Origin of the sequence: Xanthobacter sp. NM-59, assembly GCF_021401125.1 — a bacterium.
In the GTDB taxonomy this organism is placed as follows: domain Bacteria; phylum Pseudomonadota; class Alphaproteobacteria; order Rhizobiales; family Xanthobacteraceae; genus Xanthobacter.
This window is the reverse complement of sequence record NZ_JACBFQ010000001.1, coordinates 907390-1022732: the sequence shown is the minus strand read 5'-3', so window position 1 is coordinate 1022732 and position 115343 is coordinate 907390. Positions and strand designations below refer to the sequence as shown.

Sequence of the window (115343 nt, the reverse complement as noted above, 5' to 3'; positions counted from 1 at the left end):
CCGGCGCCGCCCGCGCGAACGAGGCGAAGACGAGTTCCGTGGCTTCCGTCATGTCGCGGAAGTCGGAATGGACGCGAATCTGGAAGTCGCCATCCAGCTGGAGGGGCAGGATGTAGTACGGTGCGTGCGAGTCCTTCAGCGCCTTGCGCGTGGCGCTGTCGCGCTTGGTGATGGCGCGCTCGCGCGCGAATTGGCGCAGCCAGCCGGCATATTCCAGCACCGGATGGGGCATGGTGTGCCGACGGTAGTGGGGATAGGCGAGGGCACCCAGCAGCAGGTTTGAATTCCAGGCCACGTCCCAGACCGCCCGCAGCGCGAATCGGTCATGGAAGATGCGCGCCTTCGGAGCCGGGCCGAGCAGCGCGGCTTCGGCCAGCAGCACCTGCGGGTCACGGGGGAAATCAGAGAATGCGTTCACCCCCTCGTGCTCAAGCGTAATCCAGTGGGGGCGCAGATACCCATCCTCGAACAGGTGCCGGCGAATCCCAAGGGCGCGCGCCACGACAATCGCCTCGGCGTGGTAGAAGCGGCAATCGCCGAACAGCACCAGGTCCGTGACACCGTTTTCGCGCATCAGGCGGGAGACGAACTGGCGCCAATTCCGCGGGCGCCCGCGATAAGACACAGCCTTGCCGGGCCAGAACACCCACTCCGCAGCGCAAAGATGCACCTTGAGGATGCGCGCGCCACGGCTTTCCAGCGCGCAGGCAAGGCCCCAATGGAATTGCGAGGCGGCCCCCTGAAGCATCAGGACCACACGGCCGTGCGCATCCTGACCGGGCGCGAGGCGGTCGTCCGACGTCACCGGCTGAGACGCCGGCTCTAGACCCCGCATGCGATCTCTCCATCCTCCCTCATGGCGCCCCCTCCGGCCCCGGGCCGCAGCGCCTCGCGCAGCGCACTTTCGTTTCCCGGCACCGTCAGTCCCGCACGCACGAAAACGCCCTCGCGCGGGTCGCGGCCGCCTTCTCTTAAACCTGTTTTGCAGTTGCGCAACGTCAAGGTCTGCCCAAAGAGATCGCGTCCGCTGCCACAAATGCCGCCGCCATGCGGTACCGCGAGAGGCGGGGCATCAGGAGCTGGGCGTGCGGATTGGGTGGTCGCATCGTCGTGTTCGTCGCCGAGAGCCAAGGTGTTTGGAGCCGTCCGCTACAGGCGCACTAGGTGCACCTCGCGAAACAGGATGGTGTGGCCTGCCGCCTGTCCATCGCTCTTCATGATTATGTTGATGAAGGTTTCCATATTCTTCGCGTTCTTTGGCACCCGCATCACCAGCGGGCGCTGCCCCGAGGTCAGCCGGCGCACCCGCTTCGGGGCGCGGGCGAAGGCCATGAGCCTGCCGATGAGGGAGCTGCGGAGGGAGTGGCCGCCTTTGTCGAGGACATCGCCTTCCAGATGGATCGCGACGTCCGCATCCGCGGCGAGGTCGTAGCTCAGGCCATAGGTGCCGGGGGGTAGCCCGAGCGCCATGCCGCGAATGAACTCGCCCTTGAACGCGGGCAAGGTGAGCCGGCGGCCGGACCTCGAGTATCGCGAAACAAAGAGTTCCGCTGGAATGGTCGTCTGTTTGTGGATGGCGATGTCGATTTTTATCTTCAAAGCGACATAGGCATAGGATCTTTTGTTGCGGATCCTGGCCAGCAGCCGCCTGGCCGCGCGACATTGGTGCCGATCACCAGTGGCCGGTCCGGACATGATGATGGACGCATAGCGAAAATACTCGCGGTCCGTGCTCTCTCCCCTGGCCAGGACATGGTCCACAAACGCGCCGATGCGGACATAATCATGCACCGCTGCGTGGATCGCGAGCCAGCGGCGGATATCGGCGGGCTTGCGGAAAGCATCCAGAGGCTGGCCCCTCGCCGCAGCGCGGGCCTCCTGCATGGTTCCGTTGCGAAATACCTGGAGCCAGGGCCGCTCCGGCAGGTCCGGAATGCCATAGCCGAGGCGTCGCAATTCGGATTGGACGGGCGCGAAGCCCGCGAGGGGCATCCCATAGGTCCGCGCCATCATGCCGACGGCCTTTTGTCGCCCGGCGCGGTCGAGCTGGGCGAGGGCACGCGCCACATAATGGGGCGAGGCGCCGCGCGACTGCCGGATGAGGTTGCGCAGGCCGCTCGGCCCGGTGCCCTCGATCACTTCCCGTGCGAAGGCGGTGCCGGCGCCACAATCGATGCAGGGCGACAGAAGGCTGTGGTCGACAAACCGGTTGGGGACCGCTCTCACCTGCGGAACGGCGGCGGCAATCGCCTGGAAGTGCAGCCGGTCTTCCCGGTGGCTGGGATCGAAGACGACGATGGCATCAGGCGGGGCGTCTCCGGCCTGGATCGCCATGCCGTCATGCAGATCGGGACGGTAATAAAGGCGTGGCCGGCGCTCGTCGAAGGCCTGCACATCCTGCGGCGCGACCGACCAGGCGGGCCCCAGAGCCACGGAGCGCTTGGCCGAGAACAGCGCGCCGTGCTTCAGCGCCGCATACCCGCCCATGCTGTGCCCATAGGTGATGATGCGCCGAAAGTTGCGAAGCCGGTCCGCAATGGCCGCCTTCAACTCCAGGATGTCGGTTTGGGGATACCATGCGTCGGCCAGGTCGACGAAACAGACGATGGAGTGGCCTAGCCTGCGGATGGGGGCCAGGCCCCAGATCGCCCCGGGCAAGGTCGCGCGCGGCGCGAAGGTCAGCACTAGCGTCTCGCCTGGCGTGAAATGGGCGTTCATCTGGACGTGGCGCGTGCGCTTGGAAAATGTGGAGACAGCAGCCGCGCGGCCACCCGCGCTGATCGCGCCGCCGGGCTGGACATTCATTTCGCCGCCTCCGCCCTCGTCATGTGATGGCCGTTTCCTCATTTTGAATGGCTGCCGCGCGCGTCAGGGCCGTGTCGTTCCGCGTGGCCCGGGCGCCCGCGCAAGGCCCTGATACAGAGAAAATAAGGCAGGCCATGGCTCGCGAAACGCGCCCTTGTCCCCCATCTTTTCGTGAGGCCCGCCCGTGCGCCGCGGCGTCGCGATGGTTGCCACGACGCGCTCTCGCGGAGTAGGTGAACACAAGACGAATGCGGCACCGCCGCGATATGGACTAGGACGACGATGACGGTTCACACGCGCCCCGCCGACGCCAAGAAACTCATCCACGGCGCCACCGGCGACTGGGAGGTGGTGATCGGCATGGAGGTTCATGCTCAGGTCGCCTCCAACGCCAAGCTTTTCTCCGGCGCCGCCACCGCTTTTGGCGGCGAGCCCAACGACCACGTCTCGCTGGTGGACGCGGCCATGCCCGGCATGCTGCCGGTCATCAACAAGGAATGCGTGGCGCAGGCGGTGCGCACCGGCCTTGGCCTGAAGGCGCAGATCAACCTGCACTCCGTGTTCGACCGGAAGAACTATTTTTATCCGGACCTGCCGCAGGGCTACCAGATCAGCCAGTTCAAATACCCCATCGTGGGTGAGGGCGCGGTGATCGTGGACCTGCCCGACGGCGAGAGCATCACCGTGGGCATCGAGCGGCTGCACCTGGAGCAGGACGCCGGCAAGTCCATCCATGACCTGTCCCCCACCCAGAGCTTCGTGGACCTCAACCGGTCCGGCGTGGCGCTGATGGAGATCGTCTCGCGTCCGGACCTGCGCTGCTCGGAGGAGGCGAAAGCCTATGTGACCAAGCTGCGCACCATCCTGCGCTATCTCGGCACCTGCGACGGCGACATGGAGAAGGGCAACCTGCGCGCCGACGTGAACGTTTCCGTGCGCCGGCCCGGCGAGGGGCTGGGCACGCGCTGCGAGATCAAGAACGTCAACTCCATCCGCTTCATCGGCCAGGCCATTGAGGTGGAGGCCCGCCGGCAGATCGAGATCCTGGAGGATGGCGGCTCCATCGACCAGGAAACGCGCCTGTTCGACCCCAATAAGGGCGAGACGCGCTCCATGCGGTCCAAGGAAGAGGCGCACGATTATCGCTACTTCCCCGATCCGGACCTGCTGCCGCTCGACATCAAGGCCGATTTCGTCGAGGGCCTGAAGGAGCATCTGCCCGAGCTGCCGGACGAGAAGAAGGCCCGCTTCATCTCCGAATACGGCCTCTCGCCCTATGATGCGGGCGTGCTGGTGGCCGAGCGCGACACCGCCGACTTCTTCGAGAAGGTGGCAAAGGGGCGTGACGGCAAGGCCGCCGCCAACTTCATCATCAACGAGCTGTTTGGCCGCTTGAACAAGGATGGCAAGGACGTCACCACGTCCCCGGTCTCGCCCGAGCAGCTCGGCGCCATCCTGGACCTGATCTCGGAGAAGACCATCTCCTCCAAGATCGCCAAGGACCTGTTCGAGATCATCTACACCGAGGGCGGCGACCCCAAGGTGGTGGTCGAAGAGCGCGGCATGAAGCAGGTGACCGACACCGGCGCCATCGAGAAGGTGGTCGACGAGATCATCGCCAAGAACCCAGACAAGGTGGCCCAGGTCCAGGCCAAGCCCACCATGCTCGGCTGGTTCGTCGGCCAGGCCATGAAGGCGTCCGGCGGCAAGGCCAACCCGCAGGCTCTCAACGAGATCCTGAAGGCCAAGCTGGGCATCTGAGGCTCGTTCGGGCGCCGCTTCCAGGCGGCGCCCCCTCACGTCCACCCGGCGGGGTGCTCACAGTGGCGCTTCGGCCAGCTCGGTCGGGCCGAACACCTCCCCGAACGCCACGCGCAGCACGGAATCCACTTCCGGCATGCTGACCAGAATGCCGAGGTCGGCAAGGCTCGTCACGCCGTGCTCACGCACGCCACAGGGCACGATGCCGCCAAAGTGCGACAGGTCCGGCTCCACGTTCAGCGAAATGCCGTGGAAGGTCACCCAGCGGCGCACGCGGATGCCGATGGCGGCGATCTTGTCCTCGTCCCCATGGCGGCGCACCCACACGCCCACCCGGTCCTCGCGCCGCTCGCCGGTGACGTTGAAGGCGGAGAGCGTGCCGATCAGCCACGCTTCGAGCGCGCTCACATAGCGCCGCACATCCGGGGCCCGCCGATGCAGGTCCAGCATCACATAGGCCACCCGCTGGCCAGGGCCGTGATAAGTGAACTGCCCGCCGCGCCCGGCATCGAACACGGGAAAGCGGGCCTCCACCAGATCTTCCTGCCGGGCGCTGGTTCCGGCCGTGTAGAGCGGGGGATGCTCCAGCAGCCACACCGCCTCGCGCGCCGTGCCGTCGGCAATGGCGGCCACGCGCGCTTCCATGGTGGCCAGGGCCACATCATAGGGCACGAGACCGTCGCTGATCATCCATTGGACAGGTGGGCTCGCGGGGTCCTGCGGCCGGAAGGTGGCGTCCAGGGTTTCTCGAGGCACCGGGGCGTGCGTCGATGTGGGGGCTGATCGGGATGCGGACATGGATGCGGACATGGGGCAACGGCATAAACCATCGGTGGCCTGCGTCCAGAGCGATTTCAAACAAGGCGGACGTGTCGGAGATTCTCTGACGAATCTCGATGCCGGCCGGCGCGCGCGCCGGGCCATGGGGCGCCTCTCCGCGCCGACACCCTGCGGGTGCTTTCCCGGCAAAGCGGCATCGGAAAAGGATTTGTCAAAATGTCATCCACAGGCCGCGGCGGCGGGCGGTGCGCGCGGAAGGAAGTTCTTGTGGCGCTCTGGGTGATCTGTTAGACGATGGCTCCCCGCCGGACACGGTCCTCTTCGAGAACCCCGGTGGTGCCATCCTGACTGCGGTCGTGGCGGAATTGGTAGACGCGCTAGCTTGAGGTGCTAGTGGGGAGACCCGTGGAGGTTCGAGTCCTCTCGTCCGCACCAGGAATGGAACGCCCGGTGCTCCGGTGTGTGAAATAAGGGCGGCCTTGGCCGCCTTTTTTCATTTCAGCATCCCATTTCGCAAAACGCGCGCCCGGCCCTGGGGCGCGCCGGCCCGCGCGCCTCAGCGCGCGGCGTGCTGCTGGGCGGGCACGATGTGCACCACCTTGTAGCCCTTCTCCTTCAGGGCGCGCAGGAAAGCGGGAATCATCGCCGCCGTCTGCGCCTTGGTGTCGTGGAACAGCACGATGCCGCCGCCGGCGGCGTCGAGACGCTTCAGAACCAGGTCCAGCTCCTGCTCGGGGGTCATCTTGTTCCAGTCGCTGGCCCAGAAATCGGCGCCGAAGACCGCGATTCCCGAGCGGTCGAGATAGGCGAGAAGCTCCGGCGTGGAGGCAAAGCCGGGAAAGCGGAAGAAGGGCACGCGGGGCACCGCGCCGCTGGCGCCGTAGGCGGCCGCTTCGTCGGCGGCGATGCCCTTGCGGATGTCGGCGACCGCGGCGTCGAACGGCAGCTTCGCCAGGGTCGCGGCCGGGTGGGTCATGGAATGGTGGGCCACGGTGTGGCCCTCCGCCAGCTCCCGCCGCACCAACGCGGGACGGGCCTTCGCATTGTCGCCGATGATGAAGAAGGTGGCGCGCGCGCATTCCGCCTTCAATGCGTCGAGAATGGCCTCGGTGGTCTTGGGCCACGGGCCGTCGTCGAAGGTCAGAACCACCTCGCGCGGGGCGAGGGGCAGGGTGCCGGGGAACGACTTGGTGCCCACCTGCACGCCCTTGGGGTTGACCTCCAGCACCCGCGCTGTGCCCAGCGCATCGGGCCCGCAGCTTTCAGCGGCAGCCGCCGACTGCGCGGCGAGGGGAAGGCCCAGAGCGAGCGCGAAGGCAATGTCGCGCGTGCCCGTCATCCACCGGTGCCCATGTGCCATGACGCCCGTTCCCCCTTGCGTTCACAGGATCGGGAGGCGCTTTAGGCGCGGCTCGCGGCGAAATGAAGGTGTTGCAAACGCGTCTCGGTCCACAATTGTTGCAGAACCGTCGCATTGGCGCACCGTTTGCCGCTTCCCTAAAAGCGGGAGGCGCACTAGAGGCAGATCAGCGCTCCGCACCGACGACGCATCCGGCACGACCGGTCCGATCGTCGGGGCAAGCCCAATCCCCAATTCGTTGATATCGGGAGCAGCCATGCGCGAGGATCTCAATCCTGCCGACGCCGAGCGCGGCGATCACCTCCCGCCCGTGCGCGACGAGGCCGGCAATATCGCGGAGGCGTTCCGCGACTCGGTCATCGCCTCCATCGGCGAGCGGGACGTGGACCGGCTCCATGCGCTCACCCGCAGCGTCCACGAAGCCGATATGGGCGACCTGCTGGAGGCCCTCGACGGCGAGGACCGGCGCCGGCTCATCGAGCTTCTGGGCGACGATTTCGACTTCACGGCCCTCACCGAGCTGGACGAGACGATGCGTGTGCAGATCCTGCACGGCCTCTCGCCCAAGACCGTGGCGCGCGGCATGCGCGGGCTCGATTCGGACGATGCCGTCTACATCCTGGAAGACCTTTCCGAGGAGGATGTGGCGGCGATCCTGGAGCTGATGCCGGCGCCCGAGCGCGTCGCGCTGCTGCGCTCCCTGGACTATCCCGAGGAAAGCGCCGGCCGGCGCATGCAGACCGAGTTCATCGCCGTCCCCCCGTTCTGGACGGTGGGACGAACCATCGACTACATGCGCGAGACCGCCAACCTGCCGGACACCTTCTATGAGGTGTTCGTAGTGGATCCGGCCTATCGGCTGGTGGGGGCGGTGCGGCTCGACAGGCTGTTGCGCAGCCGCCGCCAGGTGCTGCTCACGGCGCTGAAGAGCGAGCACGCCCAGGTCGTCACCGCCAGCGAGGACCAGGAGGAGGTCGCCCGCAAGTTCGAGCATTACAACCTCGTTTCCGCCCCGGTGGTGGACGATGCGGGCCGGCTCGTGGGCGTGATGACCATCGACGATGTGGTGGACGTGATCCAGGAAGAGGCGGACGAGGATCTGCGCGCCCTGGCCGGCGTGGGTTCCGATGAGGAGTTGTCCGACACGGTGGTCTACACGGCGCGCAGCCGCCTGCCGTGGCTGGTGGTGAACCTGGGCACGGCCTTCGTCTCCGCCTCCATCATCTCCATGTTCGAGGGCACCATCGAGAAGATGGTGGCGCTGGCGGTGCTGATGCCCATCGTCGCTTCCATGGGCGGCAATGCCGGCACCCAGACCATGACGGTGGCCGTTCGCGCGCTGGCCACCAAGGACCTGTCCACCCACAATGCCCGGCGAATCGTGTCACGCGAGCTGCTGGTGGGCCTGTTCAATGGCGCAACGCTCGCCTGCCTGCTGGGCGGCATCGCCGCGCTCTGGTTCGCCAACGTGCATCTGGGCTTCGTCATCTCGGCCGCGCTGGTGTTGAACATGGCGGCGGCCGGGCTGTTTGGCATCCTCATTCCGCTTGCCATCTCGCGGCTGCGGCTGGATCCGGCGGTAGCCTCCGGCGTCTTTGTGACGATGGTGACCGATTGCGTGGGGTTCCTGGCCTTTCTCGGCCTGGCCACCTGGTGGTTCTCGGGGGCTTAGGAATTTCTCCCCGGATACCTCAACAGCGCTTGCGCGGCGGGTAGAAGTGTCGAACATGCATCCGGGGGGGGCGCCATCCGCGGTGCAGAACGGATGGCGTCAGGGATTGGTTGAGGGAGACTTATCATTCCATCGCGCAAGGGCGCCGTTGCGCACAGATTCCTAGCTTTTGGGGTGGTGACGCTCTTCCTGCTGTTCCTGGCGTCGGCGATGGCGCTCGGCTACGCGATCTCGCGCCATGACCGCGTCGTCGCCACGCGCGAGATCGAGGCTGTGAAGACTTCCCTGCGTGAGCGCGAGATCCGGATCCGTGATGCCCTTTCCGGAGTCATGACGGAGCGGGATCTGCTCGCCCATATCGCGCGTGGGGACCTTGATGATCTCCACCAGAAATTCGGCCGGCATCTGCAGGAGGCGGCGGGTCTTGAATACGTCTACATCGTGGACGCGCACGGCAAGACCATCTACGCCTCGGAAAATGGGCGCCAGGGTGTGGGCGCGGCCCACCACGCCCTTGAGCCCGCCATCACGCGCCTGCTGACCGAGCTGCACGAGGCCCCGAAGGGCGAGGATCCCGCCGGGCTCTCGGTCGGGGACGGCGAGGCGGTGGTTCTCACCGCCACCGTGTTCCGGCTGCAGAGCGAGGCTGTTGCCAGCCCACAGCCATTGGCGATCGTCGGCGCCGATGTGCTCGATTCCGAGCTGCTCTCCTCGCTGGCCCGCTCCGCCGCGCTTGAAGGCGGCGCGCTCACTCTTTCCGACAGGCCGGCAAATCTCGGCAAGAGCGAGCTTGTGGAACCGAATCTGCTCGACAGCTCATCGGTGCGCCTGACTTGGCGCAGCGATCAGCCGGCGGCCTTCCTGCTGCTGGCCGCCGTGCCGCTGCTGCTGGTGGTGGCGGTGGCCCTTTGCGTCGTCTTCTTCGTGCTCATGCTGCGGGCCCGGCGGCTGGCGGCGGCCCTGGGCGAGAGCGAGGCGCGGGCCCGGGAGATCATCAATCAGGACCAGCTCACCGGCCTGTGCAGCCGGGGCCACTTCGTGACCCTGCTTGATGCCGCCCTGAAGCCGCCCAGGCGCACGGACCAGCTGGCGGTGGTGTTCGTGGACCTTGATGACTTCAAGGCCATCAACGACAGCCACGGCCACGCGGTGGGTGATCAGCTGCTGCAGGTGGTGGCCCGGCGCCTGCGCGGAGGGCTCGGCGAGCGGGGCGCGGTGGCGCGTGTCGGCGGCGATGAGTTCGTGCTGTTCGCGCATTACGAGACCGAGGCGGAGTTCGGAAGCCTGGTGGCCAGCCTTTACGGCCTGCTGAGCATTCCCGTGCTGCTGGATTCGCTCGACCTGCGGATCGCGACGTCCATGGGCGCGGCCCGGGCGCCGAAGGATGCGAACGACTCGGCGGAGCTGATGCGCCTGGCCGACATCGCCCTTTATCGCGCCAAGGCTGACGGGGGCGGCATCTTCCGCGACTTCGAGGTGGCCTTCGAGCAGGAGCAGATTCGCCTGCGCCGGACCGAGCAGGAGGTGGTGCGGGCGCTGGAGCATGGCGAGCTCACCGTGCTCTATCAGCCGCAGGTGGATGTGGAGACCGAGCGGGTGGTGGGCTTCGAGGCGCTGGTGCGGTGGGACCATCCCACGCGCGGCCGCCTGCTGCCCGGGGCCTTCGTGCCGATTGCGGAACGGTCGCGACTCATCACCCGCATCGATGCCTTCGTGCTCCGGCGCGCCTGCACCGATGCGCGGCGACTGCCGGGGGTGACGCTTTCGGTCAATCTCTCCCCCCTCAACCTGCGCACTGCCGGCATCGCCGACGACATCCAGGCGACTCTGCGGGAGACGGGCTTTGATCCGAACCGCCTGGAGCTGGAGATCACCGAGAGCGCGATCATCGACCCCGGCGCCGGCGCGGCCCTGGCGCTGACGCGGCTGCGGGAGCGGGGCATCCGCCTGGCGCTCGATGATTTCGGCACCGGCCACGCCTCCCTGGTCCATGTGCGGCGCTATCCCATCACCAAGATCAAGGTGGATCGCTCCTTCATCATGAATCTGGGCCAGCAGCGGGATGCGGCCTCCATCGTGGAATATGTGGTGCGGCTCGGCCGCTCGCTGGGCGTGACGGTGACCGCGGAAGGGGTGGAGACGCGCGAGCAGCTGCGCTTCCTGCGGGCGTTCGGGGCGCACCATGCGCAGGGCTATCTGTTCGGTCCCCCGCTATCGCTCGAGGCGGCGGTGAAAATGGTGGAACGCCAGCGCACCGGCGCCGTTGCCGCCGCCGACGATGACGTTGCCGAGCTGGGGGATTTTCCGCAGCAGGTGCCGCCCCCGCTCAACGCCGTGGATTGAGCGATCGGGATTGCCCTCGCAGGCGCACGAATTTCTTTTAAAGAAAAATATTTTCTGTATAAGGTCGGCTGTCTCGCTTTCGCGGCGGCTGCCGGCGGTTTTGTCTTGCATGTGTCCGGCGGCCGGCCAAGAACGCGGGCGACGCGAACGCGGGTGACGTGAACGCGGGTGAGCCGCACGCAGGTTCGGCGCGCCGCGAGGGCTTCAGGCGGGCAATCGCGTGCCCTGCCGGCGAGCCGGAGCGGCGCGGTGGACTGTGCAGCGGCCTGTGTTCGCAGCCCAAGTCCGTAGCTTCTGTCCATAGCTTCTGTCCGCAGCCTTGCATCCGCCCTTGCCGGCGCCAAATGACGGGATCTTCTTCCGTGATCGAAACCAAGCCCATTGATGGAAAAGCCTTCGCCGCCAACCTGCGCACCCGCATCGCCGAAGAGGTGGCGGAGCTCGGCCGCGCGCGCGGCATCAAGCCCGGCCTCGCGGTTGTGCTGGTGGGCGAGGACCCGGCGAGCCAGGTCTATGTGCGCAACAAGGCCGCGCAGACCCTTGAAGTCGGCATGACCTCCTTCGAGCATAAGCTGCCGGCCGAGACCGCCGAGGCCGATCTTTTGGCCCTGGTGGCCAAGCTGAACGCCGATCCGGCGGTCAACGGCATCCTGGTTCAGCTGCCTTTGCCGGGCCATATCGATTCCACCAAGGTGCTGGCGGCCATCGATCCGGCCAAGGACGTGGACGGCTTCCATGTGGTGAATGCGGGCCGCCTGGCGGTGGGCCTCGACGCGCTGGTGCCGTGCACGCCGCTCGGCTGCGTGATGCTGCTGAAGCATCATCTGGGCAACCTCTCGGGCATGAAGGCGGTGGTGGTGGGGCGCTCCAACATCGTCGGCAAGCCGGCTGCCCAGCTGCTGCTGAAGGAAGACTGCACCGTCACCATTGCCCATTCGCGCACCCGTGACTTGCCGGGCGAGTGCCGGCAGGCGGACATTCTGGTGGCGGCGGTGGGCCGCCCCGAAATGATCCGCGGCGACTGGATCAAGCCCGGCGCCACGGTGATCGACGTGGGCATCAACCGCATTCCGAAGGAAGACGGCAAGACGAAGCTGGTGGGTGACGTGGCCTATGCGGAAGCCCAGGGCATTGCCGGCCTCATCACCCCGGTGCCGGGCGGTGTGGGCCCTATGACCATCGCCTGCCTGCTCCAGAACACGCTCACCGCCACCCGCCGCCAGAACGGCCTGTGAGCCGCTCGGGCCGTTGAAGGGAGCCGGGTCATGAGCATCGATCGCAAGAAGACCTTCACGCCGCTCGAGATCGAGGAGCGGCTGAGGGGGGACCTTCCCCACTGGCGCTATGAGGACGGCTGGATCCGCCGCACCTACCGCACCAACAGCTGGAAGGGCACCTTGATGGTGATCAACGCGGTGGGTCACCTTGCGGAAGCGGCGTGGCACCACCCGGACCTCACCGCCTCTTACGCGTGGGTCGAGGTGCGCCTGATGTCCCACGACGCCAAGGGCATCACGGTGCGCGACTTCGCCCTGGCGCAGAAGATCGAAGAGGTGGTCCAGTGGCAGCCCGGCTTGGGCGAGGACACGCCGCTGGAAGGCACGCCCGCCCACGATCTGCGCTTCGCCTACGTGAAGTATGATTGACGCGTTTTCGCTCGAGAACGCCTGAACGAAGCGGCGGTCCACCCTGGCCGCCGCTTCGCGCGTTTAGAGTTGGCTGGACCGGACCGGGCGCGCGGCCGTAAGAAGGCGGAAAAGCGTTTGGGAGCTCCGCCATGACCTCGCTTCTCCACCGCCTCGGCATGTCCATCCCCCTCATCCAGGCGCCCATGGCCGGCACGTCCACGCCGAATCTGGCGGCGGCGGTGGCCTCCGCCGGGGGGCTGGGCTCCATCGCCCTCGGCGCGGGCAATGCGGAGGCGGGGCGGCAGCTGATCGCCTCCACCCGCGCGCTGACGGACAAGCCCTTCAACGTCAATGTGTTCTGCCACGAGCCCGCACAGCGTGACGCGGTGCGCGAGGCCGATTGGCTTTTGGCCCTGGCACCCGCCTTCGCTCGCTTCGGGGCGGCGCCGCCCACGGTGATTCACGAGATCTATCGCAGCTTCCGCGCGGATCCGGACATGGTCGAGATGCTGGTGGCGGAGCGGCCGGCGGTGGTCAGCTTCCATTTCGGCTTGCCCTCGGATGACGTTATCGGACGGCTGAAGGCGGCGGGCGCGGTGCTGTTCGCCACCGCCACCAGTCTGGCCGAGGGGCGGCTCGTGGAAGCGGCGGGCATTGATGCGGTGGTGGCGCAGGGCTACGAGGCCGGCGGCCATCGCGGCATGTTCGACCCCGAGGCGGCCGACGACCGCCTCTCCACCCTGGCGCTGGTGCAGCTGCTGGCGCGGGAGCTGTCCATTCCCGTGATCGCGGCGGGCGGCATCATGAATGGTGGGGGCATTGCGGCGGCCCTGGCATCCGGTGCCCTGGCCGCCCAGCTCGGCACCGCCTTCATCGGCTGCCCGGAGAGCGCGGCCGATGCCGGCCACCGGGCCGCCTTGTCCAGCGAGGCTGCCCTTCACACGGTGATGACCGACGCCATTTCCGGTCGCCCGGCACGCTGCCTCGCCAACGGCTTCACCGCATTCGCCGCTGATCTTGATGCGCCCCGCGCCGCCTATCCGGTGGCCTATGACGCGGGCAAGGCGCTGAATGCGGCGGCCAAGGCGGCCGGTGATTCCAGCTTCGGCGCCCAGTGGGCAGGGCAGGGCGCACCGCTCGCCCGCGCTCTTCCGGCGGCGGAATTGTGTGACCTGCTGATGCGCGAATACGCCTCGGTTCGCGCCGCGCTGGCCGTGCGCTGAGGCCGTATCGCACTTTTCGAACCGGCCTCCTTTCCATATACGGGCTGGCGTTCCCATGGTTGTGTCTGCCTTCGGCAAGAATGCTCGTCGCAGACGCGGCTCCGGCACCCACGGCATTGGCGCGTCAGGCAGCCGGGCGGTCTTTTCCCTCCATCTGATGGCGCGCCACCGAGGCAGCAAGTACGCCCGCGCCCGCCTGGGGAAGAGGCGGGAAGGTGGTCGCCTGGCCAGAGGGAGTGGCGCGTCCCGCTTCTCTGTCCGTTTGGCGCGTTCCTTGGGTTCAGCGTGATTCCGCGACGGGAGCAGGCCCCGCCCGCGACTTGGTCTTGTGGCGTCCCCTCCATCGTGCGGAGCCTGCGGACCCCGGCGGAAGGGGAAGGAGGACAGCGGCGGCTTAGCCTGTCGCCGCCGCTACGTGCGTTTCATCTGCGGCGCAAGATGCGGCCGAGGGGCGCTCCAGCTCATGTCGCCATGTCTCGCGCGGTGAAAGGGGATGGCTGGCCTGGTGATCTTGGTCTTCGCGGCAGCCCTGGGGCGACGAGCCTCCAGCGAAAGGGCGATCCGCCACCGGGATGCTTCGCACGCTGCAGCTCCCCCACGGGGACCGTGGCGGCAGGTCAGGAGCGCGGGCAGGAAGTGCCTGCGCCAAGGGAACCTGCGCCAAGGGAACCGGGGGCAAGCCAACCAGGGGCAAGGGAAACTGTGCCACGCGGAGAGGCGAGGCCCTAACGGGCCATCGCGCCTTCACAGCTTGTCTTTTGACAAGGATGGAACGCGCCCGGGCCGCCACTTGCAAGCCGGAGAAGGGGGCGCCGCCCGCCCCCTGTGTCCAAAAGGCGCTCGGTCTATGCCGCGATCCCGCATGAGGCGCTGAGGGCCCGGGCCACGGCAGCGAGGCGGTCGGGATCGAGGGCGCCGGTGCGGCCTTCGGCGCATAGGGCGCCCCGGAAGCCGAGATAATCGGGATGGAGCGCGGCCAGAGGGGCCACATCCGGGAGCTTCAGGGAGCCGGCGAGGCCCGTCATCAGCTTGTGCCGCCGGGCCAGCTCCACGAAGCGGGCCAGGGTGGCCTCAGCCAGGTGTGCGCGCAGGCTGCCGGCCGCTTTATCCGCCGTATCGAGCATGATTCCGGCAAACCCCGCCGCCGCGAAAGCCGGCACGAGCTCGATATCCGGCGCCTGATCGGCGAACAGCACGGCGATGAGCCGCGTGTCCCGCGCAATGGGCGCGAGCGCGGAAAGGCACGGCGCCAGGGCCGCTTCCGCGCCATGCCGGGGCAGGGCGAAGCCGATTTTCACCAGGGGCACGCCGGTGGCGGCGGTGCGCGCGGCGGCGGCCGCGAGGCGGGCCGCATCGAGCGGGTGATCGCCCACGGTGGCGCTCAGGTTCGGGCCCGGCAGATGAGCGCGCCAGCGCGTAACCGCCTCTTTCAGCCGATCCTCCGGCCAGGCGCCGAGCGCCCCTTCGGACGGGTTCTTGAGATCGACGATGTCCACGCCGCAGGCGAGGACCGTTTCCATCTCGTCGAGATTGGCCACGGAGGCGAGGAAGCCGGGGGTGCTCATGAGGCCTCCTTGGCGCGGTGGGCGGCGAGCGCCTCCATCAGCCAGCCCCAGGCCTCGCGCTCGGCCGGGCCGGCGGTCTTCTCGATGGCGATGGCGAGGTGCGCCATCTCGCGCTCTACCTGATCCAGCGGCAGCATGTGGAGGCGCGAGACCAGCACCGCCCCCTCCACGCACGCCGCCACAGCGCGGTTGAGCCCCTGGAAGAGGCCGTGGCTCTCCTGTCGCACCACGCGGCAGAAGAAGCGCGGGCGCTGGGCATCGTCCTCCACCCGCTCCACCGCGAATTCAGCGTGGGCCAGCGTTTCGGCAAGGCGCACGCCGGCGCCGGCGGGCACGGTGGGCCAATCGCGGCGGCGGCCGGTGACGCAGCCGGCGAAGATGCGCGCGTCGTCGGTGAAATTGAGCACGCCGGCGCGGGTGGCCATGAGATTGTCGAGGGTGCGCGAGGGGCGGAACGGCATCAGCAGATAGCCGCCTTCCACCACGCTCGCCCCCATGGGCGCCACATGCGGCTCGCCGGTGGGCGAAGCCGTGGTGACGATGGTCTCCCTAATCACTTTTTTCGCCTTTCTGATCGGCATTCTTTTTGGCGGAGAGGGTTGAACCCGCTTCCTTGAACGTCAATTTGTGGGCCTCGTCCACCTGGCCTCCGGTCTCGCCCGCCACGCCCCAGCGCAGGGGCTCATCCTGGGCGTAGCGCTTGCCCAGCTGGAAGGCGATCTCGGCCCGCGCGGTCTCCACGCCCAGATAAAAGGCGTGGGCGCCGTCATGTTCCACCTTCAGATGGGGGAACAGGGCAAACGGCTCGGCGGCCACGTGGTGGCCCTCGCGATTATAAGCGTGAATGCCCTTTTCGCTCACCTCGATGCGAAAAGCGCGGTCGGTCACTTCCGCGGCAAGCTGCTCCACCTCCCGCGCGGTGGTGGTGAGGGGCTTGCGATCGCGCAGCGCCATCAGTCCGCCGCCGAAGCCCTGGGGCAGAGAGCGGGCCTCGCGCGCGGCGAAGAATTCCCGCCGCGCCCGGTCGAACTCGCGCACAGCGGTGCGGCAATGGGGGCTCACCTGCACCGCCAGCACCGCATTGAGATGCAGTTCCGAGATCACCCCCATGAGGATGGCGTTGATGCCGGTGGTGTCGGCATCCGTCAGCTCAGTGACGTTGCCGATGCCCATGAGGATGGGGATTTCCGGCTTCAGCCGACGCAGCTCCGCATAGCGCAGGATGGAGCCGGTGAAGCCGAAATGGATGGGGTCGAGAATAGGGTCGGCCAGGAACGGCTGGCCCATGGCCTCGCACGCCTCCACCGCCCGGATGAGGGAGGAAAGGTCGCCCTGCTTGGCCGGCACCAGAACCGGCACGGCGGGGCCTTCCTTGGCGATGTCGAGATTGGTCTCGTTGAGGCTCAACAGGAAGTCGGCCCCCGCCCGCGTCGCCCGCGCCAGCTCGGAGAGGTCGAACGAATCGACGCTCACCCGGAAGCCCTCAGCCTTCAGCGCGCCGATGCTCTCTTCCAGATGGGGGAAGGGCTCGTCGGGCAAGGCGCCGAGGTCGATCACGTCGGCGCCGTCGGCCTTCAGGCGCCGGGCGCGCTCCAAAAGGCCGTCCACCGAGAGGCGGGTGGCGTCCACGATCTCCGCGAACAGCATCACCTCCTGCCGGGAGAGATCGGCGGTGCCGCCGCCTTTGCCGAAATAATCAGGAATGTCCGCCGCCTCTTCCGGCCCGCGCGCGAAGGGGATGCCGAAATGGGCGGCCAGCCGGTCGAGATCGCCCCGGAAGCGGCCGGGCATCACCACCCGGTCGATGCCATCGGGCAGCTTCAGGCGGCGTTCCACGATTTCGGCGGTCATCAGCGCCGCCACCTTCACGCCGATATTGATGACCACCGGGTGCAAAGCCTCGTCCGCAATCGCCTCCGCGATGCGAGCAATGCGCGGTTCCGCCAGGGATCCGGTGATGAGCGCGACCCGCTCCGCCATGGGTCAGCTCGCCGGGGAAATGAGGCCCGCGGCGGCGAGCTCCGACCGGCGGCGGGCGATGGCCACCCTCAGCTCGGACAGGCTCTCGGCCACGTCGGTGGCGTCGAATTCCTTGAGCTTCTGCGTGTTCTCAAGGTCGATGCGGCGCGGATAGACCGGCACCGGGCCTTCCGGCGCCATGGTGATGAGCTCCGGCGCGCTGTCGCAGGCGAACACGATGCAGTGGACCCGGCACTTGCCGGCCTGGGCGAAGCAGTTAGTGACCAGGGAATCAGAGATGCCGCAGACCGCCTTCGCGACCGTGTTGGAGGTGGCGGGGGAGACCACCAGCGTGTGGTATTCCCCATGATAGAAGCGGCCCACCGAGGCGGAAGAGGCGCTGTCGTCGCGATAGATGTGCACGGTGTCCGGCAGCGGCTCCTTGTCCTGCCGGTACATGCGCAGGACCTCGGCGGCGGCCGCGGAAATGAAGAGATCCACATCTCCCAATTCGCGGATGATCTCCATGCTCTCCGTGAAGAAATGGCCGGAGCCCGTCAGGGCCCACGCCCAGCGGGGATTGGTCACTTTTTTCATCGGGGCCTTCGCCCTTCAAGGTTCGTGGGTCCTGCCCGCCGCTTCGAATGGGGCAAGGACGGTGTCTAGGGTGGACGCATCGTCCGCGGCGGCAAGCACAATATCGCCTTCGTAGCCGAGCGCCATGCCTTCAAGCGCCTGATCCACCAGACCAAGCCGGCTCCAGGTGGAAACATCCTCCGCGCGCGTGCCCGAGGGTGGCGGAACGGCGGCGCCCTCGGCTTTTATGAGCAGCAGGCGCGGGGCCTGAAGCTGGCGCGCCAGCCACAAGGCAAGGCTGTCGGATGTCACGTCCCAGCTCTCGGGAATCTCAGCCTGGCCGATCAGCAGCGCCGCCGGAAACCACAGGGCCGCGCCCGTGCCGGCAGCGGCGAGTCCGGCGAGGGTGCGGGCCGGGCGCAAGGTGGGGGCCAGATCCTGGAGCAGGCAGGCCGTCTGCTCCATGGCGAGGATGGCCATGCGATGGGCCGCGCTTTCGCTGAAGCCGAGAAGCGCCTGGGCCTCGCGCACCGCATCGGCGAACACGCCGCCTCCCGGCACAAGCACCACGCCGGGCAGGGGCGCGAGGCGGGCCAGCAGCGCGCGGGGAGGCGCGCCCCGCATGAGGCTGCCGCCCAGTTTGACCACGAGGGGACCGGGGGGAAGGGCTGGAGGATTCAAGAGCGCACCCGTTCGCCGGTAATGGTGGGGCCTCGCGCCCGTCGCGGACGAATGTAACATGACCGCATGCGGGTGAGGGCACTGCGGCACGAAGCGGCTCGCGCGCCGGCTCCACGCCAGCCGCAAGGCTGGATCGGCATGAATGCACTTGACGTCATCAGCATTGCGGAGATAGCTTTGTTACAAAGCTAATAACCAATCCTTCCAGCGAGCCTGAGATGTCGCAAACCGACTTTCCTCCTCTGGATTCGCGCACCTTTCGCCAGGTGCTGGGCCAGTTCGCCACCGGTGTCGCGGTGGTGACCGCCAGCGCCGCCGACGGCACGCGCATCGGCATGACCATGAGTTCGTTCAACTCGGTCTCCCTCGATCCACCCCTTGTCCTGTTTTCCGTGGACCGGCGCGCCTTGTCGCTGCCGGCCATGCGCGAGGCGCGCGGGTTCGGCATCAACATCCTGGGCGCGGACCAGCGCGAGCTGTCCGACCGCTTCGCCCGTGCCCTGGAGGACAAGTGGAGCGCGGTGGACCACCATCTCGGCGCCCATGACGTGCCCCTGCTGAAGGGTGCGCTCGCACACCTGGAATGCGCGCCCTACGCCGTCCATGAGGGTGGCGACCACGAGATTTTCATTGCCCGCGTGCTGCGCGTGTCAGCCCCCAGCACCGAGGCCCCTCTCATCTTCTTTCGCGGGCGCTATCATGCGCTTGCGTCCACCGACATGCCGCAGCGCTGAAGCGACCGCGGCCAACATCGAAGGACCTTCCAGATGATCAAGAACGGAGCCCAGCACACCGCCAGCCTTCAGGACGGCCGCGAGGTCTTCCTCGACGGCAAGCTGGTGAAGGACGTGACCACCCACCCCGGCTATGAGCGGGCGGTGGCCTCGGTCGCCAAGATGTTCGACTTTCACAGCGCCCCGGAAAACGCGGAGCTGATGACCTTCGCCACCGAGACCGGCACCCGCGCCAACCGCATCTGGCAGCTGCCCCACAGCTATGAGGACCTGGTGACCCGCCGCAAGGGCCTGGAAGCCTGGACCGAGCTGCATGGCGGCTTCCTCGGCCGCGCGCCGGACCACGTCGCCTCCTGCATCGCCGGCATGTATATGGGGCTCGACCAGTTCGAGGCCTATGACAAGGCCCGCGCCAATGCGCTGGCGGACTATTACCGCTACGCCCGCGACAACGACCTCTACCTCACCTACGTCATCATCAATCCCCAGGCCGACCGCTCCAAGGGCGCGGCCGAGCAGGCCGATCCGTTCCTGTCCGCGGCCATCGTGGACCGCGATGCGGAAGGCATTACCGTGCGCGGGGCCAAGATGCTGGCCACCGGCGGCATTATGGCGAACGAGGTGTTCGTCACCTGCATCCAGCCGCTGCAGCCGGGCGACGAGAAATATGCCCTCTCCTTCGCCATTCCCATGAATGCGAAGGGCCTGAAGGTGCTCTCGCGCAAGTCCTATGAGGCGGCCGCGCCGTCGGTCTTCGACAATCCCCTGGCCAGCCGCTTCGACGAGAACGACGCGGTGCTGTACTTCGACGACGTGAAGGTGCCGTGGGACCGGATCTTCATCGTCGATGACATCGCCATGGTGGGCAAGCAGTTCCACGCCACCCCGGCGCATGTCTACCAGAACTACCAGGCGCAGATCCGCCTTTCGGTGAAGGTGCGCTTCCTGGCGGGCCTTGCCCGGCGCATCGCCGAGGTGAATGGCATCATCAACTTCCCTCAGGTGCGCGAGACCCTGGGCCAGCTCGCCGCCGAGGTGGGCATGGTGGACGCCTTCGTGGCGGCCATGGAGGCCAAGGGCACCACCTATGGCCCCTATTTCATCCCCGACCGGCACACCCTTTATGCCGCGCAGACCATGGCGCAGCAGCTTTATGGCAAGCTCATCGCCACCCTGCGGGAGCTGGCCGGCGGCGGCCTCATCATGCTGCCGTCCTCGGTGCACGATTACGAAAATCCGGAGCTGGCGGCCCTCATCCGCAAGACCCAGCAGTCGCCCGCCGCCAGCGCCGACGAGCGCGTGAAGTTCTTCAAGCTGGCGTGGGACGCGGTGGGCTCCGAGTTCGCCTCGCGCCATGCGCAGTATGAGATGTTCTATGCCGGCGCGAGCTTCGTGGTGAAGAACCACTCCTTCCGCACATATGACTGGAACAAGGCCGGCGATCTCGTGAACCGCATGCTCTCCAGCTACGACCTCGCCGACGAAGTGCCCGCCGCGACGGCCCAAGCGGCCGAGTGAGCGCGCCCAAGGATTTCACATCAAGGACTGCCCCGAATGGCCATCAACAAGATCCACGACGAGTTCAAGACCGTCGATCTTTCCACCGGCTGGGAGGTGCCTCCCGGCTATCCTCCCGGTATCCAGCAGAAGATCCTTTCCGGTGTGCTGGACGAGAAGAACAAGCAGGGCTCGCGCACGCGCATCCTGCGCTTCTCTCCCGGCATCTTCACCACCAAGCCCTTCGTGCATGACTATTGGGAAGAGGTGTTCCTCTTCTCCGGCGACCTGACCGTGGGCAATGACGACAAGGGGGAGGGTGGGGAATCCTTCCAGCCCTTCACCTATGCGGTGAGGCCTCCGGGAGCCTTCCACGGGCCCTTCAAGTCCGAAAAGGGCTGCATGCTGCTCGAAATCCATTATTACGATCCGGTCTGAACCGTTTCGCCCGATGCGCCCGCCCCGTGTCCCTGACGGGGCGGGTTTTCTGCTTTTGGCAGCGTCATTTCTGGCACGTGCAATTCTGGTAGCTCCATGTCGTCCGCTCTGCCCCTCATCGCCTCCCCTCACCCTACCCTTTCCGAGCTCGCAGCCGATCTCGCCGCGGGCCGCACCACATCCCGCGCGCTGACCGAGGCTTGCCTCGAGCAGATCCGCGACCCCGGCGGGGAGGGCGCGCGCGCCTTCGTTTCCGTTGATGCCGAAGCGGCGCTGGCGGCGGCCGAGGCCCAGGACGCCCTGCGCCAGGCGGGCGCGGCGACCTCGCCCTTCGCGGGCATCCCCATCTCGGTGAAGGACCTGTTCGACGTGGCCGGGCAGGTGACCGCCGCCGGCTCGCGCGTGTTGGCGGATGCCCCCGCCGCGACCCGTGATGCCCCTGCCGTGGCGCGGCTGCGCCAAGCCGGATTCGTCATCATCGGCCGGAACACCATGACCGAGTTCGCCTATTCCGGCCTCGGCATGAACCCCCATTATGGTGATCCGCGCGCGCCGTTCGAGCGTGCCGTGGGCCGTGTGTCCGGTGGCTCCTCCTCCGGTGGCGCGGTGGCGGTGGCCGATGGCATGGCCCATGCCGCGCTGGGCACCGATACCGGCGGCTCCTGCCGCATCCCGGCGGCTTTCTGCGGCATCACCGGCTTCAAGCCCACGGCCCGCCGCGTGCCGCGCGCGGGTGCCTTTCCCCTGTCGGGAACCCTGGACAGCGTGGGCCCGCTGGCGCGTTCCGTCGCGTGCTGCGCGGCGCTCGATGCCATCCTCTCGGGCGTCGGCGAAGCTGCGCTGGCGGCACGCCCGCTGAAGGGCCTGCGCCTTCTCGTGCCGACCACGGTGGCCCTCGACGGGCTCGAGCCGGAAGTGGCTATGGTCTTCGAGGCGGCCCTGTCGCGTCTTTCGCAGGCGGGGGCGGTGGTGAGCCAGGAGGCTTTCCCCGAATTTGCGGACATCGCGCCGATGAACGCGAAGGGCGGCTTCACGGCCGCGGAGAGCTATGCGGTGCACCGCAAGCTGCTGGAAGAAAAGGGTGACGTTTATGATCCGCGCGTGTCCGTGCGCATCCGGCGCGGGACCGAGCAGTCCGCGGCGGATTACCTGGATCTGGTCGAGGCCCGCAATGCGCTGGTGCAGCAGGCCACGGCCCGCCTTGCGCCCTATGATGCGCTGGTGATGCCGACCGCTCCCATGCTGCCGCCGCGCATCGCGGACCTGGCCAGCGATGATGCCGCCTATGGCAAGGCGAACCTCGCGGCGCTGCGCAACCCCACCCTCATCAACATGATGGATGGCTGTGCCATCTCCCTGCCGCTGTCGGGGAATGCCGGCGCCCCGGTGGGGCTGATGCTGGCCGCGGCCGGTGGGCAGGATGGCGCGCTTCTTTCCATCGCGGCCGGCGTGGAAGCCCTGCTGCAGGGGTGAGGCGGCGCATCCCGTCTGTATCTCCGGGAGGCCTTTGCGCTGGCCGGAAGAAGAAAGAGGCCCGTGAGCTTGGCTCACGGGCCTCTTTCTTGATCTCTTGCCGCCGGAGTGTCAGCTGTTGCTCTCGTTGAAGACGGAGAAGTCCGTGGTGGCGATCACGGCATAGGGATTGCTCGCGTTCTCGTCATCCTTCGTGGAGGCGCTCGCCTGAGTGGTCTGGGCCGTCTCCTGGGACTGTTGGGCGCTGAGCCGCGCGGTCAATTCGGCGATCTGGGCCGTGACCTGATTGAGGCTCTTCTGCGCCGTCTGGATGGCTTCGGCCTTTTCGTCGTCGGTCATGTCCTCGGAAGCATTCGCTTCGTCGATCTGCTTCTGCAGGGCGACCTGGCTTGCCCGCAGCTTGGTGATCTGCGCGGAGATGTCAGACGAGCCGCTGCCGGAGCTGGCGGTTGTGACAGATGTCGAGACGGAAGAAACGGAAACCATGTCCACCCCCAATATGAAAACCCGGCTCTTATTCTGCCGTCAGGGGCTGGTCTAAGGCTGTGTTTCTGAATAAGTCTTAAGTGTTTCCGAATGTTGCTGGGCGAATGCGATGCGGGCGGCGGTGTGTCGCGCGGCGGCCCTGCGGCGATGCCTGCAGACCGGTGCGGCGCGAGCGCCCTGGGCGCGAAGCTGCGCCGCCTTGGGCGTGAGGCTGCGCGGCTCTGGCCACAGGGTATGATGCATCTGGATGTCTGCTCAAGTCGGGCGCGGTGCCGCCCGTGCATGAAGGGGCGCTCAGAGCTGGCGGTTGAGGTTGTCGACGAAGGAGCGGATGTGGGCCCGCACGGCCGCCTCGGCGGCATCGGGATCGCGGGAGCGCAGGGCTTCTACGATGGCCGCGTGCTCCTCCACCACCCGCTGGTGGTGCTCCGGCGCGCGCAGAGAGACGAACCACACCCGCTGCGCCTTTTCGTGCAGGCTCTTCAGAATCTCGGCCAGCACCGGATTGCCGGCCGCGGCGGAAATAGTCGCGTGAAATTCCCGGTCGAGCGCCATCAGCTCCGCCACGTCGCGATTGGCGGCGGCCTCCACGCCCAGGGCCACGTTGATGGCCAGCGCCGAGAGGTGCGCGGGCTCCGCGCGCTCGGCGGCAAGGCGCGCGCAGAAGCACTCGTTCAGCAGGCGCACTTCCACCATGTCGTGCACTTCGTCATGGGAAATGGGGCGCACCACGATGCCCTTGCGGGGCAGCACCTCCACCAGGCCGTCGCGCATAAGCCGGTCGAACGCCTGGCGCACGGGGGTGCGGCCGATATTGATGGCGGAGGACACCGCCGCCTCGCTCAGCACTTCCCCCGGGCGGAACACGCACATGATGATGCGCGCCTTGATGAGCTCATAGGCCTCGTCGCGCAGCGAACGGGCGGGGGCTGCCGTCTCGACCGGCTCCGCCGAAACGTCCAGCAGGGTGTTTGCCGCTTCCGTCCGCATGTTCGTCTTGTCCCTGAACGCGCGCCGGCCGCATGGTGGCGACCGGCGGGGTGTTGCTGTTGCTTATCCGGCTATGGGAAGGGTGGTTACGTCGTAGCCGTGGCGCAGGGTGCGCCCCAGCACCGGATCCACCAGCTCGAACTCGAACCGCTCCGCCGGGCGGATGCCGCCATGCGCCGCCAGGGTGCCGCAATACATCACGGCGCCGTTGCCGAAGGGCGCGCCATAGCCGGCGAGAATGTCGGCGGGCGGCAGCATCGCGGCGACCGTGCCCTCCTGATAAAGCTCCTTCTTGCCATCGATGACGGCGTAGGAACGCAGGATCAGGTCATCCCAGTGGCCGGCAACCTCGTCCAGGGCCCACAGCTCGGCGGCCACGGGCTTGTCGCACACCTGCTTGGAAACCGTGATGTTGTAGGTCTCCACCTTGCGGTCCGTGTGGTCGGAGCCGACGCCGAGGAAATAGCGCCCCTCCGCCGCCACGATCACGAACTCGACCTCGCCCGAGGAATCGCCGCCCACGCACTCGATGGCGCCGGCCGTGGTGAGGCGCGAGGCTCCGACCCGGTAATAGATGGGGGTGGAGGCCGGGCGCGGCACCCCGAGGGCCTCGAGCTCGACGATGTGCTTCTCCAGCGCGACCTTGTCGCGACCGGTCCAGCCGGCGATGACCGCGGTGCGGATCAGCAGCGTTTCTTCATAGCTGCGGCCGTCGGCATGGATGGTGAAGGTGAGGGCGGTGCCCGGCATCATGGTCCTCGAACTAGTCAGTCGTTTTTCAAGAAAAAGGGTGCCGGCGCCCCAGGTCAGGGCAGAAATGGGGCGCCGGCCTTACGCGTTCGCCGAGGTCAGTTCGGCAGGCGCGTGTCCAGAAGCGTCCACTTTCCGTCCTTCACCTCGATCACATAGACCGGCTTCACGGCGTCGCCGTCGGTGAAGGAGATGGAGCCCTCCATCGCGGGATAGTCCTTCAGCTTGGAGATCTGGTCGCGGATGGCGGCGCGCTCGGCGGCCACCTTGGCCTTGTCGCCGGTGACGCCGGCCTTCTTCATGGCCTCCGCGTAGAGGTAGACGATGTCATAGACCGAGGCGTCCATCTGGTTGGGATCGGTGCGCAGGCCGGCGGCCTTGGTGCGCTTGGCGAACTCTTCCGTGAAGGCCTTGGTCTTGTCGTTGGCATCGGCGAAGAAGGTGGTGCCGATGGTCATGGTCTCGCCGGCGCCGTCCATGCGCTTGGGCAGCTCGGGGTCAGCCATGTTGGTGCCGCCGATGATGCGGGTGGAAACGCCCTGGCGCTTCAGCTCCTTGGCGAGGTTGATGGCGCCCTCGGGCGGGGAGCCGAGGCCGACGATGTCCGGGTTGATCTGCTTCAGCTGCGCCACCTGGGGCGACAGGTCGAAGGCGCCCAGCTGGAAGTCCACCGAGCCCTTGAGCGGAATGGAGAACTTCTCGAACTCCGCCGGCACGACCTTGGTGCCGATGGACTTGGACACCACGTCATCGGTGGCATAGGCCGCCGCGCCGGAGGCCATGGGCAGCTTCTTGTCCTTCACCGCGCCGAGCACGGAATCGATCACCTTGCCTTCGTCGGTGGTGTTGCGGAAGCCGTAGGTGAAGCCCTTGGTGAGGCCAGGGGCGGAAGAGGCCATGGACATCTGCGAGATGCCCTCGCGCTCGCCCACCGGGAAGGTGGTGCGCACCTCGGAGGAGGAGAACGGGCCGATCACGGCGAGCGCGCCGGCATCCTGCGCGAAGGAGCGCACGGCGGTGGTGGCCTGCTTGGGATCGCCGGCGGTGTCGAACTTCACCACCTTGATCTTCTTGCCGTTGATGCCGCCCTTGGCGTTGATTTCCTCGACCGCCATGTCGACGGCGATTTCATTGGTGTTGGCAAGGCTCACATAAGGGCCGCTCTTGGCCATCATGTAACCGAGGATCAGATCATCCTCGGCGCGGGCGGCGCCGCCCGCAACCAGCGCCGCCAGCATGGTGGCGCCCAACAGGACCTGCTTCTTCATGTCCCAACTCCTCTGAAGGTTCTTTTGCCAACGGCTCCGGTCATCGACCGGCGCCCATGGATTCCACGCACACGCCGCGCAAAGGCTGCCGGCGAATCAGGCGGGGGCGTCTTCCCCCGCGCCGAGATAGGCCGCCTGCAGGCGGGGATCGTCCGCGAGCGTTTTGGGATCGCCCGCCATGGTCACGCGGCCGAGCTCCAGCACGGTCGCGTGGTGCGCCACGGAAAGGGCCTTGCCCGTGTTCTGCTCCACCAGCAGCACGGCGAGGCCCTCATGGTTCAGTTCACGGATCAGCTCGAACAGCTTCTGCACGAACAGGGGAGACAGGCCGAGGGAGGGCTCGTCCAGCATCATCAACCTCGGCTTGGCCATCATGGCGCGGCCGATGGCGAGCATCTGCTGCTCGCCGCCCGAGAGGCAGGAGGCCAGCATGTTCCGCCGCGCCGCCAGATTGGAGAAGCGGGCATAGATGGCTTCCAGCTCGCGGCCGATGGCGGCGCTGTCGCGGCGCATATGGGCGCCCAGCAGCAGGTTTTCCTCCACCGTCAGCGAGATGAGGATGCGCCGGCCCTCAGGCACCAGCACCAGCCCTTCGCCGATGCGCTTGTGAGGCGCGGCGCGGCTCATGTCCCGGTCGGCGAAGGTGATGCCGCCGGACTTCAGCGGAACAGCGCCCAGGATGGCCTTGAGCAGCGTGCTCTTGCCGGCGCCATTGGCGCCCAGCACGGTGACGATCTCGCCTTCTTTCACCTGCAGTGAAACGTCCTTCAGGGCGTTCACGCGGCCGTAGGAGACGGAGATGCCGGAAACGTCGAGAAGCGCCATGTCACGCCTCCTCCGAGCCGATATAGGCCTCGCGCACCTTGGGATCCTGGCGCACCTGGGAGAGCGGGCCCTCGGCGATCTTCTCGCCGAAATTCAGCACCACCACGTTCTGGCAGATGCTGTCCACGAAGTGCATGTCGTGCTCCACCACGAGGAGGGTGATGCCCTTGGCCATCAGCGTCCTGAGATGGTCGCGCAGGGCGTTGGTCTCGGACGGGTTGAGGCCGGCGGCGGGCTCGTCCAGCATCAGCAGGCTGGCGCCGGCCAGCGTCGCGCGGACAAGGTCGATGCGCTTTCTCACCCCATAGGGCAGGGCGCCCACGGTTTCGTCCGCCCACTCCTCCAGGCCGCTTTCGGCCAGGGCCTCTCGGGCCTGCACCTTCCAGCGGTGATTGGGGAACAGGCGATAGGGGGTCAGCAGCGCGCCGAGGGAGGAATTGCGCACATGCTGGCCCACCAGCATGTTTTCCAGCACCGTCAGGTGGGACATGAGCCGGATGTTCTGGAACGAGCGGGCGATGCCGGTGGTGATGCGCTTGCGCGAGGGCATGTGCGTCACGTCCACGCCATTCACCGTGACGGTGCCAGCATCCACGCCATAGACCCCGCTCACCAGGTTGAACACGGTGGTCTTGCCCGCCCCGTTGGGGCCGATGAGGGCGGTGGTGACGCCCTTGGGAACCTCAAAAGAGAGGTTCTGGATGGCGTGCACCCCGGCGAAGGACTTGGTGATGCCCTTAAGGGAGAGTGCGGCGGTCATCACGCGGCCTCCTCGCTCTCGGTGGCGGTGCGGCGGCGGGTGAAGCGCAGCAGAGAGGTGGTCACCAGGCCCTGCGGCCGCATGGCCATGAAGACGATGATGAAGATGGCGAACAGGGCATAGCGCCACTGGTCGGAGGCGCGCAGCAGCTCCGGCGCCAGGGTGAAGAAGGCGGCGCCCACCAGCGGGCCCCACACCGTCTGGGTGCCGCCGAACAGCACGTAGAGGACGGTAAAGACCGAGAGCAGCACGTTGAAATGCTGGGCTTCCACGAAATTGTAATGGTGGGCGTAGAAGGCGCCGCCGAAGCCCGCCACCGCCGCGCCGAGCGCGAAGGCCGCCACCTGAATGCCGCGCACGGAGATGCCCATCAGGTCCGCCACCGTGGCATCGCTCTTCACCGCTGTGAGATAGAGCGCGAAGCGGGTGCGGGAGAGATAGAGCATCAGCAGCACGACGCCGATGGCGGCCGCGAACACCCCATAAGGCCCCACATAATCGGTGACCGGATAGCCGGCGGCCCCGCCGACCACCTCAAGGTTCAGGAACACGGCGGAGATGACCTGGCCGAGCGCGAAGGTGGCCATGGCCAGATAGATGCCGTGGGTGCGCAGCACCGGGATGCCGATCAGCAGCCCCGTGAGCCCCGCCAGCGCCGAGCCCACCGGAATCGCGGCCCACATGGACCACTGATATTCGTTGGTCAGGAATGCCGAGGCATAGGCGCCGATGGCCATGAACCCGGCAATGCCGAGATTGAGCTGCCCGGCGGCGAGCGGCAGGTAAACCGCGTAGGCCGCCATGACATTGAAGGCGAGGACGACGAGAACGCCGGTGAGATAACCGCTCATCACAGCTTCTCCCGGGTGGCGGGGCGCCCAATGAGGCCCTGCGGACGAACGATGAGGATCAAGAGCAGAAGCCCGTAGACGGTGATGTTGACCACGTCGGCGCCGATGAAGCTGATGGAGAGCACCTCCGCGAGGCCGATCAAAAGCCCGCCCAGCACCGCGCCCCAGATGGAGCCCATGCCGCCCACGATCATGGCCGCGACGCCCTTGAAGCCGACGCCCTCGCCCATGAAGGGAGAAACCTGCTGGTAGTTCACCGCGAACAGCAGCCCCGCGACTGCCGCCAGCAAGGCGGAAGCGATGAACAGCATGGGCACGAGCCGGCCCGTATCCACGCCCATGAGCACGGCGGTGTCGCGGTTTTCCGCCACGGTGCGGATGCAGCGGCCGGTGGCGGTGGAGTTCAGGAACCAGGACAGCCACAGCACCAGCAGCACGGAGAGCACCAGCGAGCCGAGCTGCGCGATGCCGATCACCAGTCCACCGAAGCGGAAGTTGAGGTCCGGCACCAGAGCCGGGAAGGCCTGCTGGTCCGAGCCGAAATAGATCAGCATCAGGTTTTCCAGCAGCACCAGGAAGCCGAGGGAGGAGACCAGCGGCACTTCCGGATCGCCCCCCTGCATGGGCCGGTAGGCGAAGCGCTCCACCAGCAGCGACACCAGGGCGGCCGCGGCCAAGGCGGCGGAGAAGGCGAACACGGTGGGCCAGCCGAGCTTGATGAAGCCGTAGGCCACCATGCCGCCCAGCATGAACAGGCCGGGCAAAGAGAAATTGAGGAAGTTCAACACACCGATGGCAAGGGTGAAGGCCACCGCCATCAGCATGTAGATGGCCCCGAGCATCAGGCCGTTGACGATCTGCTGAGCGAGCATGGAACCCCGCAGGAGACGGACAGGAACGCAAGGGATGGCAACGGGCCAGCCACCGCGCGGTGAAGGACCGGAGCCCCCTGGCCATGCCAGGATCGCCACCGGAATTAGGTAATAGACAAAGCTAAATGTGCGCCGGCTTCAAGCTGAAATTTCAGGCGGATTTCAGAAAAATTTCAGCGGTGCGGGGGTCTGGGCGAGGCGAGGCAACGTCTTGATGATACGTAATATTCCGGAGCCCGCGACGGGCGCGCATGTGGCGCAGCGCCCCATCCGGCGGCGGCCGGGTGGCTAAAAGGCGGGCACGCTGACCTGATCCGAGGCAATTCCTGCCGCCGGCGAGTCCCGCTCATGCTCGTGCGCGAGGCCGGTGACGACGTGGCAGGGGGGCCGATGTCGCGCACGGGCATGGTGCGCCAGCGAATCCCTTCCGGCGACTGGCAGCCTGGCGGGCCGGGGCGGCGCCCGCTGGGGCGCGTCGGCTCTCAATAGCGCAGGCGCGCGTAATAGGAGTCTTCGGAGGCGGCGCGGGCCTCGCCCAGGGTGCGGATGCCCTGCTGCTGCAGCAGGGGCAGCAGCTTCATGAACACCTCGGCGCAGGCGAGGGCATCCCCCAGCGCGGTGTGGCGGCCGGATACGGTAATGCCCAGCCGCGCGGCGATGGCCTCCAGGCTCTGGGCCTCCGCATTGGGGTGCACGATGGAGGCGAGCAGCAGCGTGTCCAGCACGGGCTGATCGAAGACGACGCCGGTGGCGGCCTCCTTCAGCTTCAGGAAACGCAGGTCGAATGCCACGTTGTGGCCCACCAGCACGGTGTCGGAGACGAAGGCATGGAAGGCGGGCAGCACCTCGCCGATGGCGGGCTGGCCGCGCACCATTGCCGGCCGGATGCCGTGGATGGCAATGCCCGCCTCGGGAATGGAGCGGCCGGGATTCACCAGCTGGTCGAAGCATTCCGCCTTGAGCAGCTTGCCATTGACGATGCGGGTGGCGCCGATCTGGATGATCTCGTCACCCCCTGCCGGGTCAAGGCCGGTGGTCTCGGTGTCGAAGACGGTGAAGGCCAGCTCCCCCAGCGGGCGGTCGTCGCGCTCGTGGTGGCCTTCGCTCGCGGCGAACAGGTCGAAGTCGTAGAATTCGGGCCGACTCTCGCCCGCATGCGCCGCGGTGTCGGCAGCGGCGGAGGCCAGCGGCAGAAGGAAGCGGAAGACGGCGCGTGGCGTTCCGCCCGTGCGCGCATGTTCCAGCCACACCTCTCCGCCATGGCGCTCGGCCACATCGCGCACGCTCAGGGGCGAGCCGCCGCCGGCGCCATCCATGGGCGAGGATTGCCAGCCGGCCGCGATCGCGGCGCCGCCCGCAAAGCACAGGTCGAGATGGGCGCGCCCGTCCGCGCGCGACACGCGCAATTCCAGGTCCGGGGCCTCACGCCCCTCCACCGCGCAGCGGGCCAGGAAAGTGAGGGCGGCGATGAGCGAGAAGCTGTCCACGCTCAGCCACAGCTCGCCCTCCACCGTATCGGCCGTGACCGCCAGCCCGGTGGCCTCGGCGATGTGGTGGGAGGCTGCGGCGATGAGGTCGGCACCCAGCATGTCCTGGAGCGGCCAGCGGGCCTTGCTGGCGCTGGAGGCCTCCGCCGCCAGGGCGGTGATGCGCTCGCCCATGGCCGCCACCTCCTCCCGCACCACCGCCTGGAAGCGCTCGCGCTCCTCGGTTTCGAGATCGGGATAGTCCAGCATGTCGAGCGCGGCCTGGATGCTGGCGAGGCCCGCGCGACTGGTTTCGGTCAGGGTCAGCCATTGCCGGTCGGCATGAGCCTCGGCCTCGTATTCCTCGGTGATGTCGTCCAACAGGAGCACGTAGCCGGTGGCCGGCGCCCCCTCGGCGGCTTCCCGCACGGGCGCGAGGCTGACGCGCAGCAGGTGCCCCGACGGGGTGTGGGTGACGAAGCGGGCGGAGGGCGCCGGCTCCCCGCGCACAATGCGCCGGTCCACGCTTTCGCGGGCATGGTCGATAAGCGCCTTGTCCACCACGCCATGGATGGAACGCCCGAGGCCGATCAGCTCCGCGCCACCGGCTCCGCCCGGCGCGCGGGAAATGCGGCGGCACAAGGCACGGGCGCGGGCATTGTAAAGCAGGATGCGGCCTTCCAGATTGCACACCACCACGCTCTGCTGCAGCTCCGCCACCAGGGCCCCGAGCTGGTCGCGCTGATGCGCCACCGCGTGGCTCGCATCCTCCACCAGCCGCGCCATCTCCTGCTTCAGTGTGCGCCGCTCCTGGGAAAGGGCATTGAGCGCATCGGCAATGGTTCGGGCCGCGGCATCGCCACCGGCGGCCACAGGCGGCGCCGAGGCATCGCTCACCAGCACACGCGCGCCTTCCGCAAGGCGGGCGGGGGCCGCCATATATCGCTCATGGAGGACCTGCACCGCCCAGGCGCCGACGCTGGCGGCCACGAGCCACCAGAACAGCACCAGCATGCCGTGGGTTTCCAACAGCGGGCCGAGCGCGGCGGCCAGGGCGGCCGCCGCCGGCGCGTCGAGGGTGGCATAGAAGCCCACGGCGCCAAGCGCCAGCCACAGCGCCAGGGCGAGGCCCGGCGCCACCATGGCGGCGATCAGCGGCCAGGGGAGCCTCATTCGGCGGCGTCCGGCGCCATCATGTCCCGCACCTTCTGCACCAGCTCGCGGGTGGAGAAGGGCTTGGTGACATAGGCGTCCGCCCCGGCGCCGACGCCGCGGGCCTTGTCCGTCTCCCGTCCCTTGGCGGTGAGCATCACAATGCGGGTATCGCGGGTATCCTCATCCGAACGCACGGCCTCGCACACGTCGAAGCCGGTCATGCCGGGCATCGTGGCATCGAGCAGGACAAGGCGCGGATGCTCGCGGCGAATGGCCTCCAGCGCGCCGAGACCATCCCGCGCCACCAGTACCTGGAAGCCCTCGCGCTTCATCATGAATTCCAGCGAGACGACGATGTTGGGCTCGTCGTCCGCGATCAGCACCTTTTCGGCGGGCTTGCCGTTACCAATGATCTTGTTGGCGAGGGCGGTGTCGTTGAAGGTCCCGTTCTGCGTTTCGGTCATGGCGTTTTTCCTCCTCCCGGCTGGAGGGGCAGTCTGAACGCGAAGGTCGCGCCGCCGCCCGGTTCTGACACCAGCCACATGCTTCCGCCGAAATGATCTACGATCTGGCGGCTGATCGGAAGCCCAAGACCGGTCCCTTGTGGCCGGGAAAGAGCATCACCGCCCTGGCGAAACTTCTCGAATATGGTGTGTTGCTCGCCAGCCGGCACCCCCGGGCCGTTGTCTTTCACCTCCACGACCAGGGAATCACCATCCTGCCGCAACGTCACATCCGCACGGCCGGTACCGGCAGGGACGAACTTGGCGGCATTGGAGATGAGGTTCATCAGCACCTGCATTAGCCGATCTGCATCCGCCCGCACGGTGGGAACCTCAGGTGGAACATGGGCCTCGACGCGCGCGCCGTGGGCGCGGAACAGCTCGGACGTGGCCTTCACCGCATCCCTCACCAGCCGGGCCAGGTCAACATCCTCGGTCTGCCAGTCGGCAAGGCCGGCCTCGATCTTGGCGAGGTCCAGCACCTGGTTCACCAGCCGCCCCAGCCGTTCGCTCTCGGCCACGATGATGCAGAGGAATTCCGCCCGCTGGGCTTCATCCATGTCGGGTGAATCCAGCATCAGTTCCGAAAAGGCGCGGATGGAGGTGAGCGGCGTGCGCAATTCATGGGTGACGGAGGAAACGAAGTCGTCCTTGAGCTGGTCCAGGGTCTTGAGCTGTGCGTTGGCCGCCTTCAGCTCGGCGCTGGTGGCTTCCAGCTTCTGGGCGTAGACGCGCAGTTGCGAGGCTTCGTCGAGAATCTGGGCCACGTCCTTCAGACCCAGGGGCTCTTCCTCCACCACGGAGGCGACCAGCACGCGGGCCGAGGCGCTGCCCACCGCGCCGGCAAGGGCCCGCTCCACCCGGTCCACCAGCCGCGCATCGGGCACCAGAGCGTTTAAGTCGGCGGCGCCGATCTCGTGGGCGTGGGCCTCGAACAGGGCACGGGCGCGCTCGGGGCCCAGAAGGCGCCGGGCAAGGGCCATCAGGTCATCGAGACGCGCCACGCCGCGCCAGAACACGGGGCCCCCGGCTTCCGGGTGGCGCTCGAAGGCGTCCACGAACAGCAGCGCCTGACTCGCCTCCCGCCCGGACGGCGCCCGCCGCAGGGAGAGGCCCACGAACAGCGCGCCGTTGACGAGCAGGCTCCAGAACAGGGCATGGGTCAGCGGATCGAGGCCGCCAAGGCCGAGCAGCCGTTCCGGCGCCAGCAGGGTGATGCCGAACGGCCCTTCACGAACGAAGCCGTCGGGCAGCCAGCCGGATTTCGCCACCGAAGGCAGCATGAGCGTGTAGGCCCAGACAAGAAAGCCGCCGATGAGCCCGCCCAGCGCCCCGGCGCGGGTGGCGCCCCGCCAATACATGCCGCCCAGCAGAGCGGGCGCGAACTGGGCCACCGCGGCGAAGCTGATGAGGCCAATGGAGACGAGGGCATATGCCTCCCCCGCCACCTGAAAATAGAGATAGCCCAGCAGCAGAACGGCCATGATGGCCGCCCGGCGGATGTTGAGCAGCAAGGCAGTGATGTCGCCCCCGGCGCGGGCCGCGAAGCCGGGCCGGCGGAGCAAGGCAGGCATCACGAGATCGTTGCAGACCATGGTGGAAACAGCGATCGTCTCGACGATCAGCATGCCCGTGGCCGCCGAGAGCCCGCCCACATAGGCGAACAGGGCCAGGGTGGGCGCGCCCTGGGTGAGCGGCAGCGAGAGCACGAAGGAATCGGCATCCACGCGGCCGGGGCCCATCAGCACCAGGCCGCCGATGGCCACCGGCAGAACGAAGATGTTGATGGCCAGCAGGTAGGCGGGAAAGACCCAGGCGGCGCGCTTCACATGATGCTCGTCGGTGCACTCCACCACCATGACCTGGAACTGGCGCGGCAGCAGCAGCACCGAGAGCATGGACAAAAGCGTGAGCGCAAACCACTGCGTGTAGTCGAAGCGCGCGGCGGCATCAGAGCCGAACAGGGCCGCCAGCTCCGGAAAGGCCTGGGCCTTTGCCCAGATATCCCCCATGCCGTCGAACAGGCCGTAGGTGACGAACAGCCCCACGGCGAGGAAGGCCACCAGCTTCACCACGGATTCGAAGGCGATGGCGGCCACCATGCCTTCGTGCCGCTCCGCGCTGTCCAGGTGGCGGGTGCCGAACAGGATGGTGAACAGCGCCAGCGCCAGCGTCACCAGCAAGGTGCCGTCCTGCCACCAGGGCGGCGCCGCGGCCGGGCCGGCGCCGACGGGATCGGTCAGGATCTGGTAGCCAGCCGAAACCGCCTTTAATTGCAAGGCGATATAGGGAACGATGCCGACCACGGTGATGAGCGTGACCAGCGCCGCCAGCAGCGGGCTCTTGCCATAGCGGCTGGCGATGAAATCAGCGATAGAGGTAATGCGATACGTGTGGGCGATGCGGATCATCTTGCGGATGACGATCCAGGCCAGAAGCATCGCCAGCATAGGCCCGAGATAGATGGGCAGGAACCAGATGCCCACGGCCGCCGCCCGCCCGACACTGCCGAAATAGGTCCAGGCGGTGCAGTAGACCGCCAGGGACATGGCATAGACCCACGCATTCGCGACCACGGAGCGCCCGCGGGCCGCGGAGCTGTCCGCCGCCGCGGCGATGGTGAACAGCAAAGCCAGGTAGCCCAGCGAGACGGCGATGACGAGGGGGGCGGAGATCATGGCGCACCGCCGCCATTGCCGGGGTGCCGCCCCTCGCTCGCCAGGGCGATGAGCGCCACCAGCCCCGCCCAGATGGCGAACAGCGCCACCGGCAACAGCGGCAGGCCCAGCACGGTGGCGGGCACGTTCCAGATCGCGAGCAGGGGAAAGTTGAACAGCAGCAGGGCCGCCCCGAACAGGGCCACGAGCACGCCCGCGCGCGGGCCACCGGCATTGCCGCGCCTGTCGCCATCCCCGGTCATAGCAGGTCGAACCGGTAGTGGCGGGCGAGCCACTGCTTGAAGCCGCGCACGATGGCGAGGGAGTCCTTCAGCGCCTGCCGGTCCAGCGTGCCCAATTCGCCGAGCGGCGCCGCATTGCTGGGCGCCCGGCCGGCCGCCAGCTGGCGCAGATTGTTGGAGAGCTTCAGCCCCATCAGGCAATGCAGCGCATCCGCCAGGTCGCGGCCGAGGGGCGCGTCCAGATGGCCTTCTTGAACCAGTGCCGCGATGCGCGCCACCGTCGAAAGGGGCTTCACCCGATATTGCAGCGCCAGCGCCCGGATGCCATGGACGATGGGGAAAATGCCGAGCTTCTTCAGATCGATCTCGGCCGCGCCCCGCCCGCGCAGACCGGGCAGGCGCGACCACCAGGAGCCGCCATCCCCAAACTGCTCCACCGCGCGGGCGAAGCGCGAGAAATAGCCGGCGTCGTCCTGTAGCAGATGGTCGAGATGGGCGCGCGCCTCCTCCAGCAGCCGCGCATCGCCGGCGACCACGGCCGCGTCGAGGAAAATGGCGAGGTGCATGGGCCCCTCGGCATGGCCAGCGAACAGCCACTGCTTGAGCGTATCCTTGAACCCCGTGAGGGGCTGGCACCACAGGGGCCGGCTGAGCATGATGCCGCCGGGGCAGGGGGGATAGCCGAATTCGATCAGCCCGGCCGTGAAGGCGGCGGTGATGTCCTCCAGCCCCTCGAAATGAAAGCCGTCGCGCAAAATCAGCGCATTGTCCTGGTCGGTCTTGATGAGCTGCTCGGAACGGCCTTCCGAGCCCATCACCAACAGGCAGGAATTCTCCCGCAGCGCCGGCGGGGCCAGCAGCTCCCACAGGCGCAGGAACAGCAGGCGGTTCAGTTCGCCCACCAGCTCGCCGATCACCTCCACACGCACGCCGTCGTCCTGAAGATCACCGATGAGCTCGTCGATCTGGCGGGCGGCGGTCTTCAGCTCATCGGTGTCGGCGGCTTCCGTGATTTCCAGGGCGATGAGGTGGGAGTGGCTGGCCACGAAGGCCATCAGGTCGATCTGGCTGAGCAGCCCGACGATGGCCTCCCCCTCGCGCACCACCACCCGGTGGATGCGGTGGCGCAGCATCAGCAGCATGGCGCCATAGAGCTCGTCGTCGATGGAGACGGAGAAGGGCTTGAAGGTCGCCACCTCCCGCACGGGCAGCAGCTGGGGCGGCGTCTCACGCAGCAGCGCATCGCGCAGATTGGTGGTGGTGAAGACGCCGACGCGTTCGCCATCACGCACCAGGGCGTCGGTCAGCCCTTTTTCGGACAAAGCGCGGCAGACGCTGACAAGGTCAGTGCCGCCATCGACGAAGAAGGGCTTGCGCACATAGGCGTCGCGCACGCGCGAGGACATGACGGAAACGAACTCCCGGCGCTCGCGGCGCCGGGAGTGGACCCGCCCGTTTCCGGGCGGATCAAGGGGGGTCGGTGTCCCGACGGGGAGGGACCCTGGTGAGGGGTCTTGGGGCACCGATCCCCCTGCCGAGGTGGGGCCCGGCCGCGACATCGCGCTCGACCTAGTGGGAGGAGGCTTCCGCCGCGCCGATGCCGGTCTCCGAGCGCACCTCCTGAGCCGGGAAGCCGGCGCGGTCGATGCTCGCCCGCTGGCTCTTGTCCAGGATGGAGAAGAGCCAGATGCCGACGAAGCCCAGCGTCATGGAGAACAAAGCCGGCGACGTGTAGGGGAACGGCGCCGAACCCTTAGCATAGCCGAGCGTGGCTTCCCACACCGACGGCGACAGGATGGTGAGGATCACCGAGGCCGCAAGGCCCAGGAAGCCGCCGATCACCGCGCCCTTGGTGGTGCAGTCCTTCCACAGCACCGACATGAACAGCACCGGGAAGTTGGCCGAGGCCGCCACCGCGAAGGCCAGGGACACCATGAAGGCGATGTTCTGCTTCTCGAAGGCGATACCCAGCAGCACCGCGATCACGCCCAGGCACAGGGTGGTGATGCGCGAGACCTTCAGCTCCGAGGCGCTGTCGGCCTTGCCGCCCTTGATGACCGTCGAATAGAGGTCGTGCGACACCGCCGAGGCGCCCGACAGCGTGAGGCCGGCCACCACCGCGAGGATGGTCGCGAACGCCACCGCCGAGATGAAGCCCAGGAACACGTTGCCACCCACCGCATGGGCGAGGTGCACGGCCGCCATGTTGGCGCCGCCGATGAGGGAGCCGTGGGAGTCCAGGAACTCCGGATTGGTCAGCACGAAGGTGATGGCACCGAAGCCGATGATGAAGGTCAGCAGGTAGAAGTAGCCGATCCAGGCGGTCGCCCACATCACGGACTTGCGGGCTTCCTTCGCGCTCGGCACCGTGAAGAAGCGCATCAGGATGTGCGGCAGGCCGGCGGTGCCGAACATGAGCGCCATGCCAAACGAGATAGCCGAGATCGGGTCCTTGATGAAGTTGCCAGGGCCCATGATGGACTGGCCGGCGGCGGCCGCCGCCTCGGGGCTCGCGCCCTTGGAAGCAGCGATGCCCTCCTTCACGTGAACCGCAGCGGCGAACAGATTCTCCGGGCTGAAGCCATAGGTGAGCATCACCATCACGGCCATGAAGGTGGCGCCGCCGAGCAGCAGGCACGCCTTGATGATCTGCACCCAGGTGGTGGCGGTCATGCCGCCGAACAGCACGTAGACCATCATCAGCACGCCGACGATGACCACCGCGATCCAGTAGTCGAGGCCGAACAGCAGCTTGATGAGCTGGCCGGCGCCCACCATCTGGGCGATGAGGTAGAACGCCACCACGACCAGCGTGCCGGAAGCCGCGAACACGCGCACCGGGGTCTGGGCGAAGCGGAAGGCCGCCACGTCGGCGAAGGTGAACTTGCCGAGGTTGCGCAGGCGCTCCGCCATCAGGAAGGTGAGGATGGGCCAGCCGACCAGGAAGCCGATCGAATAGATCAGGCCGTCATAGCCGTTGGTCATCACCGCGGCGGAAATGCCGAGGAACGAGGCGGCCGACATGTAGTCGCCGGCGATGGCAAGGCCGTTCTGGAAGCCGGTGATACCGCCGCCCGCGGTGTAGAAGTCCGCCGCCGACTTGGTGCGGGCCGCCGCCCACTTGGTGATGAACAGCGTCATCACCACGAACAACGCGAACATGATGATCGCGGTCCAGTTGGTGGCCTGCTTCTCGGTCGCGCCGAGATCGCCGCCGGCCGCGAGCACGGGCGCGGACATCAGCGCCACGCTGGCGGTCAGCGCCGCGCGGGTGAGGAAGTTGCGAGCGGTCTTCACTTCAGCACCTCCGCCTTGATCTTCTCGGACAGGGCGTCGAACTCGCCGTTGGCGCGACGCACATAGATGCCGGTGATGAGAATGGTGAAGACGATGACGCCGAAGCCGATCGGGATACCCCAAGTCATGACGCCCGGGCCGATGCGCGCGGCCAGAACCTGCTTGTCGAAGGCGATGAGCACGATGAAGCCATAATAGACGACCAGCATCGCGAGGGTCAGCAGCCAGCCGAACCGCGAGCGGGTGGACTTCAACCGCTGATAATCGGGATTGACCGCGATCCGCGCGGCCAGGGAATTGTCCATGGGATTCTCCTCTCCAACCCGCGGGCTATTCCGCGGGCCATTTTCTTCTGATTGAGCGCTTGATGCGCCATTGCCGCGGGTGCCATGCGGATGCAAAGCCCCAGGCGACCTTCAGCCACCAGGCGCGTGCATGCACGAAACCCACTGGTTCTCATGCCGCCTCGGAAAACCGGTGCGGCAGGACCCAGGATCCGGCCTTTCGTCAACAGATCCGCGCATGAAGTCTCAGTTGGCACACCCGGCGCCAAGCTGAATTCCAGGCGGTTCTCGATTCACATGATTTGGCGTTCCGTGCCTCGGCATCCTCCCATGCCGGAAAGCGGTACGGTTTGAAGCTGCCGGCGTTTCGGTCGCTTTGGCTTGGCAGGGGCCGCGAAGGGCCGAGCCAGAAGGGCGATTCTCAATACACCGAAGCTTCGTGATGCAACCCTAAGCGACGACGGCGCCCTAGGCGACTCATACTTAGGTCCGACGCGCGGGCGACGAAGTCGTGGCATCTTCCGCTGCGGAATGCGGTCGTGGCCGCGTCGGCGGCATGTTCCGGCCACAATCGGCAGCCCATTGTGCGGCGCGCAGGCTTGTTAACGATGCTTGGTTATTTATCGATGGGTGTGCGCCGCTGCGCGACAGGCGCGGGTCGAGGTGGGTCACGAGCGGATGGGATGGAGCGGGAGCAGGCTCGGAATGGATGATGTGTTCTCGACAGCGGTGAAAAACCAATGGCGAAGCCTTATCGGCATGGTGATGGCGGAGTACGCCATCCGCATCTCCAAGCGTTCTCTGGGGCTTCTCGAAGAGTTGCTCAGCCTTTCCGTGATTACCGGCAGCATGTTGATCCTGCGCCTTGTCACGCGCGCGCCGACCCACCACGGTATGCCCGTAATACCATTCGTGATCTCCGGGATGATCCTGTTCTGGATGCTGCGCACGACGTTGTTTCGGGTGGCTTCCTTCAAGACCGCGAAAGGCGCTTTTCGCGCCAATCCACGCGTCACCTCTCTTGATGTGTTGGCCGCCCGCGCGATCCTGAACATCGTATTTTACATGATGATCGGATTTCCGGTTTTCATCACCTTCTATTGGCTTGGGATCTCGCCGTTCATGGCAAATCCCGTGCAGGTATTTTTGCTGATGCTGTTGATGGGTATCTGGGGCTTCGCGCTCGGCTTATGCTTTGGTGCACTATTCGTCTATGTGCCCTTCGCGAAGATGGTCGTTGCCGGTCTCATGATGATCGCCATGTGGGCCAGTGGCGTCATGTTCATCTGGCCAGAAGCGCCTTATATGCTTCGCGGAATTCTAATTTATAATCCGATTTTCCATTTCATGGAGTTGATGCGCACGGCCTACTTCAAGACCTACATCACTCAGATGGGGAGCTGGGTTTATGTTCTCTCCACGGTGGGGGTGACGATTGCCTTGGGCCTCATGCTTGAGCGCGTGACGCGCAAGCGCGCCCAGGCGAGCACTCAGCGTCAGGGGGCGGATGAAGATGCCTTCGATGTGGCTGCTGGCGTTTGAGCTTCGGGATGCCATGCGGCATCGCGGCCTTGAGGGGAGCGCCGTGCAAGGGCCGGCGGGGGATGGTGTGTGCGAATGCTGAAATCGCTGTGGCACGTTCTTCCGCGCCGGCGGGCGAAGTCCCCTTCGGCGCTCGCGCCCCAGGTGGAGGACGCCACGCCGGGGGCGCGCGTCGTGCCGTCCGGGGTGGATCGGGTGCGCGGCAGGGGGGCGGTGGTTCTCGAAGGGGTGACGAAAACCATTGGGCTCCGGCCACGCCAAACGGAAGTGTTGAAGGGGGTCGACGCCATCTTTCCGCGCGGAAGAGCCATTGGTGTCCTGGGCGAGGCGGGGGTCGGCAAGTCAACCCTGGTGCAGATCCTGACGGGAAACATGGCGCCGGACGCCGGGCGGGTGATCCACGGAATGCGCGTGTCGTGGCCCCTGGGTGCGCGTGATATCTTCCGTAAGGACATGACTATTCGCGCGAATGTGCGCCTTCTCAGCCTCATGTATGGGGCATGGGCCCCTGACATGCTGGAGGCCGTTAAGGAAATAGGAAAGATCCGCACGCAGGATATGGATCGGCCTCTGGCGGAACTGGTCCCTGATTTTACCGTAAGAGCATCGACGAGCTTGTGCTATGCTCTTGATTTCGATTGCTACGTTGCGGACGATCAATTGTGTGCCGGGTCGCGCCAATTTCGCGATCATATCAAGACGCTGATCCTTGAGAGGCAGAAAACGCACAGTTTAATTATCGTCTCAAAGAACGCTGCGGCGATAAGGGATCTTTGTGATGACTTCTATGTTTTGGAAAATGGAATCATAAAGACATACAAAAATAGGCGCGAGGCTTACAAGGTCTTTACCGGCGTCTCTTTGACTGCGCGGGTTGATCCGCGGGGCGAAGCGAGTGATGATGCGCTCTAAAGTGCGAAGGGGTTCGGCTTGAACAGTCCCGTGAATCTGCGTCAACGTCCGGCTGCGCCGATTGACGACGTCGAGGTGCCTGGCGCCAATGGCGAGAGCGCGGCGAATCCGCGTCGGCGCCGGCCGGCCGCGGTGGTTCAGCTGCCGAGTGTTGAGGCAAACGAGGCTCCCGCCGTCCTTCGGCGCCTGCGCGCGGCGGCCCTGAAGCCAGCTGGCCGGGGCGAGGAGCAAGACGGCCAGGACGAGGGATCTGAGGCCCCGCGCGCGAGTCGGGCGCTGGTGGCGCCGCGGCTGGGGCCTGTTCTGCGCGGGTTGCGGCAGCGCACGGCCAATGTCCGGTCCATCTTCAACTGGCTGAAGGTGCCCGGCGACGATGTTGTGGCTGAGGAGGCCAACGCCCCGCTCTTGCAGCGGATGGCGGTGCGCGAGTTCTGGCGGTCCAACATCAAGACTTTCAATCGGCTGTTCTTCGCCTTGCCGATTATCGTGGCGGCGGGGTACCTCTATCTGATCGCGCCGGACGGATATCGCGTCGATACGGTCCTCGCCATTCGCAATCCCACCAATTCGGCCGCGTATAGCGGGTCCATGGGCACCTTGTCCGGCGCTCTCGCGCCGACGGGGCAGGGATATGCGGAGCGTGCGATCGACGAATCGTTTGCTGTCGTGAACTTCATCCGGTCGCGCGAGGCTTTCAATGAGCTTGAGAAGGCCTTGAAGCTGAGTGATCGTTTCAAGTCCGGCAGCATCGACTGGTTCAATCGCCTGCCCAAAAATGCCGACTACGAAGCGCGGTATGCAAATTACCTGGCGCACACGTCGGTTTCCTATTCCGACATCGAAGGGCAGATCACCCTGTCGACGGATGCCTATGATCCGGAGACCGCCTACCAGATGGCGCAGGTTCTCTCGCGCATCAGTGAGCGGCTGGTCAACACCTTCAACGAGCGCGCCCGGACTGACATGATCCGCCTCGCGCAGGTGCAGCTGACGGAGGCCGAGGACGGCTTGCGCGCGGCGATGCTTGCCATGACCGATCTTCAAGTGAAGAATGGCATGTTGGATCCGCTGGACGAGGCCTCGAGCTTCAGCAAGATCATTGCGTCCCTGCGCGAGCAGGTTGCGGTGAAGCGGGCGGAGCTGGGCGCTTTGACGAGCACGGCTTCGCCGGACTCTCCGCGCGCTGTCGAGATCCGCAACATGCTGGCGTCGCTGGAGTCGCAGATCCGGACCGAGCAGAGCAGGCTGACCGGGCGGACCGATGCGCTGGCGCCCCTGATCAGCCGGTTCAAGCTTCTGGAAATTGACGTTCAGCTTGCGCAGCAGAAATACAATTCCGCTGCTGCCATGCTGCAGAGCGCGGTCTTGCAGTCTGAGCACCAGAAACTTTACGTGGTGAATATCGTTCCGCCCTCGCCTCCGCAAGAGTCGACGATTCCTCGGCGTTTCCTGATCCTGCTGGGCGTTGTTGCCGTGACCTTCGTTGCATGGCTGATCGCGCGCCTGGTGCTCGCGTCCATTCGGGACCACAGCGTCTAAGGTCGACACGTCGGAATTGACCAAGCGCCCCAGCTTTCCGCGTGGGTTGGGACGGGGCACCTCCTTAGGGCCCGGGGAGCGGCCCGATGCTGACCCTCGGGCCGCGATGGGCGGGAGGTCATGCGTCCGAACGCCAGCCATGTCCGGACTTCGGCCCAGACCGCCCGGCGATCCCGACCGGCACGGAGGGTGGGCGCTGAGTGCCTACGCTCGCTCGGTGCATGGCCGGGGCGGTCGAGCGAAGCCCACAGGGCGCATTCAGAGAATACATTGGTGGCCGGCGATTGCCGATTCCGGAATGACCGTTCCTGGGTCTGTTGGTTGGCTTGACGTGGCCTGTTGGCCGCGGGCAGAGCGCCGGTTGGGCACCCTCTGAGTGAGCATCCCGCGGTCAGGCGCACCGGTGCCCTTCCCATTTCACGGAAACGGGGAGGGCTTTAGCCGGTGATGTGCCGCATTTTCGGCGCGCGAAGCGGTGACAGCGGCGGGCAGGGCGCTCTAAAGGCCGGTCGGTGCACCGAAGCTGTATTCGTCGCGCTCGTGCACGGCATTGGCTCGGCCCACCAGCAGCAGGTCCACCGGACCAATGCGCCCGGGATCCTTGCCGGTGTAGGGCAGGGAGTGAAGCACATAGCGCATGGCGTTCAGGCGCGCGCGCTTCTTGTCGTCGGACTTGATGACGGTCCAGGGGGAGTCGGCCGTATCGGTGTGGAAGAACATGGCTTCCTTGGCGCGAGTGTAATCTTCCCACTTGTCGAGGGACGCGAGGTCGATGGGCGAGAGCTTCCACTGCTTCAGGGGATGCACCTTGCGTTCCTTGAAGCGCCGCCGCTGCTCCTCGCGGCTCACCGAGAACCAGAACTTGATGAGGTGGGTTCCGCTGCGCACCAAGTTGCGCTCGAATTCAGGCGCCTGACGCAGAAACTCGCGATACTCATCGTTGCTGCAGAAGCCCATCACGCGCTCGACGCCGGCCCGATTATACCAGCTGCGATCAAACAGGACGATCTCGCCAGTCGTGGGCAAGTGCTCCACATAGCGCTGGAAATACCACTGGCCGCGCTCGACCTCGCTCGGCTTCTCAAGAGCCACGACGCGGGCACCACGCGGGTTGAGGTGCTCCATGAAGCGCTTGATGGTGCCGCCCTTGCCGGCGGCATCACGGCCCTCGAACAGAATGATGAGCCGCTGCCGGGCTTCTTTCACCCAGGATTGGAGCTTCAGAAGTTCGCTCTGCAGCAGGAATTTCTGCTGCTCGTAGTCCCGGCGCAGAATCCGGTATTTGTAGGGGTAGCCGCCCGTGCGCCAGTCGTCGGAGAGGGCGTCGTTGCGGGCATGGGACTGGCCCGGGGGCTTGGGCAGGCCGAGGGAGGCGCGAAGACGGGCGGCATCGTCCGGAGACGAGCCGGCGATGATGGCTTCAAGCCCCTCCGTCACCGTCTCATCCGCGGCGATATCGGCTACGGCGGAGGCATTCGCCTCCTGGGCCGCCTTCACGCGCTCATCGGCAAGACTGTCCGCGGCAGCCTGGAGAAAGGGCGCCTCCGGTGCGTCGCTGCCGGTGACGATTTCCACGGGGGTGCCATCCTCAGTCATGTCTCACATCTTTCTCTGCATCGGGCCTTCGATCGGCGCGGGACGCGGCCGTCCACGCCGGATCGCCGGCTCCCTCACCCGCGACGGCGGTCCCCGGCCCGGCGGATGCCAGGGAGGAGAAGGCGGAAACGACGCGGGTCGAAGTCCGGGCTGAAGCCTTGCAGTGTAAACGGTGAAATGGCGTTGACCACGATCAAATGCACCGTATCGGCATGCTTCGCCGGCAGCGCGCGGACGATCAGATCACGATGCGCTCCGGCTTTTTCCCGGCGCAGCGCAAGGCGTGCATGCGCGTGAAGGCGGTCTCAACATTGCGCGTGAAGGTTGCGGTGTCGAACAGGGGAGAGCTGGTGCGCGCGGCTGCCAGATGGGCTTTCAGCGCGGCAAGGCGTGCCGGGTCGCGCGCGATGGAAAGTGCGAGAGCCTCATAGGCCTCAAAGGAGGAGACGGCGAGTTCCGGGAGCCCAACGGCGCTGACCAGGCTCGCCGCCACGCGGGACGCGAAGGTTTCACCCGGATAGGTCACCACCGGCACGCCGGCCCACAGGGCGTCGCTCGCGGTTGTGTGGGCGTTGACGGGTCGCGTGTCCAGGAACAGGTCGGCCTGCATGTACCGGGCGATGTGCTTGTCCTGGCCCTTGATAAAGGGGGCGAAGACGAGCCGCTCCGGATCGACGCCCCGCGCGGCAGTCTCATAGGCCAGGTTGTCGCGGACCGTGCGGTTGGCCTCGAACAGCCAGAGCACGGAGCCGGGCACCTGGTCCAGCAGGCGCATCCAGACGTCGAAAATCTCCGGCGTGATCTTGTAGGTGTTGTTGAAACAGCAGAACACGAAGCCATCCTGCGGCAGCCCGCACTCGGCCCGGCTCGGCACCGCCGAGGGCACGGCGCGGGTGCTGTCATTGGGCTGGTAGCAGTCCGGCAAAAGGACGATCTTTTCGTCGTAATCGCTCTCGGTCTCTGGCGGTATGATGATGCGGTCGGCCACGAGATAGTCGATGAAATCGGCACCCATGGAGCCGGGAAAGCCCACGAAGTTCACCTGAACGGGAGCCGGACGCAGGGCCAGGATGGCGGTGCGGCAGCCGCCCGTAAAGCCCTTCAGATCCACCAGAATATCGATGCCGTCTTCGCGCATGCGCACGGCGGCCTCGCGATCCGTGAGGGTGCGGATGTCGATGAAGTGGTCGAACGCCTTCTCCATCCGCTTGCGGGTCTCGGATCCGTCATCGATGCCGTGGGAATAGGCAAAGGTTTCGAACTTCTCGCGATCATGGCGCTCGAACATGCCCGCGGTCAGGTAGGCCGTGGCGTGGGCATGCAGGTCGCTGGACAGGTAGCCGATGCGGATGCGGCGGTTCGGATCGCCCGCGGGCGGCGGCGGCGGCGGCAGCGGCGTGCCGCGTGCAACACGGGTGGTGCTGCAGCCACGTGCGGCGCGCAGCAAATCGTGGCGGGTGACCTCGCAGCTGAGGAGCACGAAGGGATCGACGTTGATCAGCTCGTCGCCCGCGAGAAGCCGGGTAATCTCCTTCTCCCATTTGGCGAGATTGCCCCACTCGCAGATGTGGTGGCTCATGTCGATGGCGCCAACATGGGCCGGAATGCTGTCGGGCGTGAGCGTCAGCGTGCGCAGATAGCAGTCCAGGGCTTCGGAGTGCCGTCCCAGCCGCGAATACAGGCTGGCCATGTTGAGAAGCGCACTGACATTGTCGGGATTGAGGGTGAGCGCGGTCTGCAGAGCCCGCAGGGAACCCTGCAGGTCGTTCTCCATCAGCAGCGCGCCGATGTTGCAGTGAACTGCGGCATAGCCCGGACTGAGGACCGCGGCTGCTCGGAACAGGGCCAGTGCTTCCTCTGGGCGATCATTGTTGTAGGCGTGGTCGGCTTCCTCGATGATGTTTTGAACCTTGAGGGCGCCGCGCTTTTCCGCCGCCAGCCATTCTTCGATGGCCAGGCTCGGCTTCTCGCCAGCCACGATCATGGCCCGGCCGAGGGCCAGGATGGCGTTGCCGTCGCCGGGATGCGCCTCCACCCACTGGCGCAGGGTCGCGACCCCGTCCGGAGCAGAGCCGACGATGCGGGCCAGGGCCCGGCGCGCAGCCCGATGCTCCGGCTCGATGGCGCAGGCGCGCTCGAAGGCGGCCTTTGCCTCCGCGATCTCGCCGATCTTCATCAGCGCTTCGCCCAGGCTGGCCAGGATGTTGGCGTCCTTGGGGCTCTGGCTGGCGGCGGTCCGCAGCGCGGAGACCGCCTCGGGCAGCCGGCCCAGGCGGATGAAGCAGAGCGCCTGCATGTGCCGGGTCTGCGCGTTGCGCGGGTCGCGCTTCAGAATGCGTGCGTAAAGCTCAGCCGCCTCGGCATAGGCGCCGGACTGGTGCAGGGTGGCTGCCTGCTTGGCATCCTGAATGGATTTCAGAATGGCGCCCGTCCCCGAGCGGGATGCGGCCTTCTGCACCTTGGCCATGTTCTCGTCCTCTTGCGTCCGCGACGCCTGCTGCGGTGTCGCGGATGAGCCTGTGGCCGCACCTTTGCCGCCCTGACTTGCCCGTGGCTTGTGTTGCAAGCGTGCGGCGGCGCCGCGGCCCCGCGGAATTCGCGTTGCCTAGACCTTGGTGGCGTGGATGTCGAACGTGCTCGTTTCGGGCGCGATGCGCTCGCCATCGGGCCTGCGCACGGTGGTGGAATAGAGCTCCTCCACGGCGGCGAGATCCAGCCACGGACCCGGCAGGGCGTCTCCAAAGGGGCCGGAGGAGCCTTCCGGGAAGGTATAGGGAAGGTCCGGATCGTCCATCGAGCTGAAGTCCGACTGGTCCACCAGCTGGAACCCGTCATAGCCGCATTCGGCCAGCGTCGTGATGAAGTCGAAGCCCACGGGGCCTTCCGCGATGCTGGTGTAGAGCGGTTTCACGAGCTGGCGCGAAAGCTGATCCAGCACGGTCTTCTCTGCTCCTTCCACATCGATCTTGATGTAGAGCGGCGTGCCGAAGCGGTCGAAAAGGTCGCCCAGCGTGAGGGCCGTGATCTCGACGGCATGGGTGGGCGCGCCGCCATGGGCGGCATGCTCGGGATCAAGGCTGCTCCAGCGATCGTCGATTTCGTTCACATGAAAGGGCAGGAGGCCACGGCGCGACCAAAGGGCCGCCTCCACCAGCTTCAGGCGCCCGGCGCCGATGGCATCGGCGAAGCGGATGCGCCCGGCATTGGCGTGCACGGGGTTTGGCTCCAGCGCGACGACATTGTAGCCGCGCGCCAGATAATATGCGGTGTCGTCGCCATTATGCATGCCGAGGTCCATGATGAACCCGCTGGAATCGGCAAAGACGGTCATGGGGCTGAGCGCTCCTTGGGGATGGCGTAGAGAACCGCGCCTGTGCCGCACCATCCGTGGGTGCGCATCAACACGGTGTAATCAGGAAGCTCGCGCATCAGCCACGACGGTGTCGCGATGAGGCCATCAGCGCTGTGGTGCGTGGTGACGGCGATGATCGGCCGGTGCTTCAACAGGGTCTGGCGGGCGCCCGCCAGAGCATTGAGCTCCGCCCCTTCCAAATCGAGATTCACGAATGTCGGGTCAAGGGCCAGCGCGTCGAGGGGCACGGCGGCCCGCAGGCGGCTTCCGGAAGCCGCGATGCGCGAACACGGACCAAGCCCGCCATGGAAGCGCACCGCCTCGGCGCCGGCACCCAGCACGGCGTCCAGAATCTGCGTGCGGGCGCGAAGATCGATGTCGAATCGATCCACCCGGGCCTGGAGGTGGGCCCGGTTCGCAGCGTCCGGCTCCACCGCCCAGATGGTGGACACGGACGTTCCCGTCCGCTTCAGGAATTGGGCGATCACGCGGCCGTCGTAGGCGCCCGCGTCGAGCACCCGTTCCGTCGGCTTGAACGCGCGTGTCACTTCGGGAATGAAAAAGCAGGTGTCCGGCTCCACCGGAGCGTCGCTGAAGTCCCACTCCTGCCGGGCCAGCCGCCAGGCGGCGAAGCGCAGATAGTGGGCGCGCGACGCCGCGTCGCCGAAGCCCGCCAGAACGGCGCCGGCCGCCTCCATCTCCGCCGGGTCCAGCCGGGGCGCGAACCAGCCGTCGCCGAAGGGCTGCTGCTCGCGAAAGAACGCGGTGACGTCATGCAGCGGCACGCAATGGGACCAGCCAACGCGGTTCAGCTCCGCCTCGATCGGCGCGAACGGCATCGCCAGGGCGCCGATGGCCACCAGCGCCGCGGCCTTCGCCTCCGGCGGGGCGTCCTCTGCCCTCAGCACGGGAATGTTCCCATGGCGCGGATGCGCCACGCCGTCGGCGGCCCTGTCGACCAAGATTCCGGCGACCGGTTGGCCCACCGCCTCCAGAAAAGCGAGGGCGGGCCGGGTGATCTCATCGGGGCCGTGAAGCCACAATTTCCGACGGCCGGGCACCACCGGCGCGCCGGCCGGCGCGCGCGCATTGGCTTCGCCGAGCAGGTGGAATGCGGTGTCCAGGTCTGGGACCTGGGTAAGATGGCGACTGACATGGGCGTCGGAGACGAGGCGCAGATGGGTTGCGGCGGCGCGCGGCATCAGGCGCGTCCCCGATGGGGGGTGGGCCCCGTGGACGCCTGGGGCCCTGAAACGAGGGCAGCCGGATCGGGCGCGGTCATGGCTTCTGCTCTCGTTTCCTCATCATGGCGGGCATGGGTTGTGGCCCCGCTGCGGGACCATGAACGGGGAGGCTGTCGCCGGCCTTGTGCGTTCGCTACCCCTGCGCCCGTCCCCGCGGGCGCCAGCTTCGCGCCATCCGCTTCCGCCATAAGCAGGTGCCCCGAACTCCGACCCGAGAGGATGTCCCCCGCATGTCTTCCGACCGGCCCGAAACCGCTTTCTCGCAGCGTGATGGCGCCCGCCGCGTTCTCCTCACCGGGGCCACGGGCTTTGTTGGCCGGCAGATTCACCGGGCGCTGGTGGCTCGGGGCCATCGCGTGAAAGCCGTGGTGAGGACTGGCACGGCGCACCGCCTCTCGGCTCCGGCCGACGTGGTGGAGACGGCGGACCTGTTTGCGCACGATGCGTCGTTCTGGGCGTCGACCACGGCCGGAATGGATGCCGTCATCCATGCGGCATGGGTCGCCACGCCCGGCCTCTATCTCGCCTCGCCGCTCAACCTGGACTGCCTTCGCGGCGGTCTCGCCCTGGCGCGCGGCGCCGCCGAGGCGGGGGTGGGGCATGTGATTGGCGTCGGCACCTGCTTTGAATATGCCCTGCCGTCCGACCACCTGAGCGTCGATGCGCCGCTCGCGCCCGCCAGCCTCTATGCCACCGCGAAGCTGGCGCTCTACCAGACCCTGTCCGCCTTCTTTGCCGGCGAGGCCGCTGGCGGCACCGTCTTTTCCTGGGCGCGCCTGTTCTATCTTCATGGCGAGGGGGAGGACGAGCGGCGCCTCGTCGCCTATATCCGCGCCCGTCTCGCGGCGGGCGAGGTGGCGCGCCTTTCGGCGGGCACCCAGGTGCGCGATTTCCTCGATGTGGCGGAGGCGGGCGCCATGGTGGCCCGCATCGTCGAGACGGGCCAGCCGGGAGCCATCAACATCTGCTCGGGCGTGCCCGTGACCGTTCGTGAGCTGGCGGAGCGCACGGCGAGAGCCCTCGGCCGCCCCGATCTTCTGGAGTTCGGGAGCGCGCCGCCACGGCCGGGGGATCCGCCGGTCGTGGTCGGTGTGTGCAACCTCTGGCCAGAACCGTCCTGAGACGCCGGCCCGGAAGGCGCTTACAGCAGGACGGAGCCGCGGATGTCCCGCTCGCTGACGATCAGGCCCGGCGCGTAGCCCTGGTCCAGGAAGCCCTGGCGCAAGCTGTCGTTGGCGAGGAACACCACGCTCGTGCGCAGGTTCTTCTCGGAAGGGGTGGCGGGCGGCGGGATCACCAAAATGCGCCGCTCAAGGCCGGCGTCCCGCAGCAGCTTGCCGAGGGCCTGGCCATCCTCCACCCCGGCCACCACCAGCCGTTCCACTTCCGCAATGCCATTGGCGAAGCGGGCGAGGGTCTGCGCCATCACGAGCAGAGGCAGCCTCTCCAGATTTTCGAAGCTGCTGATGATGCTGGGGTCAAGATAAGAGAGCCGGCAGATGAGCTCATAGGCCCGGATATAGTCCTTGCGCAGCAGCCACAGGCGAATGGCCACCCGCATGCGCTGCTCGACGAAGTAATCGATCAGGCCGCGGAGGGATTTCCGCATATCATCCGTCGCGGCGACCTTGTGGCGACGCATCAGGTTGAACATCATGTACTCGATGCCACCACGGTAATTGTCCCAGATGGTCATGGCATCATCGAGACCCCATTGGGTGCGCTCGGGCATGACCGGGGTCAGCGTGACGGAGCGGTAGTATACGGACCGCCGGAAGGCGACCGGACCCAGCGCCGAAAGGGTGGTGAGATAGCTGAAGGCCCAGTAGCAGAAGCGCGGCACCGTGACGATCCGCCGAATGGCATCAGCCCGATAGACCGCGATTTCCGGGAAGATGTGGTGCTCGATGACATAGCCGATCAGATCGGCCTCATCGCCCGGCTTGAACACCTTGAGGTCGTCCGGCTGCGTATAGAAGGTTCCCTTCGGCACCTTGTTGAGGTCGTCGAAGAGTTCCCAGGGCGTGTAGCAGGCGCAGACCTCGGGGTTGTTCTGCAGGAAGTGAATGGTGTCCGCCAGCGCCTCGGGCAGGATGAGGTCATCGTCGGCCAGGTAGATCACATACTTGCCGCAGGCACGGTGAAATGCGCTGATCAGATTGGAGAGAAGCTTGTTCTCTTCCTGCAGGAAGTAGCGGATCGGCAGCCCTTCGGCCCGAAAGCGCTCCACCACCTCGGCGGTGTTGTCCGTCGAATGATTGTCCGACACCACGACTTCAAAGGTGAAGTCCCAGCTCTCGCCCCAGGTCTTGATCTGCGGCAGGAGGTATTCCAGGAACGGCGCGCGATTATAGGTCGGCACGCAGATGCTGAGCGTGACGTCCTGGGCGCTCTCCTGCTTGGCGGAGGGCAGAATTTCCGGAATGAAAGTGCCGATCATGGCTGGTAATCCTCCGCTGCGGCATCGCGGGCCGAGATGGTCGTGGGTGCCGCCGGCCAGTCCACGCCGAAGGCGGGGTCGTTCCAGCGGTAAGTGCGGGCGAGGTCGGGAACGTAAACCTCGGAGTGGAGGTAGAACACCTCGGTCTCATCCTCAAGGGTGAGAAAACCGTGGGCACAACCCTCTGGAATATAAAGGGCGTTGCGCCGCTCGGCGCTGAGCTCGGCCGCCGTCCAGTTGAGGTAGGTGGTGGAGGTGGGGCGCAGGTCCACGGCCACATCGAAGATGCGCCCGCGCACCGCGCGCACCAGCTTCGCGTCGGCGCGGGGCGGGGCCTGGAGATGCAGGCCGCGCAGGGTGCCCTTGCGCGGATTCCAGGAGGTGTTGGCGTGGACGAAGCGGTCCATCAGCCCGTGCGCGCGGAACGTGTCGGCGCAGAAGGTCCGCGCGAAAAGGCCGCGCTCGTCCTCGAACGGCGTCACCTCCACGAGCATGACGCCGTCCACGGTGGTGGGAACGAATTTCATAGGGCGCCGCGCTCCGCTCCGGAGTGCACCGGCGCGGTGGAGCGGGGCCGGGACGCGGGTCCACGGCGGGGGCGGGATGGGGTCACGCCCAGACCTTCCAGGGCGCGCGGCCGCTGTTCCACATGTCTTCGAGCTGCATGCGCTCGCGCAGCGTGTCCATGGGTTGCCAGAAGCCGTCATGGGAATAGGCGGCGAGCTGGCCTTCCGCCGCCAGACGCTCCAGCGGCTGGCGCTCCCAGATGGTGTCGTCGCCGTCCACGAGGTCGAGAACCTCGGGTTCCAGGATGAAGAAGCCGCCATTGATGCGCTGGTTGCCGTTGGTGGGCTTCTCCACGAAGGTGCTGACGCGGTCGTCCTCGATGGCCACGGCGCCGAAGCGGGCTGGCGGCGCGACGGCGCACATGGTGGCCTTGAGGCCGTGGGCGCGGTGGAAGGCCATCTCCTTCGCCACATCCACGTTGGCGACGCCGTCGCCATAGGTCATGCAGAAGGGCTCACCGGGGGTGAGGTAACGCCCGATGCGCTTCAGGCGCCCGCCGGTCTGGGTGTCGAGGCCGGTGTCGACGATGCTCACCCGCCAGTCCGGCGTATCGCGCTGATGGTAGTGGACGACATTGCGCCCCAGATCCACCGTCACGTCGGAGTGGTGGAGCACCATGTTCGCGAAGTATTCTTTGATCTGGTAGCCCTTGTAGCCGGCGCATACGATGAAATCGATGAAGCCGTAATGGGCATAGATGCTCATGATGTGCCAGAGGATCGGCTTGTCGCCGATCTCGACCAGCGGCTTTGGCCGCACGCTGGTTTCCTCCGCCAGGCGCGTGCCCCGCCCACCGGCCAAAATCACGACCTTCATGCCCGTCCGTCCCCTGGAGCAGGCCACGACCTGTCTCCAGCCCGCCCTATGATCTGAACGAGGCTCTTTACGCGCTCTTGATTGCTTGTGGCTGACCTAATGGATGACCTTATGGGTGACTTTGCGCCACCCCGCGCGCCTATCGGCGGACGGCCCGCGATCCAACGATGAGGATGCAGGCTCCGATGATGCCCGCCACAAGGTAGCCGATCCAGCCGCCGAAGCTGATGCCCAGGACGCCGAACAGGACGCTCGCCACCGCCGCCCCCAACACCCCCAGGATGACGTTGAGAAGCAGTCCGTTCTCGCTCTTCATGAGAGCGGAGGCGATCCAGCCCGCTATGCCGCCGATGATGATGGCGGCGATCCAGCCGATCTGAGCATCTGCCATGGCCTGCCTCGCGCGGTGGGCCGCCTTTGGGCCGGCGGCACCCCCTGCAACGCCGATGACGCCGCGTCGGTTCCCTATCGGTTTCCCAGCGTCATCGGGCCGAGGTCAGCCGATCTTGCGCGGGCCGCTCCGGTGGCGCTCGAACATCATCTTGGGCACGATCAGCCCCACGGTCATGGCGAGGACGATGAGGAGCGCGGTGATGCCGTTCACGGTGGCGCTCACCAGGAGCTGGGCCGAGGCATCCGTCCCGTGGGTGGTGAGCTCCACCAGAGAGGCCGCGGATTCGAACAGGAACACGCCGGGCACCATGGACACTACCGCCGCGAACGAGAAGCCGGCGAACGGATAGCGCAGGCGGCTCGCGAGCGGGGCGGCGATGAGCCCCACGATGAAGCAGGCGGCAAGGCTGGCGGCGGCAAGGTTCACCCCGGCGCCCAGCAACGCCCATCGCCCGCCATGGGCCAGCATGCCCACCAGGACGGGCACCGGAAGCATGCGCCAGGGCATGTTGAAGAAAGTGCCATAGGCCGCGACGGCGATGCCGGCGGCGAGAACGTCGCGATACCACGGCACCACGGTGGCCGGGCCGGCATTCGGCAGGTCAATGTTGCCCACGGTGAGGCCAAGCAGCAGGCCGGCGCAGATCATCAGCACCACGAGGCCGGCGAACACCAGCCGCGCCGAGCCGATGGTGATGCGCGCCCGTGCCAGATCGATGGTGCCGTTGAGCACGTGGGGGCCCGGCACCAGCACCATGCAGGGACAGACCAGGACCAGCCGCGGGTCGACCCCGATGCCCGCATGAATGGCCAGCACCCCGGTGACGCCGGCGAACAAGGCGGCCGTGAATGGCTGCATGAGCGGGTTGCGGGACAGGTGGGACACCGCGCGCCGCAGCAGGGCGCCGCAACCGGCACTGAAGGCGATCACCGCGATGGTGGCGAAGGTGACCGCGCCGAAGATCACCCCCAGGGCGGCCGCGCCCGCCGCCGCCAGCGCTGCAAAGCGGAACACGTTCACCGGCGGCATGCGCGTCACGTCTTCCAGCTCGGCGGCGTAGGTGTCCGGGGTCATCCGGCCGGCGGCCACCTCATCGATGAGGTGCAGCACCGCGGCCACCCGGCCCATGTCCACGCTGGTGGGCTTCACCGCCAGGATGATGGGCGCGGGGTGGCCCTCCACAAACAGCACCACCTCGCCCCAGCGCAACAGCAGGTCCACCTTCACGCCCAGCGCATTGCCGAGCCGGCGGATGGAATCGCCGGTGCTTTCAGAGGCTTGCCCGTTAAGGAAGAGCAGCTCGGTGGTGGTGGCGATCAGGTCCGGAATACTGGATGTCTCACGAGGCACGGTGCGGCCCATTCCCTGCTGCGCGAGGCGCCTCGCGCGCCTGCCCCACGGCACAGCCAAGGCTGCTTCGCTGCGCCGCGTCAAGGGGGAGCCGGTGCCTGTGTGAGGCCGCCGGGCGGGCGGGTGGTGCTACATGGGCAGCACCACCACCTTCGCGCCGTTGGGTACGCGCCCATAAAGGTCGATGATGTCCTGGTTCATCATGCGGATGCAGCCGGAGGAGACCGCCTCGCCGATGGACCAGGGCTCGTTGGTACCATGGATGCGGTAGAGCGTGTCCTGCCCGCCCTTGTACAGGTAGAGCGCGCGGGCCCCCAGCGGGTTGTCCGTGCCGCCCGCCATGCCGCCGGACCAGGGCTCGTATTTCTTGGGCTCGCGGGCGATCATGGCGTTGGTGGGCCGCCAGCTCGGCCATTCGCGCTTGTAGCCCACGCTGGCGGTGCCGGAAAACTCCATGCCCGCCTTGCCCACGCCGACGCCATAGCGCAGCGCCTTGCCGTTCTCCTGCACCAGATAGAGGAAGCGATTCTTTGGATCCACCACCAGGGTGCCAGGCGTCTGGCCGGTGGGGTCGTTCACGAGCTGGCGCACGTTGCGGGTCTTCATCTCCTCCGGATCGGCGGCGGGAATGATGTAGCCGCCGTCGCGCACCTCGCCGTAGCGCTGGGCATCGGCGGGCGAAAGGCGCGGGCGGGCACCGCTGGAGGCGCCATCGGGGGCGGCGGTCACGCAGGCGCCCAAGGCCAGGGGCAGCAACAGGGTGAGCAGGAGACGGGGCGTCATGGGCATTGTGGGGCAGCGCTGGTCCATGGTTCCCCTCACTGGCCACCGGCCTGGCGGCGGCGGGCCTCGGCGATGGCGCGCTTGAAGCTCGCATAATCGAGGGTGGAGGCCAGCAGCGGGCCCACCAGATAGGTAGGCGTACCCTGCAGGCCAATGGATTCCGCCTGCGAATTGTTGCGCTTCAGCTGCGCGGCGATCTGCGGCCCATGCAGGGCAAGGTCCAGGTTGAGCCGGTTCATGTCCACGCCGGAAGCCTTCACCGCCTCCAGCATCTGCTCCTCGGGGATCTTGCGCCCGGGGATCGCCATGAGAGCACCATGCACCTCGTGGTACTTGTCCTGGTACTTGGCGGCGAGCGCGAGCTGCGCGCCATAGACGGAAGCCTTGGTGAGGATCGGCCAATCCTTGTAGACGACGCGGATATTGCCATCCTCCTTCACCACGCGGGCGAGGTCGGGCTCGGATTTCTTGCAGAACGGGCAGTTGTAGTCGAAGAACGCGACGATGGTGACGTCGCCATTGGGGTTCCCGGCGGTGGGCGCCTCGGGATCGCGCAAAATGCCTTCCACATCCACGCTTTGCGCCAGCGCGCGACCGGTGCCGGCCATGACGGCCGGAGGAAGAAGCGACATGGCGGCAAGGCGGATGAAGTCCCGGCGATGCATGTGGGGTCTCCGTTGAGTGTTCTGGAAAATTGCGCTGTCGGTTTTTCGGAAGGCCGTGCTCAAAGCCCGGCCTTGGCCATCAGGCCTTCAATGTCCTGAGGGGTGACCGCGCCGACGATGCGGGAGCCGGGCAGCTCCTGGCCGGAGGGGTCCAGCAGGAACAAAGTGGGCGGCCCGATCACTGCGAAGCGGGACATGAGCGCGCGCTCCCCCTCGCCATATTCGGTTACGTCGGCGGCGATGCGCGGCATGCGCGCCAGCCGGTCGCGCAGCGTGGGCTCCTCCATCACCGCTTCATTGGACTTGCACACCGTGCACCAGCCCGCCGTGAAGGAGACCAGCACGGGCCGGCCCTCCGCCTTGGCCTGGGCGAAAGCCGCATCCAGCGCCTTGGGGGAGGAGACGCGCGCTTCCTGCACCGCCTGCGGCGTCGCCGTGCGCGGTCCGCCGTTTAGGAAGGCGAGGGGGCGCAGCGGATCGCCCGCGCCGCCGGCGGCGCCCACCAGCATGGCGGCACCATAGATCAGCGCGACCACCCCCGCCGCCTTGGCGAGCCGGGCTGCCGGCGGGCGGCCCGGCCAGCTGCGGTCGAGCCCGCCCAGGAACACGCCGAGGCCCACCGCCAGGACGCCCCATAGCGCCAGGGCTGCAGGCGGCGCCATGAGGCGGGTGGCCAGCACCGCCGCGACGCCCAGGAAGAGCACGCCGCACACCTGCTTGATGCGCACCAGCCAGGGGCCTGAGCGCGGCAGCACGCGCGCGCCGAAGGTGCCCACCAGGATCAAGGGCAGCCCCATGCCCAGGCCCAGCATGAACAGGGCCGCGCCACCGCGCGCGGCATCCCCCGTCTGCGCGGCATAGAGCATGGCCGCGGCCAGGGGCGGCGTGACGCAGGGCCCCACCACCAGGGCCGAAGCGAACCCCAGGGCCGCCGCGCCCGAGAGCGAACCGCCGCCGCCGCGCGGCAGCCGGGCCGCGAGGGCGGACGGCAAGGCCAGATCGAACAGGCCGAACATGGAGAGGGCGAGCAGCAGGAACACCACCGCCATGGCGCCCAGCGCCCATTCGGTCTGCAAGGCCGCCTGCAGGTTGGCGCCGGACCAGCCGGCCGCCACCCCCAGCACGCCATAGGCGGCGGCGATGGCGAGCCCGTAGGCCGCCGAAAGGGCGAACCCGCGCGCCGGGCCTGGCCGGCTTTCCCCACCGGCCAGTATGCCGGACAGGATAGGCAGCATGGGAAACACGCAGGGGGTGAAGGCCAAAAGCAGGCCGAACCCAAGGAAGGCCAGCAGCAATACGCCCAGGCTGCCGCCGAACAGCGCGGCGGCAGTACCCTCGCCAGCAGCCGGCGGCTCCGCCTCGGCAAGAGGCGACGCCGGGGATGCGCTGACAGGGCCGGATGCGCCCGCCTTCGCCGCGGTGGCGGGCGGTTCGCTTCGCGCGGGGGAGGTCGCGGATGAGGTCCAGGCGCTGGAGGGCGCGGAGAGCGGCGAGCTGGCGCCGGTCGCCTTGATGTCCAGCGTCGCGAGGTCGATGGTGCGTGTCACCACCGGATAGCAGATGCCGGCTTCCGCGCAGCCTTGGTATGACACTTTCAGCTCGCCCGTGGCCGGCAGGCCGGCGGCGGTCGCCTGGGCCTGTCGGTGATAGACCTCCACGGGGCCGAAGTTCGGGTCGTCCTTCTCCTCGCCGGGAGAGGTGGCGAGCTGGATGGGCGCGCCCGCGCGGTCCGCCTTCAGGCTGTCGCGATAGAGGTAGGTGCCGGGCGCGATCTGCCAGCCCAGGGACAGCGTGCCGTCGGCGGTGCGCTCGGCGGAGAGGCGGAAGGCTTCGTCCGCCTTCAGCGGCTTAGCGCCGGCGGCCGATGCGTCGCCCGCCACGGCCAGCAGCGCAAGCAGGAATGGCGCGGCCAGGAGCGAAGCGGCCCGGAGCGGGAAGGCCCCGCGCAGAAGCGATCTCATCATCATGGCCGCTCTCTCGACCGCCCACCTTAAGCCAGCCTTAAGCTCGGGGTAGAAGGTGGCGGGGTGGCAGGAGAAGAGGCAGATGCGGATACTCGTCGTCGAGGACGATCCGGTCCTGATGGACGGGCTGAAGGTGGGGCTGGGGCTTTCCGGAGCGACGGTGGATGAGGTTTCCACCTGCGCCGATGCGCGCGCCGCCCTCGCCGCCACCCGCTTCGACGCGGTGGTGCTGGATCTGATGCTGCCCGATGGCTCCGGCCTCGACATTCTCACCGCCATGCGCGCGCGGGAGGATGCGACCCCGGTGCTGCTGCTCACCGCCCTCGACGATACGGGCGACCGTGTGCGGGGCCTCGATGCCGGCGCGGACGACTATCTTGGCAAGCCGTTCGATCTCGACGAGCTCGCCGCCCGTGTGCGCGCCATCGCCCGGCGGGGGCAGGGGCGGGCGGGGCCCACCCTGAAGGCCGGCGCCCTGGAGCTTGATCCCGCCACCTTCGCGGCCCGGCTGGATGGCCAGCCGGTGGCGCTCTCGCGGCGGGAGTTCGCCGTGCTGGCCGCGCTGATGGAGCGCCCGGGCGTGATCCGCTCCAAGAACGAGATCGAGGAGCGCCTCTATGGCTGGCAGGAGGAAGTGGAGAGCAACACGGTGGAAGTCCACATCCACAATCTGCGCGCCAAGGTAGGCCGCAGCCTCATTGAGACGGTGCGCGGCCTCGGCTATCGCCTGCGGGGGGAGCCATGAGCTCGCTGCGGCGCCGCCTGTTCCTCATCCTGCTGGCGGCCACCGGGGCCATCTGGCTGTGCGCGGTGGGCTGGATCTATTCCTCAAGCCGCAGCGAGCTGGAGCGGGTGCTGGATGCCCGCCTGCAGGAAGCCGCCCGTATGGTGCATTCGCTGGTGGCGGACGGCAACATCGCCACCGCCGCCAGGGCGCCGGCTTTTTCCGAAACCGGCTATGAGCGCCAGCTCTCGTGCCAGATCTGGTCCCTGGGCGGGCAGCTCGTCGCCCGCTCCAGCGGCGCGCCGGAAGAGGCGCTGGCGGGGCCGGCCGAGGGCTTTTCCCAGCGCGAGGTGAATGGGGAGGATTGGCGCGTCTACACCATTCTCGATTCCGACAAGGGCGTGCGGGTGATGGTGGGCGATCGCGTGGGCCTGCGCGACCGTCTGGTGTGGGACCTCATGGCGGGCCTGCTGGGGCCGGTGGTGCTGATCGTGCCGCTGCTAGGGCTGCTCATCTGGGTGAGCCTGGGGCGTGGCCTGCGCCCGCTGGAGGCGGTGGCGCGGGAGATCGCCGCCCGCGATGGCGAGGACATGAGCCCCGTTTCCCCCGCCGACGCGCCGGCCGAGGTCCGCCCGCTGCTGGAGGCGCTCAACGGCCTGTTCGGCAAGGTGGAGGCGGCGCGTCTCCACGAGCGGGAGGTGACCGCCTTCGCCGCCCATGAGCTGCGTACGCCGCTGGCGGGGTTGAAGACCCAGGCGCAGATTGCCCTCTCCGCTGGCGAGGGCGCCACCCGCGAGGGGGCGTTGCGGCAGATTCTGGTGTCCGTGGATCGCGCCGCGCGGCTGGTGCGCCAGCTCCTCGCGCTGGCGAAGCTGGAGGCCAATCCGCCCCAGAGCGCGGGCGACAGCGTGGATGCCGGTGCGCTGCTGCGCGAGATCGTGCAGCAGGCTCCGACGCCGTCAGGGGTGGACGTGTCGGTGGATGGGGCTCTTGATGGCCTCGCTTTGCGCGGTGGGCGCGAGGCGCTGCATCTGGTGCTGCGCAATCTCCACGAGAATGCGGTGGAGCACATGGGCGGGGCCGGCCATATCGCCTGGCGGCGCACGGAGCGAGGTGTCTGCGTGGAGGACGAGGGGCCGGGAATTCCGCCGGAGGACCTGCCCCTTGTGATGGAGCGCTTCTATCGCGGCCGGCACCGCAGCTCCTCCGGCAGCGGGCTGGGCCTGACCATCGCCTGCCTCGCCGCGGAACGCGCCGGCGCGCGCTTGTCGCTGGAAAACCGGACCGATCGCGCGGGCCTGCGGGCGGAGGTGATCTGGACCTGACCCCGGCAGGAGGAGCCATGTCGAGGAGCCAGGTCGGCCCCTTTGCGGTCACCGGAGCGGCGCGGCCCGGTGACCCGGCCCGCGCTTCGCTCGGAAACGCGCTAGGCGGTCGCCACGCTGCGCGCCATGGCCTTGCGGCTCACCTTGCCGTTGGGGGTGCGCTCCAGGTGATCCACGAACACCACCTTGCGGGGGCACTTGTAGGCGGCCAGATGCTCGGCGCAGAAGGACAGGACCTCGGCTTCCGCGGGCTTGGCCTCCGGCTGCGTCACCACGAAGGCGGTGATGATGCTGACATCTTCCCGCACCTTGGTTTCAGCGGCTGCCGCCTCGACGATGCCGGGGCAGCGTGACAGAACCTTTTCCACCTCCATGGGCGACACGCGGTAGCCCAGCGCGTTCATCAGGTCGTCATTGCGGCCGTGGAACCAGAGCCACCCGTCTTCGTCGAAGGCGGCAAGGTCCCCGCCCACGAACCACTCGCCCCGATAGACGGCCGCCTCCTCTTCCGGCCGCTGCCAATAGCCGAGCATCAGGCCGGGATCGGAGCGGTGCACGGCGAGAAGGCCGGTTTCCCCCGTCGGCAGGGGCTCGGTGCCGCCCTCGATGGGCAGGATGGCGACGCGCCGGCCGGTCTGCGGACGCCCGGGCGAACCGGGACGGATGGGCTCCCCGGGGCGGCTGGAGATAAAGGTCGAAACCTCGCTCATGCCGAGGGACTCATAGATCCAGGTGCCGGTGGTCGCGTGCCAGTCGGCGAGAACCTGGGGCGAGAGCGCCTCGCCCGCCGCCACCGCGTGACGCAGGGTGGACAGGTCGAAGTCCTTGATCTCGCAATTCTTCATGATCTGCCGAAACACCGTGGGCACGGCCGCGAAGATGGTGGCCCCCCACTGCTGGATCAGCCTTGGCCACACGGCCGGATCGCGCGGGCCGTTATAGATCACCGAGGTGGCGCCGCAGGCCCACGGGTCGAGGAGGCCGACGCCCAGGGTGTAGGTCCAGTTCACCGCGCCCGCATGGAGCAGCACGTCGGTTTCTCCAAGGCCGAGCCAGTCCTTATGCATGGGCTTGCGGCCGAGGATGGCGCGGTGGGCATGCACCACCCCCTTGGGCCGGCTGGTGGTGCCGGAGGTGTGCACCAGATAGGCCGGGTCGTCCGCCGCCGTCGCGGCATATTCCGTGAGCGGGGCGTGGGCGGCCAGGCGCTCCATCTCCTGCGGATCGAGCACGAGGCAATGGGGGAAGCCCTCGCGCTCGGCTAGGTAATCGCGTCCCAGAACCACCGCCGAAGCCCCGGAATCCTGTGACAGGGCAACCACTTCCTCGAGCGTGAGCTGGGCGGAGGTGGGCTGGGCCACATAGCCGGCGGCGATGACGCCGAGATAGGCCATGACGAAGCTGGAATCGTTGCCGGCGCGGATGAGCACGCGGGCCTGGGGCGGCAGGCCCAGGCTCTGGAAGCCGGCGGCGAGGCGGCGCACGGCGGCGTCGAGCGCGCCATAGGTCCATTCCTCGGTGGCGCCGCCATCACCCACCAGCACCAGCGCACGCCGATCGCCGAAGCGCTGGGCCTGTCGGGCCAAGCAGTGCTCGGCCAGATTGAACCGGGGCAAAGCGGACGGACCGGTCATGACTTCATCCTTGAGGAAAGCGGCCGGGTGCGCGAACCGCGGCGCGCCGGCGGGGGAAGCGGAGCTTTAGCGTAGAAGGTGAGCGGGCGGCCACCCCGGGGGGAGATGGCCGCGCGCGCGTCACATACCGAGCAGGCGTGGCACGAACATGGTGACGGCCGGCACGTAGGTGATGAGCGCCAGGAAGCCGATCATCGCCAGCAGCCAGGGCATCACCGCCACCGTCAGCTCGCTGATGCCGAGCTTGGTGATGCCGGAGGCCACATAGAGGTTGAGGCCCACCGGCGGGTGGCACATGCCCACTTCCATGTTCACCACGATCATGATGCCGAAGTGCACCGGATCAATGCCGAGCCGGACCGCCACCGGGGTCAGGATGGGCGCCATGATGAGCACGATGGACGTGGGCTCCATGACGTTGCCGGCGAGCAGCAGCAGCACGTTCACCATGAGCAGGAAGCCCACCATGCCCAGGCCCAGGCCCACCATCCACTCAGTCATCGCCTGCGGGATGTTCTCATTGGTCATGAGGAAGGAGAACAGGGCCGCGTTGGAGATGATGTAGAGCAGCATCGCCGACATGTTGGCGCTCGAAAGGAGCACCTTCGGCACGTCCGCAAGGCCCATGTCCTTGTAGACGAAGACCGCGATGATGAAGGCGTAGACCGCGCTCACCGCCGCCGCCTCGGTGGGCGTGAAGGCGCCCGTATAGATGCCGCCGATCACGATGATGATGAGCAAAAGGCCCCACATGCTCTCCCGGAAGGCCTTCCAGCGCTCGCCGAAGGTCGCCTTCGGCATGCGGGGATAGTCGTTCTTCCAGGCGCGATACCAGGTGGTGGCGCTCAGCAGCAGGGCCAGCAGCAGGCCGGGCACGATGCCGGCGATGAACAGGTCGCCGATCGACGCGGAGGTGACGCGCTCCCCATTGGGGCCGGTCATCTGCAGCCCGGTGGTGGCCACCGAGTACATCACCATCACGATGGACGGCGGGATGAGGATGCCCAGCGCGCCCGAGGTGGTGATGACGCCGGCGCCGAAGCGCTGGGGAAAGCCCTGCGCCTGCATGGCCGGCAGCAGGATGGAGCCGATGGCCACCACGGTGGCCGGAGAAGAGCCCGAGACCGCCGCGAACAGGGCACAGGCCAGCACGCCCGCCAGGCCCAGGCCGCCATGCCAGTGGCCGACCATGCTGGTGGCGAAGTTGATGAGCCGCCGCGCCACGCCGCCATGGGTGAGGAAGTTACCCGCCAGGATGAAGAACGGGATCGCCATGATCTCGAACTTCTCGATGCCGGTGAACAGCTTCTGGGCGACGATGTCGACCGGGATCTGTGTCAGCGTGTAGACGAAGGTGAGCACCGTCATGCCGAGCGCGATGGAAATCGGCATGCCCGTGAGCATGAGGGCCAGGAACAGCCCGAAGATGATGGCGGCGCTCATCGCGGAGCATCCTTCGGAAAGAGGTCGGATTTATCGGTGCCGGGCAGCTCTGGAAGGCCGGCCACATGCCCGTGGTCATGCACCGGCAATTCGCCCGTGCGCAGGAACGACCACGCCACCTGCAGGAAGCGGAAGCACATGAGGTAGGAGCCGATGGGGATCGCGAGATAGACGATCCAGGAGGGCAGCTCCATCTCCGCCGTCATGTCGCCGAAGCCGTAGCGGGCGATCACGAACTTCATCCCGAACGAGCCCACCACCGCCGTGAACAGGGCGCCGCACAGGAGCCCGAAGAGGATGAGCGCATAGCGCCGCGACGGCGAAAGCGCGTTCACCAGCACATCCACGCCCACATGGATGCCGGTGCGCACACCATAGGCGGCGCCGATCTTCGCCATCCAGACGAACATGATGATGCAGGCTTCCTGGGCCCAGCCCAGGTTGATGCCGCGCACATAGGGGAAGAGCAGCGGCACGCCGGCGGCGTAGCGCTGGGCCACGGCCACGAAGATGAGCAGCGTCGCCGCCGCCATCAGCACCGCGATGATGGTTTCTTCCAGGTAGTTGAGCGTGTGCCTTAGGGCCGCGCCGAGGCCCTCGTTGCGCACGCGATAGCCCAGATAGAGGGCGAACGTGACGGCGAGCACGCCGAGCATGACATAGAGTTTGTGCAGCGGGTCTTCCATGGGTCCTCCCAATCCCAGGGCCGACCGAGCGGCCGGGCATGGGGAAAAAAGGGCGCGCTCCGGAAAATCCAGAGCGCGCCGCACGCGGCCGGGAGGTTATTGGCCGACGGACCGGGTGGCCTTGAGCACCTGATCGATGGTGTCCTGGCCAATACGAGACGACATTTCCGAGTACACGGGCTCCATGGCCTTGCGGAACGCGGCCGTGGCTTCGGGCGTGGGCTTGGAGAGCTGGATCTTGCCGGATTTGCGCATCGCCTCGAGCGCTTCGTCATTCTCGGTCTGGGCGATGGAATTGGCGTAGACGGTGGCTTCAGCCATGGCCTTTTCGAGCTGGGCGCGGGTGTCGGGCGGCAGTCCTTCCCAGAAGGCCTTGTTCACGATCACCGCATAGCCGATGTAGCCGTGATTGGTCTCCAGGCCGTGCTTCTGCACTTCGTAGTGCTTCTGGGTGTAGATGTTGGAGGGCGTATTCTCGGAGCCGTCCACCACGCCGGTCTGCATGGCCTGGTAGACCTCGGAGAACGCCATCACCTGCGGCAGGGCGCCGATGGCGCGGAACTGGGCTTCCAGCACCTTCGAGGACTGGATGCGCATCTTCAGGCCGTGGAAGTCCTTCGGCATCTCGATCGGGCTGTTGGCCGTCATGATCTTGAAGCCGTTGTCCCAATAAGCGAGGCCCTTGATGCCCTTCGGCTCAAGCTTGGTGAGCAGGTTCTTGCCCACCTCGCCGTCGGTCACGCGGCGCAGGGCTTCCTTGTCCGGGAAGATGTAGGGCAGGTCGAACACCTCGAACGCGCGCACCCCGAGCGGGCCGAATTTGGCGAGGGAGGGGGCGAGCATCTGCACGGCGCCAAGCTGGAGCGCCTCCATCTCCTCCTTGTCCTTGTAGAGCTGGGAGTTGGGGTAGATTTCGACCTTGACCTTGCCGTCGGTATACTTTTCAGCAAGTTCCTTGAACTTTTCCGCGCCCTTGCCCTTTGGCGTGTCGGGCGTCGTGACGTGGCTGAACTTGATGACCGTCTGCTGCGCCATGGCGAGCGGGGCGCTGAGCAGCGCGGCGCCAAACACGGCCGCACCGAGAATCCTGATATTCATCACATTTTCCTCCCAATCCGTTCTGAAAAAAGGGCATTGACGCGTGCCGCGCCCTCACCCTCCTGTTCCGCACTTCTTGAACCGCTGGTGCGTTCCTTTGGCGCATTATCCGGAAGCACGTCCCGCGCGCCAATAGAGAATGAACCTAACAGAGATAGAATAAGCTTATATCCGTCGGTGCAGTGCACCCGCCGTGCGGTCATTTTGCAGTGCAGCAGCCGTGTGGCCGCCGTCATAGGCCCTTAAACTCGGGCCTTTTTTCTTGTTTCGCTCGGGTGTCACCGCGCCGGGCGGGCGGCAGGCGCCGCAAGGCTTTGCATTCACCTGCCCTTGGCGCGCGAAGCGGTGTTGCCCGCTCGAAGCCGCGCTACCGATCGGCTTGCGCGACCATCGCTTCCGGTCCGCCGCCCGCCGCGCTCCACAGCTTGAGCGTTCCGGCGCCTGTTTCCTCGGCATGCAGGAAAAATGGCGCGGTATCGAACAGGGGCGATAATCCGCGGAAGCTGAAGCGCGCGGGCGGAGCCCCCAGCAGCTCGGCGGCGAATCGGTAGAGGAGGGTGGCCTGCAGCGGGCCGTGCACCACCAGGCCCGGATAGCCTTCCACGCGCGTCACATACGGGTTGTCGTAATGGATGCGGTGGCCGTTGAAGGTGAGGGCGGAATAGCGGAACAGCAAGGCTGCGGAGGGGTCCACCTCGCGCCGGAAACGCCCGTCGGCCGCCGCCGGCAGCGCGCGGGGCGATGCCCCCGGCGCGTCGAGGCCACGATAGACGATGTCCTGGCGCTCGGTGAGCACGGTGCGCTCGCCAGCGGTGATGGTGTGCAGCACGGTGACGAAGCAGAGGGTGCCTGTGCGCCCCTCTTTCACCGTGAGGTCCTCGACCCGGGAGGTGCGCCGCATGGTGTCGCCCACGCGCAATTCCTCGCGGAAGGTGAGCTCACCGCCAGCCCACATGCGTCGCGGCAGGGGCACTGGCGGCAGGAAGCCGCCCCGGGCGGGATGACCGTCGGGCCCCAGCGCCCGCGTCATGGCGGCGGGCTGGGCAAGGCACAGATGGATGAAGCGCGGGGCCACCTCCCCGTCGGCGGGCGCGCCGGGCTCTTCGTCAAAGGTGGCGCGATAGCGCTGCACCAAGGCGGCGGTCACCAGCTCGGTCGCGGTCTCCTCGCGGCCGATCCAGGTGCGCAGGTGGTCGAGGTCGAGTGCGGGATTGTCGCCCATGCCAGTGCCTCCTCAGAACGAGCGCGGCAGGCCGAGCACATGCTCCGCCACGAAGCTCAGGATGAGATTGGTGGAAATGGGGGCCACCTGGTAGAGGCGGGTTTCGCGGAACTTGCGCTCCACGTCATATTCGCAGGCGAAGCCGAAGCCGCCGTGGAACTGGAGGCAGGCATTGGCCGCTTCCCAGGAGGCCTTCGCCGCCAGGTACTTGGCCATGTTGGCCTGGGTGCCGCACGCCTCGTGGGCATCATAGAGCCGGCAGGCCTCGAACCGCATGAGGTTGGCGGCCTCGACCTCGATGAAAGCTTCCGCGATGGGGAATTGCACGCCCTGGTTCTGGCCGATGGGACGGCCGAACACCGTGCGCTCGCCGGCATAGGCGGTGACCTTGTCGATGAACCAGTAGCCGTCGCCGATGCACTCCGCCGCGATCAGCGTGCGTTCCGCATTGAGGCCGGTGAGGATGTACTTGAAGCCCTGGCCCTCTTCGCCGATCAGGTTCTCCGCCGGGATCTCCAGATTGTCGAAGAACAGCTCGTTGGTCTCGTGGTTCACCATGTTGAGGATGGGGCGAACCGTCATCCCGCTCTTCATGGCTTCCTTGATGTCCACGATGAAGATGGACAGGCCCTCGGACTTCTTCTTCACCTGGTCGAGCGGCGTGGTGCGCGCCAGCAGGATCATGAGGTCGGAATGCTGAACCCGCGAGATCCAGACCTTCTGGCCGTTGATGACATAGCGGTCGCCCTGCTTCACCGCGGTGGTCTTGATCTTGGTGGTGTCGGTGCCGGTGGTGGGCTCGGTCACGCCCATGGACTGCAGCCGCAGCTCACCGCTCGCGATGCGCGGCAGGTACTTACGGCGCTGCTCCTCCGAGCCATGCCGCACCAGCGTGTTCATGTTGTACATCTGCCCGTGGCAGGCGCCCGAATTGCCGCCCGCGCGGTTGATTTCCTCCATGATGACGGACGCTTCCGTAAGGCCGAGGCCCGAGCCGCCATAGGCTTCCGGAATGAGCGCCGCCATCCAGCCGGCCTTGGTCAGGGCATCCACGAATTCTTCGGGATAGGCGCGCGCCTCGTCCACCTTGCGGTGGTACTCGGCTGGAAAGTCCGCGCACAGGGCGCGCACCGCGTCGCGGATGTCCTCGAACTGGTCGCTGCCGATGGTCTTCATGGGGTTGGGTCCTTGAGCGTCCCTGGGTTTCGTTCTGCTTGGGGCGAGCGCGTTTGCGCTCAGGCCCGGGAGAGGATGCGTTCCGCCCGCAGCCGCACCGGCGCATCCACCATGGCGCCGTCAACGGTGACGACTGCACCGCCTTCCGCCAGCGCCGCCACGATGCGCCGGGCCCAGGCGATCTCCTCAGCCGAGGGGGCGAAGCCCGCCATGACCGGGGCAATCTGGCTGGGGTGGATCAGCAGCTTGCCGGCGAACCCGATTTCCGCCGCATAAGCGGCATCGTCGGTGGCAAGGGCACCGTCCGAAAGGGCGGTGGTGACCCCGTCCACCGGACCGTCGAGCCCGGCGAGACGGGAGGCCAGCACGAGCTCGGAACGCGCCGCCAACAGGGCGTTCCGAGTGTGGGCGCAGCCGAGGTCGGCCGCGAAATCGATGGAGCCGAAGGCCAGCCGCGCCACCTGCGGCACGCAGGCGATGGCGCGGGCCTGGGCGAGCCCCAGCGCGCTTTCGATCAGCGGCACCACCGGCATGGACCCCAGCCGCCCGGCCACCCGGGCCACCTCGGCGGCGCTTTCCGCCTTGGCCAGGACCACGCCGGCGAGGGGAAGGGAGCGGGCAAGGTCGAGGTCATCCTCATGCCAGGACGTTGCGGCGCCGTTGATGCGCAGCAACACCGGCCCCGTCGCGGGCAGGGCAGAGGCGACGGCGGCGCGGGCCGTAGCCTTGTCCGCATGGGCCACCGCATCCTCAAGGTCGATGATGATGGCGTCGGCGCCGGCGGCGGCCGCTTTCGCGAAGCGCTCGGGGCGCGTGGCGGGTACGAACAGCGCGACAAGCCGTCCGTTTCGCAGTGCGGAAGGGCGCGGGGCGGGGGTCATGATGAGGCTCCCTCCGGTGAAGCGAAGAATGGCGGCCGCCGGCGCGCAGAACGGGGCGGCTCGCGTGGAAAGCGGCGCAAGACTTGCCGCAAACGGTGCCAACAACGAAATATGGATTTGCGCTGGCCTTTAGATGCACAGCCTATAGCTGCCCCGGCGGTGAGAGAGTGGGGCATAACATTGTGCTATGCCGCCTAGGCTTCAGTTATATTTGCTTTTTCTGCCAGAGACGGCAACCGTGCACTCAGCTGGGGCCATCCCGCCCGCCGGCGGCCGGCGCGCGCGAAATGGCCCTCACTTCCTCAGAATGCAGCCCGCCGGTGTTTCGATGCCTCGTGACCTCGAAGGAATACTTGTCGTCTCGGTCGAGCAGGCCGTGGCGGCGCCCTATGTCTCCGGCCGTCTGGCCGATGCGGGCGCGCGCGTCATCAAGGTGGAGCGGCCGGAAGGCGACTTCGCCCGCAATTATGATGCGCTCGTCCATGGCGAGAGCGCCTATTTCGTCTGGCTCAACCGGGGCAAGGAATCCATCTGCCTCGATCTGAAGTCGCCCGCCGACGCTCAGGTGCTCGCCGGCATGCTCGACAAGGCCGATGTGTTCATTCAGAACCTCGCGCCCGGCGTTATCGATCGCCTGGGCTTCGCCCCCGATGCGCTGCGCGAGAAGAATCCGCGCCTCATCACCTGTTCCATTTCCGGCTATGGCGAGGACGGCCCCTATCGGGACCTGAAGGCCTATGACCTGCTGGTGCAGGCGGAAAGCGGCCTTTCGTCCATCACCGGCAATGCCGCCGGGCTCTCACGGGTGGGCGTCTCGGTGTGCGACATCGCCGCCGGTATGACCGCTTTTCAGGCGGTGCTCCAGGCGCTCATTGGTCGGGAGCGCACGGGGGTGGGGCGGCACATTTCCGTGTCGCTCTACCATGCGCTGGCGGATTGGATGAACGTGCCGTTCCTGCAGTTCGCCTATGGCGGCAAGGTGCCGGAGCGCGCGGGGCTCAGCCATCCCACCATCGCGCCTTACGGCGCCTATGGCTGCCAGGATGGCAAGTCGGTGCTGTTCTCGATCCAGAACGAGCGCGAGTGGGTGAATTTCTGCGCCGGCGTGCTGGAGCAGCCCGATCTCGCCACCGATCCGCGCTTCACCAGCAACAGTCTGCGGGTTGCGAACCGTCCCGCGCTCGAGGAGCTGGTGTGCGCCGTGTTCGCCGCCCATTCGCGCGACGAAATGGTGGAGCGGCTGGAGCGGGCGCGAATCGCCTATGGCCGCGTGAGCACCATGGAAGACCTCACCGTGCACCCGCAGAACCGTTATGTTGAGGTGGAAACGCCGACGGGTCCGGTCCGCTATCTGGCGCCCGGCGCTTTGTTCGACCGCACGGTGCCGCATTTCGGTCCGGTGCCCGGCCTGGGCGAGCACAGCGCCACGCTGCGCCGCGAGTTCGGCCCCGCCGAGTAAAACAAAAAAGGGAGGAAGCCCATGACGCAGGCTGAGCGGAACGCAGCCGGATCCAAGCAGGCGCGGCCCCAGGGGGCTCCGCTGGCGGTGATCGAGGAGTGGCTGGCGCCGCTGGGCGGCCGCCGCCTTTTGGATGTGGGCTGCGGGCGCGGGGCCCTGGCGCGGCGCCTGGTGGCCCGCGATGCTCAGGTTGTGGGGGTGGATCCGCAGCCGCAGACCATCGCCGCGGCGCGCGAGCTGGTGCCGGAGGCCGAGTTCCGGGAGACGGGGGCGCAGGCGCTGCCGTTCGCCGATTCCGCGTTCGACGCCGCCGTGCTGCTCAACAGCTTCCACCACGTCCCCCTGTCCTTGATGGATGCCGCCCTTGGAGAGGTGCTGCGGGTGTGCGCCGGTCCGGTACTGGTCATCGAGCCCCTGGCGGAGGGGCCCTTCTTCGAGGTGATGCGGCCGGTGGAGGATGAGACGGAGCAGCGCCTTGCGGCGCAGGCGGTCATCACCCGCACGGTTGAGGTGGGGGCGGCAAGGCTGCTGCGCGCGCACGACTTCGACGATGTTCGCAGCTTCGCCGATGTGGACGCGTTCCTCGCCAAGGTGATCGCGGCGGACCCCGCGCGGGCGGAGACGGCGGCGCGCCTGCGTGGCGAGGTGGAAGCGCTGATGCGCCAATGGGGCACGCCCGAGGGCGAGGGTCTGCGGCTCGATCAGCCGCATCGCGCGCTGCTCCTGCAAAAAGCCGACCACCTATAATTTTTGCCGTCGTGGCAATCAGGTCCTATAAGCTCTACGTCTAACAAGGACGGGGAGACGCCATGGATCTGCGCCAGCTGCGCTATTTCGTGACCATCGCGGAGGTGGGTTCCTTCTCCAAGGCGGCCCACCGCCTGTGCGTCGCGCAGCCGGCATTGAGCCAGCACGTGCGCAACATGGAGCTGGAGCTGGGCGTGGAGCTTCTGTTCCGCAGCCCGCAGGGCGTGCGCCCCACGGAAGCGGGCGAGACCCTGGTGCGCCATGCACGGATCATTCTCAATCAGGTGGAGGTGGCGCAGGAGGCGGTGCGCCGCGGCCAGAGTGAGCCGGAAGGCGAGGTGCGCTTCGGCCTGCCGGGAACGGTGAGCGAGATGCTGTGCGTGCCGCTGCTCAGCGAAGCACGGCGGCGCTATCCCAAGATCAAGCTGCGGGTGGCCGAGGCCATGAGTGGCTTCGTGCTCGACTGGCTGCGCGAGGGCAAGATCGACCTGGGCGTGCTCTACCGCTCGGTGTCGGAGCGCACGCTTCAGGCTCGCCGCGTGCTCTCAGAGGAGCTGAGCCTGCTGGGGCCGGCGCAATCCTCCGAGCTGCCCCATCCGCCGGAGGGACCGGTTTCCTTTTCCGCGATCGGCGATTTTCCACTGATCCTTCCCAGCCCCGGCCATGGCCTGCGGGAGCTGGTGGAGGAACGCGCGCTGGCGGAAAAGGTGCATCTGAGCACCGTGATCGACATCGACACCTACGGCCAGATCAAGCTGCTGGTGGCGGGCGGGCTCGGCTATTCCATCCTGCCGCGCACGGCGCTGCGGGCGGAGGTGGCCAATGGCGTGCTGCGCACCTGGCCCATGGGCACGCCGGTCCTGTCACGCAATCTCTATCTCGTGCGCCCTTCGGACCGGCCTTTGTCCAACGCAGTCAAGGCCATCGAGGAGCTGGCCCACGCGACCCTGGTGAAGCTGGTGCGCGACGGCGCCTGGCCGGCCGAGCTGGTGGAGGACGAGCCCGACACCGCCGAACTGCTGGCCTGGGCCGCGCGCTGAGCCGATGTCTCGCGGCATCTGTCTCGCGACCCGTCTTGCGGTGCCGGAGCTGCCTCTTTTTGGCCCGGTATGGTTTTGCCCTTCCGGGGGATGGGCGCGGCGGATAACAATTTCTCCTGTCATTTCAAGGAGGGATTTCAGCCGTGCGCATGCTCCGGTCGGTGTTGATCCTCGCGTTTTCGGGTGGCGTGGCCCTTGCCGCCGGCTCTGCCGCATTCGCGCAGCAGGAGCCGCCTCCCGCCAAGGTCCCGCCGGAAATTCGCAATGCGCGTTACTGCGAGATCATCCCGTTGAAGGTCACCCTGGAGGGGCTGAAGGCAAGCGTCTACAACACGCTGGGGCACGACACCTGTCCGGAAGAAAAATGGCGCGCCCTGACGGAATCTGAGCTGCGCAGGCACTTTGATGTTCTTGATGTCATCAAGAACGGGCCACGCTATTTCCTTATGGATCAGATCCTTGCTGGGGGAGCCACCGCGTCCGGGGAAGTGATTACGCTGGGCGGGATCGTGCTTCAGAAGCGCGCGGAGGTGCGCCCCAGCCTGCGCCAGGCCATGCAGCCGCCTTTCACCGAGCAGACCATCGACCGCGAAACCACCTATCGCTTCAAGGCCGGCTTGCCGGTGTTCGAGCTGAAGGGGCCGGATGGCGCGGTGTATGTGATGCAATCCTACGCGCAGATCGTGGACCCGACGCTCAGCTATGAAGCGCTTCCCGGCCTCGCCACACGCCTTAAGCTACCGGAAGGCTGGAGCTATGCCTCCCGCGTGCCGACGGAGGACTTGCTGCTCGGCGCCAAGGGAAAGGCAACCGTTATTCAGGATAACCTGAAGAATACCTATCAGAAGGTCGTGGCCCCCTAGTGTATCGGGCTGGCGTTTCTGTCATGCGAACCGGTGCCCTCGTCCGCGAAAACACCCCGGGACTTGTTATGCGCGGACGCGGGGGCATCGCGTGCCCGCGCCACTTCAACTCACTGAGCAGGCGGAAAAAGCCCTCGATCTTATGATCCCATTTGTCCGCCCGGCTTCGCGGGCAGGGGCAGGGGCGGCGTGGATGTGGGGAGGTGACGATCTCGGCGTCGCGCGCATCGTGCCTAGCGACGAGGGGTGCCCTTCTGCTGCGCCTTCGTGAGCCGTGCGCAGATATGCGGCTCTTCAAGGCGCCGCGGCGCGGTGGATCCCTTGCGTCTCGCGCGGACGCGGATCCTGCTCTCGGGTGCCCCCCGAGCGAGCGACCTGGGGCGCTCAGATCCGTTGAAGACGGCGACTCTCGTGGCCTTTGCGGGGCCGAAAAGCGCTTGATCGCGAGGGCATGTCGCAAATCTGAGAGCGACACAGGGGCTCTTTGAACATAGGAGCTCTTTGAGCGGTGCCCGATGTCGGAATGCGCGGCCGGCAAGCGCAAGCGCGCTTGGCTACCCTGCATCAGTGCCTGATGTCTTGAAGAAACTGGAGCGGGCGAAGGGATTCGAACCCTCGACCCCAACCTTGGCAAGGTTGTGCTCTACCCCTGAGCTACACCCGCATCCATCTCGCCGCGCCTCAGTGCGTCGCGGCAGGTGCGTTCGTATGCCAGGAGGCGGCGGCGAATGCAATGGCCTCGACGAGAAATAATGCCTCAATCGCAGACACCTGTGGATGACGCTCTTGCCTGAGGGTGGGCGCCGGCACGCGGACCACCGATCCACCCTCGGTTTTTCCGAATGCTCCAGGTGCTGAAAAGGCGGGGGCGATCGGCGAAACGCGAGGTGGTTTCCCGGCCGCTGCCGGGGCGCCGCCGGGCAGTTGATGCGCGAATGCGGCTCACTGGGCGGATTTTGCGGTCAACGGGCTTGGCTGGCGGTCAGGCGCGGCGCAAAGCGGCATGACACGGCGTCTGGATTGCCGTGCGGCATCGCTGGCTCTCGGTGGCGGTCACCATTCAGCTCGCTCCAGACGCCGCCTCACATCGGCCGATTGTGACGAGCGGCGCGCGCTCGCGCCCCCGGCGTCCGTCGGCCACACTGCTTGCATCACCCCCGGCGGGCTCAGGGCGGAGAACAGCTCGCCGCTGCCCAGCGCGGGTTGAAGCGCGCGAATATTCGAGGCCGTCCGCCGGCTTTGCACTGGGCGCCGGAGGGCAGGGGAGCGCTCCCTGCGGATCACCTTTCGCGCAAAGCCCTGGTTCCGACCTCGATGAGGGGTGAGAAGAGGTATTCCAGGATGCGGCGCTGTCCCGTCTTGACCTCGGCCTGGGCGGTCATGCCGGGGGAGAGCGGGACGGTGGAGCCATCGACGGTCATGGACTGGGCGTCGAGGGCGATGGTGACAGGGAACATCAGGTTTTGCATGGGCTGGGTGCCCGCGGCGCCCTTGGTGCGTGGTGTGGCGGCAGGCGAGGCGAGGCTCTGCTCCACGTCGGGGGCGGACACCGCATCATGGGCGATCCGCAGCACATGCCCGTCGATTGTCCCGAACCGGGTGAAGGGAAAGGAATCGATCTTCACCACCACCCGCGCGCCGACATGCACGAACCCGATGTCGCGGTTGGGCATATAGACCTCAAGCTCCAGCTTCGAGCCCTCAGGCACAATGCGCATCACCTCCTCGCCGGTGGTCACGACCTGGCCCGGTCCGATGACCGCAAGGGCGGTGACCGTGCCGGCGATGGGGGCGGTGATGGTCATCTGGTCCAGCCGCGCACGCGCCTTGACGAGGCGCTGGCGGGTGTCCTCGATCTGCCGCTCCACGTCGGCGAGACGCTGGGCGTTGTCGGCGATGAAGGCGCTTTTTGTGTTCTCGCGGTTGCGCTCGATCACGTCGAGGGCGGCAGTGACCTCCGCAAGCTGGCCCTCCTGCACACGCAGGTTGACGCCCTGGGTCTGGCGCATTTCCTGGGCGTCCAGAAGCTGGGCCTTGGAGCCCACCTCGCGTTCCAGCAGCTCGGCACGCATGCCGATGCGCGTGTCCTGGGTGGCCAATAGCTCGCGCTGGGCGCTGATGGTCGCCTTGAGGCGCGCTTCCTCAGCCAATTTTTGCACCCGCTGGGCGTCGAGCGTCGCCAGCTGGGCGGCAAGCCGGTCCACGTCTCCCTTCAGCACGCGGGCCTCGCGCTCGCGCACGTCCTGCGGAATGTCCGCCCCCCACGCCGTGACCTCGGCGGGAGCACCGCGCTCTACCGCCGCAAGCGCCGCCCGACGCCGCAGCGCCTCCGCCTTCGCGGATTCAAGCGCGGCCGAAAGGCCTGCAACGTCGGCATCCGCCTCACGCGGGTCGAGCCGCATCAGCAGGGCCCCGGCCGCAACCTCCTGGCCATCCCGCACGGCAATCGTCTCTACGCGGCCGCCTTCCAGCGGCTGCACCACCTTCACCCGTCCGGTCGGCTGGATCTTGCCACTGGCCACCGCCACCACGTCCACGGTGCCGATCCAGCTCCAGCCCAGGGCAATGACTGCGAGCGCACAGATGGCGACCAGCAGGCCCAGGCCCACGGGTGAGGGGGGCGTGTCCAGGATCTCCAACGCCGCGGGAAGAAACTCGCGGTCCACCGGGCGACGGCCCGCGTCAGCATCTCGCGGCTTTTCAGCCGCGGCCTTTTTCGGCTCCACGGGCCGCTGCTGCGGGGGTGCGCCGGCGGCGGCGCTGGTGGATTCTGCAGAAGGCGGGGCCTGGGCGGCTGTGGTCCGGGGGGCGGCGTCCGTCGCCGATCCTGCGCCGGTGCGGCCGGCGGCCGCTGCGGGGGAATCCGTCATGACGCGCTCCGCGCCGTCTGCATGGCCCATAGCCGCGCATAAAGTCCCTCTGGCCGCGCCAGCAGTTCGTCGTGGCTGCCCACCTCCACGATGCGTCCATCGACCATGCCCACGATGCGAGAGCAGTCTCGTACCGCCGCGAGGCGATGGGCGATGATGATGACCGTGCGGCCGTGCGCGATGTGGCGCATGTTGGCCTGGATGATCCGCTCGCTCTCATAGTCGAGGGCGCTCGTCGCCTCGTCCAGGATGAGGATGGGCGGATTGGTGACCAGCGCGCGGGCGATAGCGATGCGCTGGCGTTGCCCGCCCGAAAGATTGGCCCCGCGCTCCTCAATCTGGGTGTCGTAGCCCTCCGGCATGCGGGCGACAAACTCGTCCACCCCCGCAAGGCGTGCCACGGCCATCACGCGGGCCCGCGGCATGGCGGGGTCCGCCAGCGCGATGTTTTCATGGATGGTGCGGTTGAACAGGAGGTTCTCCTGCAGCACCACGCCGATGTGGCGACGGAGCCAGGTGGGGTCGACCTGGGAGAGGTCGGCCCCATCGAGCAGAACCTGCCCTTCGCTCGGCAGATAGAAGCGCTGCACCAGCTTGGTCAGGGTGGACTTGCCGGAGCCCGACGGCCCCACGATGCCGATCACTTCCCCCGGCCGGATGGCGAGCGAGACGTGCTTGAGCACTTCCGGCAGGCCGGGCCTGTAGCGGAAGGTCACGTTGCGCATCTCGATGGCGCCGCGCGGCGGCGGCAGCGCGGCACGGGCCGCCGGCAGGCGTTCCGTCGGCGCATTCAGGATGTCGCCCAGCCGCTCCACGGAGACCTGAACCTGTTGGAAATCCTGAAAAATCTGCGACAGCCGCAGGACCGGCTGGGCCACCTGCGAGGCAATCATGTTGAAGGCGATGAGCTGGCCGATGGTGAGGTCACCCTCGATCACCGCCTTCGCCCCGAAAAACAGGATGAAGGCCGTGGACAGCTTCGACACGTATTGGATGGCGTTCTGCCCCAGGGAACCGAGCTGGGTGGCGCTGAACGAGGTGGTCACATAGGCCGCGAGGCGCTCTTCCCACTCCTTCTGCACGATGGGCTCAACCGCGGCGGCCTTCACCGTCTGCATGCCCACCACGGTTTCCACCAGGAACTGCTGGGACAGCGCGCCGCGATCGAACTTCTCCTTGATCTTCGTCAGCAGCAGCGGGCGAACCGCGAAGCTGATGAGGAGATAGAGCGGAATGGTCGCGAGCACGATCACCGTCAGGAACGTGCTGTAGAAGAACAGCACCGCGATGAAGACCAGGGCAAACAGGCAGTCCAGCACCGCGAACAGGCCCTGCCCCGTGAGGAAGGAGCGGATGGTCTCCAGCTCCCGCACCCGGGCGACCGTCTGTCCGGCCGAGCGGGTCTCGAAATAGCCGATGGGGAGCCTGAGCAGGTGCTGGAACAGGCGCTGGCCCAGCTCCACGTCAATGCGGTTGGTGGTGTGGGAAAGCGCATAGGTACGCAGATATTGCAGCACCACATCAAACGCGCCGATGATGACGAGCCCCGCCACCAGCACCGTGAGGGTGGACAGGCTCTGGTGTGCCAGCACCTTGTCCACCACCACCTGGAAGAAGAGTGGCGTGACCAGGGCAAACAACTGGATGAACAGCGAGGCTAGCAAAACATGGCCCAGCGCCGTGCGGTAACGCCAGATGGAGGGCAGAAACCAGGAAAAGCCGAAATTCTCGGGGTTCGTCCCGGCCCCGCGAAAGCGCCGGGTGATGCGCAGCGCCATGGGCTCCAGCGTCTGGGCGAGATCGGCACCGGCCATCGGGGCCTCGACCCGGCTCACGGGATCGATGATCCGATAGCGCCCGTCGGCCAGGCGCCCACCGAACACCCGGAATGCTCCATCCCGCGTCCGCAGGATGGCCGGCGCCGGCAGCCCGTCGAGCCCCTCCGGCAATCTTAATGTCCCGATGGCTGCCTTCAGGCCCAGGAGGCGCGCCGCCCGCACCACGTCCTCGGCATTCGCGACCTGGCCGGTTCCCAGCGCCAGGTCCCGCCGCAACCCCGGCGCCTCGGCCGGAATGCGGAAGAAGGCCGCGATCCCGCATAGCGCGATCAGTCCACCGTCCGCAGGCTCCGCGGCAGAGTTTGACGCTGGGGAAGTCTGAGTGTTCATCCGCCCTTAGGTTCCACGTCGGCACCGCCCCCGATGTTCCCGGCTACGCGCATCACCAGCCCTGTTCATGTTCTCGCCCTGCCCAGGCAGAGACGCCACCACGCGTCATTAGGCGCCGGCGGTCACGACACTAACCCTGTCGAGCGCGCGACTTCCGCACAGGGAATTTCCGGTTACAGGCATCACTAGTTGCAGATCCGCGTGCGAGCAAGCCCGCCTATAGTGCCGTCAGGACGCGGAGTTGGGGGGACGGACGAGCCACGCCGGACGCAGTCGAGGGGCTGTCGGGCGAGGGGGACGCGCTCTCGAGCGGGGCGCCGCTCTGGCGTGGCGCCCCGCGAAACTGTCCTGCACCGTCTCGCTCGCGGAGGGCAGGGGAGTGTCGGTCCACGTGAGGTTTTGACTGTCCTGTCCCCGTGTCACTCATCGGGCCGATTGTGGCGGTGGGCTTTCAGTCTTCAGCATCTGGCGATATGCGCGCCCGTGGATGCCGGGCGCGCATCTGCGCATTCACGAATAGGGAATGCTGTCTGTAAAGACAAAGTCTGAATTTGTGAGGTTGAGCGAAGCTCCATTGGCGATGTGGAACTCTATGGAGCCGATATTGACGATCAGCGTTGAGGGAGACGTAGGGTCAATGCTGGTCGTCATGGTCGAAATATCGTAGAGGCCGCTCGCGTGGATATAGAGAAAGTCCTCACCCTGGGTGAAGTCTTCGACGGTGTCCACATCCCATCCCTGGTAGAAATGAAATTCATCACTTCCCGCACCGCCGAAGAGATGGTCATTTCCCTCAAAACCGTCCAGGCGGTCGTTTCCATTCCCACCATAAAGCCAATCCACATTGGCGCCGCCGCGGAGCGCGTCATCTCCGCCGAGACCCTCCACCGTCATTTCGATCGTGGAATTGTCAGAGGCTTTGCGCGATTCGCCAGCCATCAAAAGATCATTGCCGCTGCTGCCTTTGATGCCGGCAATATCGACCAGCTCAATGCCATCCAGGTTCAGGCCGTTGCCGCTGATGTACGCGGCCTTACTCGTATCCATATTCTGTATTTTTTCGATGCCAGACAGATAGGCAATATTTATATTGTAGCTGGTGTAGCCGGAATCCGCGAGAATGAGGATTGTATCTGTGCCGGTTCCTCCGTCATAGGAGACCGCGTGATAGCTCAGCGTCGCGTAAAAGGTGTCGTTGCCGGCGTCACCATAGAGATAGTCCTCCCCCTGGAATCCGGATATCGTGTCGTTTCCGGTTCCGCCATAGATGTAATCCACGCCATTGCTGCCGGTGATCGTGTCGTCACCGCCATCGCCATAGATGACGCGGGAGCCGCCCGAAAGACCGCCGACGACGGTGATCACGTCGTTGCCGTCATCCCCATGGATGGTCGCATTCTTGGCCTGCTGCACGAAGATCGTGTCGTTCCCGATCCCGGCATTGATCACGATGCTTGAGATGGTTGAGATAGAAACGGTAATCGTATCGTCGCCGCCATAGCCATTGATCGTGTAGCTTGCGGCCCACGTCGAGGCGACGAGCGTATCGTTGCCGCTGGTTCCATTGAGCGTTGCCATAAACCGCATCCTTCTTCCGAGCTCGAATACGGCTGTATTCTACCACTGATTGCATGTTTGTTTTGTTGCATGCTGCCGAAGTGGGGTGGTATTGCGCGGCGCATTGCCGCGCGCCTGATGGCAGGCGCGCTAGCGGTGACGATGTCGCGCGGGTCGCTCCCGGCCGTCAGGCCGCGGCGAATTCGGTCACGAAGCCCTCGACCAGCCGGCTCAGATCAGATGCCTGCCTCGAGAGGCCGCTGGACAGGGAGAGGAGCTGGGTGGCGGCGCTGCCCGTCGTTTCCGCGGCCTCGCTGACGCCCGAGATGTTCTGCGTCACCTGCTGGGTTCCAGTCGCGGCCTGCTGGCAGTTGCGGGCGATCTGCGCGGTTGCCATGCCCTGCTGGTCCACGGCGGTGGCGATGGTCGACGCCCCCTCCTTGATGGCGGAGATGACACGGACGATCTCGGCCATGGAAATGACCGTTCCGTCGGTGGCCTGCTGGATCTCGCCGACCTTGGTGGAAATCTCGTCGGTGGCCTTGGCGGTCTGGCTGGCCAGCTCCTTCACTTCAGAGGCCACCACGGCGAAGCCCTTGCCCGCTTCGCCGGCGCGTGCGGCCTCGATGGTGGCGTTGAGGGCCAGGAGATTGGTCTGTGCCGCGATGGTCTTGATGATGTCGATGACCTCGCCGATGGCGCCGGCCGCCACCGCAAGGCCGCCGATGCGCCGGTTCGAGGCCTCCGCCTCGACGAAGGCGCCATCGGCCACGGTGGCGGAGCGGCTCACCTGCCCGGTGATTTCGTGCACCGAGGCTGCCATCTGCTCGGAGGACGAGGCCACCGTCTGCACGTTGGCGGATGCCTGCTCGGCCGCGGCCGCGACCGCCTGGGCCTGGCGGGATGTCTCTTCAGCGGTGGCCGAAAGGTTGCGGGCGGCATCGGCCACTTCCCCGGAGGAATGGACAAAGCCGGCGGCCAGGGTCTGCATGCGGCCGACGAAATCATGGGCCAGCTGCTCGCGGCGGGCGAGAGTCTCCCGCTCCTCCTGCTCGCGCTGGGCGGCCTCCTGGCGCAGGCTTTCTGCGACGCCCAGATGCCCGCGCAGGGTTTCCAGGGCCCGGGCGATGGCGCCGATCTCTTCCTTGCGCTCCGTGCCGGGCACTGCCACATCGAGGTCGCCCCGGCCGAGGGAGGCCATGACGCCGATGGCCTTCTGAATCGGCCGCACCACCTCGAAGCGGACGATAAACACCGCAAGAACGAGAATGAGCAGCGTCGCGCCGGACATGGCAATCAGCGTTTGCCAGGCCGTGCCCCGTGCCGCCGCCGTAAGGTCGGCGCGCTCCTCGTCAATGCGCTTGCCCAGCTCGCGGTTGACCTGCGCCAGCCGGTCGATGACCGCATCCAGCGCCGGGTCACAGCCGGTCTTCATAGCCTCGGAAACCTTGTCCTTCCTCCCCTCCACGCCACTCTCGGCAATGCGCAGGGCATCCGCGCAGGGGCCGTCCACGGCGCGCTGAAAGTCGGTAACCAGCCCATTCAACTTGTCAGCCTGGTCCGGCAGCAGTTCCACCGCATCCTTCATGTTGCTCTTGAAGCCATCCATGGCCACGTCCACAAGGGTGGAGGTGCTGATCATGGCCAGGGTGTCGCTGGCATCGGCCCGCTGGTGCACGGCGCCGCTATATCGCGCGATGTAGCGGCCGGCATGGGCGAGGTTCATGCCCGCCAGCGCCTCGTGGCCCAAAAGCTGGGAATAAACGCCGTCGATCCACATCATGTTGGACGTGGCGTGGTAGGCCCCGCCAAGGCTCACGGCGCCGAGAACAAAAAGAAGGCTTGTGACCTTCCATGTGAGAGGCCAATTCCTGAACCGCATAGGAAACCCCTAAAGACCGCCCCGGCTCAAAAGCAGATGAGCAGCATTCGCCCTGGTGTGGATCTCAGATGGCGTCACGTGGCAATTATATGTTGCGCTTTTACGACATTCTGACGCTTGAACATTGAGTCCAGATGCGCGGAGCACACTACCTCCCAGCTGCGCTCACTTCAATTCCAAAATGCACAAGTGGGGATACTCCGTTTTATTTTCTTGGGGAAAGCGTCGGCGAATACTTTGCCGGAAAAATGAATACAATGGCGCGGCGTGCGCACGCGCCATTGCCCCCGGCGCGTGACGATTGACAGATGGAGCGCGGCGGCGGAGGAGTCTGCCTTTGTTGCGTTTCAGGTGACCCGATGGATGATCCCGCCCGCCACCTCCTTTCTGTCGGCGGCCTCAACGTGCTGTTCGTGATGGCGACCAGTGAGGAGTTTGGCCCCCATCTCAAGGCCCGCATCAATCCGCTCATCACCGGCGTCGGCCCGGTGGAGGCGGCGATCGAGACGGCGCGGGCGCTTGCCCGGCTCGACCATCGTGGCCAGCTGCCGGACCTCGTCTTTTCCCTCGGCTCCGCCGGCTCGCGGAAGCTGGACCATGCGGAGGTGTACCAGGTTTCCCATGTCGCCTATCGGGACATGGACGCCTCCGCCCTCGGCTTCGAGAAGGGGCGTACCCCCTTCCTGGACGAGCCCGCGGTGGTGGAGCTGCCGCATTATATCGATGGCGTGCCCTCCGCTTCCCTTTCCACCGGCGGCGCCATCATTTCCGGCCCGGCCTACGATGCCATCGCCGAGGACATGGTGGACATGGAGAGCTTCGCGGTGCTGCGGGCGGCCCGGCGCTTCCATCTGCCCATCATGGGCCTGCGCGGCATCAGCGACGGCAAGAGCGAGCTCTCCCGCTATGAAGACTGGACCGAGTATCTCCACATCATCGACGAGCGGCTGGCCCAGGCGCTCGACCTGTTTGGATCGCAGACAACTGCATCCGGCCTCAAGTCTGTGACGGAACGCAAGGAATGACGCCCGCCGCCCGTATTGCCGCCGCCATCGAGGTGCTCGCGGACATCGCTACCCGCCGCCGTCCCGCGCCCGAGGCGCTGAAGGACTGGGGCCTGTCCCATCGTTTCGCCGGGTCTGGGGACCGTGCCGCCATTGCCGGCATTGTCTACGACACCCTGCGCCGCCGCGCGTCGGCCGCCGCCGTCATGGGCTCGGAGGAGCCGCGCGCCCTGGTGCTGGGCATGCTCAACGTGATGCGGGGCCTCGATCTGGCCGCCATCACCCAGCTCGCCGACGGCTCGCGCTACGCCCCCGCCGCCCTGAGCGCGGAGGAACAGGCCCGCCTTGCGGATCCGAGCCTTGAGGGCGCCCCGCCATTCGTGCGTGGCGATTATCCCCAGTGGCTGCACGCCTCGCTGCGCCACGTGTTCGGCGAAGATGTCGTCGCGGAAGGGCAGGCACTGGCCACCCGCGCGCCGCTCGATCTGCGCGTGAACACCCTGAAGGCGACGCCGGAGGAGGCCCGCACCGCCCTTGCGCATCTCAATCCTGGTTCCGGCGGCTACTCCCCGCTGGCGCTGCGCATCGTGCTGGACGCCCAGGGCAAGGCCCCGCCGGTCTCCGCCGAACCTGCATTCCTGAAGGGCGAGGTGGAGGTACAGGACGAGGGCTCGCAGATCGCCGCCATTCTCGCCCAGCCTCTGCCTGGCACCCAGGTGCTGGACCTGTGCGCGGGTGCGGGCGGCAAGACCCTCGAATTCGCGGCCCTGATGGACAATAAGGGCCAGATCTATGCGCACGACGCTGACATCCGCCGCCTGCAGCCCATGCATGAGCGCCTCGCCCGGGCGGGTGTGCGCAACGTTCAGGTGCGCGCGCCGCGCGGCAGCGAGGACGTGCTGGCGGATCTGGAAGGCCACATGGATCTGGTGCTGGTGGACGCCCCCTGCACCGGGACAGGCACCTGGCGCCGCAACCCCGATGCCAAATGGCGGGTGCGGCCCGGCGCGCTGGCTCAGCGCACGGCAGAGCAGGCCCGGATTTTGGAGGATGCGACCCGCTTCGTGAAGCCGGGTGGGCGACTGGCCTATGTCACCTGCTCGCTGCTGGACGAGGAGAACGGTGCGCAGATCCGCGCCCTGCTGGCCAAGCGGCCCGACTTCACGGCGATTCCCCCGGCCGAGACCACTCTTGCCCTGGGCGCGCGCGGGCTGGCGCTGAAGGACGCGGCCCTCGCCAGCCGCGAGGGCGTGCTGCTGACCCCCCGGCGCACGGGCACCGACGGCTTCTTCGTGAGCGTGCTGAAACGGGCGGTTTGACCCGCTCGCCGCGGTGCATTGCCATCCACGCATAACCGCCGCGCGCTGCTGCTTCGGCTGCGCGCGGCGTGGTGGCCTTTTTCAAACGCGACTTTCCCGCTAAAGGATGCGGCTAAAGCGCCCTTGCGGCGTCCCAGCCGGAAAGCTCACGCCCCCATGACCTCCCCCTCGCAAGACACCGTCCTCATCATCGATTTCGGCAGCCAGGTGACGCAGCTCATCGCTCGCCGCGTGCGCGAGGAAGGCGTCTATTCGGAGGTAGTGCCGTTTCAGAAGGGCGCCGAGGCCATCGCCCGCCTGAAGCCCAAGGCCATCATCCTCTCTGGCGGTCCGGCCTCGGTGATCGAGGGTGAGAGCCCGAAGGCCCCTCAGGAGGCCTTTGCCGCCGGAGTTCCGGTCCTGGGCATCTGCTATGGTGAGCAGTGCATGGCCGCCCAGCTCGGTGGCACGGTGGAAGCCGGACATCACCGCGAATTCGGCCGCGCCGAGCTCAAGGTGGAAAAGGTGGTGCCGCTGTTCGAGGGCGTGTGGCGCGAGGGTGAGAGCCACACCGTGTGGATGAGCCACGGCGACCGCGTGACCGCGCTGCCGGAAGGCTTCGAGGTGGTCGCGACCTCGCAGAATGCGCCCTTCGCGGCGATCGCGGACGTGGCGCGTGGCTATTACGGCGTTCAGTTCCATCCGGAAGTGGTTCACACGCCGGATGGCGCGCGGCTGCTCGCCAACTTCGTGCGCAAGGTGGCCAAGCTCGAAGGCACCTGGACCATGGGTGCGTTCCGCGAGCGCGCCATTGCCCGCATTCGCGAGCAGGTGGGCAAGGGTCGCGTCATCTGCGGCCTTTCCGGCGGTGTCGATTCCTCCGTCGCGGCCGTGCTGATCCACGAGGCCATTGGCGACCAGCTCACCTGCGTGTTCGTGGACCACGGCCTGATGCGCCAGGGCGAGGCGGACGAGGTGGTGTCCCTGTTCCGCGGCCACTACAACATTCCGCTGGTGCACGCGGATGCGTCCGACCTGTTCCTGAGGGAACTGGATGGCGTCGACGACCCCGAGCAGAAGCGCAAGATCATCGGCAAGCTCTTCATCGATGTGTTCGAGGCCGAGGCCAAGAAGGTGGGCGGCGCCGATTTCCTCGCCCAGGGCACCCTTTATCCGGACGTGATCGAGAGCGTGTCCTTCGCCGGCGGCCCTTCGGTCACCATCAAGAGCCACCACAATGTGGGTGGCTTGCCGGCGCGCATGAACATGAAGCTGGTGGAGCCCCTGCGCGACCTGTTCAAGGATGAGGTGCGTGCGCTCGGCCGCGAGCTGGGCCTGCCGGACAGCTTCGTGGGTCGCCACCCCTTCCCGGGCCCCGGCCTCGCCATCCGCTGCCCGGGCGGCATCACCCGCGAGAAGCTCGAGATTCTGCGCAAGGCCGACGCCATCTATCTTGAAGAGATCCGCTATGCCGGCCTCTATGACGTGATCTGGCAGGCCTTCGCGGTCATCCTGCCCGTGCGCACCGTGGGCGTGATGGGCGACGGGCGCACTTACGACCATGTGCTGGCGCTGCGGGCGGTGACCTCCGTCGACGGCATGACCGCCGATTTCTACCCCTTCGACATGTCCTTCCTGGGCCGCGTCGCCACCCGCATCATCAACGAGGTAAAGGGCGTAAACCGCGTCGTCTACGACGTCACCAGCAAGCCGCCGGGCACGATTGAGTGGGAATGAAATGATGTGGTTCGCGGCGTTTCGCGAACTATCGCAACATCATCATAACTAGCTGAAATCAAACAAAAAGTCAATCGATCGCTATCAGAGCCTATCGCCTTGAAGCGACGGGCTCTGACGGTGTGCGCGACGGTACGCATTTTTCGCCGTCGGCCGGATTTTTGCCCTACCGTCAGGCCGAAAACGGAAGCAGCCCACGGAAAGCCAAGTTAGTACGCTGTTTTATAACGATTATTCGCGTTGATTGACGGTATCAGATTTGACGGTAAAATTGGGGCTCGAAAAGGCGTTTTGGATCGTCAACGAGGCCGTCCCCATGCTCACCGACATGGCCATCAAGAGGCTGAAACCAAAGGATAAATCATACAAGGTGGCCGACCGTGACGGTATGTACGTTTCCGTCGCCACGACAGGCCAAATCACCTTCCGATACGACTACCGTCTGAACGGCCGCCGGGAGACGCTGACGATCGGCCCCTACGGCCCCGATGGCTTCACGCTCGCCGAAGCGCGCGAGCGCTGCATCACCGCACGAAAGCTGGTGGCGGAGGGACTTTCGCCGGCCCACGAGAAGCAGCGCGACAAGCGGCGCAAGGCGATGGAGCGCAGCTTCGGTGCGGTGTGCGCCTTATGGATCAAGGACGCGCGCATGGCGGAGAGCACACGCTCGATGCGCAAGGCCATCCTCGATCGTGACATTCTCCCCGCCTGGAAGAACCGCCTTCTGACCGAGGTGACGCCGGATGATCTGCGCCAGCTCTGCGCCAAGGTGAAGGAGCGCGGCGCCCCGGCGACCGCCGTCCACGTCCGCGACATCGTCAAACAGATCTTCGCCTTCGCTATCCTGCACGGCGAGAAGGTGCCGAACCCGGCCGACGAGGTCGGGCCGGCCTCGATCGCGACCTTCCAGCCGAAGGACCGCGCGCTGTCACCGGCCGAGATCAAGATCATGCTGCAGCAGATCGAGCACGTGCCGACCCTGCCGACCATCCGCCTCGGCCTGCGCCTGATCCTGCTCACCATGGTGCGCAAGAGCGAGCTGCAGGACGCGGTCTGGGACGAAGTCGATTTCGAGAACGCCGTCTGGACCATTCCGAAGGAGCGCATGAAGCGGTCGAAGGCGCACAACGTCTACCTCTCGCAACAGTCGCTCGACATTCTGATCGCCCTGAAGACCTGCGCCGGCAATTCGCGCTTCCTGCTGCCGTCCCGCTATGACGCCGACGCTCCCATGTCGCGCGCCACCTTCAATCGCGTGACTACGGCCGTCGTGGCGCGGGCAAAGAAGGAGGGCGTGCCGCTGGAGCCGTTCACGGTCCATGACTTGCGCCGGACCGGCTCGACGCTCCTGAACGAGATGGGCTTCAACAGCGACTGGATCGAGAAATGCCTCGCCCACGAGGACGGGCGCTCGTCACGTGGTGTCTACAACAAGGCAGAATACGAACCGCAGCGCCGGCATATGCTCCAGGAGTGGGCCGATATGATCGATGCCTGGGTGAATGGCCAGAAGCGGGCACCGACGCTGTTGCCGCCGTCGATGGTGTTTATGGGGAGGGAGGCGGCACCCTGATCGTAGACAACGCAGTATCGACCTATGCCTCGCCAGCTTCTGATTTCCGGGGCTGGTTCTGCTGAAACAGATGGAATCGATCCGGCCTGACCAAGGGGTTGACCCTCAACAACCCTGTTTGCGGGGCGAGGCTGACCTGCGGCGATGAGCAAAGCGAGCCTAAAGCAGCCACCTGTTCCAAATGACCACCATAGAACATAGACTGCAAGCAGCCCTTGAGTGAATTTCGCCTTCGCCATTGCGAGGTGTGCAAACGGAGGGGCTGAAGTAATTAAGCTGTCTGCTCCGGGGGGAGAACGTGCTTATCAAATTCGTTGAGATTGCGAATTTTCGTAAATTGCTATCAGTGCGAATCGACCTCGCTGAGAAGCAGACGCTGTTCGTCGGTGCCAATAATAGTGGCAAGAGCTCGGCAATGCTTGCATTGCGGCGCTTCCTCGTGCCGCGACGCTGTCCGTTCGAAATCCATGACGTTACGCTATGTCACTGGCCGGCGATTGATCGGATAGGCCGGAGTTGGATTGATGCGAAGCGGACCGATGAAGTAGTCGAGCTCACACTTGAGCCGTGGCTGCCGCTGCTCCCCACGCTCGATCTCTGGTTCGATGTAGATCCAGGGGAGATGCACCACGTTCGCGACCTGATTCCGACGTTGGATTGGGAAGGCGGTCTGCTCGGGGTGCGACTTCGGTATGAGCCAAGCAATCTTGGTGATCTCTATAAGGATTTCTTGGCTGCGGTCGCAGACGCCGAGGCACTGCGCGCCGCCGCGACGCAGGCGCATGCCGAGAAAATTGCTGCCGAGGGTCAGGAGAGGCCGGAGCCAAAGCTCACGCTATGGCCGTCGACCCTTGTCGATTATTTGAGTCGGCGGCTGGCCAAGAGCTTCACCATCCGTGCATTCACCCTCGATCCCGCGCAGCTCCAAGCTCCGCTCAATGGCCAGGCGCGTCCGCAATCGATGCCCGCCGCTTCACTTAGCCTTGACGGCGAACCGCTGAAGGGGCTGGTGCGCATCCACGATATTCCAGCGCAGCGCGGGTTCGGCGAGGAAGCGCCGAGCGATGAGGACGAGGACGCGCCGGCCGGATCGGCCGGCAGTCGGCTCTCCGATCAGCTGCGCAGCTATTATTCCAAGCACCTCGATCCGACCAAGGTACCGGATGTCAAGGATTTGGGGGCGTTGCAGGCGATCGAAGCGGCGCAGGACGCATTCGATCAAAAGCTTACGGAGAGCTTTGAAGCGGCGTTCAGCGAGGTCGAGGGCATGGGTTATCCCGGCGTCACCGACCCTAAACCGAAGGTGTCGACTCGGCTCAAGGCGATCGACGGCCTCAACCACTCCTCGGCGGTGACCTTTGTGGTCGATGTGACGCCAGCTGAGGGCGAAGCGGTGGTGCCGGTGCTGCGCCTACCCGAAAACAACAACGGGCTCGGCTATCAGAACCTCATCTCGATGATCTTCCGACTGATGAGCTTCCGGGATTCGTGGATGCGTGTGGGCAAAGCCGCGACCACCAATCCCGCTGCCGTGATAGAGCCGCTGCACCTCGTCCTGGTCGAGGAGCCCGAGGCGCATCTCCACGCGCAGGTCCAGCAGGTGTTCATTAACAAGGCCTACGAAGTACTTCGCGCCCATCCAGATCTCAAAGACACCAAACTGCGACGCAGCCAACTTGTGGTCAGTACGCATTCGAGCCATGTCGCGCATGAGGTCTCGTTCGAATGTTTGCGCTACTTTCGGCGCCTGCCCGCTGGCATGGTGTCGCGGATACCAGTCTCTACGGTGATCAACCTCTCGGAGGTGTTCGGTGCGGGCAACGAGACGGCCCGGTTCGTGACGCGCTACTTGCGCGCGCAACACGCAGACCTGTTCTTCGCGGATGCCGCCATCCTGGTCGAAGGGCCGGCGGAACGCATGATCGTTCCCAACTTTATTCGCCACAAGTTCGAGGCACTCAGCAAGAGCTACATCACTCTGCTCGAGATCGGCGGCAGCCATGCCCATCGCCTTCGCCCGCTGATCGAACATCTTGGTCTGCTCACGTTGATCATCACCGATCTCGACAGCCAAGCGTCCGGAACGACCACATCGGTACCGCCCAGGCCGGGTGCGGGACAGACCACCAACAACACAACGCTTCGACAATGGGTGCCGGCGCGGACCAGCGTAGACGCGTTATGGGGAGCGACGCCGGCGGAGCGAACGCTCGAACCCGCAGGTGATCCGCTGTTCGCAGTGCGCGCCGCTTATCAGTTGCCGGTCGACGTGACGCTTCCGGGTGCCGCCACGAGTGAGACCGCCTATCCCTATACGTTCGAGGATGCGCTCGCATTTGAGAACCTTTCCTTCTTCGCTGCGCTTCCGGGCACCGGGCTGGTCGCCAAGTTCCGCGACGCGATCGTTGCGGGTGGCGGCGCGACCACGGTTGGCGCGACGATGTTCACGGCACTCAAAACCGGGAAGAAGGCAGAGTTCGCTCTCGACGTACTTGATGCCGAGATGTTCGAGACCCTGAGTGTGCCGCGCTATATCAACGAAGGTCTGACCTGGCTGCAGGAGCGACTCAAGAAGAAACAGATCGAGATATTGCCGGCCAAAGAGGGAGTGGCCGCATGACCAGGGCGAATGCCGACGATTTGTTTGATGCGAAGGCGGACGAGACTATTCGCAGCTGTCTGGATCTTGCCGCGCCGCGCAGCTTCTTCCTCTACGCGGGTGCCGGTTCGGGCAAGACCCGGTCGCTGGTCCAGGCAGTACGTGACCTGTGCGAGCGCCAAGGCCGCGAACTGAAACTGACCGGTCAGAAGGTCGCGATCATCACCTATACCAATGCCGCTTGCGACGAGATCGTGCAGCGGCTCGAATTCGATCCGCGGGTCGACGTTTCTACAATCCACGCTTTCGCGTGGTCGCTGATACGCGGCCATGACGACGACATTCGCAAGTGGCTCGACACAAACCTGCTCGCCGAGATTGCCGATCTCGAGGAGAAGCAGGCGAAAGGTCGGTCGGGCAAAGCTGCGATTGAGCGTGCGCAGTCGATCGAGAGCAAGACACGGCGCCGTGATGGCCTCCCAACGATAGCGAGGTTCATCTACAGCCCAACCGGAGACAATCGTACGCGCGATTCGCTCAATCACGCCGAGGTTATTGCCATGACCGCGGCGTTTCTGAACGCAAAGCCGGGCCTGCGCCGGCTCCTGATTGCCAGCTATCCGATCCTTTTGATCGACGAGAGCCAGGACACCGCAAGACGCCTTATGGACGCGCTGCTCGACGTCCAGGCGGCTTTCCCAGCACAGTTCTGCTTGGGACTATTCGGCGACACCATGCAGCGCATTTACGCCGATGGTAAGGTCGGCCTCGCCGAGGCGATTCCCGAAACCTGGGCAAAGCCGCGCAAGGCGATGAATCACCGCTGCCCCAAGCGCGTGATTGCGCTCATAAACAAGATCCGCTCCGACGATGACAAACAGGAGCAGCAGGCGCGCAGTGACGCTCCCGAGGGGACCGTTCGGCTGTTCCTCGCGCCAGAAACTGTCGGCAACAAGAGGGATGTCGAAGCGGCCGCGGCAACGAAAATGGCCGAGCTGACTGGCGATGAGGCTTGGCTCCCCGACCGCGACGGGGTGAAGATGCTCGCCCTTGAACATCTAATGTCGGCGCGCCGTTTCGGGTTCGAACATTTCTTCGGGTCGCTTTACGCCTACGAACCGATGCGCACGGGGTTGCTCGACGGCACGGGCCGCGGTCTGGGCTTCTTCACCCGTGAGTTGCTCCCGCTGGCGAACGCGCTGGCGGCGGGCGACCGTTTCGCGACCGCAGCGGCGATCCGCCAGACCTCGCCATTGCTTGATCGCCAGCGGTTGACGGACGCTGGAGAAAAGCAGCAAGCGGAGCTTGAACGCGCGAAGGTTGCGTGTGATGGCCTCAAGGTGTTGCTGCTGGCGGAGAACCCGCCGACCCTACGCGCCGTACTGCGCTACGTGGCCGCGACAGAGCTTTTTGTCATTCCCGAGGTGCTGCAACCGTTTGTTCCCGAGGTGCTCGCAGATGCGGGGACCGAGCCGGAAGATGATGCGAGCACCGAGGCGGGTGCTTGGCGTCGGGCGCTCGACGCACCTTTCCCCGAGATCGAAAAATATGATCGCTATGTCCGTGGCGTGTCGCAGTTTGATACCCATCAAGGTGTGAAGGGGCGCGAGTTCCCTCGTGTTATGGTGGTGATCAGCGACGATGAAGCACGTGGCTTCCTGTTCAGCTACGGCAAGCTTATGGGGACAAAAGAGAAGACCAAGACCGACCTCGAAAATGAGGCAGCGGGTAACGACACCAGCATCGCCCGCACTCGTCGTCTCTTCTACGTGACCTGCAGCCGAGCGGAGGAGAGCCTCGCCATCGTCTATTATTCCGACGATCCCGGCTTGGCGCGCACCGCGCTCCTTGAGCGGGGCTGGTTCGCCGATGACGAGATCGAGATTGTTGCCACCTGAAGGTAATTGGGGGCAGTACTGTGGGTGTAATCGAAGGAGTTCGATGCGCCCCTCCGGCAATGATTCTCATGGATGCCGCTGAGTTACGTAAATGTGGCTCATGGCACCGTGTTACCGATCACGTAGATGAAGCGACGACTTCACTGGTCGCGCACGCCGTTGATGAACATCCGGCGGAGACGCTTTGCGCACGATGTCCGCATCCGATGCGCGGCGCCGTTCATCGAGCCAGGTCTCAACTTCGGCCAAATCCCACACCACGCAGCGTGGCGTCAGGAAGAAACGCTTCGGAAACTCGCCGCGCTGTTCCATTTCGTAGATCGTCGTGTCGGCGAGTGGCACGATCTTGCGAAGCTCCGGGCGGCGGATCACACGCTTGAACAGATCGGCGGGCGGCTGAAACCGCCTGTGGCTGCTCTCGACGGGCTCGACGGTGGATGGCTGTGCAGTGTCGGAGGCCAAGGTCCGGTCTTCTTGAGAAATCGTGTGTTCGGGTTTCATGTCGATCGCCCTCGATCGCAGTGGAATGACTGCGACCAAGGTGACGCGCACTGCTTGCGTATTGAAGACCCCAGAGGTGGGCGTGCGGAAATCGGCGGCCATCGCGAAAGAAACGGAAGGTGAGCGCGGGCGACTCCACGACCCTTGCTACCGGAGGTCCGGATTTGTCGTTTCTTCGAGTGTGCGCTGCCTGTGGCTTTCGATATTTCCCTCTCGACGAGCTCCGGTAACGCTGACCGCCGCCGCAGCGCGGTCAAGCCCGGCCCGCACCGGACCGTGTAGGGCCTGACCACGCCGCTCGATTGCGCCGGCCGAACGCCTCCTCGCCCTCGATCGGAGGGTGACATCGAAGGGAGGCCGACATGGCCGCAGCGCTCATCACCAACGAACTCTACGCCCGACTTCTCGCCAATGGTGCTCGCAGCGCCGCCGGCGAGGACATCGATCCGCGTCCCGTCGTCAAGCTCTTCACACCGGACGCCGGCGCCACCTGGCTTCTCACCGAAGCCGATCCCGAAAACCCCGACCGTCTATTCGGCCTCTGCGATCTCGGCCTTGGCGAACCCGAACTCGGCTATGTCAGCCTTGCAGAAATCCGCTCGGTGCGCGGACGGCTCCGGCTTCCGGTTGAGCGTGACCTCCACTTCAGGGCCGAGCATCCCTTGAGCTGGTACACTCAGCGCGCCCGCCAATCCGGCAGAGTCGTCACCGACTGACGATCGCGATAGCGCCCCGTCTTCGGGCGGGGCGCTTCGTCGTACTCATGAGGAAAGACGGCGATCAGGATGCACGGCTTTCAGGTTCTACGGCTTTGTACATCCTGATCCGGTCATCATTCCCGGCGCCCGCTTTCGCTCGTGCCGGGCAGTCGCTTGGGGGCGCTGCCCCCTGGCGCGGTGCAAGGGATCGCTGACGCTCGGCCGGGACGGTTTCCCCGGCCTTCCGCGCGGATGCCTGTTTCAGACTCGCCCATAGGTTCAATCCGCTTGTGCAGGCCGGGTGATCCCCCTCCGCCCCAGCCGCCCTTGCACCTTGCACCCCCCAGTCTCGGCGACGGCCAGGGTTGCAGCGCAGCGCTGCGCTCCAACCCAAGCCAAAGGATCAAGACCATGACCGACACTATCGAAACGACCACCACGGTTCTCGAAGCTTCCGCGATTGAGAACGGCGCGGTGCTGTTCGTGCCGCTGAACAAGCTGAAGAAATCGCCCCGCAACGCCCGCAAGACCCCGCACAGCGAGGCCCATATCGAGGCGCTGGCGGCGAGCATTTCTGCCAAGGGGATGCTGCAAAATCTGGTGGTAGAGCCGGAAACGAACGCGGAAGGCGAGCCGACCGGCTTCTATTTCGTCACCATCGGCGAAGGCCGCAGGCTGGCGCAGTTGCTGCGCGTAAAGCGCAAGCAGATCAAGAAGACAGAAGCCATCCGCTGCGTTCTGGATACCGAGAACGATGCGACGGAAATCAGTCTCGACGAAAACGTCACGCGCGAGGCGATGCACCCCGCCGATCAGTTCGAGCGCTTTCGCGAGCTGGCTGAAAATCGCGGATGGGGTGCGGAAGACATCGCCGCCCGGTTCGGCGTCAGCGCCCATGTCGTGAGACAACGGCTTCGCCTCGGCGCCGTCAGCCCGAAGCTGATGCAGGTTTATCGGGAGGGCGGCTTGTCGCTGGACCAGTTGATGGCCTTCGCCCTCACCGAGGACCATGCTCGGCAGGTGCAGGTCTACGAGAACCTGTCGTGGAACCGCGACCCATCCACCATTCGACGCGACCTCACCAAGATGAATGTCGCGGCGACCGACCGGCAGGCGATCTTCGTCGGCGCGGACGCTTACGCCGAGGCGGGTGGCACCATCATCCGCGACCTCTTCACCGAGGACCGGGGCGGTTATTTCGAGGACGCCGCGCTACTGGATCGGCTCGTCATCGACAAGTTGGAAGGCATCGCCGCCGAGGTACAGGCAGTCGAGGGATGGAAGTGGGCTTCCGTTCACATCGACTTCCCCCACGCGCATGGGATGCGCCGCAGCTATCCGCATCCGGTGGACCTGTCGGCGGACGATGACGCCGCTTTTGGCGCGGCGCAGGAGGACTACGACCGCCTGTCGTCGGAGTACGAAGGTTACGAGGAACTGCCTGACGAGGTAGATCGGCGGTTCGGTGAGCTTGAAGCGGAGATCGAACGGATCGACGCCAGGCGCCACGCCTATGACGCCCACGAGATCGCGCGCGGTGGCGTGTTCGTCATCCTGAACCATGACGGCACGGCCCGTATCGAACGCGGCTTCATCCGCGCCGAAGACGAGGCCCCGAAATCGGCGGATGTGGAGGGGGCGACCATCACGGAAGATGGCGAAATCGTCGGCGAGGGAAGCGACGAGGATGCAGAACCACAGCCGGACGACGAGGAGGTCGAGGATGCGGGGAAGCCGCTATCGGACCTTCTCATCCGCGACCTGACCGCCCATCGCACCCTTGGTCTGCGTCTCGCCCTTGGCGAGCAGCCGGCTATGGCGCTTGTCGCCGTGGTCCATGCGCTGGCAGCCCAGACCTTCTATCGCGGTGGGGAAGCCTCCTGCCTCGAAATCCGCTTGACCAGCGCCTATCTCGCTTCCCACGCGGATGGGATCGAGGATACGCCCGCCGCCAAGGCGCTGGCGGATCGTCATGCCGGATGGGCGTCGGACATGCCGCGCGACGTAGCCGACCTGTGGACCTTCGTCGCCGGTCTCGACCATGCGAGCGTTATGGCCTTGCTCGCCCATTGCGCCGCGCTGACCGTCAACGCGGTCAGGATACCTTGGGAGCAGAAGCCTAATGCCCGCGCGACGGCGGAAAAGCTGGCGAGTGCGGTCACGCTCGACATGAAGGCACACTGGACCCCGACCGTGCAGAGCTACCTCGGCCGCGTGACCAAGGCGCATATTCTCAACGCCGTGCGGGAAGGTGTCGGTGATGAGGCGGCCGAGCGGATCGCGGGTTTAAAGAAGGCAGAGATGGCGCAGGCTGCCGAACAGCTTCTCGCCGGAACCGGCTGGCTGCCGTCCGTGTTGCGCACCGCAAGGCCTCTGTCGCGAGACGCGGAGTCGGAGGCGGGAGCCATCGCGCAAGCTGCCGAGTGAGGACGAGCCGGGACCGCGCGAGTGGTCCCGGTTTTTCTCGCTGTTGCTTGGAAAAATTGCGGTCGCGCGAGGGCGAGCCTCGCGCCACCGCCCGATGACCGTGACCGTCATCGGGTCAGGAGGAAATTGCAATGATCGCGCTCTTTGGCGTGGCCGTCGCCTTGGTCGCCGGTCTTTGTATCCTGGCCTATGCACTCGCCGTCTATGCGCTGCCCTTCATGCTCGGCGTGGAGGCGGCGCGTTGGACTTACGCCTCGGGCTCCGGCCTGATCGGCGCGGGACTGGTAGGGCTGGTGGCACGTGTCGCCACCTATGGTCTGTTGCTGATCCTGTTTATGGCGGTCCGTCTGCCGATCCTCCGTCTTGCGGTGGCGCTCGTCTTCGCCGCTCCGGCTGCCATCGCCGGCTATGCGCTGGTGGATGGCATCGCGCGCGAAGCCGTGCCGTCCCATGTCTGGCGCGTGATCTTCTGCTTGGTCGGAGGTGGTTTCGTCAGCGTTTCGGCGCTGATGCGATTGGCAGCAACAGGCTCGACAATTCATCGCGGAGGCTGAAAATCCCGGTAAGTCACGCTACCATTGCTTAAGCTGATCAACACATGAAAGAATATTCCGTGCTAAAGAGCGTGTCAGACCTCACCCGGCCAGACCCCTATTTTTCAGGGGAAGCCGGTTTTATCGGCTCCGCACTGCAAGACTTGCACAGGGATATGTGCGCGTTCGAGCTTCCCGCTTCACTTCCTGATTCTGTCCGGCGATCCCATGATGCGGTGCGACACGCCTATATCTACGCGTACTTCTCGTATGATCTTTTGACCATGGCGGCGAGCCAGACATTCCCTTGCCTCGAACTGGCTTTGCGCGAGCGGATCGGGCACCAGTTCGCCGGAAGAGTGGACAAGAGAGGAAAGCCTCGCCCTGTCATGCTCGACGAGCTGTTGAAATCCGCCAAGAAGCAGAACCTGATTTCCTCTGAGATCGAACATCTGAGTCAATTGCGCAATATGTTTGCCCACGGAAGCGATACAGTGTTGAACCCGCCCATGTTTCTGACCACGTTCGAGATTGTCACCGACATCATTCGGGAACTCTACATAAGCCAACAGGTGTGATCGGCGTTGCCCCTCCTGGGCCGCGCTCTCGGCTGCGCCGGAACCACGTCTGAGGCGCGTTTCCGCCATTCGGCTTCGATCGCTAACGCAAAGTAGCGGCGGGACGCAGGAAGCCCCGCATTCGACCGATGCGCGATGGCGGATTGCGTCAGTCGGTATGGCGGCGAAACCCAATTGTGGAAGTCTCGCAGCTTTGCCACCCCCAGAACAGCGATCGTGCCGGGGCGGGTCACTCAGCTTCGTCGTTCGATAACGAAGCCCGGCGGGAGCGGTACGTCCAGCCGCGCTGTCTGGAAATGCCGATGATCCACGAGCCGTGGCCGTAACTTTCACCATCTCGGTCGGGACAGCCAGCCGCCTCGGGGACAGCGCCAGCCATAACAGTGATCCCGTTGGCCGGTCTCATCCCGTGATAGGCAACTGCTCGCATCATCGTATCTCCATGGTTTCGCCGAGTCGCACCCACGGCGTCCTCGAATGGATGGGGTCTGACCGGAGAACGGCTTCGCCTCGATCATCCTCCCGCAACGGCCGTCGCCAGCTTTTTTCCGCCGCGCGCGAGCGCGCTTTGCATCGCGAGGCAAAAAAGCCATCGCCGTCCGCCTTCCACTTCGTTCCAGCCTTTCAGGTGCGGGCTGATCGTCCCCGGTCGCACGACCACCATCGAGGTCGCGATAGGCGCGGCCCGAGGAACGGAGACACGACAATGGCAACCATCGGCACCTTCACCAAGACCGCGAACGGCGACATCACCGGCACGGTCAAGACCCTGACCCTCAACGTCAAGGCCAAGTTCGTTCCCACCGAGGGCGACAGCGAGCGCGGCCCGGACTATCGGATCTTCGCCGGCACCACCGAGTTCGGTGCGGCGTGGAAGAAGACCGCCCGCGAGACTGGTCGCGACTATCTCTCGGTCAAGCTGGACGATCCGAGCTTCCCAGCTCCAATCTACGCCAGCCTAGTCGAGGACGAGGGCGGCGAAGCTCACAACCTGATCTGGTCTCGCCGCATTGGCGACTGAGGCCGAACATCTCCGAAGCCCCGCTCCCAAAGCGGGGCTTCGTCACGCTTATTACGGCAACCATTCAGGAAATGCGGAAATCAGGATGCGCGGTTTTCAGGTTCGGTTGCTGCGCGCATCCCGATCCAATCCTTTAGCCCGGCACCCGCCTTGCTCATGCCGGGTAAGCTTGGCTAAGGGCTCCGCCCCCGCGCGGTGCAAGGGATCGCTGACGCTCGTCCGGGCCGGTATCCCCGGCCTTCCTCCATTTCATTGCGTGCAGGCCGGGCGATCCCCCTCCGGCCCCAACGCCCTTGCACCTTGCTACCCCGGTCTCGGCGACGGCCAGGGTTGCAGCGCAGCGCTGCGCTCCAACCCAGCCCCACGGAGACAGACCATGTATCATCATCTCGCCACCCGGTTCGGCCGCAACTCTCACCAGATCAGCGGGCGTGAGGCACTCGACAACGATGCCCTTCACCATCATGTCCCCTCAGTGTTCGCCCGCGAGGCGCACGACAGCCGGTCGGATCGCTACGTTTACGTCCCCACCATCGAGATCGTGGAGGGGCTGCGCCGGGAAGGATGGTTTCCGTTTTTCGCCGTGCAGGCGGTTCCGCGCGACGGCAGCCGCCACGGCCATGCCAAGCACATGCTGCGCCTGCGCCGGGATGACGGCATCGGCAAGCCGGAAGCGGCGGAAGTCATCATCGTCAACAGCCATGACGGGACCAGCGCCTATCAGATGTTCGCCGGAATGCTGCGCTTCGTCTGCACCAACAGCATGATTGCTGGCGAGCGGTTCGAGGAAGTCCGTGTGCCCCACAAGGGCGGCATTCAGGACCAGATCATCGAGGGCGTCTACACCGTCGCGGAGGACTTTCCGCGCCTGATCGATGCGACGGAAACCATGAAGGACACGTTCCTTTCGCGGGATGAACAGCAGGTATTGGCGGAGGCGAGCCTCGTCGCGCGCTATGGCGAGGAGGAAAGTCCGGTCCGCCCGGATCAGATCATCGCTCCGCGCCGCCGCGAAGATGCCGGGCAAAGCCTGTGGCAGACGTTCAACGTCATTCAGGAAAACCTCATTCGGGGTGGGCTGAACGGACGGCGGCAGACTTCGGATGGCCGCATCCGTCGTAGCACCACGCGGCCCATCAACGGTATCGACCAGAATGTCGGTCTGAACCGCGCCCTCTGGACGCTGGCCGAGGGAATGCAGCGGCTGAAGAGCGCCTGACATCCGCAGAGCCGCGGAGCCGGAAATCCGGCTTCACGGCTTCCTGCAGAAGCGTGGATCAGATTTCGCGCCGATTCGTCTTTACGGATCGGCAGGTTTCCGCTGAGCCGGAAATACGCCGCTCGCCGGGCATGGCCCGGCTCGCGAGGAATTTCAAAAATGATCCGAATTGTCTTCAAATATTGATCGGCCAACGCGATCAACATATCGGGCAACAGTGGCTTCAACGTGAGCGGTGCATCACGAACAATTCCTCTTTCCAGCAACGCGTAAATGCTGGACGAGAGGTGACGCCATGCCGAGTACAGATTGGCGCTCGCCGGCCGCTTATGCACATGCCAAGAGCATTTCTGCCGCCGGCTTTGCCTGGGAGTACCTTCGTCGCGATGAAGATTATCGCCGCGACTTCCATCGCGTAACGCAACTGCCGCGCCTCGGCGGCTCTGCGCAGACGGCGTTCTCGGAACGCTGGGGGTTGCGATTTCCCGACGGACCCGGCTCTCTCCGCCAACCGGGCCGCGCTGTTCTGGATGCCGTCGCTGCTGCCTGACGCCTTTGAGCTTCACCCCCTTCCTCCAGGGAGTGTTGACGGTCCCTCCAGCATGACGATCAGCCTGCCGACGTTGTCGGGTCTGGAAGCTCGCGCCGTCGAGGATGGGGCGTGGCATGGTCTCTGGCGATCGGCGGGGGTGAACCATCAGTTCTGGCTCGCAAATCCGCCGCCCAGCGCCAAGACGGCCTATGTCGTCATTTTGCCGCTCGACGCATTGCTGGAGCACCGCGCCGAAGCGGTGTTGCGTTTCTGGCGAACACTGACAGGGCGGGCGATCGGCGACCACCATCACGCGCTACCCGCGCAAACCCGAGACCGGCACATCCTGATCCTGCGCGCCCTCGATGGGCGCACCGATGGCGCCAGCTATCGGAAGATTGCGGAAGCCCTGCTGGGCTTTCACGGCAACAAGACCGATTGGGAGAGCGATCCCCGCAAGAACCAGGCGCGTCGTCTCGTGGCCGATGGCACTCACTACATGCGCGGCGGATATCGCGATCTGCTGCATTATCCCACGCGTCTGCTGCCCCGCTGAACGTTGCCACGCGATCATCACCATTCGGGTCTCCAGGGGTGCCGAAATCGCCATCCCCTGATTCCGGCACGCTGCAAGCCGCCGTTCCTCCGCCACGGTTCGCCATGACCCGCTGCCGTCACCGGCAGCCATCCGAACCGACCCGGAGGCCCGATCATGCTCGACCCGAAGACGGGGTTGCCGCCGCGTTTTCTACGCACGCCCGACGCGGCGCGTTTCCTTGGCATATCGCTCAGGACGCTGGAGAAGCACCGCACCTACGGCACCGGCCCGACCTATCGCAAGATCGGCGGCCGCGTCATCTATGCGCTCGAAGACCTGCAGGCCTGGACGGCCATCGGCGCGCGCAAGTCCACCACGGATCAGACTGCCGGCCGAGTCTTTCCGGCGCGACCTCTGACGCCTGCCGAGCGGGGAGCACGCTGAATGAGCGGCGCTTCTCGACCAGACAGCAAGCACCGGAGCGAGCGCCAACGGCTCGATCCCTTCGTGGTGGCCACCGGTGATGCCAGTCCGCGCGATCAGCGCGATCTCATGGAACGGCCGTTCTTCTCGCTGTCGAAGACGCCGCGCATCAAGCCGATCCTCTACAAGGCCGCCGATGTCGAGGTGCAGGTGCTCGGGATGCCAGAGCACGGCATGGCGACGATCTGGGATGCCGATGTGCTGATCTGGGCCGCCTCGCAGATTGTCGCGGCCGAGAACCACGGCCTGCGCACGTCGCGCTTCTTTCGCTTCACGCCCTACCAGCTCCTGCGCGGTGTCGGCCGCCCGACTGGAAATCAGCAGTATCTTTTGTTGAAGGCGTCGCTGGCGCGGCTGCAATCGACCGTCATCGCCACGACGATCCGGAACGGCGTGCAATGGCGCCGCCGACAATTCTCCTGGATCAACGAATGGGAAGAGATGACGACGCGCGAGGGTCGCGTCGAGGGCATGGAGTTCGTCCTGCCCGAGTGGTTCTACAACGGGGTCGTCGATCGCTCCTTGGTGCTGACCATCGACCCGGACTATTTCCGGCTGACCGGCGGCATCGAGCGCTGGCTCTATCGCGTCGCGCGCAAGCACGCCGGCCATCAGCAACACGGCTGGCTGTTCGAGATCGGCCACCTCCACGCCAAATCCGGCAGCCTCGCGCGCATTTCCGATTTTGCGCTCGATCTACGCCGCATTGCCCTTCGCCAGTCCTTGCCGGGATATCGCCTGTCGATCGAACGCGAGGGGCGGCGTGAACTGCTCCGCATACGGCCCGTCCAACAATTCACAGTGCCAGTGGATGAGCCTGTGAATAGCATCGGCAGATCAGGCGCAAAGGGTATCGGCACATCGGGCGCAGGCCTATCGGCAGATCGGGCGCACGGACCGCAGTTAACACTCTGGCCTGAAACACGAAATCCGGCCGCTAACTTAGAGTCTAACAGAGAATCTAACTCTTCCTTGTTGGCGCGTGCGAAACGCGGCCGTGGTGCCGGTGCCGCCGGAAGGCGGGCGCCATGATCGTCGCGCTCCTCAATCAGAAGGGTGGCGTCGGCAAGACGACGCTGGCGCTGCATCTCGCCGGAGAATGGGCTGGGAGAGGCAAGCGCGTCACGCTGATCGACGCCGACCCGCAGGGATCGGCGCTGGATTGGTCGCAGCAGCGTGTGCGCGAGAATGGTGTCCGGCTGTTCGGCGTCGTGGGCCTGGCGCGCGACACCTTGCACCGGGAAGCGCCGGAACTGGCGCGCGATGCCGATCACATTGTCATCGATGGACCGCCGCGCATCGCCGGGCTTATGCGTTCGGCACTGCTGGCCGCTGACCTGGTGCTGATCCCCGTGCAGCCATCGCCGTTCGATGGCTGGGCCTCGGCCGAGATGCTGGTGCTCCTCGCCGAAGCGCGCATCTACCGGCCCGCCTTGGCGGCGCGCTTCGTGCTCAACCGCTGCGGCGCGCGCACCATCATCGCGCGCGAGACCGCCGAGACGCTTGCAGATCATGACCCGCCGGTGCTGGCGACGACCATCGGCCAGCGCGTCGTTTTCGCCGATGCCGCACAGTCCGGTCGGCTCGCCTCCGAAATCGATCCCGACAGTCAGGCCGCGAGAGAGATCGCGGCGCTCGCTGCAGAGATCGGACGGCTGGTGACGGGAAGGACATTGCCATGAGCGCGCACCCGATCCGTCGCCGCTTTGCCGCCCGGCCCGCCGACCCGGAAAGCTGGATCAAGGCAGCCGACGCGCCGCGTACCGACGAGGTGGCCCGCTTCACCGCGCGGCTGACCATCGACATCACGCCCGAACTGCGCGGCCGCATCAAGATCGTCGCCTTTCAGCGCGGCATCACCGTCGCCGACATGCTGCGCGATCTGCTCGCGCGCGAATTCCCACCGACCGCCGATGGAGATCGCCCATGACCGGCGCCACCGCTTCCCGTTCATATGTCGGTATCGCACCGCGCAACCGGTCCGCCGACGCTTTCACGCAAGTCGAACTGACGCACATCGAGAAGCGGCTCGAGAACTGGATCAGGTTCGGTCGAAAGGTACGCGAACAGGTGCTCGACCGCAGTCGGCGTGTCTTTTTCTATCGACCCCGCAGCGTTTTCGCCTTCGTGCGGTGGGCTTCGAACGATTTCGGCACGATCACGTCACGGATCGACATCGTGCGTGCGGTGGTGCCGGGCGAACCGTTCCAGACGCTGCCCTTCGTGCGTCCCGGCGGCGAGATCCTGCTCAGGATCGAGGGCTGGCCGAAGGTCGAGCGCATCCTTCAGCACATCGATGCTGTCGAGGCGATCGGCATCGACGCCACCGACGTGTCGCCCGATCACTGGCGGCACGTCCACAATCGGTTGACCGTCGGCCACCAGCCGCGCGCCTATACCGTCGATCAGCACCAGGCGTTTCTGTTGCGCCGGAGGGCCGAACCATGACCCGGTTTGGCTACGTCATGGTGACGTACTTCTCCGTGATGGGCGTCGCCGTCGCATCGTTCATTCCCACACCGTTGCGCCTCGTCTGGAACGCATCCGCGAGCGTTCCGATTGGTCTCTACGGTCTTGCTCCGGCGCCGGACCTGGAGGTCGGCGATCTCGTTGCTGTGCTTCCTGACAAACCGCTCGCCGACTTCATGGTGGAGCGCGGCTACATCGGCCGCGGCGTGCCGCTGTTGAAGCGCATCATGGCCCTGCCAGGACACGAAGTCTGTCGCATCGGGCGCACCATCACGGTCGATCATGTGCCGCTCGGTGACGCGCTCGATCGCGACCGCGCGGGCCGCGATCTGCCGGTCTGGCAAGGGTGCCGGACGGTCGCGCAAGACGAGTTCTTCCTGATGAACCCGAACGTGCCCGACAGTCTGGACGGCCGCTACTTCGGCCCGATCCCAGCGCGCGCCGTCATCGGCACGGCGACGCCGATCTACACCGACGAGGAGGGCGACGGCCATTTCGTCTGGCATGCCCCGACACGGTGAGTGCCGCACCACCGTTCATCCCACTACCAGTTCATGGAGGTTCTACATGCCACAGATTGGCGAGTTCACGCGCGAGACCACCGGCTTTGTCGGGCGCGTCCATACCTTCACGCTCTTCCGCGAGATCACCATCATTCCAGCAGAGCCGTCCGATACCGACAACGCGCCGGACTACCGCGTCCACAACGGCAACGAGGAAGGGCCGGAGATCGGTGCGGGCTGGAAACGCACCGGCGAACGGGCCGGGGACTACATCGCGCTCGTCATCGACGATCCCGCCTTGCCGCAGCCGATCCGCGCGAACCTGTTTCGTGACGACGACGGTGGCGCGTCCTGGTCGCTGCATTGGAACCGTGCCCCAAAGCGCGGCGAGCGGGAGTGACAACATGCGACCCGCCAGCGCGATCCTATTGCGATCGGTCATCCCTTTGTTCGCGGTAAAGCCGTCTCATCCCTTCGTCCCGCTCGACGACCGGTCGGCCGGCGCGCGCAGCGGAGGTCAAGGGCGATCGAAGATCGGCGCAGTGCGCGTACCCTTGACGGCAGCGAGCACGCTGGCAGGCTGGTGTCGCAGTGGAAAAGGCGCGCCTGTTCGAATGGCGGCCATTCTTCTCTCGGGCATGCTTTACGGCGTTGCGATCCCGGCGATGGCGCTGGCGCAGCCTCTGCCTGTCGTCCAACCGTCTGCGCGCGATCCCTATGGCGATCACATCGCCGAGGCGGCGCAGCGCTTCGAGCTTCCCGCCGCCTGGATTCGCGCGGTGAGGCGCGTCGAGAGCGATGGTGATCCGCGCGCGCTCTCGCCCAAAGGGGCGATCGGGCTGATGCAGATCATGCCGGAGACGTGGGCCGAGCTACGCGTGCGCTACCGATTAGGTGACGATCCATATGACCCGCACGACAACATCGTGGCGGGTGCGGCCTACATCCGAGAACTGTTCGACCGCTACGGTTCGCCGCAATGGATCGCGGCTTACAACGCCGGACCCGGGCGCTACGAGGAGGCGCTGAAGGGCCGACCGCTCCCGCCAGAAACCCGCGCTTATGTCGCCGCCCTCGCGCCGATCATCAGCGGCAGCGAGACCACCAGCGCGGTCATGATCGCGTCCGCCGATCCGCTCTCCTGGACTCGTGCCCCGCTTTTCGTCATGCAGCCTTTGAGCAAGACGACGGTCACTCCCGTGCAGTCCGACGAGCACAAGGACGACATTCCGCAGGCGATCACCGTGCGCGACCTGTCCGCCATCCTGCCGCAGTCCGGCGGTCTGTTCGTTGTGCGAGCGGATGCGGGACGACAGCCATGAGCCTCGTGATCGCGTCCGCCCGGCGAGAGACTTCAGTGTACTGCGGATGGGGCTGGCAACGGTCTCATCCATCAGCAGGAGGGGCACGAAGGGGCAAAGGGCGGAGGGCAAGATTAAAGCGGACGGCACCCTATGGGTCCGATCCGCAGGGCAAGCCCTTGTCTGCACACTGTTTGGGGTGGCACCCTCGCCGGGCCGGCATGGTGCCGCGAGGCGCGGCAAAGCCAGCATTTCCTGCGTTTCTCGTGGCACTCCTGTCCGCAATCGGCAGTTTCAGGCGGATCGGCCATGAGCGGCGATGACGAAAACCGCTTCCGGCCGAAGCCTGGCCGCGTCCGATCTGACGGCGCGAAAGCTGGACAGGCCAAGAGCTTCCTCAGCAAGGTGCGGAAGGTCACGCGCCAGCAGCAGGCGGCGTCCGGCCGAAGCCGGTCGGCAAAGGACAGCGGCCTTGGGCGGGCGGCGAAAAACAGGAGCGTTGTCGCTTCTGGCCGGGGCGTGCAGCGCGGACGCGGCGCGGCCTTCGTGCGCGCCCGCAACCTATCGAACGGCTGGAGCCATCGCCAGCCCGGCAGCCGCCGCGTCATCGTCAAATCCCGGTCCGTCCGGGGCGCGGGCCGGAACGGCAAGGCCGCCGCCCATCTGCGCTACATCCAGCGCGACGGCACGTCCCGCGATGGCGAGCACGGCCAACTCTATTCCGCCACCGAGGATCACGCCAACGGCGGCGCCTTCCTCGATCGCGGCAAGGATGATCGCCATCAGTTCCGTTTCATCGTCTCGCCCGAGGACGCCGCCGATCTCGCTGACCTCACCGGCCATATCCGCGAGTTGATGGCGCAAATGGAAGCCGACCTCGGCACCAAGCTCGATTGGGTCGCGGTCAATCACCACAACACCGGCCACCCGCATGTGCATATCATCGTCAACGGCCGCGACGATCTCCGCGAGGATCTCGTCATCAACGGCGACTATCTCGCCAATGGCATCCGCGAGCGCGCGAGCGAACTGGCAACGCTGGAACTCGGCCCCGTCACCGAGATCGAGCAGCGTCGCAAGCTCATGGCGGAGATCGACCAGCACCGCTTGACCCGCATCGACCGGGCGATGATCGCCGAGGCGGAGGAGCGCTTTATCGACCTGCGCCATGAGCCGGACGACATGCGCGGCCAGTCCGATCGGACGATGCGACTGCGCCGTCTCGGCAAGCTTGAGGACATGGGGCTGGCCACCGAGCACGCGCCGGGCGTTTGGGAACTGAGCGAGCGGTTGGAGTCGACCCTGCGCGGGATGGGCGAGCGCGGCGACATCATCCGCACCATGCAGAAGGTGCTCCGGGCCGACGGCGCCGAGCGCGACCCGATGAGTTTTCAGATTCACGATGACGCGCCCGCGACGCTGATCGTCGGCCGCGTCATCGACAAGCATCTCACCGACGAGTTGGGCGAGAACCTGACGCTGCTGATCGATGGCATCGACGGACGCACGCACCATGTCTCCGGCGTCGACCCGGCGCGGGTCGAGGACGCCCACATCGGCAGCGTCATCGAGATCGGGCCGGCGGAGAGCACCGGCCGCCCATCCGATCGCGCCATCGCCGGCATGGTCGAAGACGGCCTCTATCGGCCGAGCCGCCATCTTGAGCAGGCGCGGTTCGAAGGGCGTGTGCCGAACGGCGATTATGACGGCTTCGTCGATGCCCATGTCCGTCGGCTGGAGGCGTTGCGCCGCGCCGGGATCACCGAGCGGATCGACGCCGATCATTGGCGCATCCCGGACGACTTCGAGGCACGCGCCGCCGTCTATGATGCCGGGCGTAGTACCCGCGCCAATATCCGCGTCCTTTCCGCTTTCGACCTCGAACGCCAAATTGGATCAGACGGTGCGACCTGGCTCGACCGGCGGCTGGTGGGCGCGGGGGAGTCGGATCTGTCAGCGTCAGGGTTCGGCGAACAGGTGCGCGAGGCGATGGATCGCCGCCGTGAACATCATATCGAGCATGGCGATGCCGCTCCTCAGCCGGATGGCAGGATCGCGTATCGGCGCAACCTGATCGCCAAGCTTCAGGAGCGCGAAGTCGCCCGCGCGGGCGAGGAGCTGGCGGCCAAGAAATCGCTGCCGTTTCGTGCCGCTGCCGACGGTGAAACCGTCACCGGCACCTTCACCGGGACCACGCAGCTATCTAGCGGTAAGTTCGCGATCGTCGAGAAGTCCCACGAGTTCACCCTTGTCCCGTGGCGGCCGGCCATCGACCGCCAGCTTGGTCGCGAGGTGTCGGGCATCGTCCGTGGCGGATCGGTGTCGTGGCAATTGGGGCGGCAGCGAGATTTAGGCGTTTGATGGTTCCGCTGGCCGTCTTCATCTCTCTGCAGTCGATGATTGAGCTTCATTGAGAAGCCAATCTGCAAATGCGTGAAGCGGTCTTTCGCTCAGCCGCATCGCCTCCGGCATGACGAGGCAAAAGGTCTTTGAGATCGACGTTCCCTCCGGCCAAGGCGCGACCAGCCGACCGTCTGCAATTTCCGCGTCGACATAGAGACGCGGCACCAGCGCGACCCCGAGGCCAGCGAGTGCGGCCTCGATCAGCATGGCGTGGAGGTCATGGCGCGCGCCGATCGCCGGGTTGGTCAGTGTGATTCCAGTCTCTTCGGCATAGAGCTGCCAGGCGTCCGGGTTCTGACGGCGATGGAGGCGCGGCAGTCTGTCGAGAGCTGTCGCCGGGTCCTGCCGCGCGATGAGCGCCGGATGGCAGACAGGAACCAGTACCTCGTGCAGCAGGCGGTGTGTCCGCATCCCCGTCCAGGCTGGGTGCTCGAAATGGATGGCGGCGTCGAACCCGCTACCGGAGAGAATGAACGGTTCCATCCGCTCGGCGAGATGCACGGTGATATTCGGATGCCGTTCCTGAAACCGCTTCAGACGCGGAATGAGCCAGCGGGTCGCAAACGTCGGCAGGGTCGCGATGTCGAGGCTCGCGCCGTCCTCCGGCTGGCCCATCAGATAGTGACTGTCGCGTTCCAGCCGGTCGAGCGTCTCGCGAACCTGCGCCGCATAACGTTCGCCGTTCGGCCGGAGCCGCACGCGATTCCCGACCCGCTCGAACAGTAGGATGCCGAGAAAGGCCTCCAGCCGGCTGATCTGGCGGCTGATCGCGCCTTCAGTCAGGGCCAACTCGTCGGCCGCCCGCGCGAAGCTGCCGTGACGGGCCGCCGCCTCGAACGCCATGAGCGCGGAATGACTGGGAATTTTGCGGCGCATAGGCGTCTCCACGGAATGATCGAAATGTGACCCTCCGAACCATGACTTATAGTCACTGAAGGATGATCCGATATCGCTATATAGCCGAGGATCGCACGCCTAACATGATCAAATATCAATTATAGGCAAGCCGGTCGCCTCCCACGCCCGGCCAAGGATGGTCCGATGATTTACACGGTGGAATGCAGCTTCGCCGATCCCGACAGCGAGGCGGAGTGGAACGACTTCTACAGCCTGGACAAGCTGCCGGCGCTCATCTCGGTGAGCGGCTTTCACACATCGCAGCGGCTCAAGGCACTGAGCGGCGGCTGCCCCGTCTATCTCGCGCTGCACACGATCGACGGCCACGACGTGCTGACAGGCGAGGAATACCGCCAGAAGGGCGGCGGCAATTTCGCGCGCTGGCAACAGCACATCACCGATTGGCACCGCAATCTCTATGACGGCCTGGACCGGGCGTTGGCTGTGGGGGCTGACGAAGTGCTGGTGGTGAGCGCCACCGGCCCGCAATCATTGATCGGGTTGGGCTTGACGCCATCCGCCATGCAGGCGGTCGAGCTGGAGAAGTTTCCGGCTCAACGCTGGCTCGCCAAGATGGACCGCACCCGGCTGCCGGCAATCGATCGGCTGCCGGACGACGTTCATGTCTATGAAGCGATGACAGCGCAGTTGACCAAGGGCGATGACAGTGCCGCCGGGCAGGGGCGCTAGATCGCGATGCCCAATGTCACGATCTTCTTGCCCGCGGACGCCATGCCGTCGGACACGCTGCTCTCGGATTTGACCGACCGCTGCACCGAGCTTTGCACCGGCACTCTCCGAGCAGAGCTCGACAACGTGCATGTCGTCTACGTTCCGGTTCGGCACGGTCGCGGCCATCCGGTCTTCGTGGACATCCGCTACCGGCTCACCGCGTCCCGCACGCCGCCAGTCATGGAGCACTTCATGGAAGAACTCGACAGCGCCATCCGGCGCGCGACCGGCTTCACCGCCCGTATCCGTTGCTTCGGCTATGCGGCCGCAAGCCTGCACGCCCGCAACTGATCCACGCTTTGGAGATACGCGATGTCGCTTTCGATTTTTCCCACCCGGCAGATTGGCGATGTCGCTATCACCGCAATCAGCGATGGGTATCTGACCGCCAACCTCGATCTTCTCTCGAACATCGACCCAGCCGATGCGCTTCGAATGCAACGCGACGCGGGAGCACAAGAACCGGCTGCCATCCACATCAACTGCTATCTGATCCGCAGCCATGGCCGCACCGTGCTGATCGATGCCGGTGCCGGCGGAATCAAATACTGGGGCGGCAAGCTGGTGACAAATCTGCTACGCGCGGGCGTCGATCCCTCCGCCATCGATGCGATCCTGCTGACCCATGCTCATCCCGATCATATCGGCGGGTTGATGCGGACGTCTGGACAGGCTGCGTTCCCCAATGCTGAGCTTGTCGTCCACGAAAGCGAAGTCGCGTTCTGGCGAGACGACGGCAATTTGGCCCGCGCCAGCGAGCGAGCGCGGGGAAACTTCCTCGTCGCGCGTCGAGCGTTTGACGGCTACCGCGACAGGCTGCGCACCTTCGAGAGCGGCGAGGTAATGCCCTGCATCACGGCGATACCGTTGCCGGGACATTCGGCGGGACATTCGGGCTATCGGCTCGACTCGGGCGACGAAATCCTGCTGGTCTGGGGCGACATCGTTCATTTCCCGCAGATTCAGGTTCCGCACCCGGAGGTGTCGATCGCGTTCGATCAGGACGCGATACTCGCAACCGCGACACGATTGAGGCTGCTGGACTGTGTGGCGGCCGACCGAATCCTGATCGCCGGCATGCACCTCGCCGAACCCGGCTTCGCGCGGATCACACGAACGGCTTCCGGCTATTCGGTCGCTTATGAATGAGCGTATGGAGCCTTGATCGAGGGCCGTGTCCGATGAAGAGTAGCAGGCCGAACGAGGTGTGTGAGACGACTTCAGGGACGCTCGGCGAAAAATCACCCGCGAGCAACTTCGCAGCGTTCCGCCCGTTTCCCTCCACCACGCCGTCGTCGTCGCGGAAATCGCGTCCGACATCGCACGACCCGATGCTGCCATGCGCGCGGCGGGCGCAACAACGGATGGAGCAGAAGCCCGATCGGCCAAGACCGGATCATCGCACCGCACCGCGCGACGATACCGGGCAAAGCCGGTTGCGGGCCTTCGATGTCTCTCTGGGAATTTCATCAGTGGCGAGATCACCGGCCACCGAGACTCCCACCTCCGTCAACGGCCAGAACCTGACCGGTGATGAAACTCGCCTCTTCCGACAACAGAAAGCAGATCGCGACTGCAACCTCGGCCGGAGTTCCCAATCGTCCCATCGGAACCGACGACAGGACTTGCTGTTCGGCCTCGCTGCCAATCGGGCGGGTCTTGCGGAAGAGCTCTGTTTCGATCGGACCGGGCGCGACGGCATTGGCGGTGATGCCAAAAGTTGCAAGCTCGAGCGCCCATGTGCGTGTACAGCCGACGAGGGCCGCTTTGGCGGCTGCATAGGCAGTTCGATCGCGTGCCCCATGGATCGCCCGGCTGCAAATGTTGACGATACGCCCGTAGTTTCTGGCTTTCATGCCCGAGACGAGTATTTGCGTGGCTTGGATAGCGGCGCGAACATTCAGGTCCATTACAGCCTGCAACGCGATCATGTCTATGCTACCGAGCGGTTGGGGGGTGGCGATGCCGGCATTGTTGACGATGCCGCCGATCTCGAACTCCTCGGATATGCGTGACAGCACCTCATCTGTCTGCCTCGTCTCGGTAAGATCGCAGCCCAAGAGCGTTCCCGGGAACGAAACGTCTTCGACATTGCGCGCGATCCCCACGACATGATGCCCGCGCTTGGCGAGCATATCCGAGACGGCCCTGCCGATACCTCTTGTCGCACCCGTAACGAGAATGGGAGGACGCGCCTGTGTCAAGGTAGGGCTCTTTCAGACCGCGAATGTGAGCCACGGCAATCACCGGCGGGCTCCGCTGGGGAATGGACATTTTCGCGACACGGGACAAAGCCCGCGTCCTGGCGAGTTGGTGCCCCAATAGGGGATTGGAACCATGGCCCTGCGGCTAGCACCGGAGGCAACAAAAGGGACTGCCGGATCACTGCTAACGGCCCTCCGAATAGCGCTTCAAGCGTTCATCAAGCGTTCCGGTGTGAAGTTCGAACATGTGGTTGTCGTCGCCGTAGAAATAAATCGATTGCCCTTCACCCGGTACACGCGATCGTCCTTCTCGAACTTCCAGGCCGAGCGAGTAAACACGTTGTAAATATTCATCATATTCTTGATTTGAAATCTTGAATGCGACATGGTTGTACGTTCGCGATGGAAGCGGGTCTCCCTCCATCGTTGCGACCCATACGGGTTCAGCACCTTCTCCGATGAGGAAAAATCTCTCTCTGGACAAAGAGAATGTTTCCGCATCGCTATCATAAATCATTCGGGCATCGAAAATTCGTTCGAGAATAACCTGCATGCGATCGAGGTCGCGGACGATGAATGTCATGTGACTGAGGCCCTGAACCAAGATTGTGCTCCCGGATGAGTGTGATGTTTTGGTGGAGATCCTTGTAGAACGCAGTGGATGCTCGATCCGAAGACTGCAGGTGCCGTGAGTTGGCCTTGTTCGGGTGGACCTCGATGGCGTGGCATCGCTCGCTCGCCCGAGGCCTGTGTTCGCGGCCCGCTCACCCATCGCCTCTCCCGTTGCAGGAGCTTGCGAAGCGTAGACCCCAAGCCTAATGGGCTATGCCCTCTCGATCAAAAAGCGCCATTAACGTCCCAGTCATCGTCGCGACGAGCTTTTCCTGCGTGCCCCGAACGGCATATGCCTGAGCATCGCAAACTGTAATGGTACGACCTGGCCTGAGTACGTGCGCCCGAAAAAGAAAATGGTCGCCTTGAGCCGGCGCAACCAGATTTATCTTGAATTCAACGGTCAACACCGCCGCGTCCTCAGGCATGAGCGAGTAGGCAGCATACCCACACGCCGAATCGAGGGCGGTTGCAATGACACCCGCATGCACAAAACCGTGCTGTTGAGCATATTCCGTCGAAAAAGGCATGCTGAGCTCGATTTCGCCAGCCGACAGACTCACGATTTGAACCCCCAAGGTTGCCATCGCATTCTGGCGCTTAAACCCAGCCAGAACGCGTGCCTCAAAATTCGGGTCTTTTGGATTGAATTGAGTCATCGGATACCTCGTCGGCCGTCGTGGAATTCGCAACGACGAGATTTATCCGGCCTTGCAGATTTGGGTCTTGGAAAAATCGGACAACACTCTCGGTTAGTTGCTTTCGCGCCAAAAAGCGGAACTGCCTCGGTGACAAGCCCGTGTGGCGTCTCACCTCCGCCGACAGATGAGCCTGATCGTAGTAGCCGACCTTGAGAGCTATAGAGGCCAGATTGTCTTGCTCAAACGCAATTTCGTGCAGAGCAGCCTCCAGGCGTTGGACCGCAAGATATTGTTTGGGCGGAAGCCCGACGCATTTCCGGAAATGCCGCTGAACGGACCTCGGAGCGATACCACACTCGTCAGCAAAAGATGCCACGCGAGCGCGTTGGGCCAAAGCCGTCCGTGACAATTGACGATCGGGCAACATGGCGACACATGCATCTGGTTGCAGCCAAAGCTTTAGATAGTCGATCCAGGCGTCAAGCGCGGAAACGATGGAAGCTGCCTCCCTCTCCGGCCCGATCATCGCAGCGAATTGCTCGGAGAGGCGAGTGAGTGAGGCTTCATTCAGAGTCACGTCATGGATCTGGCTGCGCACTCCCGCAATCCAGCCATGAAATTCGCGCTGCCTCGGTCGCCGACCGAAACGAGGGGAAAGTTGAACTGCCTTCCATTCCGTTACCGGACGAGAACCACCCGTCCTTTCACTCTGACACCTGTGAACGAGTGCGATTTCGGAGAACGATGAGGCGAATAGACTGCCATCGGCGCGGATCAGACCGCCACAGTCCTGCAAGATGAAAAGATGATCGATAAAGGAGCGATGCCGTGCGGTCGGCTGGAGCTCCGCATAGAACGCTCGACTCTTATCACCCCATTGAGCGAGACGGTTGTAAGGCTCATTTTTGACAGGCATTACGCTCAGACATCCCAAAATTCCGCAGCCCTTGGCGGCAATGAGGCGAGCACGCGATCGAATTCTCGTTCGTCGATGCAACTTCGTAAGGCGGCCGCTACATCTCGAATGCATGTTGCGGGAGAAAAGTTATGGTCCTTGCGTAAGGACTGTGCTTCTCGGGTCATGACTGAACGATCCTCGAATGGCGCCTGCACCTCATCCACGTTCCAATCAGCGACGAAAATTGCTCGCAAGATCGGTGGGAGCACGCCCGCGAACCGAATTGCGTCCTTCAATGTGAGTCGTCGCCGAAAGGCATAGAGCACCCCTTGTACAGTCGTGTAAGCCTGGTTGCGCGTGGCGAGCTCTGTCTGCTCAATGAGCTTACAAAGAAAACGGTCGAAATCCTCCGACGCGTGCTGATATTCGAACGGCCTCGGCATTCAGGCGTTCCTCCTGCTGACGACCAAATGTCGGGAGCCATTGCTCGTCGCCGATTGTCGCTTTGGATCAGGTTCGCTACCGCAAGCGGATATGGCCTCTCTAACGCTGACAACATGGCTATCGGACAGACCAGGGCGCCAACGCAGACCAATGCTCCGCGACAGGTCTACGTCTGCAAATGGCACAGCTACGATGTCACCACCCGCGAAGCTTCGCGGCGCGATGGCGACGCCCGTTCCCTGTTCAACCAGCTTTAATGCCAGATCATCTCGACTCGCCCTCGCAACCACACGAAGCTTGATGCCGGCGGACTGGAGCTTCCCGCTTCTCAGTTCGCACGAAGTTCGCAGGATGATGTTTTCGTTGACCAGATCGGTGATGCAGATCGTCTCCCGTTGGGCCAGTCGGTGATGCCGCGCGACCAGAACGTCGAAAGGTTCCTGCCAAAGAATCTGCGCGGTCTCGGATGGCCTTTCGATCGATGTCCACGCGATATCAATGCGTCCTTGCGCAAGCCACTTGCCGACCTCCGCATTCGTTCCCTCACGGGCTTTCCAAACGGGAGAAGGGGAGCGCATGAGATAGCCGAGGACGGTCGCGACATCGTCGCTGGCGAGCGTTCGGAGAACGCCGATCCGCATGGCAGCGGGCGATTGTCCGCCTTCGGCTATGCTGGCGCGCGCGACGTCGCACCGGTCCAGAATGTCCTTCGCATGTTCATAAAATAACAGAGCCTGTTGGGTTGGGACGATGCGCTGCTTACCACCGGAACGATCGAACAACGGCGAACCAAGATCGTCTTGAAGGGCCTTCAGGCCTGCCGAAAGGGCAGGTTGCGAGATGTGCAGGCGTTCGGACGCGGCGGTGACGGACCGACTCTCGACCACCGCACAGAAAAATCTGAGCTGCTGGAGCTTCATGCCGCATGCCCCCTGTCGCTTCGACATCGAGGCAATATAGAAAAATTCGATTTGGAAGGCCACAAAAAATGAATTTCTCTTATTTAGGTGACGACGCTTAGGTTCGCACCAGTTCAGGATTTCGTTCGAGGTGCGACGTGACGGCTGAATTGGGCACGCGAATAAAAACTCATGCCCGGCTGCCGGGGATCCTCTATGCCGGTGGCGTGGTCATCTTGTTTTCGGGCTTCGTCGTGGTGTCCCGTATGGGATTCTCGACCGCCCTCACCTTGCCCGATATAGCCGCGCTGCGCTTCGGAATTGGCGGGTTGATCCTGTCTCCGATCCTGATGCGCCATGGCCTGAATGGCTTGCGCCTTAGCGAGGCCGTCGCACTGGCGGTCTTGGGAGGGTTGGGGTTCGCCCTGTTTGCCTATGCCGGATTCGCGCTCGCGCCGGCGGCGCACGGCGCGGTGTTACTGCACGGCACCTTGTCCTTGACGACGGCCTTTCTGATTTTCACCTTCGACGGAAAAGCACCGAGCCAAGGACGGAGCATGAGCCTCGCGGTCATCGTTTCCGGCATCGCGGCTATGGCCTGGGACGGCTTCGCGAACGCTTCCTCCTCGTTGTTGATCGGCGATGCCTGTCTGTTGCTCGCGTCCGGATGCTGGTCCGGTTATGGTCTTTATGTCAGGCGTCTGGGGCTACCGGCCATCGGAGCGGCCGCGATGGTCGCGGTCTTTTCCGCATTAATGTTCCTGCCGATCTATGTGCTTCTGCCCGGCAAGATGCTGTTGAAGGCGCAATGGCCGGAGCTTCTCTTGCAGGGGGCGTTCCAGGGTATTTTGGTCGGTGCTATTTCGATCTTTGTTTACACACGCGCCGTAACTTTGCTGGGAGCAAGTCGGGTTTCTCTTTTCACCGCAACCGTTCCAGTCATCACTATTCTTGCTGCCTTCATCCTGCTTGGTGAAGTACCGAGCGCCTTTAGTTCGATTGGCGTGATGCTCGTTACGGCAGGAATGTTGATCGCATTAAGATATTCGGATTGACGCGCCTGTTATCCTTCGCAACGGCGCATCGCTCGCACGGTTCGTCAGATTCCTCCTTCGGGCGGTCTCACTTGTCGACCTCTTCCGACCTCTCTTTCAGTTCCGTGTCTGCAAGAACGAGCTTCAGCATATAACGATGAGCTTCAAGAAACCGTGCAGGTTCGATTGGATCGAGGTGGGCAAAGATCATCTGCCAGACGAGCGCCATGACCATAGGGCCAATGAGAGCTTCCGGCGTCTCGGTCAGCGGCGATGGTGCTATTTCACCGCGTGCGATGCCTCGCTCGATGGCTCGATGTAGTATCTCACGCCCATGGCACACCAGAAGCTGATGGTAGAGTTTTGAGATGACCGGAAATCGTCGCCCCTCGGAGATGATGATCCTTGCTAATAATTCGACATCGGATGTGAAGACGGTCGCATACAAACGCTCGATGAGTAGCGTCAGAAGATCGAAGGTCGAGCCCTCGTAGGAAACGACCACCTGCCGCAGTGTCTCGAAAGCCGGAGCGATGCCCGACCATAACGCCGCTTCAAAGAGCGCGTCCTTACTGTCGAAATAGCGATAGATCGTGCCCTTGACGATGCCGGCACGTATAGCAACGTCTTCTAGTCTGGTCGCCTCGAACCCATGTTCCGCGAATTCGGCCAGACCGGCAGCGATGATTTCCTGGGGGCGCGCCTCCTTGCGTCGCCGTCGTCCTTTCCTCGCCGGCGAAGGTGCTTGCTCACTCATTGATCCTATTTCGTCCCTTGCAGCCCGATATCTGACGGCATCCAAGCGTATGCCGAGAGGCATCATTATC

General features: G+C 65.7%; 103 protein-coding genes and 2 tRNA genes (1 of these 105 running past the window's edge). 48 read left to right on the top strand and 57 right to left on the bottom strand.

Going from position 1 to position 115343, the window contains the following annotated elements; all coding sequences use genetic code 11:
• Positions 1-835: the 5' portion of a capsule biosynthesis protein gene (locus L0966_RS04800; RefSeq protein WP_234050676.1), read on the bottom strand. 461 nt of this gene lie to the left of the window's left edge; the window shows 835 of its 1296 coding nt (coding positions 1-835); its start codon is at positions 833-835; its stop codon lies beyond the left edge, outside the window.
• Positions 836-1149: 314 nt separating this feature from the next.
• Positions 1150-2805, bottom strand: a complete 1656-nt coding sequence (locus L0966_RS04795) for a hypothetical protein (protein ID WP_234050675.1) — start codon at positions 2803-2805, stop codon at positions 1150-1152.
• Positions 2806-3087: 282 nt separating this feature from the next.
• Here L0966_RS04795 and gatB point away from each other — a divergent pair, with 282 nt between their 5' ends.
• Complete coding sequence (gatB, locus tag L0966_RS04790) at positions 3088-4566, top strand: Asp-tRNA(Asn)/Glu-tRNA(Gln) amidotransferase subunit GatB (RefSeq protein ID WP_234050674.1); 1479 nt, start codon at positions 3088-3090, stop codon at positions 4564-4566.
• 57 nt (positions 4567-4623) lie between these two features.
• Here gatB and lipB read toward each other — a convergent pair whose 3' ends face one another.
• Positions 4624-5364, bottom strand: a complete 741-nt coding sequence (lipB, locus tag L0966_RS04785) for a lipoyl(octanoyl) transferase LipB (RefSeq protein WP_234050673.1) — start codon at positions 5362-5364, stop codon at positions 4624-4626.
• A gap of 332 nt (positions 5365-5696) precedes the next feature.
• Here lipB and L0966_RS04780 point away from each other — a divergent pair.
• Positions 5697-5781, top strand: a tRNA-Leu gene (locus tag L0966_RS04780).
• A gap of 121 nt (positions 5782-5902) precedes the next feature.
• Here the strand turns inward: L0966_RS04780 and L0966_RS04775 are convergent.
• Positions 5903-6706 carry a polysaccharide deacetylase family protein gene (locus tag L0966_RS04775; protein WP_234050672.1) on the bottom strand — a complete coding sequence of 268 codons (804 nt, stop codon included), beginning with the start codon at positions 6704-6706 and terminating at the stop codon, positions 5903-5905.
• Positions 6707-6962: 256 nt separating this feature from the next.
• Here L0966_RS04775 and mgtE point away from each other — a divergent pair, with 256 nt between their 5' ends.
• The 5 genes from mgtE to L0966_RS04750 all read left to right on the top strand — a co-directional run bounded on the left by mgtE (position 6963) and on the right by L0966_RS04750 (position 13572).
• A complete protein-coding gene (mgtE, locus tag L0966_RS04770; RefSeq protein WP_234050671.1) occupies positions 6963-8378 on the top strand; it encodes a magnesium transporter in 1416 nt (471 codons plus the stop codon).
• Positions 8379-8552: 174 nt separating this feature from the next.
• Entirely contained in the window at positions 8553-10721 is a 2169-nt protein-coding gene (locus L0966_RS04765) for an EAL domain-containing protein (RefSeq protein ID WP_234050670.1), read from the top strand.
• Positions 10722-11083: 362 nt separating this feature from the next.
• Positions 11084-11956, top strand: coding sequence for a bifunctional methylenetetrahydrofolate dehydrogenase/methenyltetrahydrofolate cyclohydrolase FolD (folD, locus tag L0966_RS04760; RefSeq protein ID WP_234050669.1), 873 nt, complete (start codon positions 11084-11086; stop codon positions 11954-11956).
• A gap of 30 nt (positions 11957-11986) precedes the next feature.
• Positions 11987-12367, top strand: coding sequence for a 4a-hydroxytetrahydrobiopterin dehydratase (locus tag L0966_RS04755; RefSeq protein WP_234050668.1), 381 nt, complete (start codon positions 11987-11989; stop codon positions 12365-12367).
• Between the two features lie 131 nt (positions 12368-12498).
• The gene (locus tag L0966_RS04750) at positions 12499-13572 is read left to right on the top strand and encodes a nitronate monooxygenase family protein (RefSeq protein ID WP_234050667.1); all 1074 of its coding nucleotides are present in this window, start codon (positions 12499-12501) and stop codon (positions 13570-13572) included.
• 845 nt (positions 13573-14417) lie between these two features.
• Here the strand turns inward: L0966_RS04750 and L0966_RS04745 are convergent.
• From L0966_RS04745 to L0966_RS04725, 5 genes are read right to left on the bottom strand one after another with little or no spacing between them, the layout of a single operon-like run.
• Positions 14418-15137 carry a (5-formylfuran-3-yl)methyl phosphate synthase gene (locus L0966_RS04745; protein WP_234050666.1) on the bottom strand — a complete coding sequence of 240 codons (720 nt, stop codon included), beginning with the start codon at positions 15135-15137 and terminating at the stop codon, positions 14418-14420.
• Positions 15134-15694 carry a DUF447 domain-containing protein gene (locus L0966_RS04740; RefSeq protein ID WP_234050665.1) on the bottom strand — a complete coding sequence of 187 codons (561 nt, stop codon included), beginning with the start codon at positions 15692-15694 and terminating at the stop codon, positions 15134-15136. The genes L0966_RS04745 and L0966_RS04740 overlap by 4 nt, the downstream gene beginning before the upstream one ends.
• On the bottom strand, positions 15687-17117 hold the full coding sequence (locus L0966_RS04735; RefSeq protein WP_234050664.1) for a DUF6513 domain-containing protein: 1431 nt from the start codon (positions 17115-17117) through the stop codon (positions 15687-15689). The genes L0966_RS04740 and L0966_RS04735 overlap by 8 nt, the downstream gene beginning before the upstream one ends.
• A gap of 3 nt (positions 17118-17120) precedes the next feature.
• Complete coding sequence (locus L0966_RS04730; protein WP_234050663.1) at positions 17121-17693, bottom strand: flavoprotein; 573 nt, start codon at positions 17691-17693, stop codon at positions 17121-17123.
• 15 nt (positions 17694-17708) lie between these two features.
• Positions 17709-18296, bottom strand: coding sequence for a hypothetical protein (locus tag L0966_RS04725; protein ID WP_234050662.1), 588 nt, complete (start codon positions 18294-18296; stop codon positions 17709-17711).
• A gap of 275 nt (positions 18297-18571) precedes the next feature.
• On the opposite strand from L0966_RS04725, the gene L0966_RS04720 reads away from it, so the two are divergent.
• The 4 genes from L0966_RS04720 (at position 18572) to L0966_RS04705 (ending at position 22495) form a co-directional block, all read left to right on the top strand.
• Positions 18572-19087 carry a flavin reductase family protein gene (locus tag L0966_RS04720; RefSeq protein ID WP_234050661.1) on the top strand — a complete coding sequence of 172 codons (516 nt, stop codon included), beginning with the start codon at positions 18572-18574 and terminating at the stop codon, positions 19085-19087.
• 33 nt (positions 19088-19120) lie between these two features.
• The gene (locus L0966_RS04715) at positions 19121-20605 is read left to right on the top strand and encodes a 4-hydroxyphenylacetate 3-hydroxylase family protein (protein WP_234050660.1); all 1485 of its coding nucleotides are present in this window, start codon (positions 19121-19123) and stop codon (positions 20603-20605) included.
• Positions 20606-20641: 36 nt separating this feature from the next.
• Positions 20642-21022: a cupin gene (locus L0966_RS04710; RefSeq protein WP_234050659.1), complete on the top strand. Its 381-nt coding sequence runs from the start codon at positions 20642-20644 to the stop codon at positions 21020-21022.
• A gap of 96 nt (positions 21023-21118) precedes the next feature.
• The gene (locus L0966_RS04705) at positions 21119-22495 is read left to right on the top strand and encodes an amidase (RefSeq protein ID WP_234050658.1); all 1377 of its coding nucleotides are present in this window, start codon (positions 21119-21121) and stop codon (positions 22493-22495) included.
• A 111-nt stretch (positions 22496-22606) separates the two neighbouring features.
• Here the strand turns inward: L0966_RS04705 and L0966_RS04700 are convergent, their stop codons facing one another.
• The 15 genes from L0966_RS04700 to L0966_RS04630 all read right to left on the bottom strand — a co-directional run bounded on the left by L0966_RS04700 (position 22607) and on the right by L0966_RS04630 (position 38922).
• Entirely contained in the window at positions 22607-22981 is a 375-nt protein-coding gene (locus L0966_RS04700) for a FlxA-like family protein (RefSeq protein WP_234050657.1), read from the bottom strand.
• Positions 22982-23275: 294 nt separating this feature from the next.
• Positions 23276-23971, bottom strand: a complete 696-nt coding sequence (locus tag L0966_RS04695; RefSeq protein ID WP_234050656.1) for a GntR family transcriptional regulator — start codon at positions 23969-23971, stop codon at positions 23276-23278.
• Positions 23972-24034: 63 nt separating this feature from the next.
• Complete coding sequence (locus L0966_RS04690; protein ID WP_234050836.1) at positions 24035-24721, bottom strand: DUF2848 domain-containing protein; 687 nt, start codon at positions 24719-24721, stop codon at positions 24035-24037.
• A 98-nt stretch (positions 24722-24819) separates the two neighbouring features.
• Positions 24820-25989 carry an ABC transporter substrate-binding protein gene (locus L0966_RS04685; protein ID WP_234050655.1) on the bottom strand — a complete coding sequence of 390 codons (1170 nt, stop codon included), beginning with the start codon at positions 25987-25989 and terminating at the stop codon, positions 24820-24822.
• A 96-nt stretch (positions 25990-26085) separates the two neighbouring features.
• Positions 26086-26814 carry an ABC transporter ATP-binding protein gene (locus L0966_RS04680; RefSeq protein WP_234050654.1) on the bottom strand — a complete coding sequence of 243 codons (729 nt, stop codon included), beginning with the start codon at positions 26812-26814 and terminating at the stop codon, positions 26086-26088.
• A gap of 1 nt (position 26815) precedes the next feature.
• Positions 26816-27574, bottom strand: coding sequence for an ABC transporter ATP-binding protein (locus tag L0966_RS04675; RefSeq protein WP_234050653.1), 759 nt, complete (start codon positions 27572-27574; stop codon positions 26816-26818).
• The gene (locus L0966_RS04670; protein ID WP_234050652.1) at positions 27574-28425 is read right to left on the bottom strand and encodes a branched-chain amino acid ABC transporter permease; all 852 of its coding nucleotides are present in this window, start codon (positions 28423-28425) and stop codon (positions 27574-27576) included. The genes L0966_RS04675 and L0966_RS04670 overlap by 1 nt, the downstream gene beginning before the upstream one ends.
• Complete coding sequence (locus L0966_RS04665; RefSeq protein WP_234050651.1) at positions 28425-29297, bottom strand: branched-chain amino acid ABC transporter permease; 873 nt, start codon at positions 29295-29297, stop codon at positions 28425-28427. The genes L0966_RS04670 and L0966_RS04665 overlap by 1 nt, the downstream gene beginning before the upstream one ends.
• Before the next feature lie 482 nt (positions 29298-29779).
• Positions 29780-31936, bottom strand: a complete 2157-nt coding sequence (locus L0966_RS04660) for an exonuclease domain-containing protein (RefSeq protein ID WP_234050650.1) — start codon at positions 31934-31936, stop codon at positions 29780-29782.
• A complete protein-coding gene (locus tag L0966_RS04655) occupies positions 31933-32382 on the bottom strand; it encodes a response regulator transcription factor (protein ID WP_234050649.1) in 450 nt (149 codons plus the stop codon). Before L0966_RS04655 ends, L0966_RS04660 begins: the two co-directional genes overlap by 4 nt.
• The gene (locus L0966_RS04650) at positions 32379-35099 is read right to left on the bottom strand and encodes an ATP-binding protein (protein ID WP_234050648.1); all 2721 of its coding nucleotides are present in this window, start codon (positions 35097-35099) and stop codon (positions 32379-32381) included. Before L0966_RS04650 ends, L0966_RS04655 begins: the two co-directional genes overlap by 4 nt.
• A complete protein-coding gene (locus tag L0966_RS04645) occupies positions 35096-35341 on the bottom strand; it encodes a hypothetical protein (protein WP_234050647.1) in 246 nt (81 codons plus the stop codon). The genes L0966_RS04650 and L0966_RS04645 overlap by 4 nt, the downstream gene beginning before the upstream one ends.
• Positions 35338-36726: a DUF294 nucleotidyltransferase-like domain-containing protein gene (locus tag L0966_RS04640; protein WP_234050646.1), complete on the bottom strand. Its 1389-nt coding sequence runs from the start codon at positions 36724-36726 to the stop codon at positions 35338-35340. Before L0966_RS04640 ends, L0966_RS04645 begins: the two co-directional genes overlap by 4 nt.
• 163 nt (positions 36727-36889) lie before the next feature.
• Complete coding sequence (locus L0966_RS04635) at positions 36890-38617, bottom strand: cation acetate symporter (RefSeq protein WP_370640620.1); 1728 nt, start codon at positions 38615-38617, stop codon at positions 36890-36892.
• Positions 38614-38922 (bottom strand): DUF485 domain-containing protein, encoded by a 309-nt coding sequence (locus L0966_RS04630; protein WP_234050645.1) that lies wholly within the window; start codon positions 38920-38922, stop codon positions 38614-38616. The genes L0966_RS04635 and L0966_RS04630 overlap by 4 nt, the downstream gene beginning before the upstream one ends.
• Positions 38923-39606: 684 nt before the next feature.
• Between L0966_RS04630 and L0966_RS04625 the strand changes: the two genes are divergently transcribed.
• The 3 genes from L0966_RS04625 to L0966_RS04615 all read left to right on the top strand — a co-directional run bounded on the left by L0966_RS04625 (position 39607) and on the right by L0966_RS04615 (position 42894).
• Positions 39607-40443 (top strand): ABC transporter permease, encoded by an 837-nt coding sequence (locus L0966_RS04625; RefSeq protein WP_234050644.1) that lies wholly within the window; start codon positions 39607-39609, stop codon positions 40441-40443.
• Between the two features lie 75 nt (positions 40444-40518).
• On the top strand, positions 40519-41355 hold the full coding sequence (locus tag L0966_RS04620) for an ATP-binding cassette domain-containing protein (protein WP_234050643.1): 837 nt from the start codon (positions 40519-40521) through the stop codon (positions 41353-41355).
• 18 nt (positions 41356-41373) lie between these two features.
• A complete protein-coding gene (locus tag L0966_RS04615) occupies positions 41374-42894 on the top strand; it encodes a hypothetical protein (RefSeq protein WP_234050642.1) in 1521 nt (506 codons plus the stop codon).
• Between the two features lie 498 nt (positions 42895-43392).
• On the opposite strand, the gene ppk2 is transcribed toward L0966_RS04615, so the two are convergent.
• From ppk2 to L0966_RS04595, 4 genes are all read right to left on the bottom strand, one after another.
• Positions 43393-44490 carry a polyphosphate kinase 2 gene (gene ppk2 / locus L0966_RS04610; protein ID WP_234050641.1) on the bottom strand — a complete coding sequence of 366 codons (1098 nt, stop codon included), beginning with the start codon at positions 44488-44490 and terminating at the stop codon, positions 43393-43395.
• A 238-nt stretch (positions 44491-44728) separates the two neighbouring features.
• A complete protein-coding gene (locus L0966_RS04605) occupies positions 44729-46957 on the bottom strand; it encodes a glycosyltransferase family 41 protein (RefSeq protein ID WP_234050640.1) in 2229 nt (742 codons plus the stop codon).
• A 138-nt stretch (positions 46958-47095) separates the two neighbouring features.
• Positions 47096-47821 carry an FkbM family methyltransferase gene (locus tag L0966_RS04600; protein WP_234050639.1) on the bottom strand — a complete coding sequence of 242 codons (726 nt, stop codon included), beginning with the start codon at positions 47819-47821 and terminating at the stop codon, positions 47096-47098.
• Entirely contained in the window at positions 47818-49044 is a 1227-nt protein-coding gene (locus tag L0966_RS04595) for an FkbM family methyltransferase (protein ID WP_234050638.1), read from the bottom strand. Before L0966_RS04595 ends, L0966_RS04600 begins: the two co-directional genes overlap by 4 nt.
• Before the next feature lie 272 nt (positions 49045-49316).
• Between L0966_RS04595 and L0966_RS04590 the strand changes: the two genes are divergently transcribed.
• Positions 49317-50207 (top strand): NAD(P)-dependent oxidoreductase, encoded by an 891-nt coding sequence (locus L0966_RS04590; RefSeq protein ID WP_234050637.1) that lies wholly within the window; start codon positions 49317-49319, stop codon positions 50205-50207.
• A gap of 20 nt (positions 50208-50227) precedes the next feature.
• Here L0966_RS04590 and L0966_RS04585 read toward each other — a convergent pair whose 3' ends face one another.
• The 8 genes from L0966_RS04585 to dsbD all read right to left on the bottom strand — a co-directional run bounded on the left by L0966_RS04585 (position 50228) and on the right by dsbD (position 58068).
• Positions 50228-51526: a glycosyltransferase family 2 protein gene (locus L0966_RS04585; RefSeq protein ID WP_234050636.1), complete on the bottom strand. Its 1299-nt coding sequence runs from the start codon at positions 51524-51526 to the stop codon at positions 50228-50230.
• Positions 51523-52053, bottom strand: a complete 531-nt coding sequence (gene rfbC, locus L0966_RS04580) for a dTDP-4-dehydrorhamnose 3,5-epimerase (protein ID WP_234050635.1) — start codon at positions 52051-52053, stop codon at positions 51523-51525. Before rfbC ends, L0966_RS04585 begins: the two co-directional genes overlap by 4 nt.
• Before the next feature lie 82 nt (positions 52054-52135).
• Positions 52136-52909, bottom strand: a complete 774-nt coding sequence (rfbF, locus tag L0966_RS04575; RefSeq protein WP_234050634.1) for a glucose-1-phosphate cytidylyltransferase — start codon at positions 52907-52909, stop codon at positions 52136-52138.
• A 139-nt stretch (positions 52910-53048) separates the two neighbouring features.
• The gene (locus L0966_RS04570) at positions 53049-53300 is read right to left on the bottom strand and encodes a GlsB/YeaQ/YmgE family stress response membrane protein (RefSeq protein WP_234050633.1); all 252 of its coding nucleotides are present in this window, start codon (positions 53298-53300) and stop codon (positions 53049-53051) included.
• 105 nt (positions 53301-53405) lie between these two features.
• Entirely contained in the window at positions 53406-54653 is a 1248-nt protein-coding gene (locus L0966_RS04565; protein WP_234050632.1) for a threonine/serine exporter family protein, read from the bottom strand.
• A gap of 129 nt (positions 54654-54782) precedes the next feature.
• Positions 54783-55436: a L,D-transpeptidase gene (locus tag L0966_RS04560; protein WP_370640619.1), complete on the bottom strand. Its 654-nt coding sequence runs from the start codon at positions 55434-55436 to the stop codon at positions 54783-54785.
• Positions 55437-55471: 35 nt separating this feature from the next.
• On the bottom strand, positions 55472-56101 hold the full coding sequence (locus L0966_RS04555; protein ID WP_234050631.1) for a DsbA family protein: 630 nt from the start codon (positions 56099-56101) through the stop codon (positions 55472-55474).
• A 59-nt stretch (positions 56102-56160) separates the two neighbouring features.
• On the bottom strand, positions 56161-58068 hold the full coding sequence (gene dsbD / locus L0966_RS04550) for a protein-disulfide reductase DsbD (protein ID WP_234050630.1): 1908 nt from the start codon (positions 58066-58068) through the stop codon (positions 56161-56163).
• Between the two features lie 79 nt (positions 58069-58147).
• Here dsbD and L0966_RS04545 point away from each other — a divergent pair, with 79 nt between their 5' ends.
• Both L0966_RS04545 and L0966_RS04540 read left to right on the top strand, forming a co-directional pair.
• Positions 58148-58810, top strand: coding sequence for a response regulator transcription factor (locus L0966_RS04545; RefSeq protein WP_234050629.1), 663 nt, complete (start codon positions 58148-58150; stop codon positions 58808-58810).
• Complete coding sequence (locus L0966_RS04540) at positions 58807-60114, top strand: sensor histidine kinase (protein WP_234050628.1); 1308 nt, start codon at positions 58807-58809, stop codon at positions 60112-60114. The genes L0966_RS04545 and L0966_RS04540 overlap by 4 nt, the downstream gene beginning before the upstream one ends.
• Before the next feature lie 101 nt (positions 60115-60215).
• Here L0966_RS04540 and L0966_RS04535 read toward each other — a convergent pair whose 3' ends face one another.
• From L0966_RS04535 to L0966_RS04505, 7 genes are all read right to left on the bottom strand, one after another.
• On the bottom strand, positions 60216-61748 hold the full coding sequence (locus L0966_RS04535; RefSeq protein WP_234050627.1) for an acyl-CoA synthetase: 1533 nt from the start codon (positions 61746-61748) through the stop codon (positions 60216-60218).
• A 120-nt stretch (positions 61749-61868) separates the two neighbouring features.
• Complete coding sequence (locus L0966_RS04530) at positions 61869-63191, bottom strand: TRAP transporter large permease (RefSeq protein WP_234050626.1); 1323 nt, start codon at positions 63189-63191, stop codon at positions 61869-61871.
• Positions 63188-63724, bottom strand: a complete 537-nt coding sequence (locus L0966_RS04525; protein ID WP_234050833.1) for a TRAP transporter small permease — start codon at positions 63722-63724, stop codon at positions 63188-63190. The genes L0966_RS04530 and L0966_RS04525 overlap by 4 nt, the downstream gene beginning before the upstream one ends.
• 249 nt (positions 63725-63973) lie before the next feature.
• On the bottom strand, positions 63974-64975 hold the full coding sequence (locus L0966_RS04520) for a TRAP transporter substrate-binding protein (protein WP_234050625.1): 1002 nt from the start codon (positions 64973-64975) through the stop codon (positions 63974-63976).
• A 367-nt stretch (positions 64976-65342) separates the two neighbouring features.
• Positions 65343-66197 (bottom strand): MaoC family dehydratase N-terminal domain-containing protein, encoded by an 855-nt coding sequence (locus L0966_RS04515; RefSeq protein ID WP_234050624.1) that lies wholly within the window; start codon positions 66195-66197, stop codon positions 65343-65345.
• Between the two features lie 12 nt (positions 66198-66209).
• On the bottom strand, positions 66210-67373 hold the full coding sequence (locus L0966_RS04510) for an acyl-CoA dehydrogenase family protein (protein WP_234050623.1): 1164 nt from the start codon (positions 67371-67373) through the stop codon (positions 66210-66212).
• A 59-nt stretch (positions 67374-67432) separates the two neighbouring features.
• Positions 67433-68254 carry a CoA ester lyase gene (locus tag L0966_RS04505; protein WP_234050622.1) on the bottom strand — a complete coding sequence of 274 codons (822 nt, stop codon included), beginning with the start codon at positions 68252-68254 and terminating at the stop codon, positions 67433-67435.
• 328 nt (positions 68255-68582) lie between these two features.
• On the opposite strand from L0966_RS04505, the gene L0966_RS04500 reads away from it, so the two are divergent.
• The 4 genes from L0966_RS04500 (at position 68583) to L0966_RS04485 (ending at position 72363) form a co-directional block, all read left to right on the top strand.
• Positions 68583-69713 carry a CaiB/BaiF CoA-transferase family protein gene (locus tag L0966_RS04500; protein ID WP_234050621.1) on the top strand — a complete coding sequence of 377 codons (1131 nt, stop codon included), beginning with the start codon at positions 68583-68585 and terminating at the stop codon, positions 69711-69713.
• Between the two features lie 21 nt (positions 69714-69734).
• Entirely contained in the window at positions 69735-70460 is a 726-nt protein-coding gene (locus L0966_RS04495; RefSeq protein ID WP_234050620.1) for a class I SAM-dependent methyltransferase, read from the top strand.
• Positions 70461-70522: 62 nt separating this feature from the next.
• Positions 70523-71500, top strand: a complete 978-nt coding sequence (locus tag L0966_RS04490; RefSeq protein WP_234050619.1) for a LysR family transcriptional regulator — start codon at positions 70523-70525, stop codon at positions 71498-71500.
• Between the two features lie 149 nt (positions 71501-71649).
• Complete coding sequence (locus L0966_RS04485; RefSeq protein WP_234050832.1) at positions 71650-72363, top strand: hypothetical protein; 714 nt, start codon at positions 71650-71652, stop codon at positions 72361-72363.
• A gap of 589 nt (positions 72364-72952) precedes the next feature.
• Here L0966_RS04485 and L0966_RS04480 read toward each other — a convergent pair.
• The 5 genes from L0966_RS04480 to L0966_RS04460 all read right to left on the bottom strand — a co-directional run bounded on the left by L0966_RS04480 (position 72953) and on the right by L0966_RS04460 (position 80777).
• Positions 72953-73027: transfer RNA gene (locus L0966_RS04480), tRNA-Gly, on the bottom strand.
• Positions 73028-73643: 616 nt separating this feature from the next.
• Entirely contained in the window at positions 73644-75233 is a 1590-nt protein-coding gene (locus tag L0966_RS04475; RefSeq protein WP_234050618.1) for an HlyD family type I secretion periplasmic adaptor subunit, read from the bottom strand.
• Entirely contained in the window at positions 75230-77401 is a 2172-nt protein-coding gene (locus L0966_RS04470; RefSeq protein WP_234050617.1) for a type I secretion system permease/ATPase, read from the bottom strand. The genes L0966_RS04475 and L0966_RS04470 overlap by 4 nt, the downstream gene beginning before the upstream one ends.
• Positions 77402-77911: 510 nt before the next feature.
• Positions 77912-78979: a calcium-binding protein gene (locus tag L0966_RS04465; RefSeq protein ID WP_234050616.1), complete on the bottom strand. Its 1068-nt coding sequence runs from the start codon at positions 78977-78979 to the stop codon at positions 77912-77914.
• Positions 78980-79145: 166 nt separating this feature from the next.
• The gene (locus L0966_RS04460) at positions 79146-80777 is read right to left on the bottom strand and encodes a HAMP domain-containing methyl-accepting chemotaxis protein (protein ID WP_234050615.1); all 1632 of its coding nucleotides are present in this window, start codon (positions 80775-80777) and stop codon (positions 79146-79148) included.
• Positions 80778-81199: 422 nt separating this feature from the next.
• Here L0966_RS04460 and L0966_RS04455 point away from each other — a divergent pair, with 422 nt between their 5' ends.
• The 6 genes from L0966_RS04455 (at position 81200) to L0966_RS04430 (ending at position 90949) form a co-directional block, all read left to right on the top strand.
• Positions 81200-81865 (top strand): 5'-methylthioadenosine/S-adenosylhomocysteine nucleosidase, encoded by a 666-nt coding sequence (locus L0966_RS04455; protein ID WP_234050614.1) that lies wholly within the window; start codon positions 81200-81202, stop codon positions 81863-81865.
• Complete coding sequence (locus tag L0966_RS04450; protein WP_234050613.1) at positions 81862-83163, top strand: RsmB/NOP family class I SAM-dependent RNA methyltransferase; 1302 nt, start codon at positions 81862-81864, stop codon at positions 83161-83163. Before L0966_RS04455 ends, L0966_RS04450 begins: the two co-directional genes overlap by 4 nt.
• A 156-nt stretch (positions 83164-83319) precedes the next feature.
• Entirely contained in the window at positions 83320-84879 is a 1560-nt protein-coding gene (gene guaA, locus L0966_RS04445; RefSeq protein WP_234050612.1) for a glutamine-hydrolyzing GMP synthase, read from the top strand.
• Positions 84880-85195: 316 nt separating this feature from the next.
• Positions 85196-86452 carry a tyrosine-type recombinase/integrase gene (locus tag L0966_RS04440; RefSeq protein WP_234050611.1) on the top strand — a complete coding sequence of 419 codons (1257 nt, stop codon included), beginning with the start codon at positions 85196-85198 and terminating at the stop codon, positions 86450-86452.
• Positions 86453-86750: 298 nt separating this feature from the next.
• Positions 86751-89072, top strand: coding sequence for an AAA family ATPase (locus L0966_RS04435; RefSeq protein WP_234050610.1), 2322 nt, complete (start codon positions 86751-86753; stop codon positions 89070-89072).
• Positions 89069-90949, top strand: a complete 1881-nt coding sequence (locus L0966_RS04430) for a UvrD-helicase domain-containing protein (RefSeq protein WP_073625767.1) — start codon at positions 89069-89071, stop codon at positions 90947-90949. The genes L0966_RS04435 and L0966_RS04430 overlap by 4 nt, the downstream gene beginning before the upstream one ends.
• 111 nt (positions 90950-91060) lie before the next feature.
• Here L0966_RS04430 and L0966_RS04425 read toward each other — a convergent pair whose 3' ends face one another.
• Positions 91061-91450: a helix-turn-helix transcriptional regulator gene (locus L0966_RS04425; RefSeq protein ID WP_370640971.1), complete on the bottom strand. Its 390-nt coding sequence runs from the start codon at positions 91448-91450 to the stop codon at positions 91061-91063.
• Positions 91451-91812: 362 nt separating this feature from the next.
• Between L0966_RS04425 and L0966_RS04420 the strand changes: the two genes are divergently transcribed.
• The 17 genes from L0966_RS04420 (at position 91813) to L0966_RS04340 (ending at position 106113) form a co-directional block, all read left to right on the top strand.
• On the top strand, positions 91813-92166 hold the full coding sequence (locus tag L0966_RS04420; RefSeq protein WP_234050609.1) for a DUF2958 domain-containing protein: 354 nt from the start codon (positions 91813-91815) through the stop codon (positions 92164-92166).
• A 393-nt stretch (positions 92167-92559) separates the two neighbouring features.
• Complete coding sequence (locus L0966_RS04415) at positions 92560-94575, top strand: ParB/RepB/Spo0J family partition protein (RefSeq protein WP_234050608.1); 2016 nt, start codon at positions 92560-92562, stop codon at positions 94573-94575.
• A 131-nt stretch (positions 94576-94706) separates the two neighbouring features.
• Positions 94707-95129: a hypothetical protein gene (locus L0966_RS04410; protein ID WP_234050607.1), complete on the top strand. Its 423-nt coding sequence runs from the start codon at positions 94707-94709 to the stop codon at positions 95127-95129.
• Positions 95130-95173: 44 nt separating this feature from the next.
• Entirely contained in the window at positions 95174-95686 is a 513-nt protein-coding gene (locus tag L0966_RS04405; RefSeq protein ID WP_234050606.1) for a hypothetical protein, read from the top strand.
• Between the two features lie 706 nt (positions 95687-96392).
• Complete coding sequence (locus L0966_RS04400; protein ID WP_234050605.1) at positions 96393-96707, top strand: DUF736 domain-containing protein; 315 nt, start codon at positions 96393-96395, stop codon at positions 96705-96707.
• A 376-nt stretch (positions 96708-97083) separates the two neighbouring features.
• Positions 97084-97926, top strand: coding sequence for a DUF932 domain-containing protein (locus L0966_RS04395; protein ID WP_234050604.1), 843 nt, complete (start codon positions 97084-97086; stop codon positions 97924-97926).
• A gap of 295 nt (positions 97927-98221) precedes the next feature.
• The gene (locus L0966_RS04390; protein WP_234050603.1) at positions 98222-98476 is read left to right on the top strand and encodes a transcriptional regulator domain-containing protein; all 255 of its coding nucleotides are present in this window, start codon (positions 98222-98224) and stop codon (positions 98474-98476) included.
• Between the two features lie 52 nt (positions 98477-98528).
• Complete coding sequence (locus tag L0966_RS04385; RefSeq protein WP_234050602.1) at positions 98529-99014, top strand: DUF2285 domain-containing protein; 486 nt, start codon at positions 98529-98531, stop codon at positions 99012-99014.
• Positions 99015-99170: 156 nt separating this feature from the next.
• On the top strand, positions 99171-99440 hold the full coding sequence (locus L0966_RS04380; RefSeq protein ID WP_234050601.1) for an AlpA family transcriptional regulator: 270 nt from the start codon (positions 99171-99173) through the stop codon (positions 99438-99440).
• A complete protein-coding gene (locus tag L0966_RS04375; protein ID WP_234050600.1) occupies positions 99441-100511 on the top strand; it encodes a replication initiator protein A in 1071 nt (356 codons plus the stop codon).
• On the top strand, positions 100508-101161 hold the full coding sequence (gene parA, locus L0966_RS04370) for a ParA family partition ATPase (RefSeq protein WP_234050599.1): 654 nt from the start codon (positions 100508-100510) through the stop codon (positions 101159-101161). Before L0966_RS04375 ends, parA begins: the two co-directional genes overlap by 4 nt.
• Complete coding sequence (locus L0966_RS04365; protein ID WP_234050598.1) at positions 101158-101409, top strand: hypothetical protein; 252 nt, start codon at positions 101158-101160, stop codon at positions 101407-101409. Before parA ends, L0966_RS04365 begins: the two co-directional genes overlap by 4 nt.
• On the top strand, positions 101406-101927 hold the full coding sequence (locus L0966_RS04360; RefSeq protein WP_234050597.1) for a DUF2840 domain-containing protein: 522 nt from the start codon (positions 101406-101408) through the stop codon (positions 101925-101927). The genes L0966_RS04365 and L0966_RS04360 overlap by 4 nt, the downstream gene beginning before the upstream one ends.
• On the top strand, positions 101924-102469 hold the full coding sequence (locus tag L0966_RS04355) for a S26 family signal peptidase (protein ID WP_234050596.1): 546 nt from the start codon (positions 101924-101926) through the stop codon (positions 102467-102469). Before L0966_RS04360 ends, L0966_RS04355 begins: the two co-directional genes overlap by 4 nt.
• A gap of 46 nt (positions 102470-102515) precedes the next feature.
• Positions 102516-102851: a DUF736 domain-containing protein gene (locus L0966_RS04350; RefSeq protein ID WP_234050595.1), complete on the top strand. Its 336-nt coding sequence runs from the start codon at positions 102516-102518 to the stop codon at positions 102849-102851.
• A 4-nt stretch (positions 102852-102855) separates the two neighbouring features.
• Positions 102856-103773, top strand: a complete 918-nt coding sequence (locus tag L0966_RS04345) for a lytic transglycosylase domain-containing protein (RefSeq protein ID WP_234050594.1) — start codon at positions 102856-102858, stop codon at positions 103771-103773.
• 288 nt (positions 103774-104061) lie between these two features.
• Positions 104062-106113 (top strand): relaxase/mobilization nuclease domain-containing protein, encoded by a 2052-nt coding sequence (locus L0966_RS04340; RefSeq protein WP_234050593.1) that lies wholly within the window; start codon positions 104062-104064, stop codon positions 106111-106113.
• A gap of 18 nt (positions 106114-106131) precedes the next feature.
• Here L0966_RS04340 and L0966_RS04335 read toward each other — a convergent pair whose 3' ends face one another.
• On the bottom strand, positions 106132-107031 hold the full coding sequence (locus L0966_RS04335; RefSeq protein ID WP_234050592.1) for a LysR substrate-binding domain-containing protein: 900 nt from the start codon (positions 107029-107031) through the stop codon (positions 106132-106134).
• Positions 107032-107196: 165 nt separating this feature from the next.
• Between L0966_RS04335 and L0966_RS04330 the strand changes: the two genes are divergently transcribed.
• The 3 genes from L0966_RS04330 to L0966_RS04320 are packed head-to-tail and all read left to right on the top strand — an operon-like array spanning position 107197 to position 108933.
• On the top strand, positions 107197-107742 hold the full coding sequence (locus L0966_RS04330; protein ID WP_234050591.1) for a sugar ABC transporter: 546 nt from the start codon (positions 107197-107199) through the stop codon (positions 107740-107742).
• Between the two features lie 6 nt (positions 107743-107748).
• Positions 107749-108075 carry a hypothetical protein gene (locus tag L0966_RS04325; RefSeq protein ID WP_234050590.1) on the top strand — a complete coding sequence of 109 codons (327 nt, stop codon included), beginning with the start codon at positions 107749-107751 and terminating at the stop codon, positions 108073-108075.
• 21 nt (positions 108076-108096) lie between these two features.
• On the top strand, positions 108097-108933 hold the full coding sequence (locus tag L0966_RS04320; RefSeq protein ID WP_234050589.1) for an MBL fold metallo-hydrolase: 837 nt from the start codon (positions 108097-108099) through the stop codon (positions 108931-108933).
• A 332-nt stretch (positions 108934-109265) separates the two neighbouring features.
• On the opposite strand, the gene L0966_RS04315 is transcribed toward L0966_RS04320, so the two are convergent.
• The 6 genes from L0966_RS04315 to L0966_RS04290 form a co-directional block, all read right to left on the bottom strand.
• A complete protein-coding gene (locus L0966_RS04315; protein ID WP_255684183.1) occupies positions 109266-109988 on the bottom strand; it encodes an SDR family oxidoreductase in 723 nt (240 codons plus the stop codon).
• 184 nt (positions 109989-110172) lie between these two features.
• Positions 110173-110592 carry a FosX/FosE/FosI family fosfomycin resistance hydrolase gene (gene fosX, locus L0966_RS04310; RefSeq protein ID WP_234050587.1) on the bottom strand — a complete coding sequence of 140 codons (420 nt, stop codon included), beginning with the start codon at positions 110590-110592 and terminating at the stop codon, positions 110173-110175.
• A 211-nt stretch (positions 110593-110803) separates the two neighbouring features.
• Positions 110804-111259, bottom strand: coding sequence for a PaaI family thioesterase (locus tag L0966_RS04305; RefSeq protein ID WP_234050586.1), 456 nt, complete (start codon positions 111257-111259; stop codon positions 110804-110806).
• Entirely contained in the window at positions 111225-112157 is a 933-nt protein-coding gene (locus L0966_RS04300; protein WP_234050585.1) for an AraC family transcriptional regulator, read from the bottom strand. The genes L0966_RS04305 and L0966_RS04300 overlap by 35 nt, the downstream gene beginning before the upstream one ends.
• A gap of 5 nt (positions 112158-112162) precedes the next feature.
• Entirely contained in the window at positions 112163-112582 is a 420-nt protein-coding gene (locus tag L0966_RS04295) for a DUF2267 domain-containing protein (protein WP_234050584.1), read from the bottom strand.
• Positions 112583-113503 carry a LysR family transcriptional regulator gene (locus tag L0966_RS04290; RefSeq protein ID WP_234050583.1) on the bottom strand — a complete coding sequence of 307 codons (921 nt, stop codon included), beginning with the start codon at positions 113501-113503 and terminating at the stop codon, positions 112583-112585. It abuts the gene before it with no gap.
• A 137-nt stretch (positions 113504-113640) separates the two neighbouring features.
• On the opposite strand from L0966_RS04290, the gene L0966_RS22435 reads away from it, so the two are divergent.
• On the top strand, positions 113641-114537 hold the full coding sequence (locus L0966_RS22435) for a DMT family transporter (protein WP_234050582.1): 897 nt from the start codon (positions 113641-113643) through the stop codon (positions 114535-114537).
• 67 nt (positions 114538-114604) lie between these two features.
• Here the strand turns inward: L0966_RS22435 and L0966_RS04280 are convergent, their stop codons facing one another.
• Positions 114605-115273, bottom strand: coding sequence for a TetR/AcrR family transcriptional regulator (locus tag L0966_RS04280; protein ID WP_234050581.1), 669 nt, complete (start codon positions 115271-115273; stop codon positions 114605-114607).
• Positions 115274-115343: the final 70 nt, after the last annotated feature.

Coding starts and splice junctions, on each gene's coding strand:
- L0966_RS04605 (WP_234050640.1), bottom strand. CDS start 46,957: ATGGCCAAGGTGCAGAAGGCCGCATCCCGCTCGGGGACGGGCGCCATT.
- L0966_RS04755 (WP_234050668.1), top strand. CDS start 11,987: ATGAGCATCGATCGCAAGAAGACCTTCACGCCGCTCGAGATCGAGGAG.
- L0966_RS04525 (WP_234050833.1), bottom strand. CDS start 63,724: ATGGCGGCGGCGACGCTGCTCATCTTCGTGGCCGTGGCCCAGCGCTAC.
- L0966_RS04475 (WP_234050618.1), bottom strand. CDS start 75,233: ATGACGGATTCCCCCGCAGCGGCCGCCGGCCGCACCGGCGCAGGATCG.
- L0966_RS04555 (WP_234050631.1), bottom strand. CDS start 56,101: ATGCATCGCCGGGACTTCATCCGCCTTGCCGCCATGTCGCTTCTTCCT.
- L0966_RS04730 (WP_234050663.1), bottom strand. CDS start 17,693: ATGAAAAAAGTGACCAATCCCCGCTGGGCGTGGGCCCTGACGGGCTCC.
- L0966_RS04330 (WP_234050591.1), top strand. CDS start 107,197: ATGATTTACACGGTGGAATGCAGCTTCGCCGATCCCGACAGCGAGGCG.
- L0966_RS04410 (WP_234050607.1), top strand. CDS start 94,707: ATGATCGCGCTCTTTGGCGTGGCCGTCGCCTTGGTCGCCGGTCTTTGT.
- L0966_RS04650 (WP_234050648.1), bottom strand. CDS start 35,099: ATGATCTCCGCCCCCCTCGTCATCGCCGTCTCGCTGGGCTACCTGGCT.
- L0966_RS04395 (WP_234050604.1), top strand. CDS start 97,084: ATGTATCATCATCTCGCCACCCGGTTCGGCCGCAACTCTCACCAGATC.
- L0966_RS04665 (WP_234050651.1), bottom strand. CDS start 29,297: ATGCTCGCTCAGCAGATCGTCAACGGCCTGATGCTCGGGGCCATCTAC.
- L0966_RS04375 (WP_234050600.1), top strand. CDS start 99,441: ATGAGCGGCGCTTCTCGACCAGACAGCAAGCACCGGAGCGAGCGCCAA.
- L0966_RS04675 (WP_234050653.1), bottom strand. CDS start 27,574: ATGACCGCCGCACTCTCCCTTAAGGGCATCACCAAGTCCTTCGCCGGG.
- L0966_RS04380 (WP_234050601.1), top strand. CDS start 99,171: ATGCTCGACCCGAAGACGGGGTTGCCGCCGCGTTTTCTACGCACGCCC.
- L0966_RS04640 (WP_234050646.1), bottom strand. CDS start 36,726: ATGTCCTCGCGCGTGCGCGACGCCTATGTGCGCAAGCCCTTCTTCGTC.
- L0966_RS04775 (WP_234050672.1), bottom strand. CDS start 6,706: ATGGCACATGGGCACCGGTGGATGACGGGCACGCGCGACATTGCCTTC.
- L0966_RS04735 (WP_234050664.1), bottom strand. CDS start 17,117: ATGGCGGAGCGGGTCGCGCTCATCACCGGATCCCTGGCGGAACCGCGC.
- mgtE (WP_234050671.1), top strand. CDS start 6,963: ATGCGCGAGGATCTCAATCCTGCCGACGCCGAGCGCGGCGATCACCTC.
- L0966_RS04630 (WP_234050645.1), bottom strand. CDS start 38,922: ATGGACAATTCCCTGGCCGCGCGGATCGCGGTCAATCCCGATTATCAG.
- L0966_RS04530 (WP_234050626.1), bottom strand. CDS start 63,191: ATGAGCGCCGCCATCATCTTCGGGCTGTTCCTGGCCCTCATGCTCACG.
- L0966_RS04290 (WP_234050583.1), bottom strand. CDS start 113,503: ATGAAGCTCCAGCAGCTCAGATTTTTCTGTGCGGTGGTCGAGAGTCGG.
- L0966_RS04515 (WP_234050624.1), bottom strand. CDS start 66,197: ATGGGCGACAATCCCGCACTCGACCTCGACCACCTGCGCACCTGGATC.
- L0966_RS04440 (WP_234050611.1), top strand. CDS start 85,196: ATGCTCACCGACATGGCCATCAAGAGGCTGAAACCAAAGGATAAATCA.
- L0966_RS04450 (WP_234050613.1), top strand. CDS start 81,862: ATGACGCCCGCCGCCCGTATTGCCGCCGCCATCGAGGTGCTCGCGGAC.
- parA (WP_234050599.1), top strand. CDS start 100,508: ATGATCGTCGCGCTCCTCAATCAGAAGGGTGGCGTCGGCAAGACGACG.
- L0966_RS04725 (WP_234050662.1), bottom strand. CDS start 18,296: ATGCGGGGCGCGCCTCCCCGCGCGCTGCTGGCCCGCCTCGCGCCCCTG.
- L0966_RS04745 (WP_234050666.1), bottom strand. CDS start 15,137: ATGAGCACCCCCGGCTTCCTCGCCTCCGTGGCCAATCTCGACGAGATG.
- L0966_RS04465 (WP_234050616.1), bottom strand. CDS start 78,979: ATGGCAACGCTCAATGGAACCAGCGGCAACGATACGCTCGTCGCCTCG.
- lipB (WP_234050673.1), bottom strand. CDS start 5,364: ATGTCCGCATCCCGATCAGCCCCCACATCGACGCACGCCCCGGTGCCT.
- rfbF (WP_234050634.1), bottom strand. CDS start 52,909: ATGAAGGTCGTGATTTTGGCCGGTGGGCGGGGCACGCGCCTGGCGGAG.
- L0966_RS04485 (WP_234050832.1), top strand. CDS start 71,650: ATGCTCCGGTCGGTGTTGATCCTCGCGTTTTCGGGTGGCGTGGCCCTT.
- L0966_RS04405 (WP_234050606.1), top strand. CDS start 95,174: ATGAAAGAATATTCCGTGCTAAAGAGCGTGTCAGACCTCACCCGGCCA.
- L0966_RS04540 (WP_234050628.1), top strand. CDS start 58,807: ATGAGCTCGCTGCGGCGCCGCCTGTTCCTCATCCTGCTGGCGGCCACC.
- L0966_RS04660 (WP_234050650.1), bottom strand. CDS start 31,936: ATGAGGCTCCCCTGGCCGCTGATCGCCGCCATGGTGGCGCCGGGCCTC.
- L0966_RS04585 (WP_234050636.1), bottom strand. CDS start 51,526: ATGATCGGCACTTTCATTCCGGAAATTCTGCCCTCCGCCAAGCAGGAG.
- L0966_RS04695 (WP_234050656.1), bottom strand. CDS start 23,971: ATGCGGACGGAAGCGGCAAACACCCTGCTGGACGTTTCGGCGGAGCCG.
- L0966_RS04455 (WP_234050614.1), top strand. CDS start 81,200: ATGGATGATCCCGCCCGCCACCTCCTTTCTGTCGGCGGCCTCAACGTG.
- L0966_RS04510 (WP_234050623.1), bottom strand. CDS start 67,373: ATGAAGACCATCGGCAGCGACCAGTTCGAGGACATCCGCGACGCGGTG.
- L0966_RS04655 (WP_234050649.1), bottom strand. CDS start 32,382: ATGACCGAAACGCAGAACGGGACCTTCAACGACACCGCCCTCGCCAAC.
- L0966_RS04560 (WP_370640619.1), bottom strand. CDS start 55,436: ATGACGCCCCGTCTCCTGCTCACCCTGTTGCTGCCCCTGGCCTTGGGC.
- guaA (WP_234050612.1), top strand. CDS start 83,320: ATGACCTCCCCCTCGCAAGACACCGTCCTCATCATCGATTTCGGCAGC.
- L0966_RS04335 (WP_234050592.1), bottom strand. CDS start 107,031: ATGCGCCGCAAAATTCCCAGTCATTCCGCGCTCATGGCGTTCGAGGCG.
- rfbC (WP_234050635.1), bottom strand. CDS start 52,053: ATGAAATTCGTTCCCACCACCGTGGACGGCGTCATGCTCGTGGAGGTG.
- gatB (WP_234050674.1), top strand. CDS start 3,088: ATGACGGTTCACACGCGCCCCGCCGACGCCAAGAAACTCATCCACGGC.
- L0966_RS04620 (WP_234050643.1), top strand. CDS start 40,519: ATGCTGAAATCGCTGTGGCACGTTCTTCCGCGCCGGCGGGCGAAGTCC.
- L0966_RS04360 (WP_234050597.1), top strand. CDS start 101,406: ATGACCGGCGCCACCGCTTCCCGTTCATATGTCGGTATCGCACCGCGC.
- L0966_RS04355 (WP_234050596.1), top strand. CDS start 101,924: ATGACCCGGTTTGGCTACGTCATGGTGACGTACTTCTCCGTGATGGGC.
- L0966_RS04295 (WP_234050584.1), bottom strand. CDS start 112,582: ATGCCGAGGCCGTTCGAATATCAGCACGCGTCGGAGGATTTCGACCGT.
- L0966_RS04705 (WP_234050658.1), top strand. CDS start 21,119: ATGTCGTCCGCTCTGCCCCTCATCGCCTCCCCTCACCCTACCCTTTCC.
- L0966_RS04490 (WP_234050619.1), top strand. CDS start 70,523: ATGGATCTGCGCCAGCTGCGCTATTTCGTGACCATCGCGGAGGTGGGT.
- L0966_RS04690 (WP_234050836.1), bottom strand. CDS start 24,721: ATGCCGGGCACCGCCCTCACCTTCACCATCCATGCCGACGGCCGCAGC.
- L0966_RS04495 (WP_234050620.1), top strand. CDS start 69,735: ATGACGCAGGCTGAGCGGAACGCAGCCGGATCCAAGCAGGCGCGGCCC.
- L0966_RS04670 (WP_234050652.1), bottom strand. CDS start 28,425: ATGAGCGGTTATCTCACCGGCGTTCTCGTCGTCCTCGCCTTCAATGTC.
- L0966_RS04750 (WP_234050667.1), top strand. CDS start 12,499: ATGACCTCGCTTCTCCACCGCCTCGGCATGTCCATCCCCCTCATCCAG.
- dsbD (WP_234050630.1), bottom strand. CDS start 58,068: ATGATGATGAGATCGCTTCTGCGCGGGGCCTTCCCGCTCCGGGCCGCT.
- L0966_RS04520 (WP_234050625.1), bottom strand. CDS start 64,975: ATGAATATCAGGATTCTCGGTGCGGCCGTGTTTGGCGCCGCGCTGCTC.
- L0966_RS04545 (WP_234050629.1), top strand. CDS start 58,148: ATGCGGATACTCGTCGTCGAGGACGATCCGGTCCTGATGGACGGGCTG.
- L0966_RS04700 (WP_234050657.1), bottom strand. CDS start 22,981: ATGGTTTCCGTTTCTTCCGTCTCGACATCTGTCACAACCGCCAGCTCC.
- ppk2 (WP_234050641.1), bottom strand. CDS start 44,490: ATGACTGAGGATGGCACCCCCGTGGAAATCGTCACCGGCAGCGACGCA.
- L0966_RS04720 (WP_234050661.1), top strand. CDS start 18,572: ATGTCGCAAACCGACTTTCCTCCTCTGGATTCGCGCACCTTTCGCCAG.
- L0966_RS04590 (WP_234050637.1), top strand. CDS start 49,317: ATGTCTTCCGACCGGCCCGAAACCGCTTTCTCGCAGCGTGATGGCGCC.
- L0966_RS04365 (WP_234050598.1), top strand. CDS start 101,158: ATGAGCGCGCACCCGATCCGTCGCCGCTTTGCCGCCCGGCCCGCCGAC.
- L0966_RS04350 (WP_234050595.1), top strand. CDS start 102,516: ATGCCACAGATTGGCGAGTTCACGCGCGAGACCACCGGCTTTGTCGGG.
- L0966_RS04595 (WP_234050638.1), bottom strand. CDS start 49,044: ATGCCGCGCGCCGCCGCAACCCATCTGCGCCTCGTCTCCGACGCCCAT.
- L0966_RS04345 (WP_234050594.1), top strand. CDS start 102,856: ATGCGACCCGCCAGCGCGATCCTATTGCGATCGGTCATCCCTTTGTTC.
- L0966_RS04625 (WP_234050644.1), top strand. CDS start 39,607: ATGGATGATGTGTTCTCGACAGCGGTGAAAAACCAATGGCGAAGCCTT.
- L0966_RS04425 (WP_370640971.1), bottom strand. CDS start 91,450: ATGAAACCCGAACACACGATTTCTCAAGAAGACCGGACCTTGGCCTCC.
- L0966_RS04535 (WP_234050627.1), bottom strand. CDS start 61,748: ATGACCGGTCCGTCCGCTTTGCCCCGGTTCAATCTGGCCGAGCACTGC.
- L0966_RS04645 (WP_234050647.1), bottom strand. CDS start 35,341: ATGACCGGGGATGGCGACAGGCGCGGCAATGCCGGTGGCCCGCGCGCG.
- L0966_RS04500 (WP_234050621.1), top strand. CDS start 68,583: ATGCCTCGTGACCTCGAAGGAATACTTGTCGTCTCGGTCGAGCAGGCC.
- L0966_RS04385 (WP_234050602.1), top strand. CDS start 98,529: ATGACGATCAGCCTGCCGACGTTGTCGGGTCTGGAAGCTCGCGCCGTC.
- L0966_RS04390 (WP_234050603.1), top strand. CDS start 98,222: ATGCCGAGTACAGATTGGCGCTCGCCGGCCGCTTATGCACATGCCAAG.
- L0966_RS04430 (WP_073625767.1), top strand. CDS start 89,069: ATGACCAGGGCGAATGCCGACGATTTGTTTGATGCGAAGGCGGACGAG.
- L0966_RS04600 (WP_234050639.1), bottom strand. CDS start 47,821: ATGACCGTCTTTGCCGATTCCAGCGGGTTCATCATGGACCTCGGCATG.
- L0966_RS04305 (WP_234050586.1), bottom strand. CDS start 111,259: ATGACTCAATTCAATCCAAAAGACCCGAATTTTGAGGCACGCGTTCTG.
- L0966_RS04795 (WP_234050675.1), bottom strand. CDS start 2,805: ATGAATGTCCAGCCCGGCGGCGCGATCAGCGCGGGTGGCCGCGCGGCT.
- L0966_RS04420 (WP_234050609.1), top strand. CDS start 91,813: ATGGCCGCAGCGCTCATCACCAACGAACTCTACGCCCGACTTCTCGCC.
- L0966_RS04300 (WP_234050585.1), bottom strand. CDS start 112,157: ATGCCTGTCAAAAATGAGCCTTACAACCGTCTCGCTCAATGGGGTGAT.
- L0966_RS04340 (WP_234050593.1), top strand. CDS start 104,062: ATGAGCGGCGATGACGAAAACCGCTTCCGGCCGAAGCCTGGCCGCGTC.
- L0966_RS04680 (WP_234050654.1), bottom strand. CDS start 26,814: ATGGCGCTTCTCGACGTTTCCGGCATCTCCGTCTCCTACGGCCGCGTG.
- L0966_RS04320 (WP_234050589.1), top strand. CDS start 108,097: ATGTCGCTTTCGATTTTTCCCACCCGGCAGATTGGCGATGTCGCTATC.
- L0966_RS04715 (WP_234050660.1), top strand. CDS start 19,121: ATGATCAAGAACGGAGCCCAGCACACCGCCAGCCTTCAGGACGGCCGC.
- L0966_RS04325 (WP_234050590.1), top strand. CDS start 107,749: ATGCCCAATGTCACGATCTTCTTGCCCGCGGACGCCATGCCGTCGGAC.
- L0966_RS04505 (WP_234050622.1), bottom strand. CDS start 68,254: ATGACCCCCGCCCCGCGCCCTTCCGCACTGCGAAACGGACGGCTTGTC.
- L0966_RS04570 (WP_234050633.1), bottom strand. CDS start 53,300: ATGGCAGATGCTCAGATCGGCTGGATCGCCGCCATCATCATCGGCGGC.
- L0966_RS04470 (WP_234050617.1), bottom strand. CDS start 77,401: ATGAACACTCAGACTTCCCCAGCGTCAAACTCTGCCGCGGAGCCTGCG.
- L0966_RS04415 (WP_234050608.1), top strand. CDS start 92,560: ATGACCGACACTATCGAAACGACCACCACGGTTCTCGAAGCTTCCGCG.
- L0966_RS04685 (WP_234050655.1), bottom strand. CDS start 25,989: ATGAAGAAGCAGGTCCTGTTGGGCGCCACCATGCTGGCGGCGCTGGTT.
- L0966_RS04710 (WP_234050659.1), top strand. CDS start 20,642: ATGGCCATCAACAAGATCCACGACGAGTTCAAGACCGTCGATCTTTCC.
- L0966_RS04280 (WP_234050581.1), bottom strand. CDS start 115,273: ATGAGTGAGCAAGCACCTTCGCCGGCGAGGAAAGGACGACGGCGACGC.
- L0966_RS04400 (WP_234050605.1), top strand. CDS start 96,393: ATGGCAACCATCGGCACCTTCACCAAGACCGCGAACGGCGACATCACC.